Origin of the sequence: Marinobacterium ramblicola (assembly GCF_019084545.1) — a bacterium.
GTDB classification, from domain to species: Bacteria; Pseudomonadota; Gammaproteobacteria; order Pseudomonadales; family Balneatricaceae; genus Marinobacterium_D; species Marinobacterium_D ramblicola.
The window spans coordinates 1-115343 of the sequence record NZ_JAHREP010000005.1 but is presented as its reverse complement, the minus strand read 5'-3'; the positions used below and the strand labels follow the sequence as shown (position 1 = coordinate 115343).

General features: G+C 61.0%; 89 protein-coding genes and 1 pseudogene (1 of these 90 running past the window's edge). 41 read left to right on the top strand and 49 right to left on the bottom strand.

Going from position 1 to position 115343, the window contains the following annotated elements; genetic code table 11:
* Together KQ940_RS05190 and pomA are read right to left on the bottom strand one after the other, a co-directional pair.
* Window positions 1-876 carry the 5' portion of a flagellar motor protein MotB gene (locus tag KQ940_RS05190; RefSeq protein WP_217412370.1) on the bottom strand. It extends 51 nt beyond the left edge of the window, so 876 of the gene's 927 nt are visible here — the first part of the coding sequence; it begins with the start codon at window positions 874-876; its stop codon lies off the left edge, out of view.
* Window positions 877-885: 9 nt separating this feature from the next.
* Window positions 886-1644: a flagellar motor protein PomA gene (gene pomA, locus KQ940_RS05185; protein ID WP_217412369.1), complete on the bottom strand. Its 759-nt coding sequence runs from the start codon at window positions 1642-1644 to the stop codon at window positions 886-888.
* Window positions 1645-1852: 208 nt separating this feature from the next.
* On the opposite strand from pomA, the gene KQ940_RS05180 reads away from it, so the two are divergent.
* From KQ940_RS05180 to dxs, 3 genes are read left to right on the top strand one after another with little or no spacing between them, the layout of a single operon-like run.
* The gene (locus KQ940_RS05180; protein ID WP_217412368.1) at window positions 1853-2095 is read left to right on the top strand and encodes an exodeoxyribonuclease VII small subunit; all 243 of its coding nucleotides are present in this window, start codon (window positions 1853-1855) and stop codon (window positions 2093-2095) included.
* Between the two features lie 2 nt (window positions 2096-2097).
* Window positions 2098-2982: a polyprenyl synthetase family protein gene (locus KQ940_RS05175; RefSeq protein WP_217412367.1), complete on the top strand. Its 885-nt coding sequence runs from the start codon at window positions 2098-2100 to the stop codon at window positions 2980-2982.
* A complete protein-coding gene (gene dxs / locus KQ940_RS05170) occupies window positions 2982-4799 on the top strand; it encodes a 1-deoxy-D-xylulose-5-phosphate synthase (protein WP_217412366.1) in 1818 nt (605 codons plus the stop codon). The genes KQ940_RS05175 and dxs overlap by 1 nt, the downstream gene beginning before the upstream one ends.
* A gap of 24 nt (window positions 4800-4823) precedes the next feature.
* On the opposite strand, the gene ribA is transcribed toward dxs, so the two are convergent.
* The 11 genes from ribA to KQ940_RS05115 all read right to left on the bottom strand — a co-directional run bounded on the left by ribA (window position 4824) and on the right by KQ940_RS05115 (window position 13775).
* Window positions 4824-5444, bottom strand: a complete 621-nt coding sequence (ribA, locus tag KQ940_RS05165) for a GTP cyclohydrolase II (RefSeq protein WP_217412365.1) — start codon at window positions 5442-5444, stop codon at window positions 4824-4826.
* Between the two features lie 115 nt (window positions 5445-5559).
* Window positions 5560-6033, bottom strand: coding sequence for a phosphatidylglycerophosphatase A family protein (locus tag KQ940_RS05160; protein ID WP_217412364.1), 474 nt, complete (start codon window positions 6031-6033; stop codon window positions 5560-5562).
* Window positions 6030-6998 (bottom strand): thiamine-phosphate kinase, encoded by a 969-nt coding sequence (thiL, locus tag KQ940_RS05155; protein WP_217412363.1) that lies wholly within the window; start codon window positions 6996-6998, stop codon window positions 6030-6032. The genes KQ940_RS05160 and thiL overlap by 4 nt, the downstream gene beginning before the upstream one ends.
* A gap of 23 nt (window positions 6999-7021) precedes the next feature.
* Window positions 7022-7507, bottom strand: coding sequence for a transcription antitermination factor NusB (gene nusB / locus KQ940_RS05150; protein ID WP_217412362.1), 486 nt, complete (start codon window positions 7505-7507; stop codon window positions 7022-7024).
* Between the two features lie 2 nt (window positions 7508-7509).
* Window positions 7510-7983: a 6,7-dimethyl-8-ribityllumazine synthase gene (gene ribH / locus KQ940_RS05145; protein ID WP_217412361.1), complete on the bottom strand. Its 474-nt coding sequence runs from the start codon at window positions 7981-7983 to the stop codon at window positions 7510-7512.
* 14 nt (window positions 7984-7997) lie between these two features.
* Entirely contained in the window at window positions 7998-9116 is a 1119-nt protein-coding gene (gene ribBA, locus KQ940_RS05140) for a bifunctional 3,4-dihydroxy-2-butanone-4-phosphate synthase/GTP cyclohydrolase II (protein WP_217412360.1), read from the bottom strand.
* Window positions 9117-9134: 18 nt separating this feature from the next.
* Window positions 9135-9806: a riboflavin synthase gene (locus KQ940_RS05135; RefSeq protein WP_217412359.1), complete on the bottom strand. Its 672-nt coding sequence runs from the start codon at window positions 9804-9806 to the stop codon at window positions 9135-9137.
* Entirely contained in the window at window positions 9806-10948 is a 1143-nt protein-coding gene (gene ribD / locus KQ940_RS05130; protein WP_217412358.1) for a bifunctional diaminohydroxyphosphoribosylaminopyrimidine deaminase/5-amino-6-(5-phosphoribosylamino)uracil reductase RibD, read from the bottom strand. The genes KQ940_RS05135 and ribD overlap by 1 nt, the downstream gene beginning before the upstream one ends.
* Before the next feature lie 3 nt (window positions 10949-10951).
* Window positions 10952-11434, bottom strand: a complete 483-nt coding sequence (gene nrdR / locus KQ940_RS05125) for a transcriptional regulator NrdR (protein WP_217412357.1) — start codon at window positions 11432-11434, stop codon at window positions 10952-10954.
* Window positions 11435-11907: 473 nt separating this feature from the next.
* Window positions 11908-13164: a serine hydroxymethyltransferase gene (glyA, locus tag KQ940_RS05120; RefSeq protein WP_217412356.1), complete on the bottom strand. Its 1257-nt coding sequence runs from the start codon at window positions 13162-13164 to the stop codon at window positions 11908-11910.
* Between the two features lie 188 nt (window positions 13165-13352).
* A complete protein-coding gene (locus KQ940_RS05115; protein WP_217412355.1) occupies window positions 13353-13775 on the bottom strand; it encodes an Hsp20/alpha crystallin family protein in 423 nt (140 codons plus the stop codon).
* A 207-nt stretch (window positions 13776-13982) separates the two neighbouring features.
* On the opposite strand from KQ940_RS05115, the gene ettA reads away from it, so the two are divergent.
* Window positions 13983-15641, top strand: coding sequence for an energy-dependent translational throttle protein EttA (ettA, locus tag KQ940_RS05110; RefSeq protein WP_217412354.1), 1659 nt, complete (start codon window positions 13983-13985; stop codon window positions 15639-15641).
* Between the two features lie 22 nt (window positions 15642-15663).
* Here the strand turns inward: ettA and KQ940_RS05105 are convergent, their stop codons facing one another.
* Window positions 15664-16815 (bottom strand): GGDEF domain-containing protein, encoded by a 1152-nt coding sequence (locus KQ940_RS05105; protein ID WP_246589742.1) that lies wholly within the window; start codon window positions 16813-16815, stop codon window positions 15664-15666.
* Window positions 16816-16988: 173 nt separating this feature from the next.
* Here KQ940_RS05105 and KQ940_RS05100 point away from each other — a divergent pair, with 173 nt between their 5' ends.
* Window positions 16989-17360 carry a PilZ domain-containing protein gene (locus KQ940_RS05100; protein WP_217412352.1) on the top strand — a complete coding sequence of 124 codons (372 nt, stop codon included), beginning with the start codon at window positions 16989-16991 and terminating at the stop codon, window positions 17358-17360.
* A 43-nt stretch (window positions 17361-17403) separates the two neighbouring features.
* Here the strand turns inward: KQ940_RS05100 and radA are convergent, their stop codons facing one another.
* Window positions 17404-18789, bottom strand: coding sequence for a DNA repair protein RadA (gene radA / locus KQ940_RS05095; protein ID WP_217412351.1), 1386 nt, complete (start codon window positions 18787-18789; stop codon window positions 17404-17406).
* A 236-nt stretch (window positions 18790-19025) separates the two neighbouring features.
* On the opposite strand from radA, the gene KQ940_RS05090 reads away from it, so the two are divergent.
* Both KQ940_RS05090 and KQ940_RS05085 read left to right on the top strand, forming a co-directional pair.
* Complete coding sequence (locus KQ940_RS05090) at window positions 19026-19238, top strand: DUF1059 domain-containing protein (protein WP_217412350.1); 213 nt, start codon at window positions 19026-19028, stop codon at window positions 19236-19238.
* 142 nt (window positions 19239-19380) lie between these two features.
* Complete coding sequence (locus KQ940_RS05085) at window positions 19381-20658, top strand: O-acetylhomoserine aminocarboxypropyltransferase/cysteine synthase family protein (protein ID WP_217412349.1); 1278 nt, start codon at window positions 19381-19383, stop codon at window positions 20656-20658.
* Here KQ940_RS05085 and KQ940_RS05080 read toward each other — a convergent pair.
* Window positions 20655-21530, bottom strand: coding sequence for a LysR family transcriptional regulator (locus tag KQ940_RS05080; RefSeq protein WP_217412348.1), 876 nt, complete (start codon window positions 21528-21530; stop codon window positions 20655-20657). The genes KQ940_RS05085 and KQ940_RS05080 overlap by 4 nt on opposite strands.
* A 115-nt stretch (window positions 21531-21645) precedes the next feature.
* Between KQ940_RS05080 and KQ940_RS05075 the strand changes: the two genes are divergently transcribed.
* On the top strand, window positions 21646-22728 hold the full coding sequence (locus KQ940_RS05075; protein ID WP_217412347.1) for a YeiH family protein: 1083 nt from the start codon (window positions 21646-21648) through the stop codon (window positions 22726-22728).
* Here KQ940_RS05075 and can read toward each other — a convergent pair.
* Together can and hemE are read right to left on the bottom strand one after the other, a co-directional pair.
* Window positions 22705-23379 carry a carbonate dehydratase gene (gene can, locus KQ940_RS05070; protein WP_217412346.1) on the bottom strand — a complete coding sequence of 225 codons (675 nt, stop codon included), beginning with the start codon at window positions 23377-23379 and terminating at the stop codon, window positions 22705-22707. The genes KQ940_RS05075 and can overlap by 24 nt on opposite strands.
* A gap of 90 nt (window positions 23380-23469) precedes the next feature.
* Window positions 23470-24534 carry a uroporphyrinogen decarboxylase gene (gene hemE, locus KQ940_RS05065; protein ID WP_217412345.1) on the bottom strand — a complete coding sequence of 355 codons (1065 nt, stop codon included), beginning with the start codon at window positions 24532-24534 and terminating at the stop codon, window positions 23470-23472.
* A 184-nt stretch (window positions 24535-24718) separates the two neighbouring features.
* Here hemE and KQ940_RS05060 point away from each other — a divergent pair, with 184 nt between their 5' ends.
* The 11 genes from KQ940_RS05060 (at window position 24719) to KQ940_RS05010 (ending at window position 36677) form a co-directional block, all read left to right on the top strand.
* Window positions 24719-25483, top strand: coding sequence for a helix-turn-helix domain-containing protein (locus KQ940_RS05060; protein WP_217412344.1), 765 nt, complete (start codon window positions 24719-24721; stop codon window positions 25481-25483).
* Between the two features lie 204 nt (window positions 25484-25687).
* Window positions 25688-28819 (top strand): bifunctional proline dehydrogenase/L-glutamate gamma-semialdehyde dehydrogenase PutA, encoded by a 3132-nt coding sequence (gene putA / locus KQ940_RS05055; RefSeq protein ID WP_217412343.1) that lies wholly within the window; start codon window positions 25688-25690, stop codon window positions 28817-28819.
* A 15-nt stretch (window positions 28820-28834) separates the two neighbouring features.
* Window positions 28835-29533 (top strand): hypothetical protein, encoded by a 699-nt coding sequence (locus KQ940_RS05050; RefSeq protein ID WP_217412342.1) that lies wholly within the window; start codon window positions 28835-28837, stop codon window positions 29531-29533.
* A gap of 121 nt (window positions 29534-29654) precedes the next feature.
* On the top strand, window positions 29655-31145 hold the full coding sequence (putP, locus tag KQ940_RS05045) for a sodium/proline symporter PutP (protein ID WP_217412341.1): 1491 nt from the start codon (window positions 29655-29657) through the stop codon (window positions 31143-31145).
* Window positions 31146-31598: 453 nt separating this feature from the next.
* Window positions 31599-31991 carry a DUF2170 family protein gene (locus KQ940_RS05040; protein WP_217412340.1) on the top strand — a complete coding sequence of 131 codons (393 nt, stop codon included), beginning with the start codon at window positions 31599-31601 and terminating at the stop codon, window positions 31989-31991.
* A 31-nt stretch (window positions 31992-32022) separates the two neighbouring features.
* The gene (locus KQ940_RS05035) at window positions 32023-32715 is read left to right on the top strand and encodes a PspA/IM30 family protein (RefSeq protein ID WP_217412339.1); all 693 of its coding nucleotides are present in this window, start codon (window positions 32023-32025) and stop codon (window positions 32713-32715) included.
* A gap of 12 nt (window positions 32716-32727) precedes the next feature.
* Window positions 32728-33786 (top strand): ion channel, encoded by a 1059-nt coding sequence (locus KQ940_RS05030; protein ID WP_217412338.1) that lies wholly within the window; start codon window positions 32728-32730, stop codon window positions 33784-33786.
* Window positions 33779-34429, top strand: coding sequence for a YjfK family protein (locus tag KQ940_RS05025; RefSeq protein ID WP_217412337.1), 651 nt, complete (start codon window positions 33779-33781; stop codon window positions 34427-34429). The genes KQ940_RS05030 and KQ940_RS05025 overlap by 8 nt, the downstream gene beginning before the upstream one ends.
* A 41-nt stretch (window positions 34430-34470) precedes the next feature.
* Window positions 34471-34887 carry a DUF350 domain-containing protein gene (locus tag KQ940_RS05020; RefSeq protein ID WP_217412336.1) on the top strand — a complete coding sequence of 139 codons (417 nt, stop codon included), beginning with the start codon at window positions 34471-34473 and terminating at the stop codon, window positions 34885-34887.
* Window positions 34888-34905: 18 nt separating this feature from the next.
* On the top strand, window positions 34906-35508 hold the full coding sequence (locus KQ940_RS05015; RefSeq protein ID WP_217412335.1) for a DUF1190 domain-containing protein: 603 nt from the start codon (window positions 34906-34908) through the stop codon (window positions 35506-35508).
* 2 nt (window positions 35509-35510) lie between these two features.
* Window positions 35511-36677, top strand: a complete 1167-nt coding sequence (locus tag KQ940_RS05010) for a glutathionylspermidine synthase family protein (protein WP_217412334.1) — start codon at window positions 35511-35513, stop codon at window positions 36675-36677.
* A 194-nt stretch (window positions 36678-36871) separates the two neighbouring features.
* On the opposite strand, the gene KQ940_RS05005 is transcribed toward KQ940_RS05010, so the two are convergent.
* The 7 genes from KQ940_RS05005 to KQ940_RS04975 form a co-directional block, all read right to left on the bottom strand.
* Window positions 36872-37981: an NAD(P)-dependent alcohol dehydrogenase gene (locus KQ940_RS05005; RefSeq protein ID WP_217412333.1), complete on the bottom strand. Its 1110-nt coding sequence runs from the start codon at window positions 37979-37981 to the stop codon at window positions 36872-36874.
* Between the two features lie 250 nt (window positions 37982-38231).
* Window positions 38232-39164 (bottom strand): alpha/beta hydrolase, encoded by a 933-nt coding sequence (locus tag KQ940_RS05000; protein ID WP_217412332.1) that lies wholly within the window; start codon window positions 39162-39164, stop codon window positions 38232-38234.
* Window positions 39165-39168: 4 nt separating this feature from the next.
* Window positions 39169-41655: an efflux RND transporter permease subunit gene (locus KQ940_RS04995; RefSeq protein ID WP_246589741.1), complete on the bottom strand. Its 2487-nt coding sequence runs from the start codon at window positions 41653-41655 to the stop codon at window positions 39169-39171.
* Between the two features lie 4 nt (window positions 41656-41659).
* Complete coding sequence (locus KQ940_RS04990; RefSeq protein ID WP_217412331.1) at window positions 41660-42724, bottom strand: WD40/YVTN/BNR-like repeat-containing protein; 1065 nt, start codon at window positions 42722-42724, stop codon at window positions 41660-41662.
* Window positions 42725-43026: 302 nt separating this feature from the next.
* The gene (locus KQ940_RS04985) at window positions 43027-44385 is read right to left on the bottom strand and encodes a DUF1329 domain-containing protein (protein WP_217412330.1); all 1359 of its coding nucleotides are present in this window, start codon (window positions 44383-44385) and stop codon (window positions 43027-43029) included.
* A 24-nt stretch (window positions 44386-44409) separates the two neighbouring features.
* Window positions 44410-46029 (bottom strand): DUF1302 domain-containing protein, encoded by a 1620-nt coding sequence (locus KQ940_RS04980; protein ID WP_217412329.1) that lies wholly within the window; start codon window positions 46027-46029, stop codon window positions 44410-44412.
* An 84-nt stretch (window positions 46030-46113) separates the two neighbouring features.
* Window positions 46114-47592 (bottom strand): benzaldehyde dehydrogenase, encoded by a 1479-nt coding sequence (locus KQ940_RS04975; protein ID WP_217412328.1) that lies wholly within the window; start codon window positions 47590-47592, stop codon window positions 46114-46116.
* 288 nt (window positions 47593-47880) lie between these two features.
* Between KQ940_RS04975 and KQ940_RS04970 the strand changes: the two genes are divergently transcribed.
* A complete protein-coding gene (locus KQ940_RS04970; protein ID WP_217412327.1) occupies window positions 47881-49653 on the top strand; it encodes a sigma-54-dependent Fis family transcriptional regulator in 1773 nt (590 codons plus the stop codon).
* Window positions 49654-49733: 80 nt separating this feature from the next.
* On the opposite strand, the gene KQ940_RS04965 is transcribed toward KQ940_RS04970, so the two are convergent.
* The 10 genes from KQ940_RS04965 to pilM all read right to left on the bottom strand — a co-directional run bounded on the left by KQ940_RS04965 (window position 49734) and on the right by pilM (window position 64046).
* Window positions 49734-51164, bottom strand: a complete 1431-nt coding sequence (locus KQ940_RS04965) for an FAD-dependent oxidoreductase (RefSeq protein ID WP_217412326.1) — start codon at window positions 51162-51164, stop codon at window positions 49734-49736.
* Window positions 51165-51246: 82 nt separating this feature from the next.
* Window positions 51247-55704, bottom strand: coding sequence for a glutamate synthase large subunit (gene gltB / locus KQ940_RS04960; RefSeq protein ID WP_217412325.1), 4458 nt, complete (start codon window positions 55702-55704; stop codon window positions 51247-51249).
* A 254-nt stretch (window positions 55705-55958) separates the two neighbouring features.
* A complete protein-coding gene (locus tag KQ940_RS04955) occupies window positions 55959-57431 on the bottom strand; it encodes an AAA family ATPase (RefSeq protein ID WP_217412324.1) in 1473 nt (490 codons plus the stop codon).
* Window positions 57432-57504: 73 nt separating this feature from the next.
* Window positions 57505-58593 carry a 3-dehydroquinate synthase gene (gene aroB / locus KQ940_RS04950; protein WP_217412323.1) on the bottom strand — a complete coding sequence of 363 codons (1089 nt, stop codon included), beginning with the start codon at window positions 58591-58593 and terminating at the stop codon, window positions 57505-57507.
* A 25-nt stretch (window positions 58594-58618) separates the two neighbouring features.
* Window positions 58619-59122, bottom strand: a complete 504-nt coding sequence (aroK, locus tag KQ940_RS04945) for a shikimate kinase AroK (RefSeq protein ID WP_217412467.1) — start codon at window positions 59120-59122, stop codon at window positions 58619-58621.
* Between the two features lie 44 nt (window positions 59123-59166).
* The gene (locus tag KQ940_RS04940) at window positions 59167-61254 is read right to left on the bottom strand and encodes a type IV pilus secretin PilQ (RefSeq protein WP_217412322.1); all 2088 of its coding nucleotides are present in this window, start codon (window positions 61252-61254) and stop codon (window positions 59167-59169) included.
* 6 nt (window positions 61255-61260) lie between these two features.
* The gene (locus KQ940_RS04935) at window positions 61261-61836 is read right to left on the bottom strand and encodes a pilus assembly protein PilP (RefSeq protein WP_246589739.1); all 576 of its coding nucleotides are present in this window, start codon (window positions 61834-61836) and stop codon (window positions 61261-61263) included.
* Window positions 61820-62431 carry a type IV pilus inner membrane component PilO gene (locus tag KQ940_RS04930; RefSeq protein WP_343222616.1) on the bottom strand — a complete coding sequence of 204 codons (612 nt, stop codon included), beginning with the start codon at window positions 62429-62431 and terminating at the stop codon, window positions 61820-61822. Before KQ940_RS04930 ends, KQ940_RS04935 begins: the two co-directional genes overlap by 17 nt.
* A complete protein-coding gene (locus KQ940_RS04925) occupies window positions 62428-62979 on the bottom strand; it encodes a PilN domain-containing protein (protein WP_217412321.1) in 552 nt (183 codons plus the stop codon). The genes KQ940_RS04930 and KQ940_RS04925 overlap by 4 nt, the downstream gene beginning before the upstream one ends.
* An 11-nt stretch (window positions 62980-62990) precedes the next feature.
* On the bottom strand, window positions 62991-64046 hold the full coding sequence (gene pilM, locus KQ940_RS04920) for a type IV pilus assembly protein PilM (RefSeq protein ID WP_217412320.1): 1056 nt from the start codon (window positions 64044-64046) through the stop codon (window positions 62991-62993).
* A gap of 147 nt (window positions 64047-64193) precedes the next feature.
* On the opposite strand from pilM, the gene KQ940_RS04915 reads away from it, so the two are divergent.
* The gene (locus tag KQ940_RS04915) at window positions 64194-66620 is read left to right on the top strand and encodes a penicillin-binding protein 1A (RefSeq protein ID WP_217412319.1); all 2427 of its coding nucleotides are present in this window, start codon (window positions 64194-64196) and stop codon (window positions 66618-66620) included.
* A 75-nt stretch (window positions 66621-66695) separates the two neighbouring features.
* Here KQ940_RS04915 and KQ940_RS04910 read toward each other — a convergent pair whose 3' ends face one another.
* From KQ940_RS04910 to rpmE, 3 genes are all read right to left on the bottom strand, one after another.
* The gene (locus tag KQ940_RS04910) at window positions 66696-67940 is read right to left on the bottom strand and encodes a malic enzyme-like NAD(P)-binding protein (protein WP_217412318.1); all 1245 of its coding nucleotides are present in this window, start codon (window positions 67938-67940) and stop codon (window positions 66696-66698) included.
* An 86-nt stretch (window positions 67941-68026) separates the two neighbouring features.
* Window positions 68027-68812, bottom strand: a complete 786-nt coding sequence (locus KQ940_RS04905; RefSeq protein ID WP_217412317.1) for a thermonuclease family protein — start codon at window positions 68810-68812, stop codon at window positions 68027-68029.
* An 11-nt stretch (window positions 68813-68823) separates the two neighbouring features.
* Window positions 68824-69042 (bottom strand): 50S ribosomal protein L31, encoded by a 219-nt coding sequence (gene rpmE / locus KQ940_RS04900; protein ID WP_217412316.1) that lies wholly within the window; start codon window positions 69040-69042, stop codon window positions 68824-68826.
* A 253-nt stretch (window positions 69043-69295) separates the two neighbouring features.
* Between rpmE and KQ940_RS04895 the strand changes: the two genes are divergently transcribed.
* From KQ940_RS04895 to KQ940_RS04860, 8 genes are all read left to right on the top strand, one after another.
* A complete protein-coding gene (locus KQ940_RS04895) occupies window positions 69296-71500 on the top strand; it encodes a primosomal protein N' (protein WP_217412315.1) in 2205 nt (734 codons plus the stop codon).
* 170 nt (window positions 71501-71670) lie between these two features.
* Window positions 71671-73428: an arginine--tRNA ligase gene (argS, locus tag KQ940_RS04890; RefSeq protein WP_217412314.1), complete on the top strand. Its 1758-nt coding sequence runs from the start codon at window positions 71671-71673 to the stop codon at window positions 73426-73428.
* Window positions 73429-73434: 6 nt separating this feature from the next.
* Window positions 73435-74070 carry an SPOR domain-containing protein gene (locus KQ940_RS04885; RefSeq protein ID WP_217412313.1) on the top strand — a complete coding sequence of 212 codons (636 nt, stop codon included), beginning with the start codon at window positions 73435-73437 and terminating at the stop codon, window positions 74068-74070.
* A 105-nt stretch (window positions 74071-74175) separates the two neighbouring features.
* On the top strand, window positions 74176-74706 hold the full coding sequence (gene hslV / locus KQ940_RS04880) for an ATP-dependent protease subunit HslV (RefSeq protein WP_217412312.1): 531 nt from the start codon (window positions 74176-74178) through the stop codon (window positions 74704-74706).
* A gap of 10 nt (window positions 74707-74716) precedes the next feature.
* Window positions 74717-76051 carry an ATP-dependent protease ATPase subunit HslU gene (hslU, locus tag KQ940_RS04875; protein ID WP_217412311.1) on the top strand — a complete coding sequence of 445 codons (1335 nt, stop codon included), beginning with the start codon at window positions 74717-74719 and terminating at the stop codon, window positions 76049-76051.
* A gap of 57 nt (window positions 76052-76108) precedes the next feature.
* Complete coding sequence (locus KQ940_RS04870) at window positions 76109-76486, top strand: gamma-butyrobetaine hydroxylase family protein (RefSeq protein ID WP_217412310.1); 378 nt, start codon at window positions 76109-76111, stop codon at window positions 76484-76486.
* 330 nt (window positions 76487-76816) lie between these two features.
* Window positions 76817-77572: a bifunctional demethylmenaquinone methyltransferase/2-methoxy-6-polyprenyl-1,4-benzoquinol methylase UbiE gene (gene ubiE, locus KQ940_RS04865; protein ID WP_217412308.1), complete on the top strand. Its 756-nt coding sequence runs from the start codon at window positions 76817-76819 to the stop codon at window positions 77570-77572.
* Window positions 77573-77601: 29 nt separating this feature from the next.
* On the top strand, window positions 77602-78201 hold the full coding sequence (locus KQ940_RS04860) for a ubiquinone biosynthesis accessory factor UbiJ (RefSeq protein WP_217412306.1): 600 nt from the start codon (window positions 77602-77604) through the stop codon (window positions 78199-78201).
* Between the two features lie 15 nt (window positions 78202-78216).
* Here KQ940_RS04860 and KQ940_RS04855 read toward each other — a convergent pair whose 3' ends face one another.
* Window positions 78217-78630 (bottom strand): CopD family protein, encoded by a 414-nt coding sequence (locus tag KQ940_RS04855; protein WP_217412304.1) that lies wholly within the window; start codon window positions 78628-78630, stop codon window positions 78217-78219.
* 166 nt (window positions 78631-78796) lie between these two features.
* Between KQ940_RS04855 and KQ940_RS04850 the strand changes: the two genes are divergently transcribed.
* Window positions 78797-80407, top strand: a complete 1611-nt coding sequence (locus tag KQ940_RS04850; protein WP_217412302.1) for a phosphoethanolamine transferase — start codon at window positions 78797-78799, stop codon at window positions 80405-80407.
* 4 nt (window positions 80408-80411) lie between these two features.
* Here KQ940_RS04850 and KQ940_RS04845 read toward each other — a convergent pair whose 3' ends face one another.
* The 3 genes from KQ940_RS04845 to KQ940_RS04835 form a co-directional block, all read right to left on the bottom strand.
* A complete protein-coding gene (locus KQ940_RS04845) occupies window positions 80412-81089 on the bottom strand; it encodes a DUF2927 domain-containing protein (protein ID WP_343222619.1) in 678 nt (225 codons plus the stop codon).
* A gap of 74 nt (window positions 81090-81163) precedes the next feature.
* Window positions 81164-81826, bottom strand: coding sequence for a fumarylacetoacetate hydrolase family protein (locus KQ940_RS04840; protein WP_217412300.1), 663 nt, complete (start codon window positions 81824-81826; stop codon window positions 81164-81166).
* A 52-nt stretch (window positions 81827-81878) separates the two neighbouring features.
* Complete coding sequence (locus tag KQ940_RS04835) at window positions 81879-83072, bottom strand: MFS transporter (RefSeq protein WP_217412298.1); 1194 nt, start codon at window positions 83070-83072, stop codon at window positions 81879-81881.
* Window positions 83073-83169: 97 nt separating this feature from the next.
* Between KQ940_RS04835 and KQ940_RS04830 the strand changes: the two genes are divergently transcribed.
* The 3 genes from KQ940_RS04830 to serA all read left to right on the top strand — a co-directional run bounded on the left by KQ940_RS04830 (window position 83170) and on the right by serA (window position 85844).
* Window positions 83170-84069, top strand: a complete 900-nt coding sequence (locus tag KQ940_RS04830; protein WP_217412296.1) for a LysR family transcriptional regulator — start codon at window positions 83170-83172, stop codon at window positions 84067-84069.
* A 52-nt stretch (window positions 84070-84121) separates the two neighbouring features.
* Window positions 84122-84403, top strand: coding sequence for a pyrimidine/purine nucleoside phosphorylase (gene ppnP, locus KQ940_RS04825; protein ID WP_217412294.1), 282 nt, complete (start codon window positions 84122-84124; stop codon window positions 84401-84403).
* 208 nt (window positions 84404-84611) lie between these two features.
* On the top strand, window positions 84612-85844 hold the full coding sequence (gene serA / locus KQ940_RS04820) for a phosphoglycerate dehydrogenase (RefSeq protein ID WP_217412292.1): 1233 nt from the start codon (window positions 84612-84614) through the stop codon (window positions 85842-85844).
* 188 nt (window positions 85845-86032) lie between these two features.
* Here the strand turns inward: serA and KQ940_RS04815 are convergent, their stop codons facing one another.
* A complete protein-coding gene (locus KQ940_RS04815) occupies window positions 86033-87043 on the bottom strand; it encodes an alpha/beta hydrolase (protein ID WP_217412290.1) in 1011 nt (336 codons plus the stop codon).
* A gap of 71 nt (window positions 87044-87114) precedes the next feature.
* Between KQ940_RS04815 and KQ940_RS04810 the strand changes: the two genes are divergently transcribed.
* Both KQ940_RS04810 and KQ940_RS04805 read left to right on the top strand, forming a co-directional pair.
* Window positions 87115-90375, top strand: coding sequence for a mechanosensitive ion channel domain-containing protein (locus tag KQ940_RS04810; RefSeq protein ID WP_217412288.1), 3261 nt, complete (start codon window positions 87115-87117; stop codon window positions 90373-90375).
* A gap of 403 nt (window positions 90376-90778) precedes the next feature.
* Window positions 90779-92953, top strand: coding sequence for a malate synthase G (locus tag KQ940_RS04805; protein WP_217412286.1), 2175 nt, complete (start codon window positions 90779-90781; stop codon window positions 92951-92953).
* 58 nt (window positions 92954-93011) lie between these two features.
* Here KQ940_RS04805 and KQ940_RS04800 read toward each other — a convergent pair whose 3' ends face one another.
* From KQ940_RS04800 to KQ940_RS04785, 4 genes are all read right to left on the bottom strand, one after another.
* Complete coding sequence (locus KQ940_RS04800) at window positions 93012-94928, bottom strand: PAS domain-containing sensor histidine kinase (RefSeq protein ID WP_217412284.1); 1917 nt, start codon at window positions 94926-94928, stop codon at window positions 93012-93014.
* A 99-nt stretch (window positions 94929-95027) separates the two neighbouring features.
* Entirely contained in the window at window positions 95028-97067 is a 2040-nt protein-coding gene (locus KQ940_RS04795; RefSeq protein WP_217412282.1) for a putative bifunctional diguanylate cyclase/phosphodiesterase, read from the bottom strand.
* A gap of 408 nt (window positions 97068-97475) precedes the next feature.
* The gene (locus tag KQ940_RS04790) at window positions 97476-98105 is read right to left on the bottom strand and encodes a response regulator (RefSeq protein WP_217412280.1); all 630 of its coding nucleotides are present in this window, start codon (window positions 98103-98105) and stop codon (window positions 97476-97478) included.
* Between the two features lie 326 nt (window positions 98106-98431).
* Complete coding sequence (locus KQ940_RS04785) at window positions 98432-100720, bottom strand: PAS domain S-box protein (RefSeq protein WP_425515622.1); 2289 nt, start codon at window positions 100718-100720, stop codon at window positions 98432-98434.
* A gap of 199 nt (window positions 100721-100919) precedes the next feature.
* Between KQ940_RS04785 and KQ940_RS04780 the strand changes: the two genes are divergently transcribed.
* From KQ940_RS04780 to KQ940_RS04755, 6 genes are all read left to right on the top strand, one after another.
* The gene (locus KQ940_RS04780) at window positions 100920-102722 is read left to right on the top strand and encodes an EAL domain-containing response regulator (RefSeq protein ID WP_217412276.1); all 1803 of its coding nucleotides are present in this window, start codon (window positions 100920-100922) and stop codon (window positions 102720-102722) included.
* 14 nt (window positions 102723-102736) lie between these two features.
* Window positions 102737-106732 (top strand): hybrid sensor histidine kinase/response regulator, encoded by a 3996-nt coding sequence (locus KQ940_RS04775; RefSeq protein WP_217412274.1) that lies wholly within the window; start codon window positions 102737-102739, stop codon window positions 106730-106732.
* A 149-nt stretch (window positions 106733-106881) separates the two neighbouring features.
* Window positions 106882-107847 carry an ABC transporter substrate-binding protein gene (locus tag KQ940_RS04770; protein WP_217412272.1) on the top strand — a complete coding sequence of 322 codons (966 nt, stop codon included), beginning with the start codon at window positions 106882-106884 and terminating at the stop codon, window positions 107845-107847.
* 3 nt (window positions 107848-107850) lie between these two features.
* Window positions 107851-108807, top strand: a complete 957-nt coding sequence (locus KQ940_RS04765; protein WP_217412270.1) for an ABC transporter substrate-binding protein — start codon at window positions 107851-107853, stop codon at window positions 108805-108807.
* A gap of 243 nt (window positions 108808-109050) precedes the next feature.
* On the top strand, window positions 109051-111711 hold the full coding sequence (locus tag KQ940_RS22670; RefSeq protein ID WP_217412268.1) for an ATP-binding protein: 2661 nt from the start codon (window positions 109051-109053) through the stop codon (window positions 111709-111711).
* A 401-nt stretch (window positions 111712-112112) separates the two neighbouring features.
* A complete protein-coding gene (locus KQ940_RS04755) occupies window positions 112113-113531 on the top strand; it encodes an Lcl C-terminal domain-containing protein (protein WP_217412267.1) in 1419 nt (472 codons plus the stop codon).
* A 15-nt stretch (window positions 113532-113546) separates the two neighbouring features.
* On the opposite strand, the gene KQ940_RS04750 is transcribed toward KQ940_RS04755, so the two are convergent.
* Window positions 113547-114875, bottom strand: coding sequence for a GGDEF domain-containing protein (locus KQ940_RS04750; protein ID WP_217412265.1), 1329 nt, complete (start codon window positions 114873-114875; stop codon window positions 113547-113549).
* Window positions 114876-115036: 161 nt separating this feature from the next.
* A pseudogene (locus tag KQ940_RS04745) lies at window positions 115037-115343 on the bottom strand (hypothetical protein); the annotation flags it as partial.

Here is a 115343-nt window from a genome sequence, read left to right as displayed (position 1 = left end):
CCGCGACTGCAGACGCTCCAGCACCTCCTTGTCACTGCCCTTCTGGATCACGATCTCGACGCGCCGGTTACGGGCGCGATTGTCCGCGGTGTTGTTCGGTACCAGCGGTTTGCTGTCGGCATAGCCACTAACCTGAAACCGGGACTGATCGATGCGCGAATCCGAGAACAGCTCCTCGGCCACTGCCAGTGCGCGGGCCGCCGACAGATCCCAGTTGGAGCTGAAGCGGGTGCCCGAGTAGGGGATGTTGTCGGTATGCCCCTCGATCGCCACCCGGCCGCTGACGTCGATCAGCACATCGCGAATCTTGGCGATCACCGGAATATAGGCAAATTTCAGTTCGGCGGAGCCGGAATCGAACGAGCCCTTCTCCTTGACCCGGATAATCAGCTTGGTGCCGTCGGTTTCTACTTCAACGGCACCGTCGCCGATCTCCTGTGCCAACACCTCGGCGAACTGCACCGCCTCCCGTTTGGCCTGCTCCTCCTGCATGCGGATCATCTGTTCGATCCCCTGCAGCTTATCCTGAACGCTGGCCTCACCCTCCTTGGAACGCACATCGAGGGTGTTCATATCGTTGTTGATCGTCATCTGCCGTATCTCGTTCAGCGGTGTCGGCTCGGGCCGACCGGGGCTGAACTCCTGGGCGATGATGGAGGTGCCCTTGGGGATATCCTCGACCTTGATCTGGTTCTGCACGCCAAAGGCTTCTCGCATCGAGCCGGCCAGCTGCTTGAACTTCAGTACGTCCATCTCGGAAAACGAGAGCAGCAGCACGAAGAAACACATCAGCAGCGACATCAGGTCGGAGAATGTGGCCATCCATGCCGGAGCACCCGGCGGCGGGCATTTACATTTCTGCTGCTCGTCGCTCATTCAACTCTCTCAGGCTTCAGCCTTCTGTCGCACTTTCTCAGGCAGGTAATTACGCAGCATCTGCTCGATCACGCGCGGGTTCTGGCCCGCCTGGATCGCCAGCAGGCCATCGATGATCAGCGCCTGGTTGAGCGCTTCCTCATCCTTGCGTACCTCGAGCTTGTCGGCGATCGGCAGCGAGACACAGGTCGCCAGCATCGCGCCGTAGAGGGTGGTCAGCAGTGCCACCGCCATCGCCGGCCCGATCGATTTGGGGTCGGACATGTTGGACAGCATCTGCACCAGACCAACCAGGGTACCGATCATCCCCATCGCCGGGCCCACATCACCGATCGCCTTGAAGATCTTGGCGCCAAACTCATGACGCTCGTTGGTCAGGTTCGCCTCCTTGTGCAGCAGCGCCTTGACCACTTCGGGGTCATGACCATCCACCAGCAGCTGGATCCCCCGCTGCATGAACGGTGTCGACACCTCCTTGTCCTCCAGTGACAGCAGGCCGCCCTTGCGCGCGGCATCGGCCAGTTCCACGGTCTCGGCAATGATCTCTTCCGGCGATACCGATTTGAACATGAACGCCTTGGCGGCCACCTTGCCTGCCGCGAGAAACTGCGGCAGCGTGAACTTGATCAACACCACCATCAAGCTGCCGCCGAACACGATCAACATGGAGGGGACGTTGACAAAGATCCCGAAATCGCCGCCCAGCACCATGGCGGCCACGATAATACCCAATGCACCGATCAAGCCTACGAGTGTCGCCAGATCCACTAAACTACTCCTTAATCCTTGACTGATGGACCAGGTTCAAACAGATGTAGGCGATGATACCAGATTTGTTGCACTGTACACGTACTGAACATCGGTGATCTTTGGTCTTATCGCCTTTTGTGCCGCTGTCCGTTTCAGCATATCGATTGACCCCCGGCGAGCAGTTGGTTAAGTTGACAGCCCAGTTAAACAAGCCCCCGATCCGACTATGGCCCGCACAGCTAAAACACCCGATTTTGAACAATCCCTGGCACAGCTCGAAGCCGTTGTCGAACGCATGGAGCAGGGCGACCTGCCGATCGAAGAGGCGCTGAAAGCCTTTGAGCAGGGGGTCAAGCTGACCCGTGAATGCCAGAGCATCCTCGACCAGACCGAGCAGAAGGTACAACTGCTGATCGAGCAGCAGGGCGAGTTCAAGGCACGTCCGTTCAATGACGAGCAGGATGGCTGATCGTGGAGCTGCAGCAGCAACTGGCGCAGTGGGCGACCCGCGTTGAGCGCAATCTCGATCTCTACCTGCTCCGCGAGACCTGTATCGACCCACGACTGACCGACGCCATGCGCTACGCCCTGCTCAGCGGCGGCAAACGTATACGTCCGGCACTAGTGTATATGAGCAGTTTTCTCTGCGGCGGCACGGCCGAGCAGGCCGACCGAGCGGCCGCTGCCATCGAAGCGATCCACTGCTATTCGCTGGTCCACGACGACCTGCCGGCGATGGATGACGACGAGCTGCGCCGCGGACGTCCGACCTGCCATATCGCCTTTGATGAGGCGACCGCGATCCTCGCCGGCGACGCACTGCAATGCTTTGCCTTCGAGCTGCTCAGTGAGCCCGGCGGCGTTGAACCTGAGCGTGCCCTGCAGCTGATCCGTATTCTGTCCCGTGCCAGCGGATCCCACGGCATGGTGATGGGCCAGTCGTTCGATCTCGCCCATGTCGGCGAGCGCCTGACTCTATCCCAGCTGCAGGCGATGCACGCGCACAAGACCGGCCGCCTGATCACCGCCTCGGTGATGCTCGGTGCCACCGCCGCCGGCTGCCAGGATAGAGAACTGCTCGACGCCCTGCAGCGCTATGGCGACGCCATCGGCCTGGCTTTCCAGGTGCAGGACGATCTGCTCGATATCGAGGGCAGTACGGCGACACTGGGCAAGCCCCAGGGCTCCGACCAGGCGCAGAACAAACCGACTTACCCGGCCCTGCTCGGGATCGACGGCGCACGTGCGAAACTAAATCAACTGCACGATGAAGCGCTGAACGCGCTAAAGCCATTCGGCATCGCCGCCGCCCCGCTTGCCGCCCTGGCCCACTTTATCGTTACCCGCGACCACTGATGCATAGCCAACTGCCCACTCAGCGTCCGCAGACTCCGCTGCTGGACCGGATCGATTCCCCGGCCGACCTGCGCCAACTAAGCGCGGAGCAGCTACCACAACTGGCGGAGGAGCTGCGCAGCTGGCTGCTCTACAGCATCGGTGTTACCGGCGGCCATTTCGGCGCCGGCCTTGGCGTGGTCGAGTTGACCATCGCCCTGCACTACCTGATGGAGACGCCGCAGGATCACCTGATCTGGGATGTGGGCCACCAGTGTTATCCACACAAGATCCTGACCGGCCGCCGGGAGCAGATGCTGAGCATGCGCCAGCGTGGAGGTCTGGCCCCCTTCCCGCGCCGTGCCGAAAACCCCTATGACTGTTTCGGCACCGGCCATTCCAGTACCTCGATCAGTGCAGCACTGGGTATGGCATTGGCCAGCCGACTGCGCGGCGACAAGCGCAAAGCCGTGGCGGTGATCGGCGATGGTGCGATGACCGCCGGTATGGCGTTCGAGGCGCTGAGCCATGCAGCCCACACCCGCGCCGATATGCTGGTGATCCTGAACGACAACGACATGTCGATCTCGCCCAATGAAGGCGGACTGGCCACCTATATCGCCGAACAGCTCAAACCAGGCCTCGCCAGGCCTACTCTCGACGGGCCAAGCTTCGACGGTGCCACCACCGGCGCCCTGTTCGGGGCCCTGACCTTCGACTACCACGGCCCTGTCGACGGCCACGATTTCGACCAGCTGCTGCCGGCACTGGAGCACGCGCTGAACAGCCCCGGTCCGCAGTTCCTGCATCTGATCACGCAGAAAGGCAAGGGCTTCGCACCGGCCGAGTCCGACCCGGTGGGTTACCACGCGATCACCAAGATCGAACCCATGGGTGCCCCACCGAAGCCCGCTCAGCAACAAAAGCAGGAGAAATTCTGCAATATCTTCGGCCGCTGGCTCTGCGATACCGCGGCCACGGACGATCGGCTGGTCGGCATCACCCCGGCGATGCGCGAGGGCTCGGACCTGATCGCCTTCTCCGAGCAGTACCCCGAGCGCTATTTCGACGTCGCCATCGCCGAGCAACATGCGGCGACACTGGCCGCCGGTTTTGCCTGCCAGGGGATCAAGCCGGTGCTGGCGATCTACTCCACATTCCTGCAGCGCGCCTACGACCAGCTGGTGCACGATATCGCGATCCAGGATCTCGACGTGCTGCTGGCGATCGATCGCGCCGGTCTGGTCGGCGAGGATGGTGCCACCCATGCGGGTCTCTACGATCTGGCTTATATGCGCTGCCTGCCCGGCATGCTGTTGATGACGCCGGCCGACGAGCAGGAGCTGTACCGGATGCTGAAAACCGGCTATGACCATCCAGGACCGGCCGCGGTGCGCTACCCGCGCGGATCCGGCACCGGTATTGCTGTCGATACCAGCCAGCCGGCACTGACACCGGGCAAGGCGCGGTTGCTGCGCGAAGGTAGCCGGGCGACAATCCTGAACTTCGGTCCGCTGCTGCCGCAGGCACAGAGGGTCGCCGACGCACTGGATCTGACCCTGGTCGATATGCGCTTCGTCAAACCTCTGGACGGCGAGCTGATCGAGCGCCTGGCCGCCGAGCATGAGCTGCTGGTGACGCTGGAGGATCACGCTGTAATGGGCGGCGCCGGATCGGCGGTGGCGGAATATCTGCAGCAGCGGTCGTCGCATACACCGCTACTGCTGCTGGGCGTCCCCGATCGCTGGATCGAGCACGCCTCGCGGGGGGAGCAGCTCAGAGAGTGCGGCCTGGATGCAGAGGGTATCCAGCGCGCGATAGAGCAGCGGCTAACCTAAACAGAAGCGCTTAACTAGAAGCGTTCAGCCTTCGTCGCCGTCGCCCTGAAAATGCACCTCGGTCATCATATGGCCGAGCTTGCCCATTTTGGTCTGCAGGTAGTGCTCGTTGTGACTGTTCTTGCCCACCTGCAGCGGCTCACGGCTGGCCACGCTGATACCGTACTGCTCCAGCGCTTTCACCTTACGCGGGTTGTTGGTCATCAGTCGCAGTGAGCGAATACCCAGATGGCGCAGCATCGGCAGACACATGCTGTAGTCGCGCATATCGGCAGCGAAGCCCAGGCGTTCGTTGGCTTCCACCGTGTCGGCGCCCTGATCCTGCAGATGGTAGGCGCGGATCTTGTTGAGCAGGCCGATGCCGCGACCCTCCTGACGCAGGTAGAGCAGTACCCCACGCCCCTCTTCGGCGATCCGTTTCAACGCCTCCTGCAACTGGAAGCCGCAGTCGCAGCGCAGGCTGAACAGCGCATCGCCGGTCAGACACTCGGAGTGGATACGGCCAAGCACCGGCTCCTCGGTATCGACATCGCCAAATACCAGAGCCACATGCTCCTTGCCGCTGGTTTTATCCTCAAACCCGACCATGGTGAACACACCCCAGGGGGTCGGCAGTTTGGAATCGGCAACATACTGAACGGTCACACTCTCTACCTCTCGTTGGCGGCCCTGTCGTTCGGCCCGCCCGCTCCGTGCCTAGTGACGGGGCGACATTATAATCCATACCCTAGTCGGGACTGTAAAAAGTTGCGCACTTGAACTAAATGACCAACCTCAATAACTGCAGGCAGATCGCAGCAAACACACCGGCAATCAGGTCGTCCAGCATGATCCCCAGTCCACCCTTTACGTACCGATCGGCCCAACGGATCGGCCAGGGCTTCAAAATATCGAAGACGCGGAACAGCACGAAGCCGGTCAGTGCCCAGAGCGGCGTAACCGGCGCGGCGATCATAGTCACCCAGTAGCCGACGAACTCATCCCAGACGATACCACCGTGGTCGTGCACACCGATGTCGTCGGAGGTTCGCTGACAGAGCCAGCATCCGAGAGCGAAGGCAGCCAACACCAGCGCCAGATAGGTCGCCAGCGGTAGCTGCGCCAGCAGATACCAGAGCGGTACCGCGGCCAGGGTGCCGAAGGTACCCGGCGCCCAAGGCGCGGCACCACTGCCGAGGCCGAAGGCCAGAAAGTGTACCGGATTGCGCCAGACCGACGACGGTACCCGATTCATTGCGTTTCTCCAAAATGATCGTAGCCGGCGGAATCGAAAGCGCGGGCCTGACCCTGTACGAGCAGCTGCACCTCTTTGCCAGGCTGCATGCGGCCGATGCAGGACAAGCGTACGCCCAGCTCCTCGGCACTGCGCAGACAGGACTCCAGCCTCTCCGGGGCAGCGGTCAGGCAAAGCTCGAAATCCTCGCCGCCATTGAGTGCCCAACGCTGCGCCTGTTCCAGGCCGGCATAGGCAAGCAGCTGATCCGACAGCGGCAACCGCTCCAGTTCGATACAGGCACCCAGCCCGCTGCTGCGCGCGATATGACCGAGATCGGCGAGTAGGCCGTCGGAGATATCGATACCACTGTGCAGCTGAGACGCCAGCGCACGGGCCAACGCGATGCGCGGCTCAGGACGGTAAAAACGTCGGCGCAACCAAGCGTTCGATGCCTGCTCAGGCTCCTCATCAAGCAGGGTCTGCAGCCCCGCGCGACTGTCCCCAAGGGTGCCGCTCACCAGGATCAGGTCGCCTTCCCGGGCGCCGGAACGTTTCAACGCCCGCTCCGGCTCGACCCAGCCATGCACCTGTACGCTCAGCGTCAATGGCCCGCGGGTGGTATCGCCCCCAATCAGGGCGATATCGAGTTCCAGCGCCCGTTCGGCCAGCGCTTTTGAGAACGGCTCCAGCCACTCAGGCGAAGCCTCCGGCAGGGTCAGCGCCAGGGTAAACCAGGCTGGCCGGGCCGCCATCGCCGCCAGATCGCTGACCGCGGCACCGAGCAGCCGCTGCGCCAGATAGTCGGGTCGCGTACCGGGCAGAAAGTGAGTGCCCTCGACCAGGGTATCGATCGACACCGCCAACTGCGCCCCGTCACAGGGCGGCACCAGCAGCGCACAGTCATCCCCGATACCCAGCGCCACATCGCCCCGCACCTCGGCATGGCTGGCAAAGTAACGCCGGATCAGCTCGAACTCACCCACAGGTTACGGTCCTCGGCGACGACTTAGCGTCGTGCCGACACCTCGGCCGCACGCACTTTCTGCGCGACCTTGTCCAGCACACCGTTGACATAGCGGTGGCTCTCGGTGGCACCGAACACCTTGGCCAGTTCAACGCTCTCGTTGATCGCCACCCGGTACGGCACCTCCATCCGGTGCATCAGTTCGAAGCTGCCGATGCGCAGCACGCTGACCTCGACCGGATCCAGCTCGTCGATGGTACGGTCCAGGAAGGGCGAGAAGCACAGATCCAGCTCGGAGCGCGCCTCGACCACGCCGCGCAGCAGCTGGCTGAACAGTTTCACATCGACACCGTTCATGTCGTTGTTGACGCGGAACTGGGCTTCGATCTCATTCACCGGCTGGCCGGCCACCTGCCACTGGTACAGCGCCTGCAGCGCCATCTGGCGCGCGCTACGACGCTGTTCGGTCAGCGAGGGTTTGCGGTTTTTCTTCGGCTCAGCTTGATTCTGACTGGGAGTGTCGCTCATGTTCAGACCTCGAGCTGACGCAGCAGGCTGACCATCTCGATCGCCGAGAGGGCGGCTTCAGCTCCTTTGTTGCCCGCCTTGGTACCGGAACGCTCGATCGCCTGTTCGATGCTGTTGACGGTGAGGATGCCGTTGGCGACCGGAATACCGTACTCCATGGAGACCTGGGCAACGCCCTTGGAACTCTCGGCGGAGACGTATTCGAAATGCGGCGTACCGCCGCGGATCACCGCACCGAGGGCGATGATCGCATCGTCCTGCTTCTGCGCCGCGACACGCTGGGCCACCAGCGGGATCTCGAATGCGCCCGGGCAGCGCACGACGCGGACGTTCTCGTCCTTCACGCCGTGACGCTTGAGCGCATCCAGCGCGCCTTCGAGCAGGCTTTCCACCACGAAGGCGTTGAAACGACCGACGATGATCGCATATTTGGCATCGGCGCTGACGAAGTCGCCTTCATACACTTTTACTGACATGAGTAAGTCCTGTTCTACTGTTCGCAGGCAATATATTCCTCGACCTCGAGATCAAAGCCCGAGATCGCGTTGAACTTCATCGGTGAGCTGAGCAGGCGCATCTTGCCGACCCCCAGCTCCCGCAGAATCTGAGACCCGGTACCCACCTGCAGGTAGGCGCCGGAGGCGCTGACCCGCACCTTGGAGCGGGTAGCGCTATTGCTGGAGAGGCTGCGTATTGCATCGCCCAGATCGATCCGCACGCCGGAGTCAATCAGCAGCACCACACCCTTGCCCTCCTCGGCCACGCGCTCCAGCGCGCGGCGCATGGTCCACTTCTTCTCTTCTCCGGGCAGCACGCCGACCACATCACGCAACACTTCGCTGCGGATATGCACGCGTACCAGGGTCGGCTCGTCGCGCTTGATATCGCCCTTGTACAGCGCCAGGTGGGTGCAGTTCTGGATATCGTCGCGGTAGACGGCGTAGTTGAAGTCGCCGTATTCGGTCTGCAGCACGCCCTCATCCTCGCGCTCTACGGTATGTTCGTTCATGGCGCGGTAGTGGATCAGGTCGGCGATGGTGCCGATCTTCAGGCCGTGCTTGGCGGCGAACTTCTCCAGGTCGGCGCGTCGCGCCATGGTGCCGTCTTCGTTCATCACCTCGACGATCACCGAGGCCGGGGTCAGACCGGCCAGACGCGCCAGATCGCAGCCCGCCTCGGTATGGCCGGCGCGGCTCAGCACGCCGCCGGGCTGCGCCATCAGCGGGAAGATATGCCCCGGCTGGACGATATCCTCTGGCTTGGCATCGGCATGCACCGCGGTACGTACGGTATGGGCGCGGTCCGCCGCCGAGATACCGGTGGTAACGCCGGTCGCCGCTTCGATCGACAGGGTGAAGTTGGTCGAGAAGGCAGCGCCGTTGCTCTGTACCATCAGCGGCAGCTTGAGCTGTTCACAGCGCTTGCGAGTCAGCGTCAGGCAGATCAGACCGCGGGCATGGGTGGCCATGAAGTTGATATCTTCGGGCCGCACCATCTCGGCAGCGATGATCAGATCGCCCTCGTTCTCGCGATCCTCGTCATCCATCAGGATCACCATCTTGCCCTGGCGGATATCCTCGATGATCTCTTCGGTTGTGTTCATCTGCATCTGTTCATCTCCCACGGCTCAGCGGCGCATGAAGCCGGCCGCCGCCAGTGTTTCCAGTGTCAGTCCGCTCCCGGCGCCGGTGGCGTTGTCGGCGGCAGGCGCCGGGGCCATCAGACGCTCCAGGTAACGGGCGATGATATCCACCTCCAGGTGGACCTCACGCCCGGCGCGGTAGCTATCGATAATGGTTTCCTGTGCCGTATGCGGCACGATATTGAGTCCGAAACGATCGCCCTCCAGGCTGTTCACGGTCAGGCTGACGCCGTCCACTGTGATCGAGCCCTTGGCCGCGATATAGCGCAGCAGCGACTTGGGTGCCTGGACCCACAGGCGGACCGAGCGGGCGTCATCGCGGCGGTCAATCACCTTGCCCAGGCCATCCACATGGCCGGTGACGATATGACCGCCGAACCGGCTGGTCGGCATCATCGCCTTCTCCAGGTTGACCCGCTCACCCACCTTCAACGACGGAAAGCGGGTATGGGTCAACGTCTCGCGGGAGACATCGGCCACGAAGCCGTCGCCCGGCAGCGCCACGGCGGTCAGGCAGACACCGTTGGTGGCGATACTGTCGCCCAGTTTCACGTCAGACAGGTCCAGTGTGCCGGTGCGCACCTGCAGCCGCATATCGCCATCCACCATCCGGATATCGGCGATCTCGCCTACGGCTTCGATTATGCCAGTAAACATCAGTGCTCCTGATTCCCGTCGGTTGCAAGCACACGCCAGTCCAGGCGCAGATCGGCGCCCAGGTGGCGGATATCGGCCAGCGCCAGCGGCACCTGCTGCGCCATGCGCTCCAGCGGCAGCTCCAGCAGCGGCCGTGCCTGGCTACCCAAAAGTTTAGGCGCCATATACTGGATCAGCTCGTCCACCAGACCGGCACCGACAAACGCCCCGGCCAGGGTGGCGCCGCATTCGACCAGAACCTCGTTGCACTGCTCGCGACTGGCCAGATGCTCGAGCAGGGCTTGAAGGTCGATCCGCCCCTCGCCCGGCAGACTGATCACCTCGGCCCCGGCGCTCCACAGCGCCTCTATCCTGTTCTCGTCCCGGCTCCGGGTAATCACCTGTGTGCGTCCCGGCTGCTGCAGTATCTTGGCATCAACCGGTAGGCGCAGATCGGTATCCAGCACGACACGCAACGGCTGCCGGGCGACGATCTCGTCCGCCTGCTCCAGCCCCAGCTCATCGACCCGCACCGTCAGCGACGAGTTGTCGATCAGCACCGAGTCGATACCGGTGACGATCGCCGAGCTGCGTGCCCGCAAACGCTGCACATCGCTGCGCGCCTGGGGACCGGTGATCCACTGGGACTCGCCGCTGGCCATTGCCGTGCGGCCATCGACACTGCTGGCCAGCTTGATCCGCACCAGCGGCAAGCCCCGCTCCATGCGTTTGATAAAGCCGGGATTCAGCGCCCGCGCCTCGCGCTCCATCAGCCCGCTGGCGACCTCGATACCGGCCGCGCGCAGTTTTTCCAGCCCCCGCCCGGCCACCGCCGGATTGGGATCGACCATGGCGCAGACCATCCGCCTGATACCGGCGTCGATCAGGGTATCGGCACAGGGGGGGGTGCGGCCGAAGTGGCTGCAGGGCTCCAGCGTGACATAAGCGGTGGCGCCGCAGGCATTGTCGCCGGCCATGCGCAGTGCGTTGACCTCGGCGTGCCCCTCTCCGGCCCGCACGTGGTAACCCTCACCGACGATCTCGCCGTCGCGTACCAGGACGCAACCGACACGGGGATTGGGATCGGTGGTATACAGCCCGCGCCGAGCCAGCACGATGGCTCGGCCCATGAACTGATGATCAAGACTGGAGAAAGCGGACATGACTCAGCTCTGCCCCTTGTCGACAGGCTGATCGGCGTTCGCGGAGAGGCGTTCGATCTCCTCCTTGAACTCGTTGATATCCTGGAAGCTGCGATAAACCGAGGCGAAGCGAACATAGGCGACCTGGTCAAGCTTGCGCAGCTCCGCCATCACCACCTCGCCCACTTCGCGGGAGGGTAGTTCGCGTTCGCCGGTGGCGCGCAGCTTCAGTTTGATCCGGGTCAGGCAGGCCTCTACCGCTTCGATACTGACCGGGCGCTTCTCCAGTGCCCGCTGTATACCGCCACGCAGCTTGGCTTCGTCGAACGGCTGCCGGGTGCCGTCGGTCTTGATCACCCGCGGCATCACCAGTTCGGCTTCTTCGAAGGTGGTAAAGCGTTCGTGGCATTTGACGCACTCACGCCGCCGGCGCACCTGCTGCCCTTCGGCAACCAGTCGCGAGTCGACAACCTTGGTATCACCTGCGCCACAGAAGGGACAATGCATCCTCAGCCTCGAATAAAGAGCGTCGGTCGCGCCGTGGCGCAAACCGAAAGAAAAGAGCGTTTAAAATACAGAAAGGCGGCCTTGTGAGCCGCCTCGCTATTCTAGGGATGCCGGATACAAGTTTCCAGCCTCCGCAATGTCGCTTATATCCGATATCCGTATGCCGACACGCCGTGAATCCATCCGTGGAGGCTCCACAGCGCCATCCATGGCGCTGAGGGTCGGCATACGGACACCGGATACGCTCCGGCATGTGCGGTGCCATGTTCCGTCGGCCGTATAGCACGTGCTATCGAGGGGTGATGCAGTCTCTTGTGGCTGACCCTCTGCGACATGGATGTCGCAGTGGAGCCCCCAGGGAGGGGTCCACGGCGTGTCAGACGCAAGAGACTGCATCGGCCCGTATTGCCAGACAACTATTCCTATCAGCACGTTAGCTCAAAACAATAGTGCGATTACCCTACCGCTCCCGCTTACTTATACACCGGGAAACGCGCGCAGATATCCAGCACCTTGGCCTTGACCGCGGCGATGGTCTCTTCGTTGTTGATATCGTCGAGAACGTCACAGATCCAGCCGGTCAGCTCGGTCACTTCCGCTTCCTTGAAGCCGCGACGGGTCACCGCCGGAGTACCGATACGCAGACCGGAGGTCACGAACGGTGAGCGCGGATCGTTCGGCACCGCGTTCTTGTTCACGGTGATGTAGGCGCGGCCCAGTGCGGCGTCCGCATCCTTACCGGTAACATCCTTGCTGACCAGGTCGACCAGGAACAGGTGATCGTCGGTGCCGCCGGAGACGATGTCGAAACCGCGATCCTGGAACACCTTGACCATCGCCTTGGCGTTTTTCACTACCTGAGCCTGATACTCCTTCCACTCCGGCTCCAGTGCCTCTTTGAAGCACACCGCCTTGGCGGCGATGATGTGCATCAGCGGGCCGCCCTGGGATTCAGGGAATACGGCGAAGTTCAGCTTCTTCTGCAGCTCTTCATCAGCGCGCGCGGACAGGATCAGGCCACCACGCGGGCCGCCCAGGGTCTTGTGGGTGGTGGTGGTAACGACGTCGGCGTACTGCATCGGCGACGGGTACTGGCCCGCAGCCACCAGACCGGCAACGTGCGCCATATCGACGAACAGGTAGGCACCCACCTTGTCGGCGATCTCGCGGAACCTGGCCCAGTCGATGATGCGCGAGTAGGCGGAGAAACCGGCCACGATCATCTTCGGCTTGTGCTCGAGCGCCAGGCGCTCAACCTCGGCGTAGTCGATCTCGCCGGTTTCCGGGTTCAGACCGTACTGAACCGCATTGTAGATACGGCCGGAGAAGGATACCGCAGCACCGTGGGTCAGGTGGCCACCGTGGGCCAGGCTCATGCCCAGAACGGTATCACCCGGCTTGCACAGCGCCATGTAGACGGCGGCGTTGGCCTGGGAACCGGAGTGCGGCTGAACGTTGGCATAGGTGGCGCCGAACAACTCCTTGGCACGGTCGATGGCCAGCTCTTCGACGATATCGACGTATTCGCAGCCGCCGTAGTAACGCTTGCCGGGATAGCCTTCCGCATACTTATTGGTCAGCGCGGAGCCCTGGGCTTCCATGACACGCGGGCTGGTGTAGTTTTCGGAAGCGATCAGCTCGATGTGCTCCTCCTGGCGGGTCACTTCGGACTGCATGGCAGACCAGAGATCCGAGTCGAAGCTGGCGATAGACATATCTTTGCTAAACATTACTGTCCCCTGATTGAGCAACGTCGTCGACAGCGGGCGCAGGTCAATAAAGGCCTGCAGATCCGATCTGCCGTGAAAAGGCGAGCATTATAGTCGAAAATCCAACCGCGTGGCACTTGAAAAGCGGTCAGTCGGACGGGAGGCAAATTCATGCGGCGAAGGCACTTCGCCGCATGAATCAGGCGGGGTTATTCGATTGCGATCTTGACCCCTTCGGGCTCTTTTTTCTCGCGCTTGGGCAGGGTCAGCGCCAGCACGCCGTCATTGAAGCTGGCCTTTACCGCGGCCGGGTCCACATCGGCACCGACACTGAGCTGACGCAGGAACTGGCCGACATGGCGCTCCTGACGGATCAGTTTGCCCTCTTTCTCCTCTTTCTCTTCGCGTCGGGTCTCCCCTCGCACGCTGAGTATGCCGTTCTCCAGGCTGACCTGGATATCCTCTTTCTTCACCCCCGGCAGATCGACAGACACCTTGTACTCGGTATCGCTTTCATGCACATCGATAGCCGGCACCTTCTCACCACTGCTGCGCACGGCCAGCGGCCGGAACAGATCGTCGAAGAAGGTATCGTCGAACAAACTGCCGAAACGGGTCAGGTTCTTGGCCATAAGATCACCCCCTTTTGCCTGTTGTTATCGAGTTCTGCAGCGAAGGGCTGGCGCCCCAACTGCGCTATCCAACCTGAATATAGAAAGCGGTTTTTACCTCCGCCAGTTCAAGGATTGACCGGGCTCAAATGGCTTTCACTTTTCCGTACGGGTAGAATCCGCCCATCCGTTTCATTCCACCGATTTCAAGACCAGAGGTTCTTCTGGATGGCTCAATACGTTTACACCATGAACCGCGTCGGCAAGGTCGTTCCGCCGAAGCGTGAAATTTTGAAAGATATCTCCCTGTCGTTCTTCCCCGGCGCCAAGATCGGCGTGCTCGGCCTGAACGGTGCCGGTAAATCGACCCTGCTGCGGATCATGGCCGGCGTCGACAAGGACTACATCGGCGAAGCGCGGCCGATGCCGAACATGAAGGTGGGCTACCTGCCGCAGGAGCCGGAACTGGACAACTCCAAGACCGTGCGCGAGATCATCGAAGAGGCGGTGGCCGACGTGAAGAACGCGCTGGCGGAGCTGGATCAGGTCTACGCTGCCTACGCCGACCCGGATGCCGATTTCGACGAACTGGCGAAGAAGCAGGCGGAGCTGGAGAACCTGATCACCGCGAAGGATGGCCACAACCTGGACCAGGCGCTGGAGCGTGCCGCCGACGCCATGCGCCTGCCCCCCTGGGATGCCAAGGTCGAGCACCTCTCCGGCGGTGAGCGCCGCCGCGTGGCGCTGTGCCGTCTGCTGCTCGATCACCCGGACATGCTGCTGCTGGACGAGCCCACCAACCATCTCGACGCCGAGTCGATCGCCTGGATCGAGCGCTTCCTGCAGGAGTACCCGGGCACCGTCGTCGCGATCACCCACGACCGCTACTTCCTCGACAACGCCGCCGGCTGGATCCTGGAGCTGGACCGCGGTCGCGGTATCCCCTGGGAGGGCAACTACTCCAGCTGGCTGGAGCAGAAGGAAGCACGCCTGGAGCAGGAGGCCAAGAGCGAAGCGGCTCACCTCAAGGCGATGAAATCGGAGCTGGAGTGGGTGCGCCAGGGCGCCAAGGGTCGTCAGACCAAGTCCAAGGCGCGTCTGAAGGCGTTCGAGGAGATGAACTCACGCGAGTTCCAGCAGCGCAACGAGACCCAGGAGATCTACATTCCGCCCGGTCCGCGCCTGGGCGACAAGGTGATCGAGCTAAAGGACGTGACCAAATCGTTCGGCGACAAGCTGCTGTTCGAGCACCTGAACATCTCCATTCCGCCGGGCGCCATCGTCGGTATCATCGGCCCCAACGGCGCCGGTAAGTCGACCCTGTTCAAGATGATCACCGGCGAAGAGAAACCGGACTCCGGCGAGGTCGAACTCGGCTCCACCGTGCAGCTGGCCTACGTCAACCAATCGCGCGAGCTGAACGGCAACAACACCGTGTTCCAGGAGATCTCCGACGGCCAGGACATCATCACCGTCGGCAGCTACCAGACCCCGGCACGCGCCTACTGCGGTCGTTTCAACTTCAAGGGTTCAGACCAGCAGAAGTTCGTCAAGGATCTGTCCGGCGGCGAGCGCAACCGCCTGCATATGGCCAAGCTGCTGAAAGAGGGCGGCAACGTGCTGCTGCTCGACGAGCCGACCAACGACCTGGATATCGAGACCCTGCGCGCGCTTGAGGAAGCACTGCTGGCCTTCCCCGGCTGCGCCGTGGTGATCTCGCACGACCGCTGGTTCCTCGACCGCATCTGCACCCATATGATCGCCTACGAGGGCGACTCCCACGTGGAGTTCTTCCAGGGCAACTACACCGAGTACGCCGAGGACTACAAGCGTCGCTACGGCAAGGACCACCAGCCCGAGCGCATCAAATACAAGCGCATGAGCTGATCATCCTTAACACCGGCGCTGTTCAACCAACGGACAGCGCCGGTTCCTGCTCAACCTCCGGGGTCGATTCGGTACCCAATCCTTCCCTATCTTGTGGCCCGGCCAGCACATAACCATCGCGCCCATCGGCCTTGGCCTGATACAGCGCCTCGTCCGCACGACGCAGCAGTTCCGAGGGAGACTCGCCCGGTTCCAGAGTTGCGATACCGATGCTGGTGGTGAAGCCAACCATCTCTCCGCTGGGGATCCTGACCTGGGTTTGACGGCAGCTGTTGCAGATCTCCTCGCCCGCCTTGCACGCGGTCCCGCTATCGGCACCGGGCAGAATGGTCAGAAACTCCTCGCCACCGAAGCGTCCGGCCAGATCACGCTTGCCCCGCGCCTGTTTGCGCAGGATTCTGGCGAACTGCTTGAGCACGATATCGCCGGCGGCATGACCGTAGTTGTCGTTAAAACCCTTGAACTTGTCCAGGTCGAACAGCAGGATCGAGATCGGCTCGCCGCGAGCCCGGGCATCCTCCACATCGCCCTCCAGTTGCTCCATCACCTGGCGCCGGTTGGCCAGCCCGGTCAGCGCATCGCGCGTGGCCTGGCGGTAAAGCCCCAGCAGCATCGACAGCTGGTTGACCGCGGCCCAGCCGGCGATGGTACCCAGTACCAGCAGCAGCCAGAGGTCGTTGATCTCCTCGATCATCCCCACCCTCTGGGTCGATATCTGGGTCAGCAGCTCAACCAGGATCACCACGCCGGTCACCGCGCTCACTTCAACGATGGTCAACGGAAAGATCGCCAACATGGTCACGATCATGAACGGGAAGAACTGATAGCCCGCCACCGCCGACATTTGCCCGGAATTGAGCAGCAACAGGTTGCTCCAGGTCTGAAACACCGACAGTATCGCCAGCAACAGGAACAGTCGGGCCAGCGCAAAGCGCAGGTCGTAGGGCCTCTGGTACCAGAACAGCAGCGCCAGCAAGGCGACCCCGGACACGAAGCGGCCGAGGGCGATCGGGGTTTGCATCTGGGCGGGCAGCAGCAGTTGGTCGACCAGTACCCAGCCGGTCTGCAGTACCGCCAGCAGCAGGGTCAACAGCCTGATCCGTTGAAAGATCAGGAAGCTGCGCGTTTGGTTGAAATAACGAGTGTGACGCGCAAGTGAAAGTACATCGAGCATTTTTTGCCACATCCTTTTCGCATCCCTACGCTGATTGACGAAAACGGATCACGATAGCCCTTTTTGATTTTAAAAGGCATGATCCAGGCCATGGATTTGCACGGAAGCCTTTTCCGGCCAAAGCCGGTTGTACTAACATGGCTGCACCCCTGACGGATTAGCAAGGAGAGAACGTGACCACAAGCCAAGATGAACGCCGCCGTTTCAGCCGTATCCGTTTTGACGCCGGATGCGAACTGCACACCGATGCAGGCCCGGTGGAGGTACAGCTGGTCGATATCTCTCTGCGCGGCGCACTGATCGAGTCAAACCGACCGCTAGCGCTGGACCTGAAGGGTAAAGCCGAACTGCACATCTACCTGGCCAGCGACATCCTGATCCGCATGCCCGGCGCGGTGACCCACCTGCGCGATAACCAGTACGGTTTCCGCGCCGGCGATATGGATCTCGAGAGCATCAGCCATCTTCGCCGCCTGGTCGAACTCAACCTGGGCGACGAGACCCTGCTCGAGCGTGAACTGGAAGCACTCTTCCCACAGCGCTGAGGCTCATATCGAACGCTGAAGGCTCAGATAGCACGATGAAGGCTCAGATCGCGTCCAGCGCATCGGACAACTTATCCACCGCCACCACCTCGATGCCATCGACAGCCTCCTTCGGCACGTTGGCACGCGGCACGATGGCGCGCCGGAAACCATGCTTGGCCGCCTCGCGTATCCGCTCCTGACCGTTGGGCACCGGACGGATCTCGCCGGACAACCCAACCTCGCCGAACACCACCAGATCCTGGCCCAGGGGACGATCGCGGAAGCTCGACACCACCGCCAGCAACAGCGCCAGGTCGGCACTGGTCTCCAGCACCTTGACCCCGCCGACCACGTTGACGAACACATCCTGATCGCCGGTCATCAATCCGCCATGACGGTTCAGCACCGCCAGCAGCATCGCCAGGCGGTTGGTATCCATGCCCACCGCCACCCGCCGCGGATTGGACAGGTGCGAGGTATCCACCAGCGCCTGCAGCTCCACCAGCAGCGGCCGGGTGCCCTCCCAGACCACGATGACCACGCTGCCGGGGCTGGCCTCGGCGCCGCGACTTAAAAAGATCGAGCTCGGGTTCTTCACCTCCTTCAGACCTGATTCCAGCATCGCGAACACGCCCAGTTCGTTGACCGCGCCGAAGCGGTTCTTGTGGCTGCGCAGGGTTCGGAAACGGCTGTCGGAGGAGCCCTCCAGCTGCAGCGAGCAGTCGATCATATGCTCCAGCACCTTGGGCCCGGCCAGGGTACCGTCCTTGGTCACATGGCCGACCAGGAACAGCACGGTGCCGGTCTGCTTGGCGTAGCGGGTCAGGAAGGCGGCGCTCTCGCGCACCTGGGACACCGAGCCCGGCGCCGACTGTACATCGGATACATGCATCACCTGGATCGAGTCGATCACCAGGATCTTCGGCTTCAGCTGGTCCGCAACATCGCAGATCGTCTCCACCGAGGTTTCCGACAGCATCTTCAGCTGATCCGCCTTCAACCCCAGGCGCGCGGCACGCATCGCCACCTGCTGCAACGACTCCTCGCCGGTGACGTAGAGCGCCGGCATCTCAGAGGCCAGATAGCAGGTGGTCTGCAGCAGCAGGGTACTCTTGCCCGCCCCCGGGTGACCGCCGATCAACACCGCCGAGCCCGGCACCAGGCCGCCACCGAGCACCCGGTCCAGCTCACCGACACTGGTGGGAATGCGCGGCATCTCCTCCAGGTTCACCTCGCTGAGGCTGACCACGCGATCCTTGCCGGCGCCTCCCGCGTAGCCGTCAAAACGGGCACTGCGCACCCCGGCCTGGGCGCCACCGGCCGGAGCCTGGGCGATCCGTATCTCGGTGATCGAATTCCACGCCCGACAGGCAGTGCACTGCCCCTGCCACTTGCTGTAATCGGCGCCGCAGTCGTTACAGACATAGGCGGTTTTTGCGCGTGCCATCACCTCTCTCCGCGGAAACATGTGGGGACAGACCCGGTCATGCCCGTCCCCAAGGAAAATTTGGGCCTAACTCTACTGTCACCCGTCGATTTACTCAAACGGCGACAGCCGACGGCAACTATACTGGAAGTGCGAGGCACGGAGGCCATTGCGATGCCGGCGCAGGCTCTGCGCCTGCTCGCCACCGACACCGCACACAGGTCAGGACCCTGCCAACCCGATAGAGGAGCAGCGTCATGAGCAGATACTATATTGACTGCCGCGAGTCTCCCAGTGAGTCAAACTGCACCGTCGCGATGAGTGCGGATACCAAGGAGGAGTTGATTGAGGCGGTCATCGAGCACGCCAGATCCGTTCACGGTCATGAGGACACTCCCGAATTCCGCGCAATGGTGATGCAGGGAATGAAAGAGGGCACGCCACCGGTCGAGGCGCCAAAGGTCGCCTGAGCGCCGCTACCCTCAACCCAACGCCGAGCTGAAAGCCCGGCGTTTTTCTGACCGCCTGATCCAGATCCGGTGCAACTGTCCGAGTTGGTGCTAGAATCCTGAGCTTTGCAGGATAAAAAACCACCATCAACAGGATGCCCCGATGAAACTCGAGACCCTCGCCGTTCACGCCGGCTACAGCCCCGACCCCACCACCAAGGCGGTTGCAGTACCGATCTATCAGACCACCTCCTACGCCTTCGACGACGCCCAGCACGGCGCCGACCTGTTCGACCTGAAGGTGGCCGGCAACATCTACACCCGCATCATGAACCCGACCAACGACGTACTCGAGCAGCGCGTCGCGGCGCTGGAGGGCGGTATTGCCGGTCTGGCGGTTGCTTCCGGTATGGCCGCGATCACCTACGCCATCCAGACCCTGTGCGAGGTGGGTGACAACATCATCGCCACCAGCGAGCTGTATGGCGGCACCTACAACCTGTTCGCCCATACCCTGCCGCGTCAGGGAATCGAGGTTCGTTTCGTCAACAAGGACGACTTCGCCAAGATGGAGTCGCTGATCGACGAGCGCACCAAGGCGGTGTTCTGCGAAACCATCGGCAACCCCTCCGGCGGTATCGCCGATATCGAGACGATCTCCGCACTGGCCCATCGTCAGGGTGTACCGGTGATTGTGGATAACACCGTACCCAGCCCGGCGCTCTGGCGCCCGATCGAGCAGGGTGCCGATATCGTGGTGATCTCCGCGACCAAGTATGTCGGTGGTCACGGTAACTCGATCGGCGGTGTCATCGTCGACTCCGGCAAATTCCCCTGGGCCGACCACAAGCAGCGCTTCGCCCTGCTCAACGAGCCGGACCCCTCCTATCATGGCGTGGTCTACACCGAGGCGTTTGGACCGGCGGCCTTTATCGGCCGCGCCCGCGTGGTACCGCTGCGTAACATGGGCGCGGCAATTTCGCCGATGAACGTGTTCCTGCTGCTGCAGGGGCTGGAAACCCTGCCATTGCGCATGGAACGTATCTGTGACAACGCGCAGAAGGTCGCCGAGTATCTGGAGAATCATCCGGCGGTCACCTGGGTCAAGTACGCCGGCCTTGAGAGCCACAAGGACCATGAGTTGGCACAGAAGTATATGAACGGCAAGGCATCCGGCATCCTCAGCTTCGGCCTGAAATCGGGACGTGAAGGTACCCGCCGCTTCTACGACGCGCTTGAGGTGTTCACCCGCCTGGTCAACATCGGCGACTGCAAGTCGTTGGCGGCGATTCCGGCGGAAACCACCCACCGCCAGCTCAATGATGCCGAGCTGGCCTCGGCCGGCGTGTCACCGGAGATGGTGCGGCTGTCGATCGGGATCGAGCATATCGACGATCTGACCGCCGATCTGGAGCAGGCGCTGGCCAAGTGCCAGCTCTAACCCGATAGGTTATCGGCCTGCGACAGGCAGCGCTCGATAAACTGCGCCAGTGCCGGTGTCTGCCGGCGCTGGCGATGCTGCACGATGTAGAACCAGCGGCTGATCCTGCGTGTTGGCGCCAACTCCACCAGCTCGCCGCTGTCCAGCTCCCGCGCCACCACCTGCCGCGACAGACAGCTGATGCCGAGCCCCGCCAGCAGCGCGCTGCGGATCGCTTCGGAACTGCCCAGTTCGTAGGCAATATTCACGCGGTCCAGCCCGGCCAGCAGCTGCTGCTCGACCACGCTGCGGGTACCTGAGCCGCGTTCGCGCATGATCCAGGGCGCGGCGGCCAGCTCATCATCCCTCATTTCGGTTTTCATCCAGCCTGATCCGGCCGCGGCAACGATCAGCATCTCGTCCCGACGCCACTGCTTCACACTGAGATCCGGGTGCTGCACGCTACCCTCGACCAGCCCCAGCTCCAGCTCACAGCGCGCCACCTGCTCGGCAATATCGCCGGTATTGGCGATACTGACCTGGGCGCCGGCGAGCCCCGTCGGCAGCTGCGTCAGCAGCTTCGGCAACAGGTAGTTGCCGATGGTGGTACTGGCACCGAGCTGCAACCGACTACCCCGGTCGGAGAACAGACCTGTCATCTGCTCCGCCTGCGTCAGCAGCTGGCGCGCCTCCGGATAGAACAGTCGACCATTACCGTTCAGCACCAGCTTGCGTCCGACCCGGTCGAACAGCTCGACTCCCAGGCGCTGCTCCAGCTCGGCCAGTGCGGCACTGGTTGCCGACTGCGACAGCGCGATCGCCTCACCCGCCGCCGTGGTCGAGCCCTGCTCGGCCACGGCCAGATATACCTGCACCTGGCGCAGAGAGATCATCTTTCGTATACCTGTTTTTTAGGTTTTCAGGACAAATATAATCTGTTTTTACGATTTAAAGCCACCCGCTACACTGCCCCCTAACCTCAACCCCTACCAGTGGAGAGCGCAGGAGATGGCAGTAGAACAGATCGCCCGGAATCCACCACCTGGACCGGCCCTGCCGAGAGCGCGCCTGGCCACCAGCGCACGCTTGCCCGGGCTGGCCCTGAGTGCCGGCGTAGCGCTACTCTCCCTGGCATTGGGCTCTCTGCCGTTATTGGCCACGCTCGGCCCGTTAACCCTGGCGATGATACTCGGGCTGATACTGGGCCAGCGTCTACCCCGTACACTCAGCGAACGGAGTGCTGCAGGCACTGAGATCGCGCGTACCGCTATGCTGCGTGTCGGGATTGTGCTCTACGGCTTGCGCATCAGCGTCGACGATCTGCTGCAGGTCGGCAGCGCGGCACTGTTGACCGATCTGATCGTGGTGTTGGGCATTTTTCTGCTCGCCGGCTGGGCCGGAACACGATTATTGAAACTGGAGCTGAAAACAGCCCTTCTGGTCGGTGCCGGCAGCGCCGTATGCGGAGCCGCCGCGATTCTGGCGATCGCGCCAGCCCTGCGCGCCAGAACTCAGGATATCCCGGTGGCGATCGCCACTGTGGTGCTGTTCGGCACCTGCGCCATGCTGCTCTACCCTTGGCTGTGGGCGCTGGAACCGGTACGCCAGCTGTTCGATGGGTCCGAGCTGGCATTCGGCCGTTATCTCGGATCGACGGTGCACGAAGTAGCGCAAGTCGCGGCCGCCGCCGGTGCCCTGAGCCCCGAAGCGGGTCAGGCTGCCGTGATCACCAAGCTGATCCGGGTGATGCTGCTGGTGCCACTGATTCTGGCGGTGACCGCCTATTTCGCGCGGCGAGAAGATCGGGACGAGGGCAGCGCCGTAACCGTCAAACTACCCTGGTTTGCCCTGCTGTTTCTGCTGATGCCGATGGTCAACGCCAGTGGCCTGCTCAGCACCACGCTGCTGGAGCTGGTGCGCCAGCTGGATACCCTGCTGCTGGCCATCGCGATGGCAGCACTGGGCCTGGAGACCCGTTTTGCCGCGCTGAAAAGCAGCGGCCTGAAACCGCTGCTGCTGGGTGCCCTGCTGTTCCTGGCACTGATGGTTGCCGGAGCCGGTGTGACCTTAGTCGTCGGCGTCCTGGTCTGATACCAGGCGCTGAACCCTGGCCACCGCGCTGTCCAGCTGAGGAGAAAGCCCCTCGCGGCCATCGACACAGAAGTCCAGATCGATCACCTGGCCGTTGGTCAGACTGTAGACCCAACCGTGCACGGTCAGCTCCTGACCACGATCCCAGGCGTCCTGCACGATGGTGGTGTTGCAGACGTTATGCGCCTGCTCGATGACATTTAGCTCGCACAAGCGCTCGTTCTGCTCCACCGTGTCCTGCCAGGGTCCGACCAGATCGCGGTACTGGATATAAACATCGCGGATATGGCTGAGCCAGTTGTCGATCAAGCCATGTCGGGTGCTGTCCATCGCTGCACGCACACCGCCGCAGCCGTAGTGACCGACCACCATAATGTGTTTGACCTTCAACACCTCCACCGCGAACTGCAGCACCGACAGGCAGTTCATGTCAGAGTGCACCACCAGATTGGACACGTTGCGGTGAACGAACAGCTCGCCCGGCAGCAGATCGACGATCTGATTCGCCGGCACGCGGCTGTCGGAGCAACCGATCCACAGGTAATCCGGTGCCTGCTGATTCGCCAGGGTGGAGAAGAATTCCGGATCCTGCTCAGTGATCCGCTCGGACCAGCTGCGGTTTTTCTCAAACAGATCGTTAAGCCTGTTCATAATGATTCCGTTGGGTCTTGAGATGGCTGATAGAGCCCGGCGCAAAGCCCCGGGCAGGCGTTAGCTATGACGGTAACAGGTCACTCAGGTTCAATCGTGGTAGGAGAGGCTCAGTTCATGTACCGCATCGACAAATACGCCGGCGCTTTCCGGATCGACGAACTGGTGGATACCGTGACCCAGGTTGAACACGTGACCGCTACCGGGACCATAGCTCTGCAGAATCGCGGCCACTTCACCGCGGATACGGTCGGCCGGGGCATAGAGTACGCTGGGGTCCATATTGCCCTGCAGCGCCACCCGGTCGCCGACCCGACGCCGGGCGTCACCGATGTCGGTGGTCCAGTCCAGGCCCAGCGCATCGGCTCCGGCATCAGCCATCGTCTCCAGCCACTGACCGCCGTTCTTGGTAAACAGGATAGAGGGTACTCGGCGCCCCTCATGCTCACGGATCAGGCCGTCGACGATACGCTTCATATAGGCCAGGGAGAATTCACGGTACATCGGCCCGCTCAGCGCACCGCCCCAGGTATCGAAGATCTGCACCGCCTGGGCGCCGGCCAGGATCTGCTCATTCAGGTAGAGGGTGACCGCATCGGCCAGTTTGGCCAGCAGCTCATGCATCACCTCCGGGCGGGCGTACATCATCTCCTTGATATGGCGGAAATCCTTGCTCGAGCCACCCTCGACCATATAGGTCGCCAGGGTCCAGGGGCTGCCGGAGAAGCCGATCAGCGGTACCCGACCGGCCAGAGCCGAGCGGATCTCGCGCACGGCGGCCACGACATAGTCCAGATCGCGCTTCACATCCGGCACCGGCAGTGCGGCCACGTCATCGGCGGTGCGCACGATCTTCTTGAACCGCGGCCCCTCGCCGGCTTCGAAGTAGAGCCCCAGCCCCATGGCATCGGGGATGGTCAGGATATCGGAGAACAGGATCGCGGCGTCCAGATCGTAACGCTCCAGCGGCTGCAGCGTCACTTCGCAGGCGAGCTGCGGGTTCTTGCACAGACTCATGAAGTCACCGGCACGCGCCCGCGTTTCGCGATACTCCGGCAGATAACGCCCAGCCTGACGCATCATCCAGACCGGGGTGCAATCTACCGGTTCGCGCAGCAGTGCACGCAGAAAACGGTCGTTCTTAAGCTCAGCCATGGTGTTGATCCTGTAATTGCTATAAATCGCTGTAAACCAGTTGGGCGCCATTGTACCGATTTAGCGCTCTGCGGCGTACCTCCTTTGTGCATTCGGCAAGCAGCGCCGGCCTGAACAGATGATCAACAACAGTCAACCCTCTGTGTTACACTGCGTGTCTGGCTTTCCAACAACGATCGGCTTCATGCGTAAAGAGACCAGCGTCATCTCCCTGCCGGACCGCGCCGACCAGCATGATCATGGCTATCATCAGCTGGTGTTCGGCCTCGAAGGCGATACCGAGTTCGATCTGGCCGGCTACTGCCGACCGGTCAACTTCGGCTGGGGCTGTCTGCTGCCCTCAGCCACCGGACACGCCTTCCACGGCCTGGGCGACAACCGCATCGTGGTGGTCAACCTGCCCACCGAGGGCGACGACCGCCAGCTGCAGCAGCGTATCGAACAGCTGTTCCGCCGCCCCGACTATTTCAACTGTGCACCGCAGATGCAGCTGCTGCTCAACGCGCTGAGCCGGGAGATGCAGCAGAACCCGTCCGATACCCTGTTGCAGGATGCCTGTGCCAGCACCCTGGTCTGCGCCCTGCAGCGCCAGCTGGAACATCAGCGCAGCACACCGCGTCGCCTGGGTCAGCTGAACATGGAGTTGATCGATACCTATATCGACCTGCATATCGATCGCCGCATCGGCGTTGCCGAGCTGGCCGGCAGTGCCTGCCTCAGTGAAAGCCAGTTCTTCGCCCTGTTCCGCGACCAAACCGGGCAGACCCCGCAACAGTACGTCATGGAGCGCCGCCTGCAGTCGGTCGCCGCCGCACTGGCCAATACCGACTGCGGCATTTCGGAGCTGGCGGCACGTTTCGGCTTTGCCAGCCAAAGCAATCTGACCCGCGCCTTCAGCCGTCGCTTCGACACCTCCCCGCTACGCTATCGTCGCGCACATCAGCGCTGATCCCTGCCCCCGTCGACCAACACCGTAGAACGGGACAAAAATCCCGGAGTCCGGGGAAAGACCCGCAGCAACACTCTTCCTTAACCTGCAGCTAGTGTGGGCAGGGTCTACAGTAATGAGTACTTTTCGAGCCAGCTGGAACAGACCCGAAAATCGCGACCTGCCGTTGTCTCGTCTCAGTAAGCCTCAGGTTAGGAGATCGCTATGTTCAAGGCTATCGACGTTCTCGACCCCGGTTTTATCCGCCAGCCGTTAACTCAGATCTGGCAGCTGATCTCGCCGCTCTACGCCGCCGATGAAGACCGGGTGCTGCGCGAGCTGATGGCCCTGGCCGAGCCGAGCAGCGATGAACTGGCGAGCGCCGAATCCCGCGCCACCGACCTGATCGAACAGGTACGCGCCGACGACGGCGCCATCCACATGATCGACGCCCTGCTGCTGGAGTACAGCCTGGACACCCGCGAGGGGATCCTGCTGATGTGCCTGGCCGAAGCGCTGATGCGCATACCCGATGCCGACACCGCCGACGCGCTGATTCGCGACAAACTGAGCATCGCCGACTGGAAACGCCACCTGAGCCAGTCCGAATCGCTGCTGGTCAACGCCTCCACCTGGGGCCTGCTGCTGACCGGCAAGGTGGTCAGTCTCGACGAGCGCGAGGACGGCACCCCATCGGGGGTCATCAATCGCCTGGTCAACCGCTTGTCCGAGCCGGTGATCCGCAAGGTGATGCAGCAGGCAATGAAGATCATGGGCCACCAGTTCGTGCTCGGCCGCGACATGCCGGAGGCCGCCAAGCGCAGCCGGGAGTACCGCGAGCAGGGTTACACCTACTCCTTCGACATGCTCGGCGAAGCAGCGTTGACCGAGGCCGATGCGCAGAAGTACTACGCCGACTACACCCGTGCCATCGACTATGTCGGCGCCATGCCCGATGTCGGCAGCGCACCCAAACCCAGCGTATCGATCAAGCTGTCGGCCCTGCATCCCCGCTATGAGGTGTTGCAGGAAGCGCGGGTGATGAGCGAGCTGGCCGAGCGCGTGCTGCTGCTGATCCGCCGTGCCCGCCCGCTGAACGTGGCGCTGACCATCGATGCCGAGGAGGCCGACCGCCTGGAGCTGTCGCTACGCCTGTTCGAAAAGCTCTACCGCAGCGAAGAGAGTCACGGCTGGAACGGCCTGGGCCTGGTGGTACAGGCGTACTCCAAACGCGCGCTGCCGGTACTGGCCTGGCTCGCGGCGCTGGCGCATGAGGTCGGCGACCGGATCCCGGTGCGCCTGGTCAAGGGCGCCTACTGGGACAGCGAGATCAAGCTCTGTCAGCAGCGCGGACTGTCCGGTTACCCGGTATTTACCCGCAAGGAGGCTACCGACGTCTCCTATCTGGCCTGTGCCCGCTTCCTGCTCAGTGAACAGCTGCGCGGCCTGATCTGGCCCCAGTTCGCCAGCCATAACGCCCATACCGTAGCGTCGATCATGACCCTGGCCGGGCATGCGGACTTCGAGTTCCAGCGCCTGCACGGCATGGGCGATGCACTCTACGATCAGGTGCTGAAGCAGGCCGGCGTGGCGGTGCGCATCTATGCGCCGGTGGGTAACCACAAGGACCTGCTGCCCTATCTGGTGCGTCGCCTGCTCGAGAACGGCGCCAACTCCTCCTTCGTCCACCGCCTGGTGGACCAGCGCTGCCCGGTTGCCGACCTGGTGCAACACCCCTGGCAGCTGCTGCACAGCCGCGACACCCTGCACAACCCGAACATCCCGCTACCCAACGCGATCTACGGTGCCGAGCGCAAGGCATCGTCCGGCCCCAATATCCTGATCGAGAGCGAGTGGGCGCCGTTTGCCGCCAAGGTCGACGCCTGCCTCAACCAGTGCTGGCAGGCCGACCCGATCATCGATGGCAGGGTCGTGCCTGGCAGCGCCCTGCACAGCGACGTACGCTCTCCGGCGGACCGCGACAACCTGGTCGGGCAGGTGACCTTTGCCGGCCCTGAGCAGGTGATCGCAGCGATCGACGCGGCGGCGCGCTTCCTGCCCAGCTGGCAGCAGACGCCGGTTAACGAGCGCGCCGGCGCCCTGCGCAAGTTGGCAGACCTGCTGGAACAACATCTGGAGGAGTTCGTCGCGCTGTGCCATCAGGAGGCGGGCAAAACTATCCAGGACAGCATCGACGAAGTGCGCGAGGCGGTTGACTTCTGTCGCTACTATCCGGCTCGTGCCGAGGAGCTGTTTTCCGAGCACCTGGATCTGCACCGACTCGATGGCGGTCTGACCAAATGGCAGCGCCAGGGCCGCGGTATCTTCGTCTGCATCAGCCCGTGGAACTTCCCGCTGGCGATCTTCCTCGGTCAGGTCGGTGCCGCGCTGGTGGCCGGCAACTGCGTTATCGCCAAACCGGCGGAGCAGACCAGCCTGATCGCGGCGCGTGCCATCGAGCTGCTGCTGGAAGCGGGCGTACCCGGCGGTGCGATTCAGTTCCTGCCCGGCGATGGCGCCACCGTGGGCGCCGCGCTGACCGCCGACCCGCGCATCGCCGGTGTCGCCTTTACCGGCTCCACCGAAACCGCGCAGCGCATCAACCGTGCGCTGAGCCTGCGCGACGGCGCCGATGCCGCGGAGCCGGCGACCCTGATCGCCGAAACCGGCGGCCAGAACGCGATGATTGTCGACTCCACCGCGCTGCCGGAGCAGGTGGTCAAAGACGCCCTGCTCTCCGGTTTCGCCTCCGCCGGGCAGCGCTGCTCGGCGTTGCGCGTACTCTGTCTGCAGCAGGATATTGCCGATCGCATCATCGAGCTGCTCGAGGGTGCCATGGCGGAACTGCGTATGGGCGACCCGGCGCTGCTGAGTACCGATATTGGACCGGTGATCGACGAAAGTGCGCAATCGGGCCTTCGCGCCCATATCGAGCGGATGAGGGAGTACGCCAGTCTGCTGGCACAGACACCCCTGCCCAACAATGCCAAACGTGGCACCTTCGTGCCGCCGACACTGATCGAGGTCGACCGCATCGACCAGATAGGTCGCGAGCAGTTCGGTCCGATTATCCATGTGCTGCGCTACGAGGCACGCCATCTCGACCGGTTGATCGATCAGATCAACGCCGCCGGCTACGGCCTGACCCTGGGTATCCACAGCCGCAACGAGCGCACCGCGGCCCATATCGAAGCCCGCGCCCGGGTCGGCAACACCTATATCAACCGCAACCAGATCGGCGCCGTGGTCGGTGTACAGCCCTTTGGCGGCCAGGGCCTGTCCGGCACCGGGCCAAAAGCGGGCGGTCCGCACTACCTGCCCCGCTTTACACGTCTGATTCCGGCCAACGAGCAGTAACTGGAGGAGCTACCGATGACCGAGCACAGCCTTTTCGGCGCCGACCATGCCGCCGTATCCGAGAACTGGAATCGCCGTGGTTTCGCCTATCGCTGCAAGCTGCTGCACGCGGCACTGGAGCAGCTGCCGCTGGCCGCCGACCATGAGGAGCAGCTGCGGCTGATCCCGCTGCTGCTGAGCCGCGCCCAGCACATGGGCAGGGTGCAGGAGCTGCCCGGCCCCACCGGGGAGAGCAATGAGCTGTACCTGAGCGGTCGCGGCGACGTGCTGGTATTCGGCACCCCCGGTGCCACTCCGGTCGCCCTGGCCGGCCAGGTGTTCAGCGCCCTGGCTTGCGGCAACCCGGTGATCCTCAGCGGCCTGGTGGAGACCGCCTGGTGTAACCGCCTGGTGATGCTGTTGCACCAGATCGGCGTGCCGCGCGGCGTGTTGACCTTTGTCGAAAACGAGCCGCTGGAAGCGTTGCTGGCACTGCCCAAACTGGCGCTGGTAGCGCCGGTCTGTGCGGCCAGGGAGCAGATCCTGTTCCAGCGCCAGTTGGCGGAACGCACAGGCTTACTGGTCCAGCTGGCCGCCGAGACCGACCCCGAGGGTTGTTCAACGCTGCTGCAGCCGGATCATACGCACCGCTTCGTCACGGAAAAGACGCGCACCATCAATACCACCGCTGTTGGCGGCAACGCCACCCTGCTGGAACTGGGCAGTACTGCCTGATCGAAACGCTTGCCTGTACCTGGCGCCTGTCGAGATCGCGGCCGAACCCCAACGGCACGGCGAGCCGGCAGTCGCTTGTTCAGGTTTCCGTGTAACTCAACGTGATAGAGACAATGAGCTTATGAATGATAATAATCTTGCCATTTACGGCACCTTTGCCGTTTACCTTATTGTAATGCTGGCAATCGGCTATTACGCCTATATCCGTACCGCCAGCTCCTCCGATTACTTCCTCGGCGGCCGCTCCCTGGGCCCCTGGCCGGCCGCCCTGTCCGCCGGCGCCTCCGATATGAGCGGCTGGCTGCTGCTCGGCCTGCCCGGCTACGCCTACGGCTCCGGACTGGAGTCGCTCTGGCTCGCCGGCGGCCTGCTGCTCGGCACCTGGACCAACTGGATGATCACCGCCAAGCGCCTGCGCACCTACAGTATCGTCGCCAACGACTCGCTGACTCTGCCTGAGTTCTTCGCCAACCGTTTCCGCGACAACTCCCGTGCGCTGCAGGTGATCTCGGCGTTCTTCATCCTGCTGTTCTTCCTGTTCTACACCAGCTCAGGCCTGGTCGCCGGCGGCAAGCTGTTCGAAACCGTGTTCGGCCTCGACTACAGCACCGCGGTGATCGTCGGCACCATCTGCGTGGTCTCCTACACCCTGTTCGGCGGCTTCCTGGCGGTATCCTGGACCGACCTGGTGCAGGGCCTGTTGATGGCCGCGGCACTGCTGATCGTGCCGGTAATGGTGATGCAGGTCGACGGCGGCTGGAGCGCCATGTTCGATTCCCTCGAGCAGATCAACCCGGAACTGCTGACCATCACCCGGGACAATGCCGGTGAATCGCTGAGCATGATCGCCATCGTCTCGCTGATGGCCTGGGGCCTGGGTTACTTCGGCCAGCCGCATATCCTGGCCCGCTTCAAGGCTACCCGCAGCAACGCGGACATCCCCACCGCACGCCGCATCGCGGTGATCTGGAGCGGTTTGGCCATGGCCGGCGCGATCTTCGTCGGCCTGGCCGGCCTGGTCTATGTCAACGGTCACATGGCCGGCGATATCGCCGATGGCGAGAAGATCTTCATGGTGCTGGTCAACGCCGTGTTCCATCCGGTGATCGCCGGTATCCTGCTGGCCGCTATCCTGGCCGCAATCATGAGCACCGCCGACTCCCAGCTGCTGGTCTCCTCCTCCGCCCTGGCCGAGGATTTCTACAAGCAGCTGTTCCGTCGTGACGCCAGCCAGAAGGAGATCGTCATGGTCGGCCGCATCGCGGTGCTGGCGCTGTCGTTCGTCGCCCTGCTGCTGGCGTTCAACCCGGACTCCACGGTACTAGGCCTGGTCTCCTATGCCTGGGCAGGCTTCGGCGCCGCCTTCGGCCCGGCCCTGCTGCTGAGCCTGTACTGGCCGCGCATGAACCGCAACGGCGCCCTGGCCGGTATCGTCGTCGGCGCGCTGACCGTGGTGGTCTGGAAACAGCTCTCCGGCGGTCTGTTCGAAGTGTACGAGATCGTACCGGGAATCATCTTCGCCACCGTGGCGATCATCCTGGTCAGCCTGGTCACCGACGAGCCGGAAGCGGCCGTGATCGAACAGCACAACGAGATGCTGCGCAAGCTGTAACCCTTGCTACACCCCACCAGTGCCGGGCAGCCTGGTGGGTCTCCATTCGACGCCCTCCGATTTGCGCCGTCCCCACGGCGCTTTTTTATGTACAGGATGTACGGTATGCCGCGGGGCACCCCTCTCCACACAGTTTTACCTCGGCACCGTCACGGCCCTATCAGGGACTACCCTTTCCCCCCTACCAAGCTAGAATCGAACGGCTTATCGATGAACCAATTCACGAAATAGGTGGCCGAACCAGTCGGTCGTTAATCCAGCTTTAAGCTGCATCGGACACTTTGGAAGTCCAAACCGAACATGATCAAGGACAGAGTCGGCGGCGTCTGCAATATCGTTAACCGCAACGCAACTTCACTTCATTTCAGTAGCCGAATACCGTCGTATCCGCACGGACGATACCCGGCGTACTCAGCCCAAAATCCAGACAATAACTGGCCTCAAGGAGTGACCATGGCACTTACTTTAGCTGAACTTCATTCACTGCTATCCGCCCAGGACGAGCTGACCGTCATGCAAGAGGGCGACGCCGTTCTCATCAGTCACGAAGATGGCGTAGATGCCTTTGTCACCGTGGAAGGCGACCAGATCCTGGTCGAGTCCCTGCTGTGCAAGGTGGATCAGGTTCGGGATCAGAACGCACTTAACGCACAGATCCTGCGAACCCATAAAACCGTGTTCCCGCTGACAACTCTGGGCATATCCACTATCGGCAACGATGAGTACTACGCCGCATTCGGTGCGCTCAGTGCTCACTCAAAACCGGAAAGCGTTCTGATCGAAGTCGAGACCCTGTTCCTGAATATCGAGGGCATGCTCGAGTTTTACGGAACCTATCTGGCTTAACCGAAGTATTTAATGGATATAGGAGTTCAGAATGTCTGTTTTCAAAAAACTACTGACTGCATTAAAAGGCCACGCAACCACAGCAGCTGAAGCCGTTGCCGACAACCAGGCACTGGTGATCCTCGATCAGGAGATTCGTGAAACCGAAGCGGAGATCCGTAAGTCAGAGCAGGCTCTGACCTCGATCGTCGCCAAGGAAAAACTCTCGCAACAAAAAGTCGCCGCACTCCAAGACGCCATTGCCGAGCATGAAGGCTACGCCGTCGCCGCCATGGATAAGGGCAACGAAAGCCTGGCACTGGAGGTTGCGGAAAAAATCGCCGAATTCGAGGAGCAACTGCAGACGGAGCAGGGATTTCTCGATCAGGTGACCGCATCTATCGTCCAGCTGCGTAAAGATCTCAAATCATCAAAGAACGCCCTGCGCTTGATGAAACAGCAGGTGGATACAGTCAAGGCCACGGCTTCGGTACAGAAAGCCCAGGAAAGTCTGTCATCCCGCCACCTTAATACCGATGCCAAGATGCGCACGGCCTATGAATCCCTCGAACGTATCCAGACGAAGCAGCAACATCGCGCGGCCGAGATCGACGCAGCCCGCGAGATGGCATCGGCGGAAAATGGCGATGATCTCAAGGCCAAGCTGTCTCAGGCCGGTATCGGTGGTAGCACAGGTTCGGCCAACGATATCCTCGCACGCCTGAAAAACAGGGACAACGGATAAAAGGAGAGATCCGTGCTGCTTGTCTTTCGACTCGCCCGTCGTCTGGCACACCACCTGGCGACATTGAGTTGGCAAACGGTCGTATTGGGTTTCGCCCTATACCTGCTGGTCGGTTGGAGTGGCATGTATCTCGCCGCCGAGCCGGTTGCCACGGGCTCCTTCACCCTTTTCTGGTACTGGCTGATCGTCTCGTCGTCCACCGTCGGCTACGGCGACTGGAGTGCCACTACGCCCGCCGGCATGTGGATAGTCAGCCTGTGGGTCATTCCGGTCGGACTGGCCATGTGGGGAGCCCTACTCGGCCGTATCGCCGGATCAGTCGTACTGTTTCTTCAACGAGGCATAAAGGGACTGCAAACCGTGAAACACGAAAACCATACATTGGTGATCGGGTACAATGGCAACCGTACCCTGCACCTGTTGAGACTCCTGATCCGTGAAGCCGGGGACAACGCTCAGGATGCCAATCTCGTATTGTGTGCCCAGACGGGCAAGATCGAGCAAAACCCCATGCCCGACGCGATCGGTTTTGTCCGTGTCGACAGTTTTAACAACAGCTTCGAGATGGCAAAAACCAATATCACCAAGGCCAGATCGATCCTGATCGATACTCCGCTGGACGATGTGACGCTGACGACTGCCCTGTTCGCCTATGAGCAGAATCCCGGCGCCCACATTATGGCCTACTTCGAGAACGAGAATAACGCCCGGTTGCTCAAGGCCCACTGCCCCACCGTCGAGTGTATTCCCTCAGTCTCTATCGAGATGCTCGCCAAGGCCGCCGCGGACCCGGGCTCCAGTGCACTCCACCATGAGTTGCTGAATGTCGACCAGGGACACACCCAGTACTCTGTCACCCTGCCCAGGCTGAACACCCCCATCACCATCCGCGACGTATTCATGCAACTCAAGGAACAGCACGATGCGACCCTACTAGCCGTCAAGTACGCCGATGGAGATCGAGTCACACCGAATCCGGCGCTCGCTTCAACCATCAATACCGGCGATCGTCTCTACTACATAGCCGACGAGAGAATAGAAACGTTCAACTGGGAGAAGGGTAATGTTTAGTTCCTGGTTCGGACGCAAGAAGGAAACACCCAAGCCCCCACCGGCGCCCCCCGAAATACTGGGTTTTCGCCTCGGTGGCGCCGTTGAACTGAACGCACTGAAACTAAGCCTGCTCGATGATCGACTGATCACCGACAATATTGCCAAAACCCAGCTAATTCAGGCGGTCGGCGTTGTCGAGCTGGATGAGTCCAGTACCATCCTGCGTTATTACACCGACGACGAGGCGTTCTTTCAGGTGATGCTGACCGGCGGCATGCGCGAAGAGCATATAACCGACGTCAAACTCTTCCACTTCCACTCCACTCTGAGTATCGCCGGTCAGCGGGATTGGGAAGGAACCCTCAACAAGAGGGTCAGCCTGCCCCGCTATGACCTGGAGGGCAAGACCTTCAACCGGGTGTGGGAGACGGTCGGTGACAACCCTCCCCTGGCCATTACCGAGCAGACAACCACCGAGGATAACGCCCAGAGCCGCACCGACCAGTTTATGATGCTGTATGAACTGGACCTCGACGGCGACCTTTACGAGTTCCTGCTGGTATCCGCCGAGGAGAAACTGATCGACAACCGGTTCGATCGCTGCCTCGTCATCAGTACCGGCATCAACCTTGGCATGACCGATTTCGAGGTCATCGGCTAAGACCACGCTTTAACCCAACCGAAAGAACAGGAGTTCACTTCATGGACACGATCCTCCATTCGCTGCAGGGACTGACCGGCTTCGGACTGTACTTCCTGATCAGCATCGTTGCGCTGATGTGCTTCAAGTTTCTCTATACACGAATTACACCGCACAACGAATGGAAACTGATCAAGGAGAAGCACAATACCGCGGCGGCCTGGGCCTTTGGCGGTGCGACCCTCGGATTTGCTATTGCACTCGGCGGTGCCGCAGCCAACTCCGTCAATCTGCAGGATTTCGTAGTCTGGGCCGTCGTCGCGCTTATCGCTCAGCTATTGGCATTCACGATCGTCCGCGTGATCTATATGCCCCGCATCGTAACGCGAATAGAGAACGACGAAGTGCCTGCTGGCTTGATGGTATGTTTTATCTCCATCTCCATAGGCATTCTCAACGCATCTTGCCTGACCTATTGATCGCCGGAGGAGGTTGCAATGAAACGCACCAAGTCGATCGATCTCACTCGGATGAGAAAACAACCCCGGTTCAGGGTTACCAAACTCGTCGCTGCCGTTGCCGGCGCCTCTCTGGTTACGGGATGCTCCAGCGACAGCCAGGACGCCATGATCTACAAGACTCTGCAGGACTGCACCAAGACAAACCCGGGCTTGGAGGCAGAGTGCAAAGCGGCGTATGAAGACGCCCTGGAGGAAGCAGCCAAGACCGCCCCGAAATACCGTACGCAAAATGACTGCGAAGCGGAATTCGGTCGTTGTGTCGTCTATCGGGATAGTAGCACCAACCTGTTCATGCCACTGATGGCCGGTTATATGATGGCTCGCGCTGTGGACCGACGGGAGTATGACAGTACCCCGGTCTTTTCCGGTTACGGTCACCTGTACGGCGGCTACTACGGTGCCGATGGAACCCGTTACGGAGGCCGATCCAGCGCCGGCAGCACCCGGGTATCCGTGCCCAGCGACGCTTTCAAACCCAAACCGACCGTAACCCGTACCATAAGCCGCGGCGGCTTCGGCTCAACAGCCGCCGCCAAATCCAGTTGGGGCAGTAGCAGCCGGAGCAGTTGGGGAGGCTAATCATGTTGCGGATTCCGGTGCAGGAGCGCTCCGACTGGCAGCAAACAGCGGTGGAGTACGGGTTCAAGTTCCACACGATGTACGGCGAAAAATACTGGGACGAGTCGGCTTATTACCAGTTCACGCTCAAGCAGATCGAAGATCACATTGAAGATCCGACGGCCGAGCTGCACCAGATGAGTCTGGAGGTGGTCGACAGAGTCGTGCGCAGTGAAGAGCTGATGCAGCGCTTCCGTATTCCGGAGCGGTATTGGGATCAGGTCGCCGGTTCCTGGCAAAAACGCGATCCCAGCCTCTACTCCCGGCTGGATCTGATCTACGACGGCGTTGGCCCCGCCAAGTGCCTCGAGTTCAACTCGGATACGCCTACCAGCCTATACGAGTCGGGATTCTGGTCCTGGCTCTGGCTGGAACAGATGGTCAAACGCGGCAGCCTGCCCCGCGCGGCCGATCAATTCACCTCTCTGCAGGAAAAGCTGATCTCACGTTTCGCCCAGCTTGAACAAGCACACCCTGGGGAACTGCTCCACTTGGCCTGCTGCAAGGATACCGAAGAGGATCTGGGCACGATCACCTATCTGAGCGACTGTGCGCAAGCCGCCGGCATAGCCACCAAACTGATCTTTGTTGAAGATATCGGCCATGGCGAGGGCGACTGGCTCACGGACCCGGATGACCAGGTAATTCGCTGGATGTTCAAACTCTATCCTTGGGAGTTCATGCTGCGCGAGGAGTTTGCTGACCTTATCGGCGCCAGCGACGTGAGTTGGCTGGAGCCGATCTGGAAAAGCATCACATCCAACAAGGCATTGCTGCCAATGCTCTGGAAGCTTTTCCCCGAACACCCGAACCTTTTACCGGCGTACTTCGAGGACGAGGTGGCCCGGGCCGAAGAATCCCGTCTGGTGAAAAAGCCGATCTTCTCGCGGGAAGGGGCCAACATATCGATTCTGGATAACGGCAAGGAGGTGCTGACCAGCGATGGTCCGTACGGTGAGGAGGGCTTTGTCTACCAGGCGTACCACCCTATGCCTCAGTTCGCCGACAACTACACGCTGGTGGGTTCCTGGCTGGTAGACGATCAACCGGCCGGTATCTCTGTTCGTGAAGACACTCAGGCAATCACCCAGGACCTGTCACGCTTTCTCCCTCATATCATACTGGGCTAGTGACGGTGGAGTCGCAGACTTCACCGGGCCGGTCTGCGGCACCTCCCGCACCTCTACAACCTTCAGAGGTGGAAAGCATATTCCCCGAAACACAAAAAAACGTCATCAACGCCGGGGGTAATAGCAAGGCGCTGATGACGCATAAACCTGCGCCGGAAATGGCGCAGACGAGGCCGGAAAACGACAGAGGTGCTTTAACTACCGTCTTCCATGCGAACGATCGGTTTGATGGTGATGCCCGACTCGGAATCGGCGATCGCCTGGTTGATCTGCTCCAGCGAATAGAACTTCACCATTTTGTCGAACGGGAAACGCCCCTGTTGATAGAGGCGGATCAGCATCGGGATGAAGGTATCCGGGTTGGCTTCTCCCTCGACGATGCCGATCAGGCGGCGGCCGCCGCTCATGAAGTGGACCTCATCGAGCAGGATCTCACTGCCCGGGGCTGAAGCGCCGAGGATACCGCAGGTGCCGCGCGGCGCCAGGCTCAGCACCGCGCCCTTGATTACCGGGCTCAGACCGGTGGTATCGAGCGCATAGTCGAGGCCATGACCGGTAATCGCCATGATCGCTTCGGTGACATCGCCGTTGTTCGGATTGAGCGTATGGGTGGCACCCACCTCCTGGGCAAATGCCAGCCGTTCGTTGTTCATGTCCACGGCGATGATCGTGGTAGCGCCTACCGCGGCAGCGGCCATGATCGCCGACAGACCGACCGAGCCGGTGCCGAATACGGCAAAGCTCTTGCCTGCCCCCACCTTGAGTGCGTTGATTACGGCACCGGCACCGGTCTGCACCCCACAGGCCAGCGGACCGAGCAGCTCCAGCGGTACATCCCGGGGTACCTTGACGATGTTACGCTGGTCGCAGATGGCGTGGGTAGCGAAGGAGGACTGGCCGAAGAAGTGGCTGTGGATAACTTCATCGCCACAGGACAGCGCCGTGGAACCGTCGCCGCGCACGGCAAAGAAGTTTTTCGGAAAGAATGCGTGGCAGTAGCTCGGCGCGTGATCCTGACAGCTGGGGCAGCCGCCGCAGGAGGCGAAGGTCATCACCACGTGATCGCCCGGTGCCACCTTGGTCACGGCGGAACCAACCCGCTCGACCACACCCGCTCCCTCATGACCAAGCACCACCGGCATGGGTGTCGGCAGCATGCCGTCACGTACCACGATATCGGTATGGCAGACACCGGTGGCGACGACCCGCACCAGGATCTCGTCGGCGCGCGGCTCGTCGATCTCCAGGGTTTCCAGGCTCAACGGTCCGTGGCTTTCACGGGCCACGGCAGCACGAATTTTCATGGTTACACTCCTTTTGATTGGAACCTGTTTGAAGCCCCCTGATTTCCGAACGCGGTGCCCGGCAGGAAGAGGTGTTGCTTTCCGAGACACGCTGTGAATACATCCCTGTACGCTCGACGCCGACATCCATGTCGGCGACGGCCTCGGAAAGCAACACCTCTCCCTGCCTTGTCTCGTTCGGTGCGAGATTCCGAACAGGCTCTTAATTATGGGGCAGCGATACTGCCGGTAAGACCGATTTCGCTCTCTCTCAATCAAGCGCCCGACGCAGTGCCGTCGCCACCTGTTCCAGCGCCAGCCGTGCCCCGTCGCTGATGCCGGCCATGCTGATATAGCCGTGCGCCAGACTGGCATACTCCACCAGCGTGACCGAGGTACCGGCCGCGGCCATGGCTTCGGCATAGGCGATCCCCTCGTCGCGCAGCGGGTCGTACCCCGCCACCTGCACCAGTGCCGGCGGCAGCCCGGACAGATCGGGGGCGTCCAAAGGCGCCAGCCGCATATCCACCGCTGCGTCGCTGCCGCTCAGGTAATGCCCCATGAAGTAGCTCATGGCGCGGCTGGTCAGGGTATAGCCGGTGCCGAAACGGCGGTAGGCGTCATACTGCACCTGGCCGTTGGCGGTCGCCGGGTAGATCAGGCACTGCAATGCCAATGCGGGGCCGCCGCGGTCACGCGCGAGCAAGGCGCACACCGAGGCCAGATTGGCGCCGGCGCTGTCGCCGGCGATGGCGATACGGGCCGGATCGATCCCCAGCTCCGCCGCCTGTTCGCGCAGCCAGACCAGAGCGGCGTAGCTGTCCTCCACCGCCGCCGGGAAGGGGTGCTCCGGTGCCAGGCGGTAGTCGACCTGCACCACCAGACAACCGGCTTGGGCCGCGATAGTGCCGGCAACGCCGTCATAATCGCTTGGCGTACCGACGACGAAACCGCCGCCATGCAGGTAGAGCACGACCCCCCGCACCTCGGCCTTCACAGGACGGTAGCAGCGCAATATCAGCTCGCCGCCAGGCCCTGCCATCGTGCGCTCGCTGATCGCCACCTCGGCAGGCACCGGCAGATCGGTAGCGGCCAGGATCTGGCTATACACCTCACGTGCCACCGCCGGCGGTAGATCGGCAAAGTCGGGCGCCCCGGCCTCTCGGGCCTGCTCAAGCAGGGCCCGGATCTGTGGATCTAACATGGCATCAATCTCCGGTCAGTGCGTAGGCGGAGGCGCCGGACTGCGCCTTGGCTACGCGGCTTTCATTTTGCTCGACACTCTGTTCTCGCTCTGCGCCCAAGCGTTCTACCTGCTCGGGCCGGAACAGCAGGTGCGCCAGCGCCGGCAGCAGAATCAACGCACCGAGCATATTGAACAGGAACATGAACGCCAGCAGGATCCCCATGTCGGCCTGGAAGCGGATCGGCGAGAACACCCAGGTGGCCACTGCCACCGCCAGGGTGGCCCCGGTCAGCATCACGATGCGGCCGGTCTGGCGCAGTGCAGCACGGTAAGCGTCGGCCAGCGACTGACCCTCACGCAGGCCGATCAGCAGTACCGACAGCACATAGAGGGCGTAGTCGACGCCGATACCGACCCCCAGCGCGATCACCGGCAGGATCGCCACCTTGATGCCGATCCCCAGTGCTACCATCAACGCCTGCCCGATCACCGAGGTCAGCATCAGCGGCAGCACCGCCGCTACCACGCCACGCCAGGTGCGGAAGGTGATCCAGCACAGAATGATCACGGCGCCATAGACCAGATACATCATCCGATCCATCGACTGCTCGACGACGATATTGGTCGCCGCTTCGATACCGGAGTTGCCGGCGGCGAGCATAAAGGTTGTTTCATCGTCGTTGTGCTCGGCGGCGAACGCCTCGACGGTGGCCACAACGCTCTCCAGCGTGGCCGCCTTGTGATCCTTCAGATAGGTGTACACCGAGAGCAGACTGCACTCCTGATTGAACAGTTCACGCGGTGCGCGGGTCTGTACCGCACCGAGGGCGGCATCGTTCGGGATCAGTTCCAGCCATTTGAAGTTGCCCTCGTTGTAGCCCACCATGGCAAAGCGCGACAGTCGCGCCATGGAGTTGGTCGACTCGACGCCGGGCAGCTGCTCCAGCTCGGAGGTCAGCGCACGCACCTTGGACAGCACGCTGTAGCGGGTACAGCCGTCTACCGGGGTTTTCACCATCACCACGAAGATATCGGCACTGGCGGCATAGTTCGCCACCATGAAGGCGTTGTCCCGGTTGTAGCGCGAGTCGGCACGCAGTTCCGGCGCCCCCGCATCGAGATCGCCGATCTGCAGGTCGCGACTGATCACGCCGGCGGACAGCGCCATCACCGCGGCCACCGCCAGGGCGCTCAGTGCCCAGCGCCGCTGCGTGAACTGGGCAAAGAAGTGCCAGATGCCGCCCACGGCCTTATGGTCGTCGCCATCCTCGTTTTCATCGCGCACGGCACGGGCCGCGGCGCGCGGCGTCACGCCGATGTAGGAGAGCAGTACCGGCAGCAGCACCAGGTTGGTCAGGATCAGTACCATGACACCGAGACTGGCGGCGATCGCCAGTTCGCGGATCACGCCGATATCGATCACCAGCAGCACGGCGAAGCCGACGGCATCGGTGATCAGTGCCGCCATGCCGGTGCGGAACAGGCGACGGAAGGTGTGGCGCGCGGCGACATAGCGGTGCAGTCCGCTGCCGATATCGCGCATGATGCCGTTCATCTTCTGCGCGCCGTGGCTGATGCCGATGGCGAACACCAGGAAGGGCACCAGAATCGAGTAGGGATCCAGCTCGAAGCCGAGCAGCGCCAGCAGCCCCAGCTGCCAGAGCACGCCGACCAGCGAACAGCCCATCACCAGCAGCGCGCTGCGCAGGCAGTGGGTGTAGCCGTAGAGCACGGCGGTCGCCACGGCGACGGCGATGGCGAAGAAGCCCAACACCTGCTGCAGACCCTCGATCAGATCGCCGACGATCTTGGCGAAGCCGGTGATATGGATCTCGATGTTGTCGCCCTGATACTTGCTGCGGATCTCCTCGATCTGCCGCGACAGCGCGCCGTAATCCAGCGGCTCGCCGGTCTGCGGGTTGGTATCCAGCAGCGGTACGTAGATTACGCTGGACTGGAAGTTGGGCGACACCAGCTGGCCGATCTCGCCGGAGCGCTGCACGTTCAGGCGTACCTGCTCCAGGCTCCGTTCGGAGCCGTCGTAGTCGCCGGGGATCACGGTGTCGCCCTCGAGCCCCTCTTCGGTCACCGCAATCCAGCGCGTGGCCGGAGTCCACAGCGATTTCATGTAGGGTCGGTCCACACCCGGCAGCAGGTAAACCTCGTCGTTGATCCTGGCCAGGGTACGCAGGTAGTCGTCGCTGAAGATCGTGCCCTGCTTTACCGCCACCGCAATCCGCATCGAGTTGCCCAGCCCCGACAGTTCGGCGCGGTTGTCGAGGAAGTTGGCGATATAGGGATGACCGGTCGGAATCATCTTCTCGAAGCTGGCATTCAACCTCAGGTAGGACGCCTGCCAGGCCAGCACCAGGCTGGCAATCAGACAGAGCATCAGCACCAATGCGCGGCGATTGAAGATGAGTCGCTCCAACGGCGACCCCGAATGCAGGTCGAAATCCTCCAGATGGCTTGCGCCGGATCCGGAGCGGTTTTTATTGTCGGTACTCAAGACATTACTCCTCTACCGCTTCGAAACGGTGAACCCCGGCCAGACTGCTGACCACCGGTGCACCATCGGCAGCCTGGACCACGCCGGACAGCGGCAGTGGCGGCAGATCGGGCAGGCGTTTGAACGGCTGTCCGTCACGGTCGACCAGCACGCCGCCGGCCTGACTGGTCAGCAGCAACCGGCCGTCGGAAAGGTTGGTCGCCGCGGTCAGCGTCTCGCCCTGCCCGGTGTCCAGCTCGCTCCAGCTGTCGCCGCCATCGACGCTGCGGAAGGCGTTGCCGCGCAGACCGTAGGCGACGAACGCGCCATCGGCTTCGGCAATGATGCCGAAGTAACTACCGTCGTAGGGGGATTCAATCTCTTCGAAATATTGGCCACCGTCGGTGGAGCGCATCAGAGCTCCCTGCTCGCCCGCGATCATCAATACACCTCGGGATTGCGCCATGCCGTACAGATGCATCCCCATCGGGTTTTCCACCCGTTCCAGCCAGGGGGTCCAGCTTTCACCGCCGTCGTCGGTACGGAAGATCAGGTTATAGGCACCGAACACGAAGCCGGTGCGATCGTTCAGGAAGTACAGGTTCAGGAACGGCTTGTCCGGGCCATCGTCGACCAGATACTGCGCCGACTTCAGCGCCGCTTCGTCACCCAAGGCCTTGGCCTGCTCCAGAGCGAGCTGTGCCGCCTGGATGCCGTCCAGCTGCTTGCGCCAGGTGTTGCCGCCGTCCTCCGTGGTCAGCACCACGCCCAGGTGGCCCACGGCCCAGCCCTTATCGGCAGCGACAAACTGCACCGCGGTCAGCGCGGACGAGGTCGGTACCTGCTCGGCCTGGTGCCAGGAGACGCCGTTGTCATCGGACAGCAGCACCGTGCCCTCTTCGCCGACCGCCACCAGACGCTCGCCGGCACGCGCGACCGCCAGCATCGACTTGTGCAGCGCCAGCGGCGAGATCTGTGCCGGCTTGTCCAACCCGGCAAAGCCGGTGTCGGCGACCGACCACGCGGGCGCTGCCAGCGACAACAGCACGCATAGCGGCAGCGCCCTGGATAAATTGCCAAATCTGGCCATAACTCACTCTCCACACCCTGCCGCGGAACCGGAACGATCCGTCACCACGACAAGGGACTTATCGGATTGACTCGCTTCTTGGAAATCACTCGCTTTCCGGGCACCGGGCCCGGCAGGAAGGGGTATTGCTTTCCGGGACACGCTGTACGTACTTCCCTGTAAGCTCGGCGTCGGCGCCGACCGCCATGGATGGCGGGAGTGCCGAAAATGCAGGAGCATTTTTCGGCCCTGCCGACGACGGTCCCGGAAATCAACACCCCTCCCTACCTTGGAACGTTCGGAGCGAGATCCCTAACAGGCCGTTAACGCGCACCGCGGTTGGCCAACTCGACCGGGCTCCAGTTGTTCTCGGAGATCGGCTCGCTGATCTCGTAGTGCGGGGTACCGCCGTTCATCGCCGCGTTGAAGTAGTAGGCGCCGGTCTGCAGGTCATAGCCGCCCCACATCACATTGGTGACCAGTGCCGGCAGGTCCGGTACCAGGTAGGTCAGCGAGTAGTTCATGCGCCACAGATCGCCCTTGGCGTCCCAGCCGTCGAACAGCACGATGTGCCAGCTGTCCTCGTCGATGTAGTAGCGGCGCTTGGGCACGGTATGACGCTGCCCGTCCTTCAGTTGGGCGTCGACCACCCAGACCCGGTGCAGCTCCCAGCGAACCTTGTCCGGATTGAGGTAGTGCTCACCCATCAGTTCGTCGATATCAGCCAGTGCGGCACCGTTGTTGTTGTAGGGGATAAACAGCTCCTGCTTGCCGACCAGCTTATAGTCATGACGGTCGATCGGGCCGAACATCATGAACGCCTCGTCGAACAGACCCACACCGGAGGTGACGAAGTCGGGCGTGTCGTAAGCGACGGAGGGCGCCTTGCGTACCCGTCGCTGGCCAACCAGGTATTGCCAGATGTTGCGTTTCTTGCCCGCAATGGAGGTGTCATGTACCAGGATCGCTTCGCCCGCCTTCGAGGCCGGGCCGGAGACGATAAAGCGGCCCAACTGGTAATTGCCATCATAGGACTCGGTGCTGCCGCCCTTGTAGTAGTAAGGCGACTGGATCAGCTCCTCGCCCTCGCTGGCCAGCGCCCGGTTGCCGTCGGCGGTGACGATAAAGGTGCGCAGGGCATAGCGTGTCGACTCGCCGAACCAGCTCAGGCGGTGGTTCCACATCGCCTCGGCGCCATCGGCCGGGATCGGGAAGGGGATACCGCCGTAGGCACCGCTGACCGAGTTCTTGTCCGCGCCCAGCTGCGCACTGGTCGCGTTGTTGAAGGTGTTGTCATAGACCCATTGCGGCGCCGCGGAGGTCCGGTGCGTCGGATAGATATCCATGCGGAAATCCGGATTTTTTGCGAATAGCGCCTTTACACCCTCATTCAGCTTGTCGCTGTATTGGGCCATATTGGCCGCGGTGATCGAGAACAGCGGCTTTTCGTCGGCAAAGGGATCGGGGCGCGGCGTTCCGTTCTCGTAGCCCGGTGCGACGGCGGTATAGCCGCCGTCCCAGGCGGGAATGGTACCCTCGGCGTTACCGGCCTTTTCGGCACCGAAGGGGGTCAGGTTGCTCTTCAGTTGGCCTGCGGTTTCGGCATCGACGGCCGCCAGCGCCATCGGGGCGGACAGACTGAGGGCTATACTGGCTACCACTGCTTTAGCTGTAAATCTCATTATTCTTATCTCCACCGGGTTCGATTAGAAGGTGCGCTGAACGTACAGCGAGATGAAGTCGCGATCGCCACGGGTCTGCTGGAAGGAGAGCGCCGGAGCCGGGTTGTTCTGCGGCGTGACGAAGCTGAACTCCTCGCCGAAGAAGTTCACGTAGCTGGCGCCGAACTTCCAGGTGTTCTGGTAGGTACCGTTGACGCCGATGCTGAAGTCACCGCCGTGGGTGGCGCCGCCATTCATGTTGGCCACTGCACCGGAACGGCCCTTGAAGTTGTAACCGAGGCCGACCGGCAGCTCGAGATCAAGCCCCGGCAGCACCTGGAAGTAGGCCGGATTGAAGATCATCCGCATCGCCCAGGCATCGCGCGTGGTGTTGGGATCCAATGCGCTCTCGTTCTTGGTTACCGACAGCACCCGGTTCCAGGCCAGCTCACCGATCAGCGCACCGCCATCCCAGAGGCTGTTCGGCTGCATCACGTAGATACCGGACAGGTTGGCGTGTGCCGTTCTACCCACGGCGTAGAGCGCGTTGTCGTCGTTATCGGCCGCCATGCCCGGCAGCACGATAACCGGATCGCTGTTCAGCGGCGCGTTGTCACGTATCGACACCTCGGCCGCCAGGTTCAACTGGCCGATAGAGGTGGTTGCGCTGGCGCCGTAGGTACGGATGCCTTCATGGTAAACAGTGCGGATGGTGCCGTTGACCGGATCGAAGTAGAAGCCGGACGGCGTCTTGGCATGGTAGCGCGCGAAGTACAGACCGTATTCGAAGCTGCTGTCTTCGGGCGCGTAACGCAGCTGGATACCGCCCTGACCTTCATCCTCCGGTTCGATGTCGGCGATATGGTTCCAAGCCATACCGGGACCGACAATCAGCGACTCGGTACCGGGGCCGGCCCAGTCGATATTGGACAGATAGCTGCCGACGCCGGGCAGACGGGTCTCCTCCCAGTCGAACTGGTAGTAGGCGCCGATCGAGGTCTCCCAGTTCAGCTGCAGTGTCGCGGAAAGCTGATCGACAGGTCGCAGTACCTCCTTGAACTGGGAACTGGGCACCGACAGCAGCTTAATCAGATCGACCGGCCCTTGGGCATCGGCGATACCGTTGGCGCCGAAGAACAGGGTTTCGCCGTATACCAGCGAATGACGCCCCAGACGCAGGTTGCTGCGCATCTCACCGAGATCGAAGTTGCCGTAGACGAATGCGTCCAGCAGTTCTGCCTTGCGTCCGTGGACATCGCGTGTTTCGTCGGTGAACTCGTCCGAGTCGACGCTGGTGGCGTTGTTGGTAAACGGGGAGTCGTTGTCATTGCTCCGGTTGTAGACGTCGTCGTACCAGGCCGCGCCGCTGAGGCGGAAGCCCAGATTCTTGTAGCGACCGTCGAACTCGCTGAGCCAGTCGACTCGGTTGGAGATCAACCCCTTGTCGAAGTTGCGGTCGCCGTCATCGTAGTTGACGTCGTTAACCAGCAGATCCGACCGGTCGTTCACGCGGAAGGCGGTGCTGTACTTGAAGGTGTTGTCCCAACGCAGACTGACATCCGTGTTGTCGGTGTCGAGTTTGAAAGCCTGTGCCTGAGGCAACCACAGGGCCGACCCTAGGGCTACGGCGACGGCAAGAGGCCTTAAGCGAGCATTGTTATTCATATTTTACTCCTTGGCTTGTTAATAACCCTGCGAGGGGGCGGGATGAAGGGGGAGGTCCGACCGGTCGCAGGAAATCGAAATCTGTCAGAACGGATAGGCCCTAGGCGCCTCCTTCACGGTGAACCACTGCCACTGAGTAAACTCGTCCCAGTCGGCCGGGCCGCCGATGCTGCCGCCGTTACCCGATGCTCCCCGTCCACCGAACGGGTTGGTGCATTCGTCATTTACGGTCTGGTCGTTGATGTGAACCATGCCGGCATTAAGCCGCTCACCGATCGCCATCGCCCGCCCGACGGAAGCCGAGATCACACCGGCCGAGAGGCCGAACTCGGTGTCGTTGGCAATGGCGATCGCTTCTTCATCGGTGGCGTAGCTGATGATGCTGGCGACGGGGCCAAAGAACTCTTCGCTGTATGCCCGCATGCCGGAGCGCACGCCGGTCAACACGGTCGGCGGATAGAAACGACCCTCGCGCTTGCCGCCCGCCTTGAGTACCGCGCCCGCGGCGACACTGTCCTGAACGATGCCGTCGACACGCAGCAGCTGGTTTTCATTGATGATCGGACCCAGTGCCACGTTTCCGTCGGCCGGGTTACCCACCGGCAGTTGAACCGCCTTGGCCGCCAGGCGTTCGGCGAGCTCTTCGGCGATCGATTCATGCGCGATGATCCGTCCCGAGGCCATGCAGATCTGGCCCTGATGGAACCAGGCCCCGAACGCGGCGGCACTGGTTGCCAGATCCAGATCGGCGTCCTCCGCGATGATCAACGGATTCTTGCCGCCCAGCTCCAGCATCACCTTCTTCAGGTGCCGACCGGCCAGTTCGCCCACGCGACGCCCCACGGCGGTGGAGCCGGTGAAGGCGATCATCCGCACATGCGGATCGGTACAGAGCGCTTCTCCGGCATCCCCCTGCCCCGGTATCACATGCAGAACGCCCTTGGGTAGCCCGGCCCTCTCCAGCAGCCGCGCAATCAGGAACCCGCCGCTGATCGGCGTACGCGGATCGGGCTTGAGGACGACGCTGTTGCCCGCCGCCAGCGCAGGTGCCACCGCACGGATAGACAGGATCAACGGGAAGTTGAACGGCGAGATGACGCCAACCACACCCAACGGAGTCCGTTTGGCGTATGACAGTGCGCCGGGTACCGAAGGCAGTACCAGGCCGTGATGCGGGTCGAGCAGCATGCCGGCGGCGCGGCGCAGGATCACCGCCGCTTCGCGGATCTCATGCTCGGCCTTGGCGAAGATGGCGCCGCTCTCGCGGGCTATCCATAACCGCGCTGCTTCCGTCTCCGCTTCGATCAGATTGGCAGCGCGCGTGAAGATGGCCGCCATCTCGCGGGGAGGCGTTGCCGCCCAGGCGGCCTGCACTTCGGATGCGGCGCGCGCGGCTATCGCGATATCGGCAGCATCACCCATGCCGACCCGAGTCAGCTCTTCGCCGGTCGCCGGCTCCACCACCGCAGCACTGCCGCCGCTGGCTGCTCGCCAGCTACCGTCGAAGATCCGCCCGTTCCAGGTGGCTGCATCCAGCAGACCGGCCTCTTCTGTGACTGACACGATAAATACCTCCACTGAGTTGTTAAGTGCCCGCTCGGAACCCAAAGCAAGCCTTTCTTTTTGTCTACTCAATAAGGCAATCGGTGTGCCAAACACAGATGCATGTAGTTTTGCTGCACAACAGCATGGGGCCGGTACGCATCAGACAGGCGTTTGTTCAAAAAACAGGCACGTCAAATACTGCGGTGCAAAATAACAGTTTTATAAATAAACTATTGTCAAAATTGTTAAATACCCCTTGCGGAGTTAATATTTTTATTAATACAAGCAAGAGCAATAGGCATGGCCATGCCCTCGAAAAGATCCGGCTATACCGCAGCGTCCCTGCTTCAACCCGGTGAAATGCCGGCCGGCGACAGCGATAACCTCGATTCCGCCCGCGGACCAAGGGTCAAGGACCTGGCCGAGTGCCTGTTCTTCTCCCCCGGCGATGGTCGGATATGGCTTGAAGGCCAGCGCATGGTGCTCATGCATAACACCAGCCTCGGCAGCCTGCGCCGCGAACTGATCGAACGGCTCGGCCTGGAACGTGCTCGCGGCCTGCTGACCCGTGCCGGTTACAGCTCGGGGGTGCGCGATGCGCAGCTGGTGCGCGAACGCTGGCCCGATGCCGACCCGGAAGCGATCTTCTACGCCGGTACCCAATTGCACTCGCTGGAGGGGGTGGTGCAGGTTGAGACGGTTCACTTCGAGTTCGATCCGCGCAAGGGCACCTACGACGGCGAGTTTCTCTGGCACCACTCCAGCGAGGACGACGAACATATCTCCGCCTACGGCATCGGCACCGAGCCCGCCTGCTGGATGCAGCTCGGTTATGCAATGGGCTATGTCACCACGCTACTGGGCCGGATGACGGTGTTTCGCGAGGTGGAGTGCCGCTCCATGGGCCATGCCACCTGTCGAGTGATCGGCAAGACGGTGGAGCTCTGGGGTGACGTGGAGGAGGATCTGCGCTATCTGAACGCGGAGGATTTCGTCTCGCACGGAGCCCTTACCCGCGCATCGGAATCCGCTCTTCCCGAAACCGCCGATAGCGACCTTCCCCCGCTCGGCGAGCGCCGGATGATCGGCGTCTCCTCCCCGTTCATCGCCGCCTGCCATATGCTGCGCCGGGTAGCGACCACCCGCGCAACAGTGCTGTTTACCGGCGAGTCCGGGGTCGGCAAGGAGCTGTTTGCGCGCATGCTGCACGAGATCGGCAGCCGCAGGGAGAAGCCCTTTGTCGCCATCAACTGCGCCGCCATCCCCGACACCCTGATCGAGTCCGAGCTGTTCGGTGTCGAGCGCGGCGCCTTCACCGGTGCTACCACCTCCCGTCCCGGCCGCTTCGAACGCGCCAATGGCGGCACACTGTTCCTGGATGAGATCGGCACCCTGAGCCCCAGCTCTCAGGGCAAGCTGCTGAGGGTGCTGCAGGAGGGCGTCGTCGAGCGCGTCGGCGGCACCCGGGAGATCAGGGTCGACGTCCGTGTCGTGGCGGCCACTAACGTGGAGCTGCGTGAAGCCGTGGCCAAGGGCGAGTTCCGCGAGGACCTGTTCTACCGCCTCAACGTGTTTCCAATCCCGTTGCCCCCGTTACGCGAACGGCGCGACGATATCCCGCTGCTGCTGTCGCACTTTCTACGACAGTACAACCAGCTGCACGGGCGTTCGATCAACGGCTTTACCGCGAAGGCGATGCGCGCCCTGCTCAACTACCACTTCCCAGGTAACGTGCGCGAACTGCAGAACCTGGTCGAGCGCGGCGTAATCGCCGCCGAAGACAACTCGCCGATCGACCTTGTGCATCTGTTCCGTGACGAGGAGACCACCCGCAACCTGCTGTTCACCATCGGTTCCGAAGGCGAGTTGGCGCAGGAGAACGAAGAGTCGGCGCTGGAACGGTTCCAGCGCTTCGCCCCGGCGGGCAAGGAGGGTCCGTCGTTGGACAGGCTGGAGGCACGACTGGTGCGCGAAGCGGTGAGCAAGGCAGACGGCAACCTGTCGGCAGCGGCCCGCTTGCTGGGACTGACCCGGTCGCGGCTGGCCTACCGGATGAAAAAACTAGATGAGGAGGGTTAAAACGCACCAAGAAAAAGGCCATCGGCGGATACCGATGGCCTTCTGCTGAACGCCAGGAGGAGGTTGGTTTAGACCTCGAGTTACACCTCGAGGAAATCCAGGATCCCCTCGGCCGCTTCACGCCCTTCGTAGATCGCGGTGACTACCAGGTCGGAACCACGCACCATATCGCCGCCGGCAAAGATCTTGGCGTTGCTGGTCTGGAACGGCAGGCGACCGGCGTCACCCTGCTTGGAGGCTTTAATGCGGCCATCCTCATGCAGCTCGATACCGAAATCGGCGAACCAGGGTGCAGGGCTGGGACGGAAGCCGAAGGCGACCAGCACCACGTCGGCGTCGATCACCTCTTCGGACCCTTCTACCACCTCGGCGCGACGGCGTCCGCGCTCATCCGGCGCACCCATGCGGGTGGTGACCAGTTTGACACCGACCACCTTGCCCTCTTCACCGACCACCTCGACCGGCTGGCGGTTGAACAGGAACTGCACGCCCTCTTCGCGGGCGTTCTCCACCTCGCGCTTGGAGCCCGGCATGTTCTCCTCGTCACGGCGGTAGGCACAGGTCACGCTGGTCGCACTCTGGCGGATGGAGGTACGGTTACAGTCCATCGCGGTATCGCCACCACCGAGCACTACGACCTTCTTGCCGGCCACGCTGATGTAGTCGGCCGGATCCTTCTCGTAACCATGGCAGTGGTTGACGTTGGAGATCAGGAACGGCAGCGCATCGAACACGCCGTCCAGATCTTCGCCCGGGAAACCGCCCTTCATGTAGGTGTAGGTGCCCATGCCGAGGAAGATCGCATCGAACTCCTGCTCCAGCTGCTGCATGCTGACATCCTTGCCTACCTCGGTGCTGAGGCGGAACTCGACGCCCATCTCCTCGAATACGGCGCGACGGTTGACCATCACCTCCTTCTCGAGCTTGAACTCGGGGATACCGAAGGTCAGCAGACCGCCGATCTCCGGGTTACGGTCGAACACCACCGGCTTGACGCCGTTACGCACCAGAATATCGGCACAGCCCAGGCCAGCAGGACCGGCACCGATCACCGCGACCCTCTTGTCGGTCCAGGTGACGCTGGACATATCCGGGCGCCAGCCCATGGCAAAGGCGGTATCGCTGATGTACTTCTCCACCGGACCGATGGTGACGGCACCGAAGCCGTCGTTCAGCGTACAGGCGCCCTCGCAGAGACGGTCCTGCGGGCAGACGCGACCGCACACCTCGGGCAGGCTGTTGGTTTGGTGGCTCAGTTCCGCCGCCTCGATGATGTTGCCCTCCGACACCAGCTTCAGCCAGTTCGGAATATGGTTGTGTACCGGACACTTCCAGGAGCAGTAGGGGTTACCGCACTCCAGGCAGCGATGTGCCTGCTCGGCGGCATCGTCGGCACGGAACGGCTCGTAAATCTCGGCGAATTCGCGCTTGCGCACCTCTGCCTGGATCTTGCTCGGCCCTTCACGGGACACATCGAGAAACTGAAAATCGTTACTCAGACGGTTAGGCATAGTCCCACCTCTTTCAGGTCGCCCGGACTCCCGCCCGGGCGATCAATATTACGGAAAACCAAAACGTATCGGCGTGCGCCGTTTATTCCGGACGCTTACGCATGTTGTCGAGCAGCTGGTTCAGGCTCGCGGCCTTGGGTTTGACCAGCCAGAACAGACCGATGTAATCGATGAAGTTCTCAACGATCTCCTGACCCCAGGCGCTGCCGGTTTCCCGGGTAAACTCGATGATCACCGAGCGCAGGTGGTTCTTGTACTGCTCCATCTGCTCGGTATGGATACGGTGGATCTCGACCAGTTCATGGTTGTACTTGTCGACGAAGCTGCGATCCTGATCGAGCACATAGGCAAAGCCCCCGGTCATACCGGCACCGAAGTTGTAGCCGGTGGAACCGAGTACGGTAACCAGGCCGCCGGTCATGTATTCACAGCAGTGATCGCCGGCGCCTTCGATAACCGCGTGCACACCGGAGTTACGCACCGCGAAGCGCTCGCCCGCGGTACCGGCTGCGAACAGCTTACCGCCGGTGCCACCGTACAGACAGGTGTTACCGATGATCGCCGTCTCGTTGGACTTGAAGCTGACCTCCTTGAACGGACGGATCACGATCTTGCCGCCGGCCATGCCCTTGCCGACATAGTCGTTGGCATCCCCTTCCAGGTACAGGTTCTGGCCACCGGCGTTCCAGACGCCGAACGACTGACCGGCATGGCCGCGGAAGTTGAACTCGATCGGCGTGTCGACCATGCCCAGATTGCCGTACAGCTTGGCGATGGCGCCGGAGGTACGGGCACCGACGGAGCGGTCGCAGTTGCAGATATCCAGTTCCCAGCTGCCACCGGACTTGTGCTCGATGGAGTCCTTGGCCAGCTCCAGCATCCGGGTGTTCAGCTCGCCGGTATCGTACGGCTCGTTGCGATGCTGCTGCACGGTCTGCGGATACTCAGCCGGGATGCCGGCATCGCTGATCAGGCCGGACAGGTCCAGTCCGCGCTGACGCTCGGTAACCCCTTCCAGTGCCTCGAGCAGATCGACGCGACCGACCAGCTCCTCCAGCGTGCGCACGCCGAGCTTGGCCATCCACTCGCGGGTCTCTTCGGCGACAAAGCGGAAGTAGTTCTTGACCATCTCCACGGTGCCGCGGAAGTGATCGCGACGCAGCTCGTCGTTCTGCGTGGCAACACCGGTGGCGCAGTTGTTCAGGTGACAGATACGCAGGTACTTACAGCCCAGCGCCACCATCGGCATGGTGCCGAAACCGAAACTCTCGGCACCGAGGATCGCGGCCTTGACCACGTCCAGACCGGACTTCAGACCGCCATCCGTCTGCAGGCGGATCTTGCCACGCAGGTGGTTGGCACGCAGCGACTGGTGCGCATCGACCAGGCCCAGCTCCCAGGGGGAGCCGGCGTAGTGGATCGAAGTCAGCGGCGATGCTGCGGTACCGCCGTCGTAACCGGAGATGGTGATCAGGTCGGCATAGGCCTTGGCCACGCCGCAGGCGATGGTGCCGACACCGGGGCGCGATACCAGCTTGACCGATACCTGCCCCTCCGGATTGACCTGCTTCAGGTCGAAGATCAGCTGCGCCAGATCCTCGATCGAGTAGATATCGTGGTGCGGCGGCGGCGAGATCAGTGTCACGCCGGGCACCGAGTAGCGCAGACGGGCGATCAGGTCGTTGACCTTGCCGCCCGGCAGCTGGCCGCCCTCACCGGGCTTGGCGCCCTGCGCCACCTTGATCTGCATGACGTCGGCGTTGACCAGATACTCCGGGGTTACCCCGAAGCGGCCGGAGGCGATCTGCTTGATCTTGGAGCGCTTGTTGGTGCCGTGGCGGGCCGGGTCTTCACCACCCTCGCCGGAGTTGGAGCGTCCGCCCAGCTCGTTCATCGCCATCGCCAGCGCCTCGTGCGCCTCCGGCGACAGCGCGCCGAGGGACATGGCCGCGGAGTCGAAGCGCGGGAACAGCGCTTCCACCGGCTCCACCTCGTCGAGGGAGATCGGCTTGATATCCTTGCGGAAGGTCAGCAGGTCGCGCAGGGTGGCAACACCGCGGTTGTTGATCAGATCGGCGTAGCGCTGATATGCCGCCTTGCTGCCGGTGCTGACCGCTTCGTGGATGGTCTTGACCACGTCCGGGTTGTAGGCGTGGTATTCGCCCTCGAACTTGTACTTCAGCAGGCCGCCGGGACGGATCGGCTTGCGCGTGGTCCAGGCCTCTTTGGCCAGTTCGGCCTGATCGGCCTGGAAGTGCTCGAAACGGGCACCCTCGATACGGCTGGTCACGCCCTTGAAGCAGAGATCGACGATCTCGGTGCTCAGGCCCACCGCTTCGAACAGCTGGGCGCCACGATAAGACGCGATGGCGGAGATACCCATCTTGGACAGGATCTTGAACAACCCCTTGTCGATACCCTTGCGATATTTCTCGTGGCTGTCCAGCGGCTGCATCAGCAGTTCACCGGTACGGCAGAGGTCGTTCAGTACCCGGTAGACCAGGTAGGGGTAAACCGCGGTCGCGCCGAAGCCGAAGAGTACGGCAAAGTGGTGCGGGTCGCGGGCGGTGCCGGTTTCGACCACGATGTTGGCATCGGTACGCAGGCCCTTGTCGACCAGGCGATGGTGCACCGCACCGGTGGCCATGGCCGCATGGATCGGCAGATAACCCTGGCGAATGTTGGCATCGGACAGGATCAGGATCACCTTGCCGTCGCGCACCGCCTGTTCAGACGCGTCGCAGAGGTTCTCGATCGCCTGCTTCAGGCTCAGCTGGCTCGGATCGTAGTTCAGATCCAGGATAGTCGGTTCGAAGCCTTCGATGTTGTTGTCGCGAATGCGGTTGAACTTGCTGGCGGAGAGCACAGGCATGGTCAGGATAACGCGACGGGCATGCTCCGGCGTCTCCTCGAACACGTTGCGTTCACGGCCCAGGCAGGTTTCCAGCGACATCACGATCGCTTCGCGCAGCGGGTCGATCGGCGGGTTGGTCACCTGCGCGAACTGCTGACGGAAGTAATCGTAGGGCGAGCGGATCTGCTGCGACAGCACCGCCATCGGCTTGTCATCGCCCATGGAGCCGACCGCTTCCATACCGGTCTCACCGAGCGGACGGATGATCTGGTCGCGCTCTTCGAAGGTCACGTTGAACATCTTCATGTGAGTGCGCACCTCTTCGGTGCTCATCTCGGGGAAGGAGCGCGACTCTTCGGTCAGGTTCATCGTGTTCTCAAGCCGCAGGGAGTTCTCCTTCAGCCACTGCTTGTAGGGCTTGGCGGTCTTGAGGCGGTTATCCACATCGGCGGTGTGCAGCACCTCACCGGTCTGGGTGTCGATCGCCAGGATCTGGCCCGGTCCGACACGGCCCTGAGCGACGATATCGGCGGGCTCGTAGTGGAACACACCGATCTCGGACGCGGTACAGATCATGCCGTCATTGGTCATTACCCAGCGTGACGGACGCAGACCGTTACGGTCGAGCATACAGACCGCATAACGGCCGTCGGTCATCACCATGCCGGCGGGGCCGTCCCAGGGCTCCATGTGCATCGAGTTGTACTCGTAGAACGCACGCAGCTCGGAGTCCATGGTATCCACGTTCTGCCAGGCCGGCGGTACGATCATGCGCACAGCGCGGTACAGGTCCATGCCGCCGACCAGCAGGAACTCGAGCATGTTATCCATGCTGGAGGAGTCGGAGCCGGTGGTGTTGACGATCGGCTGCAGCTCGTTCAGGTTCGGCAGTTCGGGAGTAACGAACTTGGGTGCACGTGCACGTGCCCAGTTGCGGTTACCCTCGACAGTGTTGATCTCACCGTTGTGAGCGAGGAAGCGAAACGGCTGCGCCAGCGGCCAGCGCGGGGCGGTATTGGTGGAGAAACGCTGATGATAGGTACAGACCGCCGTTTCCAGGCGCGGATCGGCCAGGTCCTTGTAGAATACCGGCAGGTCGACCGGCATCATCAGGCCCTTGTAACCGACCACCTTGTGAGACAGGGTACAGATGTAGAAGTCGGGATCCTCGGCCAGCGCGATTTCGGCCTTGCGACGGGCGGTGAACAGGCCGACGGTCAGCTCTCGCTCGCTCTTGTCGGCGGCATTGACGATCACCTGCTCGATCTGCGGCAGGGTGTCGCGGGCGATCGGCCCCAGACAGGCCTGATCGGTCGGCACCACTCGCCAGCCGGCAACGTCCAGCCCCTGCGCTTTCAATTCGCGATCCAGAGTGTCTCGTGCCACTTGCGCCTGGGCGGCCTCGCGCGACAGGAACACCATGCCCACCGCAAAGAGCTCTGCCAGCTCGACGCCTAACTCTTCGCGAACAACCGCACGCATGAAGCTCTGCGGCATCTGCATCAGCAGACCGCAGCCGTCACCGGTTTTGCCATCGGCAGCGATACCGCCGCGATGCGTCATGCAGGCAAGCGCTTCGATCGCTTTCTCAAGCACACCGTGACTCGCCTGGCCCTGCATATGTGCCATCAAGCCAAAGCCACAGTTATCCTTGAATTCACCGGGGCGAAACAGACCTTTGCTCATAAGCCAATCCCACTAAAAAACCAAAAAAATCAATATATTAACTTCTATCTCTTTTCCCGATGTCAGGTTGCACGGACGAAAAGGGAGAGCAATTCTACACGTGGAGAAGCGCCGGGACAAATTTTGACCAGGACAAGCAGAAGCGAAAGCCTTTGCCAACAAAGGCTCAAACGGGGATATTTTTTGAATTTAAATCAAGATTCGATATTTTATTATTATTTTATTGATCTCTACCGTGCTTTACCCTCGGCAAACTATTGTTTTCGTATATCGGACTTTACACCGGCGATCGATCTGGCCCAAGGTCTAAGCTTGCGCAGAGCCTCAGGCAGGGTTTGCACCGCCGCCATTGCCGATGCACGGTCAGAAAACTGCCCGTAGACCACCACATGCCAGGGCGCACCTTTGTAGATCGTTCTGAAATAGTAGAAACGCTCCGGGCTGGACTGCGCCTTGATGAACTGTTCGACACTGGCGGCCTCACGAGCACCCAGCAACTGCAGCGTATAGCCTTTGTCGGGCCACTGCAGCAACTCGTCGGACCGGAGCAGGACACTCGATCCAGGGTTCGCAGATTCTGCAGCTGGCTTCTCTTCAGCGACGCTCCTCGCTGTCTGATTGCTCGCCTTCGGCACATCTACTGCAGCCACCGACGTTCCAGCAGCCTCGACAGGCGCCGCCTTGACCGGCTCGACTGTCCGCTCCGACGCCGCCGGCTGCTCTGCAGCGGCTACTTGCCCGGTTGCAGGGTCTGCTCCATCAGCCGGACTATCCTGCCCCCCATCGTCAACCACCCGCCCCGCTTCAGCAGTCACCGGTGCAGGCACCACCGACACCGGGTCTTCCGCTTGCGACTCCAGTCGGCGTTCCTGCTCCGCCAACTTCTGTTGCAGTTCCGAACGCACATCGACAACCCTGACCTCATCCTCAACCGCGGCCGCCGGGATTTCGATCGGCATCACCACTCGCGCGGTTTGTTCCGTCTCAGGCTCAGGTTCCGGCAGATACAACCAGACCGATGCGGCGAGGATGACCAGCAGCACCCCACCAATTGCCGCCGCATGCAGACCCGGCAAAGGGAAAGATCGGGCACTACCCCGCGTTATACCGCCCTGCTGGATCTGGCGACGCACCCCGGCGGCGAGCCGTCCTGGAAGCCCCTGGGACTCATCGATCAGGCGGCGCATTTTGCGCGCGGAAAGCTCGGTACCGGGAGGCAGCAGGGACTCTATATACTCGCGGGACTCCTGCGGCTCGAAAGCACTCAGGAGCTGCACATGCAAGCGCCCATCGAGCTGCTGATCCAGACCATTACCGATGAAACGCTGTTCGAAATCCGGCGTGCCGGTCAACACGACTCTCGGCGCGGCCTCATCCAGCAAGGCAAAATTGGTCAGCAGTTCAAGCGCGTTATTGGTCAGATAATCGGCATCGTCGATTATCAGCAGCAGCGGGACACCCGCTTCATGAAGATCTCGACTGAGGCCGTGCAAGGCTCTCAGCCGAGTCCGATTATCGGCATCGGCCGGACAATCGATCTGCAGTGCCGAGACCAGCGACGACAGCAGACGCGTGACATCCACCGTATCATCGCAGGATATCGACGCACGGCGAACGTCGTCAGTGCGCTCATCGACCTCCAACTGCTGAAGCAGAGTGGATTTACCACTTCCATCCACACCGATGATAAGCAGCATAAGGTCGGAAAAACGCAGGAGATGACGCATCTTCGATGCCAACTGCACTCGAGATACAGGCTCAAAGTAACGCGCCAGCGGATCCATATACTGCTACCTTGGATTAAAACTGACCGAGCCGCGGGCCCGCGCTTAATGTTTCATTCAGGAGTACTGGATCGAACGCCTCCGTCACCACTGCATCGCCAATAGCGTGCATCAGCACGAGACGGATGCGGCCATCCAGCACCTTCTTGTCGACCGACATGAGTTGCCTGAACTGCTCGGGTGTCATCTCAGCCGGAGCTTCAACCGGAAGACCAGCCGCCATAATCAGGTTTCGCACCCGCTCCACGTCACCGGCGGTCAGCCAACCGCAACGTGCGGACAGATCGGCTGCCATCAACATCCCAGTACCCACCGCCTCGCCATGCAACCAGGTACCGTAACCCTGCGCGGTTTCGATGGCGTGGCCGAAGGTATGCCCCAGGTTCAACAGTGCACGCACGCCGGACTCACGCTCATCCTGAGCGACCACCTCGGCCTTGATCTGGCAAGCCCGGTAGATCGCATGGGTCAGCGCCTCGGCATCCTGCGCACGCAATCGTTCTATGTTCTGCTCAAGCCAGTCAAAGAACTCCGCGTCATAGATCAAGCCGTACTTGATCACTTCAGCCAAGCCGGCCGAAAGCTCCCGGTCGGGCAGACTCGTTAACACGCCAGTATCCGCCAGCACCGCTACTGGCTGGTGAAAGGCGCCGATCATGTTCTTGCCCTTGGCGTGATTGACGCCGGTCTTGCCGCCGACAGAGGAGTCCACCTGGGACAGAAGCGTGGTGGGAATCTGGATAAAGTTGACGCCACGCTGATAGCTGGCAGCCGCAAACCCGGTCATATCCCCAACCACGCCACCGCCGAGCGCTATCAGCGTGGTGGTTCGGTTATGTCGCTTGTCCAGCAAGGCATCGAAGATCAGATTCAGATGATCAAGATCCTTATACGCCTCACCATCTGGCAGGATGACGCTGTCGACACTGAGATCACCCAGTTGCGCGACCACCTGATCCAGATAGAGCGGCGCCACGGTTTCATTACTGACGATCATGACCTGGCGCCCGCGCACATGCCGGGCCAACAAAGCGTCATCCAGCAGGCCGTTTCCGATATAGATGGGGTAGCTGCGATCGCCGAGATCCACAGTCAAGGTCAGCATGGTCGGAACATCTCCGGGTAAAGGGTCATACGGGGTGGGACAAAGCGGCCTGTTTATTGAGATGACGCACAATCTCGGACACAACGCTTCGCGGATGTCGCCGGTCGGTCTTTACGATCAGGTCGCAACATTCACGATACAGAGGATCGCGCTCAACCATCAGCTTTTCCAGTACCCCACGGGGATCGTCATTCTGCAACAGCGGCCGGTTGCGGTCTCGCGCGGTCCTTTCCAACTGCTGATCTACAGACGTTTGCAGATAAACGACGAAGCCGCGCGACTGAAGGTTGTGCCGGTTCTCAGGCCGCAGTACCGCGCCCCCGCCTGTTGCCAGAACGATCTGGCTCGATTGAGTGAGCTGGTCGATAACCGCCTGTTCACGATTACGAAAGCCGGTCTCGCCCTCTACATCGAAGATCCAGGGGATATCGGCTCCAGCCCTCTCCTCAATCGCCTTGTCCGAGTCGATAAATTCCTGGCCAAGCTCATGTGAAAGCAAACGCCCTATGGTGCTCTTTCCAGAGCCCATAGGGCCAATAAGAAAAACGTTCAACTACAGCTTTACCTTTACTACTATCTGACCGTCAGTGACTCACGAACCAGTTTCGGCGTGATGAAGATCAGCAGCTCTTCTTTAGAGTCTGACTGCTGCCGGCTCTTGAACAGGTTGCCTACGACCGGAATATCGCCAAGCAGCGGAACCTTGTTTACCGAGTTACGAGTCTCCTTGCGGAACACGCCACCAAGCACAACCGTATCGCCATCATTGACCACAACCGATGTTTCGACCTGGTTTTTATTGATCGCGCGCTCACCGTTTTCAAGGATCTGGCCGAGGGAATCCTCGTTGATCACGAGATCCAGTGAAATGCGGTCTCCCGGGTTTACCTGCGGGGTAACCTTCAGGCTCAACAACGCATCCTTGAATTCGATGGTCGTTTTGTCCTCTTCAATAACCTGATAGGGCACCTCCTGACCGGATTCGATGGTCGCCTCAGTACCGTTGGTGGTAATCACCTTCGGCTGAGACACAATCTCAACCACCCCGTCACTCTGCAGAGCAGTCAGCTCCGCTGCGATCGCGAAGTTGCTGCTGATAAAGCCGACCTCAAAACCGGAGGTGGCCGACACGCCGAGATCAACCAGCATATCGTTATTGTTCAGGGCATTGGTGAAGTATGTTTCATTGCCATTGATACTACCGACCGCAGTACCGGCCCAGCGAATACCCAGGTTTTTCTCAAAACTGGACGATGCGGTAACAACACGGGCCTCGATCAGTATCTGCGCGACCTCAACATCGAACTTGCGCAGGGTGCGTCGAATCTCCTCGATCTGCGCCGCTGTCTCGCGGATCATCAGCACGTTGGTCTGATCATCGGCAAGGACGAAGCCGCGCTCGGAGATCAATTTTGCCGTCTCGATGTAGTTTTTCAGTTCGGAAGCCCGGCGGAAATCGACCTGTACATAGTCAGTCACCAGCGGCGCCAACTCCTGTACCTGCTGCTGGCTCTCCAGCTCCTCCTTCTCCCTCGCGGCGATCTCGCTGGAGGTTCCGATCATCAGCACGTTGCCCACTTCGCGCTTATCCAATCCCTTGGTCTTGAGGATGATATCCAACGCCTGGTCCCAGGGCACATTCTTCAGGCGCAGGGTGATATTGCCGGCACTGCTATCCACCGCATCGCTGATCACCAGGTTCATCTCGGCAACCTCAGCGATGATCTGCAGAATGGAGCGTACGGATACATCCTGGAAATTCAGATCGATCTTCTCGCCACTGTAGGGGAAGAGATCACGCGCATCCGCCTGCTCCTGAGTGGTCAACGGCTTGAAATCGACGAACAGCTGGTTACCGGTCTGGTACGCCATATAGTCATAGGGCTCGGCCGAAGGCTTGATCAGGATCGTGGTATTTTCGCCGCTGACCATGGAATCGATAAACATCACCGGGGTAGCGAAATCCTGCACATCCACGCGTTGTTCAAGGTTGTCGGACAACCCGGCACCGATCAGGTTGAGCACAACGTTGTTGCCCTCTTCGAAGATATCCAGGCCGGCCTCATCGTCACTCATGGTGATCACAACGCGACCCTGGTTACCTTCGATGCGCTCGAAATCTATCCCCTGCACGCGGGTGCGATCATCCGGCATCGCCGGCATACGGGGGCCTGCAACCGGCTTCGGAGCAGCAATGGGTGCTTCGGCAGCCACTGTGCTGCCGGTAGCAGAGAATTCGATAAACAGACTGTTGCCGTCGGTGAAGGTACGGTACTGAGCCGGCTCGTTAAGATTGGTCACGACGCGCAACCGCCCCTCGGCCTGTGCAAAGCTCAGAGAATCCACCTGACCGGACTGCACATCCATCTGACGCACGCCAAGCTCATTACTGACACCCCAGAAATCCATGACAAACCGGGGCGGGCTATCGATCATGTACGCTTTCGGCGCAGGTGGCGGCTGATCGAAATCGAATCGCACCTCCAGCTTATTACCCGGCAGGGCAACGAAGGATGAGTCCTTGAGTTGAGCATCCTGGGCCCATACCGGTGAGGTAAACGATACCGCCAGTGCAGCTAGAACCACCCCTGAAATCCAAGACGCGGCGCGGGACAGCAACCGACCTTTTTCACATTCGTTGAGTCTATTCACAGTCAGCATCCCTCGTTATTCCTGCTCCGGCATCGCCAGGTTACGTGGACGCGTCATCCAACCACCCCGGCCATTCGATATAATCTCGACCAACTTTATCGTCTGGTTGTTCACTTCAACCACTTCCCCGTAGTCCAACCCCATGTGATCGCCCACGGTCACGCGATGGATCTCACCCTTGTTATCCCGCACCAGCGCATAAAGTGCCTGGGAGCCCAACGGGGTAATGGTCCCCACCATACTGAGCTGATCGATGGCAAACTCTTCGAGGTAGTCCTTGGGCCGGTCCTGATCGGGCTTGATACCGGAATCTGGCCCGGCAAGCTTATCCGCCTCAGACTCCGGCACCAAGGGTTTGAACGGATCGCGCAGACTGGAGCCCTCGTAAACGAAACTCTCATAGGGCTTAAACTCCGGTAATGGCTCGATCTTGCCACCCGGTTTGGCCAGCGTAGCCGATACGAACTGACGCAGATCGGCCGTATCCTCCACCCAGAGGCAACCGGTAGTCAGCAGTGCCGAGAACGACAGTGCCAGCCAGGTACGATGCCGCACGCCATGTGCTTTCACGGGTTCACTTCGTATCATCATAACGATAGGTCTTTGCACTGATGTTCATTGACAACTGGCCATTACCGGACGGTTTGAGCGAGTAATCATGCAACGTCACGATTCGCTTGATCGCGGCAACGCCACTGACGAACTCCCCCATCTGGTGATAGGTGCCGCGCACCTGAATACTGATCGGCAGTTCGACATAAAACTGAGCCTTGCGCTCCGCCTGCAACGCGATAGTGTCGATATCGAGGCCGGCACTCTTGCCGATAGCGGTAATGTCCTCCAACAGCCCCGGCACCTCTTTATCGGTCGGCAGTTGTTTCAACAGCTCGGCGAAGCGCCCCTCCACATCGGCCATCTGCTTGCGTAGCGCCGCAAGGTTGGCTACCTGGAAGGCCTTGGATTCGAACTGCTGCTTGAGCTCCTGCTCCTTGACGATCTCGCGCTCAACCGATTGGTGCTTGTCCATGATCAGGAAGTAGATACCGGCACCGACAATCGCTGCGAACAGCAGTAGATAAACGACCGCTTTGACACCAACAGGCCAGCTTCCGGCTGAATTGATGTCCATATCATTGGGATCAAACCCCTTGAAGGCGTTTTTCAGACCATCCATCGATGCGCTCACTTATCGGTCTCCTCCGCCTTGGGTTTTGTCAGCGGTACCGCGAGATTGAAATCTCGCATACCCTTCGCAGCCCGAACTTGAGACAAACTGGGCTCACCGAACCAGATCGAGTCATTCAGATTGCGCATCAGGCTGGATACATCGTTGTTAAGCTCAGCCAGGCCATTAATGGCAATGCGATCGCCCGAGCGCGACAATGAACTGTAATACAACCCATCCGGCAGTACCCGCACCAGCTCATCGAAGTTACGCACGATCAGCGGACGATTGCCCTGCAACTCCTGAATCGCGTTGAGTCGCTCGAGCAGCCGCTCACGCTGACGCTTGAGCTCCTTGATCTCGGCTATTTTCTTGTCCAGCTTGGAGATTTCGGAGCGCACATAATTATTACGCGCCTGCTGCCGGTCCATCTGCATATCGTAGTAATAGCTGATGCCAAACACCGTCAGCGCCCCTAGCACCGCGGCGGCCGCCAGATTGCCGACAAACCGTTTCTGCAGTCTGGCGTCTCGTTCCTCTCGCCAGGGCCTGAGGTTAATACGCGCCATATATCCCTTCCCTACCTGTCAAAGCTTCTCAGCGCAAGGCCGCAAGCCTTGGCCAGCATCGGCGCATCATTGATCAGACGATCCTGATTCAGGCGAGGGCCAACGCGAATAGTTGAAAACGGATTGACAACTTTTGCAGGGACTCCGATCTCCTCCTGCATCAGTTCCGCCAAGCCACCTATGCCCGCGGTTCCCCCCGCGAGATAGAGTTCGGAAAGCTGATTCTGAGCCCCTGAAGAGTAGAAAAACTGCAGTGCACGGGACACTTGCTGGATAACCGACTGCCGAAACGGCATCACCAGCATCTCGACAATCTCTTCATCCAGGCTGCCGTTGCGCAGCTTCTGCTCAACCTCGCTGACCTCAAGACCGTATTGCTGATGTATCGCATTGGTCAGCTCGTTCCCGCCGAAGGCCTGTTCGCGGTTGTAGATAATTTTACCGCCGCGGAACACATTGAGCGTCAGTGTCGATGCACCGATATCGACCAGACCGATCAACGCCTCGGGCGTGTAACCCTCCAGCAGCGGCAGCAGCCGCTCCATGACGAAGGTATCGACATCGACGATTTCGCACTGCAGCTGAGCGCCGTTGACCGCTTCCTCACGACTGGACACATCGTCGCGTCGGCAAGCGACCAAGAGGATCTCGTTCAAGGTCGGATGATGTTCGACCGGCCCGACCACCTCGAAGTCGAGAGCGACCTCATCAAGCGCATAGGGGATGAACTGGTCAGCCTCGATCTTGACCTGCTCCTCAAGCTCCAGATCGGAAAATGCGTTACTGATCTCCAGGCGTTTGGTTATGACTGCCGACGAAGGCACCGCGACAACCGCGTGCTTGAGTTTGTTACCACAGATTTTAAGCCCGCGCTCAATGGCATCGGACACCTCGCCCTGATTCTCGACAGTACCGTCCACTACGGCACTGGGCGGCAGAGGCACTACGGCGTAAGCGTCGACCTGATAGTCGCGCCCATGCTGAGAAAGGGAGACCAGCTTGACGGATGAAGAGCCTATGTCAACGCCCACCCAGCCAGCATTTTTATTACCGAACAAGCTGACCACGACACTTTCCTTATATCTCTAAGCAACACTCCAAGCGTCACTTTAGTCTCAATGATGAAGAATTTAAACTGTTGTTCACTAGAGGCCAAGCTTTCAGTACCGATATAATGCTCAGGCTCAAGAATAATCCACCCCATCAGGGCTAGCATGCGAATTTTTCACAAAATATTCAAATGGCTGAGTGTACTGACCGCCGCCGGTCTGGTTGCACTCCTGATTGCCACCGCAGGTATCTACTACTATTTCGCGCCTCAACTGCCCGACGTTGAAACCCTTCGCGAGGTCCGCTTTCAGACGCCGCTTCGCGTTTACTCCGCGGATCATAAACTGATAGCCGAGTTCGGCGAAAAGCGGCGCACACCGATCGACTACGACGAAATACCCGAGGATTTCGTCCATGCGCTGCAGGCTGCCGAGGACTCCCGCTTCTTCGAGCACATAGGTATCGACATCATCGGCCTGTTCCGCGCGGCCTTTCAGCTCGCCAGCACCGGCCAGATCCAGAGCGGTGGATCCACTATCACCATGCAGGTCGCGAAAAACTTCTTCCTGACCCGTGAGCGCACGTTCAGCCGCAAGTTCATGGAGATTCTCCTGGCACTGCGCATCGAGCAGGAGCTCAGCAAGGAGGAGATTCTCGAGCTGTATATCAACAAGATCTACCTTGGCCACCGCGCTTACGGCATACAGGCCGCCTCTACGGTATATTACGGCCAGTCGATCAAAGACTTGAGCCTAGCACAGCTGGCCATGATCGCGGGCCTGCCGAAGGCACCCTCGGCTTACAACCCGCTGTCCAACCCCAAGCGCGCACTGGAACGTCGAGACTGGATCCTCGGACGCATGCTCAGCCTGGGCTACATCGACCAGACCCGCTACCAGGAGGCGGTCGCTCAACCCGTCACCGCCAGCTACCACGGCAGTGACATCGAACTCCAGGCGCCCTATATCGCCGAGATGGTACGCGCCGAGCTCTATGAGCAGTACGGCGAGGATCTCTACACCGAAGGCCTCAGCGTCATCACCACCATTGACAGCCAACTGCAGGAGAGCGCCGCATCCGCCCTGCGCAATGGGCTGATCGCCTACAGCGAACGGCACGGCTACCACGGCCCCGAACATCAATATGACACCAGCGCCCTACCCAAAGCGGAGCAGCTGAAACTGCTGGACAAGACGGCCGTTTTTGGCGGACTGATCCCCGCCCTGGTGACACAGGTTGGCAGCGACAGTGCCACCCTGCTAAGCAAGGAAGCGGGCGAAATTCAGCTCAGCTGGGACGGAATGCGCTGGGCCAGCCCCTACAAAAGCGTCAACTACGCAGGCCCCGAGCCGAAGAAACCGGCCGACATCCTGAGCGTCGGCGATCTGGTCAGAGTCATCAACACCAGCGATGGCTGGAAGCTGAGTCAAATCCCGAAAGTTCAGGGTGCCATCATTGCGCTCGACCCCAACAATGGCGGCATTAAAGCGCTCAGCGGCGGATTCAGCTTCGCGCTTAACAAATTCAACCGTGCGATCCAGGCCTATCGCCAGCCCGGCTCCAATATCAAGCCTTTCCTGTATACCGCGGCACTCGAATATGGCTTTACCCCCGCATCGATCATCAACGATGCGCCCGTGGTGTTCCACGACGTCAGTCTCGAGAGCAACTGGCGCCCCGAGAACGACAACGGCACCTTTGGCGGTCCAACCAGGCTCAGAGAAGCCCTGTATCGCTCCCGCAACCTGGTATCGATCCGCCTGATGCGCTCACTCGGCATCGACAAGGCACGCGACTTCATCCTGCGCTTCGGTTTCTCGCCCGAGCGACTGCCACAAAATCTGTCACTGGCTCTAGGCAGTGCCGACGCAACGCCGATGCAGGTGGTGACCGGCTACGCCAGTTTTGCCAACGGCGGTTTCAAGATCGCGCCCTACCTGATCGCACGCCTCGAGAGCGCCGAAGGCGACACGCTGTTTGAGGCATCACCCCTCAAAGCCTGCCCGCAGTGCCGCTATGCGGCCGCTGACAGCAACGACGACTCCAGCGAAGAGCGGCCAGGGCCGGTTGTGCAGTACAGCGACACGGAGGGCGCGGCTCCACGCATCATCACACCGGAATCAGCCTTCCTGATCTACAACGTGATGCAGGATGTCATCAATCGGGGTACCGGTCGGCGCGCACTGGTGCTGAACCGCAGCGATCTAGCCGGCAAGACCGGCACCACCAATGATCAGAAGGACGCCTGGTTCAGCGGTTTCAACCGGACGCTGGTGGCCACCGCTTGGGTCGGCTTCGATCAACCTGCTCCGCTTGGACGCCGGGAATACGGCAGCAGCGCTGCACTGCCGATCTGGATCGATTTTATGCGCGATGCACTCAAGGACACACCGGAGAGCGCCCCCTCAGCGCCAGAGGGCGTTATCAGCGCACTGATCGACCCCGCCACCGGCAAACTCGCCTACCCGGGCCAGACCGATGCAATCAGGGAGTATTTCCGCTCCGAACAGCTGCCGACCGATCACGCACAAAGCCCGGAGGAGAAGCTCGCACCGCCGACAACGGAGCAGATATTCGGTCTGGGCGGCTAATAAAAAGCGCTGTATAGCGGAATGCCGGACACAAAAAAACCAGCTCGAAAGCTGGTTTTTTTGTGTCGATCTCGCTTACTGAGTGTAGCTGGCCGGCAGCGGCAGGCGGGCAACACCGGTATCGATGGCAGCCTGAGCTACGGCATAGGAAACCGCCCCACGCAGACGCGAGTCAGTTGCCTTCGGCAGAATATACTCACGCCCGAACTCCAGAGAGTCCAGACCATAAGCTTTGAGCACCTCTTCGGTAACCGGCTGTTTGGCCAGATCTGCCAGCGCACGCACGGCAGCCGCCTTCATCTCTTCGTTAATTGCCGTCGCACGCACATCCAGCGCACCACGGAAGATGTAGGGGAAGCCCAGTACGTTGTTGACCTGGTTCGGGTAGTCGGAACGGCCGGTCGCCATGATCAGGTCGGAGCGGGTCGCCTTGGCCAGATCATAGGCGATCTCCGGATCCGGGTTGGAGCAAGCAAACACGATCGGATTTTCCGCCATCTTCAGCAGGTTTTCCGCCGACAGCAGGTTCGGACCGGACAGACCGACGAACACATCCGCGCCTTCGATCGCCTGATCCAGCGTACGCAGATCGGTTTCGGTGGCAAAGGCTGCCTTCTCCGGCGTCAGGTCATCGCGACCGGAGTGGATCACGCCCTTGCGGTCGATCATGTAGATATTTTCGACCTTGGCGCCCATATTGATCAGCAGCTTCATACAGGCACTGGCAGCGGCACCAGCGCCCAGACATACGATCCGCGCTTCTTCCAGCTTCTTACCGGCCAGTTCGAGAGCGTTGATCATACCGGCGGCGGTTACGATAGCTGTACCGTGCTGGTCGTCATGAAATACCGGAATCTTGCAGCGCTCGATCAGCGCGCGCTCGATCTCGAAACACTCCGGCGCCTTGATATCTTCGAGGTTGATACCACCAAAAGTATCGGCAATACGCGCCACGGTATCGATAAAGGCCTGCGGACTTTCGGCATCGACCTCGATATCGATCGAGTCGACACCGGCAAAGCGCTTGAACAGCAATGCCTTACCTTCCATAACCGGCTTGGACGCCAGCGGGCCAAGATCACCCAGACCCAGAATCGCACTTCCGTTGGAGATAACGGCAACCAGGTTACCTTTGGCAGTGTAGCGATAAGCCGCATCCGGATCCTTGGCGATTTCACGAACCGGTTCTGCGACGCCCGGAGAGTATGCCAGAGAGAGGTCACGGGCAGTCTCAGCAGGTGTCGTCAGCTCTACACTGATCTTACCGGGACGCGGAAACTCGTGGTAATCAAGAGCCGCTTGTTTGAATTCTTGAGACATGGTTGCTTTTTTCCACTAAGGTTGCATATGGAGAGCTTGCATCATATAGAAAGGCGATATAAGCGACAACCACGGACCCCAGTGCGTCATCCACCGATCAGTTTCATATGACGGAGATCGCTGACCCCGATCAACCAGCGCTTTCGACCGGGTTTGAGATTGCGCCCCCGGTCCACGATCCAGCCCCGCACCTCGATCCTTCTGTGCAACAGAGTCCGCAGCCAAGCCTCGGCATCCGGCTCGATCAGATCACGATCAATCCTGAGCACCAGATGGTCGTCAACCTCGAGATAGAGCGCGTTTCGGGTAAGATCCAGCTTGCTTACCCCGCCCGCAACCAGAGCGAAACCCGCGCTATTGACCGACGCAGCGGAACGCACCGGATCATCACGCCAAAGCCCCAACCGTTGCCGCCTCGCCTGCTGTTCCGCTTCGAACAGGCAATCGCTCAAGAGCAGGTTGGGCGGAATCGCGATCGCGTAGCCCAGCCCCTCGCGGACCAGACGCTCCGACAACGGCTCCCCGTCCAGCGACAGATACGCCAGCAGTCGACCATAGCGATCTCTGGGCTCTTCACCCTCGACCACCCCCAGCATCCGCCCCTGAACCCAGCGCTCAAGCATCCGGTACGCTTCGCGGGCACCGGGCTGATCCGAACGCCCCTTGCGTCCGATCTCCGGCGTATTGACGCCAATCAGACGCACCGAATCCCCGTCGACCATACGCAAGGTATCGCCATCGACCACGCTGGAAACCTTTGCCTGCCGTTCGACAGGCGGCAAAGCACACCCGGCAATAACCGGCTGCGACAACGGAACCAGGACAATAAAAAAGGCACTCCAATGGAGTGCCTTTTTCAGTATCAGCAGCATGGCCGATCGAATTACTTCTTCAGTGAACGAGCGCCAAAACGCTTGTTGAAGCGGTCTACGCGGCCACCGGAGGTCGCTTCTTTCTGCTTACCGGTGTAGAACGGGTGGCACTGGCTGCAAACGTCGACCAGCATCTCTGCTTCACCCAGGGTAGAGCGAGTGTTCATCACGTTACCGCAGGAACAGGTAACCTTGATTTCAGTGTATTCCGGATGGATACCAGCTTTCATGTCAAACCTCGAATCGTTGTTTAATGTGCCGCCACCCATCGCATCCTAATATTGCGCTGAGCACCGCACGATCGACAGAAACAGCGTCGTAGCGACATGGCTGCTCTGTAGCTTATTCTGCATCACAAAGGATAAGGCCGGGCATTATACGTACAGCCACCGGTCGTCGCAAGCTACCATGGGAGTTTAATCGGCCGGCAAACTTACTTAGACTAGGGCGCTGCGACCGACCCGCCAGCCTGGAACCCGCCACGTGATATTGCGCATCGCCCTGCCCACGCCGCTGCATCGGCTGTTCGACTACCAGCTGCCACTGAGCCGCCTGGACACGCCGCCGTGCAGAGGCTGCCGGGTTCGCGTGCCGTTCGGCCCTCGCGAGATGATCGGTCTGATCGTCGATACGCCGGAACAGAGCGACCTGCCGCTGGCCAAACTCAAACCCATACACGAGATACTCGATAGCGAGCCGGTACTGGATCCACCCCTGCTCGAACTGGGGCACTGGGCCGCCCGCTACTACCAACATCCGGTTGGAGACGCCCTGATCCAGCTGCTGCCGGTCATGCTGCGCCAGGGCAGGCCGGCCGAATTCGCCCACGCCACCCTCTGGCGCGCCACACCCGGCGCCGACACGGCCAGTCTCAGCACCACCGCCCACCGCCAACGGGAGCTACTGCAGATACTGCTCGAGCACCCTCATGGCATCAGCCCGGATGCGATTCGCGCCGAGGGCGGCCATACACCGCTGTTGAAAACGCTGGCCGAGAAGCAGCTGGCGGAGGCGTTCCAGAACCAGCCTGTCAACACTGCGCCGATTGCACCGGATCAGCTGCTGCGCGAACCGAAGCTGGTACTGCACGATGAGCAAGCGGATGCGATGGAGAAGATCGCCTGCGCCCAGGGGTTCACGCCCTTCCTTTTATACGGTGTCACCGGCTCGGGCAAAACAGAGATCTACCTGCAGGCGATCGAACAGACGCTCAAGGCCGGCAAGCAGGCACTGGTACTGGTGCCCGAAATCGGGTTGACACCCCAGACCCTGGCCCGCTTTCGCAGCCGTTTTCGCGTCCCCGTTCACGCGCTGCACTCCAATCTGACCGACCGCGAGCGCCTGGATACCTGGCTGCACGCGCGCCAGGGCAGCGCGCGCATCATCATCGGCACCCGCTCGGCGATCTTCACCCCGCTGCAGCATCCCGGCCTGATCATCGTCGACGAGGAGCACGACAGCTCGTTCAAACAGCAGGACGGTTTCCGTTACCACGCCCGCGACCTGGCCGTGGTCCGCGCCAGCCGCGAACAGATTCCGATTATCCTGGGCAGCGCCACCCCGGCACTGGAAACACTGCATAACGCCCAGAGCGGGCGCTACCAGCAGCTCAATCTGACCAAGCGAGCCGGTAACGCCATCGCGCCCCGGTTCGAACTGCTCGATATTCGCCAGCAGCCGCTCGATGCCGGACTCTCGCAGGAGCTGATCCGACGTATGCACCGGCATCTGGCAGCCGGCACCCAGGTGATGCTGTTTCTGAATCGGCGTGGTTTTTCCCCGTCGCTGATCTGTAACCAGTGCGGCACCGTCGTCGACTGCACACGCTGCGATGCGCATATGACCCTGCACCGCACACCGCCGCACCTGCACTGCCACCACTGCGACCGCCAGACCCCTATCCCTCGCGCCTGCGCCCACTGCGGCAGCAGCGAGCTACGCCCGCTCGGCATCGGCACCGAGCGCGCCGAGGATGCACTGAAACGCCACTTTCCCAATGTCCCGGTATTGCGCGTCGACCGCGACAGCACCACGCGCAAGGCGGCGCTGGAAAAGATTATGCACCAGGTACACAGCGGCGAACCCTGCATCCTGATCGGCACCCAGATGCTGGCCAAGGGCCACCACTTCCCGCTGGTCACCCTGGTTGCCATCCTCGATGCCGATGCCGGGCTGTTCAGTGCCGACTTCCGTGGCATGGAGCGCACCGCGCAGCTGATCCTGCAGGTGGCGGGCCGTGCCGGCCGCGCCGAGCACCCGGGTGAGGTGCTGCTGCAGACCCTGCATGCGGAACACCCGATGCTGCAGACACTGATCGGCAGCCACTACCTCAGTTTTGCTGCCCAGGAGATGCGGCTGCGCCACGCCGCGGCCCTGCCCCCGTTCACCTATCACGCGCTGCTGCGCGGCGAGGCGACGCGTCAGGGCTGGGCGGAGCAGTTCCTGCTCGAACTGGGCCGACAGGTCCGCGAGCAGCGCGACCTGCCCGCCGGGGTGCAGCTGATCGGCCCCTTCCCGTCACCGATGGAGAAGCGGGGCGGCCTGTTCCGCGCCCAGCTGCTGATCACCGCTGCCCAGCGCGGCGCCCTGCACACTTGGCTGGATGCACTGATCCTAACGGCTCAGCAGCATCCTCAGGGGCGCCGCGTACGCTGGGTACTGGATGTGGACCCGATCGACAACTATTGAGGATCGTCCTGACGCTCGATGGTCACAGAATCCGATTGGCATTCCCCCACATCCGGGCGATATAATGCCCGGTTTTCCGGGGTCGTCATCCTGGCTTGCAGGCTTCGGCATGGCTGCCAAGCTTCGCCGCTCGCCGGCCCGAAACCCTATTCACCCTTCAGGGTACGTTGATGAAAGAACTTATCGCACAGCTGATCGATACAGGACTCAAGACACTGATCGCCGACGGCACGCTGCCGGACGATATTCAGCCCAATATCATGGTCGAAAACACCCGTGACAAGGCACACGGCGACTTCGCCAGCAATATTGCCCTGACCCTGGCCAAGCCGGCGCGATGCAACCCGCGTGAGCTGGCGCAGAAGCTCTGCGCCGCCCTGCCTGCCTCCGACAGTGTCGAAAAGACCGAGATCGCCGGGCCCGGCTTCATCAACTTTTTCATCACCCAAGCCTCCGCCTATGCCGTGATCGGTCAGATCCTCGAGCAGGGTGAGCAGTTCGGCCGTGCCGCGCGGAACGCCGGCCCGCGGGTCCAGGTCGAGTTCGTCTCCGCCAACCCCACCGGCCCGCTGCACGTCGGTCACGGCCGCGGTGCCGCCTACGGCGCCACCGTATCCGACCTCCTCGAAGCTGCCGGTGTGCAGGTGGAGCGCGAGTATTACGTCAACGACGCCGGCCGGCAGATGAACATCCTTGCGGTCAGTGTCTGGCTGCGCTACCTGGAGCTGCTCGACGGCGAGCTGAGCTTCCCGGCCAACGGCTACCAGGGCCACTATATCCGCGATATCGCCCATGATCTGAACAAGAGCTACGGCGACCGTTTCGCGCGCCCGGTTGCCGAACTGTTCGCCGACATCACCCCGGATGAGCCCGCCGGCGGCGACAAGGAGCTGCATATAGATGCGCTGATCGAGCGTGCCCAGGCGATGCTCGGCGACGACTACACCCTGGTATTCGATGCCGGTCTCGACTCCATTCTCAGCGATATCCGCGAGGATCTGGGTGAGTTCGGCGCCGACTATCAGGTCTGGTTCTCCGAGCGCTCGCTGACCAGCAACGGCGACGTGGACAAGGCACTGCAGTCGCTGCAGGAGAAGGGCCACCTGTACGAAAAGGAGGGCAACCTCTGGTTCCGCTCCACCGATTTCGGCGATGACAAGGACCGCGTGGTCAAGCGCGCCAACGGCCAGACCACCTACTTCGCCTCCGATATCGCCTACCACATGAACAAGTTCGAGCGCGGTTTCGATCAGGTGGTGAATATCTGGGGTGCCGACCATCACGGCTATATCACCCGCGTCAAGGCGGCGATCCAGGCGCTGGGTTACGACCCGGAGCGTCTGGTGGTCAAGCTGGTACAGTTCGCCATCCTCTACCGCGGCGGTGAGCGGGTGCAGATGTCCACCCGCTCCGGCTCCTTTGTCACCCTGCGCGAGCTGCGCGAAGAGGTCGGAGCCGATGCCTGCCGCTTCTTCTACGTGACGCGCAAGGCGGACCAGCACATGGATTTCGACCTGGATCTGGCCAAGTCCGAGTCCAAGGACAACCCGGTGTACTACATCCAGTACGCCCACGCCCGCGTCTGCTCTGTCCTGCGCAAGCTGGAGCAGCAGGGCATGGCCTGGATACAGGACGCCGGGTTGAAGAACCTGACCCGCCTCGATACCGAAGCGGAGAAGGATCTGGTCACCACGCTGAGCAAGTATCCGGAACTGCTGCAGAACGCCGCGCTCAACTACGAGCCGCACCTACTGGCGAACTACCTGCGCGATCTGGCCGGTGACTTCCACACCTACTACAACGCGCACAAGATGCTGATCGACGATGCCGAACTGCGCAACGCCCGCCTGACCCTCAGCGTGGCCGTGCGCCAGGTGCTGGCCAACGGCCTGACCCTGCTCGGCGTCAGCGCACCGGAGCAGATGTAAACCACCATGGCTCGACAGGACTACGCACAGAAACGCCGCGCCAGCAGCTCGGCCAGTCGCAAGGCGCCACCGCGCAAGCAGCCGCCACCACCGCCACGTCGCCCCTGGGGGCTGGCGCTGCTCTCGCTGATCGCGCTCGGCGGCCTCGGCGTGCTGATCTACCTGCTGATCCAGACCCCGGGCGGCGCACCGGCGGCGAAAGCCCCGGTGGCCGCCCCGGTCGCCAAGGTGGAGAAACCCGCTCCGGCCAAACCGGCGGTCAAGGCGGAACCGACGCCCGACAGCGGCGAAAAGAGCAGCGAAAAGAGTGGCGAGCGCTTCGAGTTCTACAAGATGCTGCCGAAGAGCACGGTGGAGACACCCGAAATATCGGCGTACAAGTCGACGCCGAAAACCGCCAAATTGGAGACCAAGATCCTGCTGCAGGCCGGCTCGTTCCGCAACGCCGACGATGCCGAGCAGATGCGCGCACAGATGATCCTGGCCGGGCTGCCCAACGTCAGCACCAGCCGCACCGAAGGCAGCAACGGCATCTGGTACCGGGTCCGTACCGGCCCGTTCAACACCCGCGCCGAGGTCAACCAGGCGACCAACAAGTTGTATACCTTGAATATCCACCCGCTGGAGATACGCGCTGAATAAGCGCATCTCCGGCGGCGGCCGGGCGAATTCCGTCCCCCCCCCTTGAAATAGCCCGCCGCGCATCCATATCCCCTGTATTCAACGCAAAACAGGGAATCCTCTGTCATGACAACCATCGTATCCGTTCGCCGCGGCAATCAGGTCGTCGTTGGCGGCGACGGCCAAGTCTCGCTCGGCAACACCGTAATGAAAGGCAGCGCGCGCAAGGTGAATGTATTGGCCAAGCATCAGGTCATCACCGGTTTCGCGGGCAGCACTGCCGATGCCATCACCCTGCGCGATCTGTTCGAACAGCAACTGGACAAGCACCAGGGCAACATCATCACCGCCGTAATCCAGCTCGCCCGCGAGTGGCGTTCCGACCGGGTGCTGCGCCGCCTGGAGGCGCTGATGCTGGTCGCCAACAAGGACAAGACCTTCCTGATCTCCGGCAGCGGTGACATCATCGAGCCGGAGGATGGCGTCATCGCCATCGGCTCCGGCGGCAACTACGCCCTCGCCGCCGCCCGCGCGCTGGTCGACAACACCGATCTCAGCGCCCGTGATATCGTGGAGAAGAGCCTGCACATCGCCGCCGGCATCTGCGTCTTCACCAATGACAACCTGACCATCGAACAGCTCGAAACGGCCGGCTGAGGAGAACGCCATGTCCAACATGACCCCACGCGAAATCGTATCCGAGCTGAACCGCCATATCGTCGGTCAGGATGAGGCCAAGCGCTCCGTCGCCATCGCCCTGCGCAACCGCTGGCGCCGGATGCAGCTCGACGAGGAGCTGCGCCCGGAAGTGACGCCGAAAAACATTCTGATGATCGGCCCCACCGGGGTCGGCAAGACCGAGATCGCCCGCCGCCTGGCGAAACTGGCCAACGCGCCGTTCATCAAGGTGGAAGCGACCAAGTTTACCGAAGTGGGCTATGTCGGCCGCGATGTGGAGACCATCATCCGCGATCTGGTGGAGATGTCGCTGAAGATGGTGCGCGAACAGGCGATGGAGAAGCACCGCTTCCGCGCCGAGGAGCTGGCCGAGGAGCGCATTCTCGACGCCTTGCTGCCGCAGGCCCGCAGCACCGGCTTCGACAGCGAAGCGCCGAGCAAGAGCGACTCCGCCACCCGCCAGATCTTCCGCAAGAAGCTGCGCGAAGGGCAGCTAGACGACAAGGAGATCGAGATCGAGGTGGCCCAGCCCCAGGTCGGTGTCGAGATCATGTCGCCGCCGGGGATGGAGGAGATGACCAGCCAGCTGCAGAACCTGTTCTCCAACCTGGGTCAGGGGCGCAAGCAGAGCCGCCGGATCAAGGTTAAGGAGGCGTTCAAGCTGCTCACCGACGAGGAAGCCGCCGGCCTGGTCAAGGAGGAGGAGATCAAGCAGCAGGCGGTGGAACGGGTCGAGCAAAACGGCATCGTGTTCCTCGACGAGATCGACAAGGTGTGCAAGCGTGCCGAGAGCGGCGGTGCCGATGTCTCCCGCGAGGGGGTGCAGCGCGACCTGCTGCCGCTGATCGAGGGCTGCACCGTCAGCACCAAGTACGGCATGGTACGCACCGACCATATCCTGTTCATCGCCTCCGGCGCTTTCCACCTGGCACGGCCGTCCGACCTGATCCCGGAGCTGCAGGGCCGCCTGCCGATCCGGGTCGAGCTGCAGGCACTGACGCCGGAGGATTTCCGCCGCATCCTGACCGAACCCAAGGCGTCGCTGACCGAGCAGTACAAAGCGCTGCTGGCCACCGAAGGGGTGAATATCGAGTTCACCGAAGACGGCATCGCCCGCCTGGCGGAGCTGGCGTTCCAGGTCAACGAAACCACCGAGAATATTGGCGCCCGCCGCCTGCATACGATGATGGAGCGCCTGCTCGAAGAGCTCTCCTACTCGGCGGCCGATCGCAGCGGCGAGCGGATCAGCATCGACAAGGCCTACGTGGACTCCCAGCTCGGCGATGTCAGCCGTGACGAGGACCTGAGTCACTATATTCTCTAATATTGTCACCGGGCGCAGCGACGGTCGTCGCTGCGCCACCCTATCGAGGAGCTCAGCATGATTGAGGTTCCACTGCCGCGCGATATCCGTCTGCATCTCAAATCCCGCACCCTGGAGCTGGTCTACGACGACGGCGAGTTCGAACTCACCGCCGAGTTCCTGCGCGTGCTCTCCCCCTCGGCGGAGGTACGCGGACACGGTATCGGCCAGGGTGTGCTGCAGCACGGCAAGAAGCATGTCGGCATCAAGGGGGTCGAACCGGCCGGCAACTACGCGCTGAAGATCATCTTCGACGATGGCCACGACTCCGGGCTCTACACCTGGGAGTACCTGTACGACCTGGCGCATGACCGCGACGCCTACTGGCAGCGCTACCTGGCCGAGCTCGAAGCCGCCGGGAAAAGCCGCGACAACGGGCTGATTGCGCGGGGTTGATCGTTAAGGCGACCGGTGTGTCGCTTGTATCCGGTATCCGTATGGCGACACGCCGTGAGTCTCCATCCGGACACCGGATACGCTCGGAGACCTCGGAAAGCCGGCACCACTCTTTCGAGTGGTCGGTGTCACCACTACTGGCTGACCCTTCGCGCCAGGGATGGCGCGACGGAGCCCCCAGGGATGGGTTTACGGCGTGTCAGACAGTAGTGGTGACACCGGCCCGTACCTCTGCTGACAGTTAGATCGGAAGGTGGTGTACAAACAGGACAACACCCCCAATCCGGCGCTACAATGCCACCATCTTTCCACCTGGCAATTGAGCGGACGATGAGCGAGAAGAAGCAGGACACCACCCATTTCGGCTATCAGGAAGTACCCGTCGACGAGAAGGTCAAGCGGGTTGCCGACGTATTCCACTCCGTGGCGGGTAAATACGACCTGATGAACGACCTGATGTCCGGTGGCGTCCACCGCCTGTGGAAACGCCTGACCATCGAACAGAGCGGCGCCCGCGCCGGCATGCAGATCCTCGATATCGCCGGCGGTACCGGTGACCTGACACGCAAGTTCTCCCGCCTCGTCGGTCCGACCGGCAAGGTGGTGCTGGCCGATATCAACGATTCCATGCTCAAGGTCGGCCGTGACAAGCTGATCAACGCCGGCGCCGCCGGTAATATCGAGTATGTACAGGCCAACGCCGAATGCCTGCCCTTTGCCGACAACAGCTTCGACATCATTACCATCGCCTTCGGCCTGCGCAACGTCACCGACAAGGATACGGCGCTGCGCTCGATGAATCGGGTACTGAAACCCGGCGGCAAGCTGATGGTGCTGGAGTTCTCCAAGACCGACAACCCGCTGCTGACCAAGGCCTACGACTTCTACTCGTTCAACATCCTGCCGCAGATGGGCAAGCTGATCGCCAACGACGCCGACAGCTACCGCTACCTGGCCGAGTCGATCCGCATGCACCCGGACCAGGAAACACTGAAGCAGATGATGGCCGATGCCGGCTTCGTCAACTGCCGCTACCAGAACATGACCGGCGGGGTCGTCGCCCTGCATACCGGTATCAAACCCTGATACCAACGCCATAGCTCGGGAGGCCCGCCATGCCGCTGCAGATGTTCAGTGCCGGAGTGCTCGGATTTGCCGAGCAGAGTCTGAATCGGATACTGGCGCAGGATCCGGTGACGCTGGATCGCCTGGGCGAACTGGGCGGCAAGGTGGTCGCCATCGACGCCAGCCTACCGGCCTTTCAGCTGTTCCTGCTGCCACACTCGGAGGGGATCGATCTGCTCGGTCACTACGCTGGCGAGGCGGACGTAACCCTCAGCGGTGACGCTCTGTCGCTGGCGCGCCTGCCTATCGCCGGCAACGAGGTGCTGTTCGGCAAGGGGGTCGAACTGCGTGGCGATGCCGCCCTCGCCCACCGGTTACAGAAAATTCTCGCCGACACCCGGATCGACTGGGAAGCCTGGCTTGGCAATCTGCTTGGCGACGCCGCCGGACACGAGGCCGCTCGCTTGCTGCGCGCACTGGGCGGCTACGGCCGCGACAGCGCACGCTCGCTGCTGCTCAATACCCAGGAGTACCTGCAGGAGGAGGCACGCCTGCTGCCCACCCGCGTCGAGATCGATATCTTTCTCGACGAGGTGGACGAGCTGCGTGAAGCGGTCGATCGCCTGGAAGCGCGTATCAACCGGCTTTGAGGTAACCGATTCGGATCAGAAAGGTTTGACCACTACCAAGATCAGGATCGGCACAAAGATCAGCAACGGCAACTCATTGTAGAGCCGAAAATAGCGCCCGCTATGGCGCAGCTCACCCCGCTGCATCTGCTTCAGATAGGCCCGGCACCAGCCGTGGTAACCGATCAGGAAGAGTACGAACAGCAGTTTGGCGTGCAGCCAGCCGCCACTGAAACCGAACCCCAGCCAGAGCCAAAGACCGAAGCCCAGGGTGAACAGCGCCATGATGGTCATGAAGCCGTACAGCTTGCGCGCCATGATCTCCAGCCGGGTCACATCCTGCCCCGCCGCGCGCCCCTCCACGTAATGCACGAATATCCGCGGCAGGTAGAAGACCCCCGCCATCCAGCTGGTCATCGCCAAAATATGCAGCACCTTGACCCAAAGCATGCTCTCTCCTTACTCGCTTAACCGCGCCCTGGCCGAAAACGCCCAGTATGCCATTCAGATCGACACCATCCCACGATGGCGTGATAACAAGACAGTTAAGAAAGGTTTAAGTTTTATGACTTAGCCTTGGCGGCCTGGTAATAGCGTCCCGTCCGCGGAGTATCCGATGCCGTTCCGCCTGCCTGTCAAACCACTCAAGCTCGACACCTATCAATTCACCCTGGCACTGTCGCTGCTGCTGATCGGCGCCTACAACCTCCCGCTGTGGCGGATGGTACTGGACCAACCCCAGGCTGAGGGGCTGGCGGGCGCGGGTTTTCTGGTCGCGCTTTTCCTGTTCTTTGTCGCCGTACTCAACCTGCTGTTCACACTGCTTGTTCCGCGAGCATTGATGCGACCTCTTGCCATCGTCATTCTGCTCAGTGCCGCCGGTATCAGCTATTACATGAACGCCTACGGCGTGATGATCGACAAGAGCATGGTGCAAAACGCGCTGGAAACCGACCCGGCCGAGGTACGAGAGCTGTTGACACCGGGGCTGGTCGGCTGGATGCTGATCTTCGGCCTGTTGCCGGCACTGTTGGTCAGTCATATCTCGCTACCTCGTGACGGCTGGTGGAGAACATTGAAACTGCGCGGTTTGAGCAGCGTCCTGAGTCTGGCACTGATCGGTGTCCTGCTGGCGCTGCAGTATCCGAGCTTTGCCTCGCTGTTTCGCAACCATCGCGAGATACGCCACCTGATCGTACCGACCAACTACCTGTACTACGGCGTGCGCACCCTGAGCGGCGCTTATGCACAGAGCGACCGCCCCCTGCGCAGCATCGGCACCGATGCCCAGGTGAACCACACGGGCGAGCGCCCCCGGCTAACCCTGGTCGTCGTCGGCGAGACCGCCAGGGCCGAGAACTTTTCCCTGAATGGTTATGCCCGGAATACCAACCCGGAGCTGAGCCAACGCGATGTCATCTTCTTCGACAATGTCTGGTCCTGCGGCACCAGCACTGCCGAATCGGTACCCTGCATGTTCTCCGCACAGAGCCGGGACGAGTATGACGGCGATAGTGCGCGCTATACCGAGGGCCTGATGGACGTGCTCGCCCATGCCGGTATCGACGCCCTCTGGCGCGACAACAACTCGGGCTGCAAGGGTGCCTGCGACCGCATCGCCTACGAGTCGATCCAGGATGCAAGCTGCGATGGCGGCGAATGCTTCGATATGGAGATGTTGCGTGGCCTGGAGCTGACCTCGGACCGGCCGCATGACCGGGTGATCGTACTGCACCAGAAGGGCAGCCACGGTCCGGCCTACTACAAGCGCTACCCGGAAGCGTTCGCGCGCTTTGCACCGGTGTGCAGCAGTGCCGAACTGCAGAGCTGCAATACCGGCAGCATCGTCAACGCCTACGACAACACCATCCTGTATACCGATCATTTTCTTGCCCAGACCATCGATCGGCTGAAGCAGCTGCAGAACGAATACGATACCGCGCTGATCTATATGTCGGACCACGGCGAGTCCCTGGGCGAATCCGGCGTTTTCCTGCACGGCGTACCCTACCTGATTGCACCGGAGCAGCAGAAACATGTGCCGATGCTCGTCTGGCTATCCGACAGTATCAGTCAGGATCTGCATCTGGACCGGGAGTGTCTGGCCCGGCAGCGCCACCAGGCCTACAGCCACGACAACCTGTTCCACTCGGTACTGGGCCTGATGTCGGTGCAGACCTCGGTCTATAAACCGGAGCTGGACCTGTTTCGCGGCTGCATGGGCTGAACCGTCAGCGGTAGCCGAGCAGCCGGTAGAGTTCGCCCGTGCGGACCTGCCGCGCGGCGTTGGCGATCACCCCACTTCTCGCCAGCTCATCGACCACTCCCTTGCCGATCCCGCGCACCTGCTCAACCCCCATCCCCGGCTGTAGCCGGGGGTCGTAGAGCAGCTTCAACAAGATCAAGTCCAGGCCGCTGAGCAGCTGGTCGGTGGAGCGATCATTAAAGATCGACGGGAACACCCTCTCCGAATCGTTGGGTAAACCCAAAATCTGCGTCAGCTCTTCGACAATACAGCTGACCAGTTTGCCATGCAGGCTGGCCTGATCCACCGGAATCGCCACCAGTGCCCGCCGAATCTCGCCATCGCGGGTCCAGATCCGCGCCAGGCAGAGCGTGCCTTGGGGAATCCGCTCACCATCCGTCCGGCTCTGCCAGACCGGTACCAGATCCTGCTGCCGCAGCAGCAACAGCTCCACATTGGCATCAGCCTTGGCGCCGACCCGCTGTATGCGGTGACCGGTGATCTGCGCCAGCTGCTGCAGGTGGGCGTCGATCAACTGCTCGTGCAGCGCCCGGTCGCCCACCTGATGATCGACGTAGACCTGCAATGGCTGACGCCACTTGCGCAGGATCATCGGGTCGGGGCCATGCTCTGCGCGCAGGCCGACCTCGATCAGGCTATCGATAATATAGGCGGGCTGCTGCCAACGCTCGGTCGCCTTACCACCAAGAGGCAGGCAGAGCAGCAGGCAGCAGAGTATTACTCTGCGCAGGTGTCGACCCGCAGCAGATCGACGATCTCGACGCGCAGCTTATCCCCGGGCTCCAGCGCACCGACGCCTGCCGGCGTTCCGGTCAGCACCACATCGCCGGGCTCCAGGGTAAACCACTGGCTGATGTAGCTGATCAGTTTCAGGATCGGCGTCAGCATCTGCGCACTGTTGCCCTCCTGGCGCACCTCATCGTTGACGCTCAGACGCAGCTGCACATCGGTCAGATCGCCGACGCTGGCCGGCGTCAGAAAGGCGGACAGCGGACAGGCGCCGTCGAACGCCTTGGATCGCTCCCAGGGGTGACCCTTGGCCTTCAGCTTGTCCTGCACATCGCGCAGGGTCAGATCCAGCCCCAGACCGATACCGGCGATGGCGTGCTGGGCCGCCTGCTCATCCACATGACTCAGGCGCTCGCCGATCAACACCGCCAGCTCGGTCTCGAAATGGACGCTGCCCAGACCGCGGGGCACCCTGACCGGCTCCTCCATCGGGCTCAAGGCAGTGGCCGGTTTCATGAACAGCAGCGGTTCGCTCGGCACCTCGTTGTTCAGCTCACGCGCATGTTCCGCGTAGTTACGCCCAATGCACACCACCTTGCCCACCGGCAACGCAAGCGCCGAACCGTCTGCCATCTTATGCTGGTAACCCATAACCGCTCCCTTAGAAGTCTGTGTGTCAGTTGAACGCATCATAGCCCCGGCGTCAGGCCACAGCCAGTGCGGTGCTGGGCTTGCGTGCCAGCCAGAGTGCACAGCCGAGAGTTAGCCCTAGGACCAACAGCGAACCGGCCACGACCCCCGGCCAACCCGCCGCCTCCCAAAACGGGTGCAGATAGAAGCCGCCGCTGCTGGCGCCCAGGTAGTAGAACACCAGGTAGAGCGACGAGGCACTGGCCTTGGCCCGACCGGCATTGTGGCTGACCCAGCTACTGGCACTGGAGTGCGCAAAGAAAAAGCCGAAACTGTTGATAAACAGGCCCAGCACGATCGCGGGCAGGCCCGGCAGCAGCGTGACCAGCGAGCCGCACATCAGAATCAAAATCCCCAGCGCCATGCAGCGCGGCTGCCCCAGACGCAGCGCGATACGGCCCGCCAGGGTCGAACCGACGGTGCCGGTCAGATAGGTCAGAAACAGCAGACCCAGCAGCGCCGGAGACAGGTGATAGGGCGCATCCGACAGCACGAAGGTGATATAGCTGTACTGGTTGATGAAGATAAAGAAATTTAGCCCGCCGATGATGTAGACCAGCAGCAGCACCGGGTTGCGCAGATGGTGCAGCAGATCCGCCAGCATCTGCCGCGGCCGCAGCGGAGTGGCCTTGAAGTGCTGCGATGGCGGTAGCAACAGCGCGAACACCAGCAGACAGACCAGACTGACCCCGCTCATGACCAGGAAGGCGTTGCTCCAACCCAACCATTCACCGACAAAACCGCCGATCAACCGCCCACCGATGCCGCCCAGACTGTTACCGCTGATATAGAGCCCCACGGCCACCGCCACGGCACGCTTGCTAAACTCGTCCCCCATGTAGGCGATCGCCACGGCCGGCAGGCCGCCGAGAAAGATCCCCTGCAAGGCGCGCAACCCCAGCAGGGCCTGATAGTCCCGCACCAGAGCCAGGGTCAACGTAGTCAACGCCGCACCGCTCATCGTCACCAGCATGATCGAGCGCCGCCCCAGCGCATCGGACAACGGACCATAGAACAGCAGCGACAGCCCCAGCATCAGCGTGGTGACGGTGAAGCTCCAGCCCGCCAGCAGCGGCGAAATGCCGAAATCCTCGGCCAGCATCGGCAGCAGCGGCTGGGTCAGGTAGACGTTGGCAAAGATCATGAAGGAGCCCAGACACAGCGCCAGAGTTGCACGCCGGAACGCCGGATTACCCAGTTCGATCATTGTTGGCCCTCCTCGAGCAGTTTCACTGCGCAAAGAGTAGCGCTGCGCCTATAATCATAAAAATATATAATTCTTATCCAATTAATAAGGACTGCTTATGCTTGAGATCCGTGCCCTGCGCTACTTCCTCGCTGTCGTCGATGAGCGCGGATTTACCGCCGCGGCACGCCGTCTGCACGTGGCGCAACCCGCCGTCAGCATGGCGATCCGCAAGCTGGAGGAAAGCCTGGCATTGAACCTGTTCCACCGCCGCGAGCGGGGCATCGAGCTGACCGACGAGGGGCACATACTGCTGGAGCACGCCCGCCGGATCATCCGGGCCACCGAGGATGCGGAGCTGGAGATGCGCGAGCTGCAGGGGCTGGACAGCGGCGAGGTGCGCATCGGCATCCCCAGTATGCTCGGTTCCTATTACTTTCCGCCGATCCTGATGGCCTTCCGCCACCGCTACCCCAAGCTGCAGCTGACAGTGGTGGAATCCGGTGCCCGCAAGATCCAGCAGATGATCTCCGAGGGGGAGATCGACCTGGGAGTGATCGTCAGCAACACCCCACCGGAGGATCTGGAAACCCGCCCCTTCCTGCGCGATCAGATGACCGCGGTGATGCCAATGGACCATCCCCTGGCCGCTCGAGAAAGCGTCGCCTACGACGACTTCTTCAAGGAGGAGCTGGTGGTGTTCAAGCAGGGCTATTTTCACCGCGAGGTGCTGGATCGACTGGCGCAGGAATCCAACTACCCGCTGCAGATCGGTTTCGAAACCAACCTGCTGCCGCTTATCAAGCAGATCGTGCGTCAGGGTTTCGCCATCACCACGCTGCTGGCGATGGTGATCGCCGAGGACGCGGACCTGGTCGCCCGGCCGTTCTCGGAACCGGTCTGGCTCGATCTCTCCATCGCCTGGCGACGGGATGGTTACCTGTCGCGCGCCAACCGCGCCTTCGTCGACTTTCTGCTCGAGCACGCAGCGAGTGAGCAATCGCGACTGGGCACATGACAGCAACCCGAGATCTCACTATGATGCTCCTTTTTTTGCGGAGAGAGCGTATATGCTGAGCGTTAACGAGTATTTCGACGGCAAGGTAATGTCGATCGCATTCGAAGGCCCGGATGGCCCCGTCACCTCCGGCGTCATGGCGCCCGGCGAGTACACCTTCGGCACCAGCCAGAACGAGCTGATGAAGGTCACCTGCGGTGAGCTGGTGGTGCGTCTGCCCGGCAGCAACGACTGGGAGTCCTTCCCGGCCGGTACCGAGTTCAGCATCGCCGCCGAGCAGTCTTTCGACCTGAAGGTGGCCAAGCCCACCGCTTACCTCTGCTTCTACAGCTGATCCCGTCACCGCCGGTCGCTCAGACCGGCGGCTGCTCCGCTCCTGCTCCTGCTCCAGGTCCGCTCCAATCCCGCTCAACTTGAGCTGAGAATTTTTCCGCTACTCAGCCTTTTGGCCAACGCCCAAAGCCCGAGCGGTATGCTAGAATGCGTCACTTTCTTACCACCGGCCGACATGATCGGCGAAAGTTAGGAACCCGTTGCAGATGATGAGCAAACCCACATCCCTCGAAAAGAGCAAGATCAAGATCCTGCTGCTGGAGGGCGTGCACCAGTCAGCGGTCGATACGCTGAATGCCCAGGGCTACACCAACATCGAATTCCACACCGGTTCGCTGCCGGAAGAGGAGCTGATCGAGCGCATCCGCGATGTGCACTTCATCGGCATCCGCTCCCGCACCCAGTTGACCGAGAAGGTGTTCGAAGCCGCGGAAAAACTGGTCGCCGTCGGCTGCTTCTGCATCGGTACCAACCAGGTGGATCTGCAAGCGGCTACCCGTAACGGTATCGCGGTCTTCAACGCGCCCTACTCCAACACCCGTTCGGTCGCCGAACTGGTGCTGGCCGAAGCGATCATCCTGCTGCGCGGCGTGGCCGAGAAAAACGCCAAGGCTCACCGCGGCGAGTGGCAGAAGAGCGCCAAGAACGCCTACGAGATCCGCGGCAAGAAGCTCGGCATCGTCGGCTACGGCAGCATCGGCTCACAGCTCAGCGTACTGGCCGAAGGCCTGGGGATGAAGGTTTACTTCTACGATGTGGTGACCAAACTGCCGCTGGGCAACGCCACTCAGGTCGCGTCGATGGCCGAACTGCTCGGCATGTGCGACGTGATCTCCCTGCACGTGCCGGAAACCCCGGCGACCAAGAACATGATGGGCCAGGTCCAGTTCGAGCAGATGAAGAACGGCGCGATCTTCATCAACGCCGCCCGCGGCACCGTGGTCGAGATCGATGCCCTGTGCAGCGCACTGGCCAGCGGTAAGCTGCTCGGCGCCGCCGTGGATGTATTCCCGGTCGAACCGCGCACCAATGACGATGAGTTCATCAGTCCGCTGCGCGAGTTCGACAATGTGATCCTGACCCCGCACGTGGGCGGTTCCACCATGGAAGCACAGGAGAACATCGGTTACGAAGTGGCCGAGAAGCTGGTCAAGTACAGCGACAACGGCTCCTCCATCACCTCCGTCAACTTCCCGGAAGTGGCACTGCCGGAGCACCCCAACGCCCACCGTCTGCTGCACGTACACGAGAACATTCCCGGCGTGCTGTCGAAGATCAACAACGTGTTCTCCGAGAACAACATCAACATCTCCGGTCAGTACCTGCAGACCAACGACAAGGTCGGTTATGTGGTAATCGATGTGGATGCGGATTACTCGGAAGTCGCACTGGACAAGCTGAGTCAGATCGACGGCACCATCCGCTGCCGCCGCCTGTTCTAAGCGCCGCCTGCTTCAAACCGCAACGCTTTGCCTCTGAACGCCCGTCTCGCACTCGCGAGCGGGCGTTTTATGTACAGGATGTACGGTCCCTGTCTTTTGCTCCTGCAAGGACAGGATTCCCGTGGGGCGGCCCTCCGTCATCCATGACGGTCATGCCGCGGGCGCATGGATGCGCAGGAGCGGCAATCTCAGCGGCCCGAGCCGTTCTGCACGGCCCCACACTCCCGCTCCAGCAACTGCAATACCCGGCTGAACACCTGACTGCGCCAGCGCCGCGCCTCGTTGATCAGGTTGTGCCGCGCACTCTCCACCAGATACTGCTCACCCTCGGGAAACAGCCGCTGCAGCTCCTGCAGGTTGTGCCGCCACTCCACCGTGCCGTCCTCAGTGCCCTGGATGATCAGCGGCCGCAACCGGCTCGAGGGTTGCTGCTCTACCCAGTCGATCCAGCCTAGCATGGCGCCGATCCAGCGCACCGGGATCCAGGGGTGCTGCAGCGGATCACGACGACGGATGAAGGTCATAAAGTCACGGTCATGGGAGTTGTGCTGATAGACCCGGCGCACCCGCCGCAGCCAGGGTCTGAGCCAGCGATACTTGCGCCTGATACTGGCCAGATGGGTGGGTCTTAGCAGCGGCGCCAACAGTACGGGGCGGGTCAGAGGCCACCGCTGGCTGTCGGCCTCCCGCAGCAGCATCGTAGTGATGATCGCGCCGCCGGTACTGTGCCCGATCAGCGTCAGCGGTGTCTGCAGCTGAGGCAGCAGTTGGCGGATCAACTCCGCCAACTGCTCGGCATAGTGGAAGAAATCATCCACGACATGGGGCGCCCCGTTGGACAGGCCGTGTCCCGGCAGATCGTAGAGCAGCAGGTCCCAGCCCTGCTGAAACAGGCACTCCGCCAGCGGTCGCGTCAGCCCGGCGTGATCCATGTAACCGTGCACCAGCAACACCGTGCCGCGGCTGTTACTGCGCTGGCGGTAACGCTGTACCACCAGCTCGGCTGCGCAGACGGTCAGGCGTGCGATGCTGAACCGGCTTTCAGCCACCAGCGATTGCAGCCCGTAACAGCGCAGATAAGCCTCCAGGGCGGGCGGTCGCTGCCATTGATCACTGAACCGGGTCGTTAGAAGCACACGCACCTCGGCGGCGCTGAAATCTGGTTGCTCTGCAGATACCAACTGGCTGTATTGATTCAATCCCGCTTTCCTATCGGCGCTCTGTTAACGACAATAGAGTCAATGAACTGAATCGGGACCGGACTCCGGCCATGCATCGACCCTCACTCGCGTTTTCGACACGTCTCAGCCTGATCGGGCTGCTCCTGTGCACAGTATTACTGATTCAACCGCTGTTCGCTGCACTGCCCACCGCTGAGTCGCTGACCCAGCAGCTCGACAAGCTCAAACCAGAGGATACCAGCCCTGCGACTCAGGCGCTGCGCGAAGTGTATCAACAGACCCAGAGCGCACTGGACAACCTGGCCAAGCTGCGCGAGCGTACTCGGCAGTTGAACGCCCAGATCGCGCAGCAACCCGAGCAACTGGCCGCGCTGCGCCAGACGCTTGATTCCGCCATACCGAAACAGCCCGATCCGGTTGCGGCGACCGCCTCCATCGAGCAACTGGAACAGCGACTGACCCGGCACAGGAGCGAGCTGGTCGAGCTGGAGCAGCGACGCGATCAGTTGACCGAAGCGATAAGCCGCAACGATGCACTGGTGATCGATCTGCGCACCCAGCTCACGCGCCTCAGGCAGAATCCGGTTGCGCAGAGCTCTCTGCCCGAGTCCGAAGGCACTCAGGAGCTGTTGCAGGCACGCCAGGCACTGAATGAGGTGCTGGCCGAGGAGCAGGCGCTCAGAATCCAGTCCATCGAGCTTGAACTGCTGGCACTGCCGGGCGAGCTGGAGCTGAACCGGCTGGAGCTGAGTCAGGCCCGGCGCAAGATCGATCTGCTCTCCGCCAGCATCGATCTGGTCCAGAGCACACTGCTCGAGCGCCGCCGCCGTGAACTGGAGCAGTCGTTGGCGGAGCTTACCCCTCCCGAGCAACCGCTACCGGCCCCCTTGGCACAGCTGCGCCAGCTGAACCGCAACGGTAGCGAGCAGTTGAGCAGGTTGCTCCGGCGTATCGACGACAGCCATCTCCGGTTGAAAAACCTGAGTGGCCAGCTGGACAAGATCAACCAGCAGGCACAGCTGATACAGCAGCAGCTGGAGCTGGATATTCCCCAGCTCAGCGCCGAACTGCGCCACTTCTCCCGCCAATTGACCCGGCCACTGGACACCACGACCAGCCTGACCGAGATCAATCAGCTACGGCTGGCCAATTTGAGCGGCGATCGCGAACTCTTCGAACTGCAGGAGCGCCGAAACCGGTTGCCGGACGAGGTACAGGCACTGGATGCCGACTATCAACAGCAGTACCTCAGCCTCCTTGATAACCGGCAACGCCTGCTGGAGCAGCTGCGGCAGAGTCGCCAACAGTTGATCAATGTGCGTTCGCAGATTCTCAGTACCCAGCAACAGATCAACGATCAGACCCGGCAAGCGCGTACGCTGATCGAACAGCACCTGCTCTGGCTGCCCACGGTGGAGCCGCTTGGTAACGCCTGGCTCACCGACCTGAAAAGCGGCCTTGCCCATCTGCAACAGCGCTGGCAACAGTTGCGCGCGGCCCAACCGATTCTGGCCCCGAACCGCTCCCGCCTGGCGCTGTTCGGCATTCCACTGCTGCTTGTGGCCGTGGCCCTGACACTGTCAACTTACCTGCGCAAGCACTGCGAACGCTGGCACCAACAGATCGGCAAGGTCACTCAGGACCGTTTCTCCCGGACCTTCCGCCTGCTGCTGGCCACGCCACTGATCGCCACACCGCTGCCGGCATTCGCGCTGTTGCTGCAGTACTCGCTAAACACCGCTCATCCGCTGTATGACACCCTAACCCCGCTGCTGTACACACTGGCCGCGATCATCTTTGTCGATCTCTGTGCCCTGGGCTGGCTGCGCACACCTCACGGCCTGCTCTGCGCTCATCTCGAGATACCGGAGCGTCTGTGCCGTGTCCTGCGCCGCCAGATACGCTTGCTGGGCTGGGTAACGCTGCCGCTGTTGGCCGGCCTGTTCATCAGCGACGGGCTGGAGCAATCGGATCTGCTGGCATCGGGCGGGCGTCTGCTGTTCCTGCTGCTGACGCTGGTGTTGACGCGCTTCTGGTGGGTGATGTGGAGGATCAACAAGGAGTTCAACCGCCTGACCGAACACCCCAGCTGGTGGACCGATTCACGTATCTGGATCGGCGGCATGCTGGCTTTCAACCTGGTGATGTTCGGGATGGGTATCTACGGCTACCTGCTCGGCGCGCTGTTCATGATCCTGATCCTGACCCTGGTGGTGATCCAGGTAGCGCTGGTGTTCATGCTCTACCGGCTCGGCCGGCGCTGGCTGCTGATCGAAGAGCGCCGCATGGCGTTCAAGCAGGCTCAAGAGCGCCGCGCGGAACAGATCGCGGCCCGCAGCAACCACGAAGAGGAGGATCTGCCGCAACCCAAGGAGGATTATATCGACCTGCAGACCATATCGGATCAGGCCCGTACGCTGAACAAGTTGACTGCCGTAGCACTGCTGGCCCTGCTGATCTGGCTGACGCTGGGCGACTTCCTGCCTACGCTGCAGATCCTGGAGCGAATCCCGCTGTGGAGCACCTATCAAACCACAGCCGATGGCGAGGTACTGCGCGCCATTACCCTGAGCGACCTGATTACCGGACTGATCACCCTCGCCGTCAGTCTGCTCGCGGCCTACAACCTGCCGGGACTGCTCGAGCTGCTGGTACTGCGCCATCTGAAGCTGTCACCGGGTACCGGTTTCGCCATCACCACCCTGCTCAAATATATTCTGATCCTGGTCGGCGTCATGGCCGGCATCAGCCAGTTCGGCCTGGAGTGGAACAAGCTGCAGTGGCTGGTCGCGGCGCTGGGTGTGGGCCTGGGCTTCGGCCTGCAGGAGATCGTCGCCAACTTCGTCTCCGGCCTGATCCTGCTGTTCGAAAAGCCGATCCGGATCGGCGATACCGTCACCATCGGCGATGTCACCGGCCGCGTATCGCAGATCCAGATCCGCGCCACCACCCTGATCGACTGGGATCGCAAGGAGGTGGTCATTCCCAACAAGACCTTTATCACCGAGCGGCTGATCAACTGGTCGCTGACCGACGCCACCACCCGCATCGTGCTGCAAGTGGGGGTTGCCTATGGCAGCGATACCGAACGGGTCAAACAGCTGCTGGTCGATATCGCCAAAAAACACCCCCTGGTATTGAAAGACCCGGAACCCGACGCCTACTTCCGCACCTTCGGCGCCAGCACACTGGATTTCGACCTGCGCGTGTTCGTCGCCCACATGGAGGACCGCATCCCGGTCACCGATGCACTGAACCACAGTATCGACCGCCACTTCCGCGAAGCGGGTATCGAGATCGCGTTCCCGCAGCTCGACGTGCACCTGCACCGGTCACCGCCCAAGGCTTAGTGCCGATCTGGCCCGCTATCGGCAGCGGGCCAGATCATTATTACCACAATATGAAAACGTATTTTTTAATTTTCATTATCCGGAATAAGGCACCTCAGAATCCACCGAGGTATCATTGACCTCCCCGATTTGCGCCAGGAACAGACGCCAGGAGAGTCGCGTCCGTTTCTAGTAAAAAAACAACAAAAAAAGGCATAAAAAGACGCCAACAAACCGCGATCTTGTTGCCAAAATACACGATCTAACGATTTCCTCATACTTTAGGCGCAAACGGGTTACAGCGACGAAAAATTGCGTTATTTTCGCAATGCACAACGCTGTAAACGACCCAACTCCAGTTTCCGGATCAACACAGCCTCTGGGCGAGCCGGGAGACAACACGAAAGAATTTGAGGCATATCTCATGAGCCAACGAGTACAGGTTGGCGGCCTGCAGGTCGCTGAGGATCTCTACAACTTCATCAACAATGAAGCCCTGCCGGGCACCGGCGTGGATGTGGAGGCCTACTGGTCCGCATTCGACGCCATCGTGCATGACCTGGCGCCTCGCAACCGTGATCTGCTGGCCAAGCGCGATGAACTGCAGGAGAAGATCGACGCATGGCACCGCCAGAATCGCGGCCAGTTCGATTTCAACGCCTACATGAACTTCCTGCTCGAGATCGGCTACCTGTTGCCGGAAGGTCCTGACTTCACCGCCAGCACCAGCAATGTGGATCCGGAGATGGCCACCCTGGCCGGTCCACAGCTGGTGGTACCGGTGATGAACGCCCGCTACGCGCTGAACGCCGCCAACGCACGCTGGGGCAGCCTGTACAACGCGTTGTACGGTACCGATGTCATCTCCAACGACGGTGGCGCGGAAGCGGGCAGCAGCTACAACCCGGCCCGCGGCGCCAAAGTGATCGCCTTCGCCCGCAAGTTCCTCGACGATTACGCGCCGCTGGCCCAGGGCTCGCACAAGGACTCCGCCGGCTACAGCATCCAGAACGGCGCGCTGTGCGTGGCGATGCGCGACGGCAGCGAAGGGGTGCTGGCCGATCCGTCACAGCTGGTCGGCTACACCGGCACCGCCGCCAGCCCCACCGGTATCGCGCTGGTACACAACGGCCTGCACTTCGAGATCCAGATCGACCGCAACGACCAGATCGGCAAAAGCGATGCCGCCGGGGTCAAGGACATCCTGATGGAGTCGGCGCTGACCACCATCATGGACTGCGAAGACTCCGTTGCCGCCGTCGATGCCGAGGACAAGGTGCTGGTCTACCGCAACTGGCTCGGCCTGATGAAGGGCGATCTGACCGAAGAGGTCAGCAAGGGCGGTACCACTTTCGTCCGCCGGATGAACCCGGATCGCGTCTACGCCGCGCCCAACGGCGGCGAAGTGACGCTGAAGGGGCGCAGCCTGATGTTCGTACGCAACGTCGGCCACCTGATGACCAACCCGGCGATCCTCGACCGCGACGGCAACGAGATTCCCGAGGGGATCATGGACGGCCTGGTCACCACGCTGATCTCGGTGCACGACGTCAAGGGTAACGGCCAGTTCAACAACACCGTCACCGGCTCGATCTACATCGTCAAACCGAAGATGCACGGCCCGGAAGAGGTCGCCTTCACCAACGAGCTGTTCGGCCGCATCGAAGATGCGCTGGGGCTGCCGCGCTACACCATGAAGGTGGGTATCATGGACGAGGAGCGCCGTACCACGGTCAATTTGAAGGAGTGCATCCGTGCCGCCAAGGAGCGCGTGGTGTTCATCAACACCGGCTTCCTCGACCGCACCGGCGACGAGATCCACACCTCGATGGAGGCGGGCCCGATGATCCGCAAGGGCGACATGAAGAACGCCGCCTGGATCAAGGCCTACGAGGACTGGAACGTGGACACCGGCCTGGCCTGCGGCCTCAGCGGCCGCGCCCAGATCGGCAAGGGGATGTGGGCGATGCCGGACCTGATGGCGGGCATGCTGGAAGCCAAGATCGGCCACCCGCTGGCCGGCGCCAACACCGCCTGGGTGCCCTCGCCGACCGCCGCCACCCTGCACGCGCTGCACTACCACAAGGTGGACGTGTTCGCCCGCCAGCAGGAACTGAAGTCCCGCCCGCGCTCTGCGCTGCAGGATATCCTGACCATCCCGGTGGCCGAGCACGCGGACTGGAGCGCCGAGCAGATCCAGCAGGAGCTGGACAACAACGCCCAGGGTATCCTCGGTTACGTGGTTCGCTGGATCGACCAGGGCGTCGGCTGCTCCAAGGTGCCGGACATCAACGATATCGGCCTGATGGAGGACCGCGCCACCCTGCGCATCTCCAGCCAGCATATCGCCAACTGGCTGTACCACGGCGTCTGCTCCGAAGCTCAGGTGATGGAGACGATGCAGCGCATGGCCGCGGTGGTCGACCGCCAGAACGAGGGCGATCCGGCCTACCGGCCGATGGCCGCCGACTTCGACGGTTCCGTTGCCTTCCAGGCCGCCTGCGAACTGGTACTCAAGGGCCGCGAACAGCCCAACGGCTACACCGAGCCGGTGCTGCACCGTCGTCGTCGTGAGGCCAAGGCGAAGTACGGCGCCTGATACGAGTTCGGCACCCGAGCCCAGCCCCACAACAAAGCCCTGCCATGCAGGGCTTTCGTCACTCGAGCATCAGCGGAAGCATCAACTCCAGCTCCGTGCCATTACCGGATTGTCCGGCAATCGACAACCGCCCGCCGAGGGATAGCGCCCGTTCCTGCATGCCGACCAGGCCGATCGAGTTGCCGGTAACCGAACCGGGATCAAACCCCTCGCCGTCATCCCTCACCACCAATCGACAGCCACCGCCGTCGGCATAGAGGCCGATCTCGACCCGCTGCGCACCCGCATGGCGGGCCACATTGGTCAGCGACTCCTGCACGATGCGGAACACACCGATAGCCCGCGCCTCATCCAGATCGAAGGGTTCCGGGATATCCAGCTCGCAGCGGATACCGCTGTGCTGGCTGAACTCCTCCGCCATCCACTCCAGCGCCGAGACGATCCCCATCTCCAGTACCGCAGGCCGCAATGCCGTGGCGATATCGCGTACGGCCGCGATGGTGCGGTCAACCAGTTGCACCAGTTCACCAGTATCCTCCTGAATGCGCGGATCAACCTCGCCGTAACGGCGGCGAATCAGGTTCAGCCTCAACCGCAGTGTGGTCAGCAGTTGCCCCAGTTCGTCGTGCACTTCGCGGGCGATACGCTTGCGTTCGCGCTCCAGCTCGGTTTCTCGGTGGACGCCTAACTCCCGCAGCAGGGTGCGGGACTCCAGCAGTTCTTGCTCAACCTCCTTCAGCCGGGTGATCTCCCGCGCGATCGTCAGCACCGAGACGAAGTTGCCCTCGCGGTCGAACTCAGGCACGAAGCGGGTATCGAAATACTGCACCTTGCCGTCGGTGGTTTCCTTGCCGAATACCGTGCGCGTCTCGATACCGGTATCGATCGTCTGCCAGACATGGCGAACGTAGGTATCATCCAGGTGACCCGGGATGCGCGCATCTCTATGCATATACCATGCTAAAAAATCGGCTTCGGACATATCCAGCCTGCGTAACAGCGCGGGGTTCACATAGAGCTTGCGACCTTCACGGTCATAGCGCGTTACATAGTCCGGCGAATGCTCGACCAGTGCACGGAACTCCTGCTCCCGCTTGTGCGCCAGTTGTTCCGCCTGCTTGCGCTCACTGATATCCCGCACCAGCGACAGACCGAAGTATTCTCCACCATACTCCAGCAGCACCGAACTGATCTCTACCGGTACCAATTGCCCTTCTCTGGTCCGGTGTCGCGTTTCCAGAGCATCGACCGAATGCCCCAGTCTCTGCAAACCTTCCCAACGCTGCAGGATCCACTGCAGGGATACGCCGGGGTCGATATCGGGTATCGTCATCGTCAGCAGTTTGTCGCGGCTGTACCCCAGCATGCGGCAGGCAGCATCGTTGACATCCCGAATCCGGCCCTGGTCATCGCACAGATAGATCGCCTCCCGGATATGATCCAGCACGATATCGGTCAGGCTCGGCCCCTGCTCGCCCCATTGTACATTGGGCATATACACCGGATTGGCCTTGATCTGGATCTGGCAAAAAATACCGAGCGGCCGGCACTGGTCGTCGCTCAGCAGACTAAAGATCCCATCCAGCGGCAATACCAGCCCGAGATGGTGCAAAAAACGTAGCTGCCGACGCACGAGTTCACCGCCGTTGTTCAGCCGGTTGCATGTATCGCGAAACAGCTGTCGATCCTCCGGATAGATCAGACCGGAGCCCCTGCTGTCGAGCAACGTATCAACCGACTTGCCCAGCAGGTCGGCCAATGCAGCGTTGCAGCGGCGGATCCTGCCGTCCTCGTGGAACAGGATCTGTCCGATCGGTGACTGCTCGAACATCACCTTGAACAGCGCAATCTCTTCTATCGGAGGCTTGCGCTTGCCGACCGGACTTACGGCAGCAATATCGCGCCTGACTCGTGTATTGACTCTATCTCTACACAGGTGAGACACGCGCCTACGCTTACGCTTAACGGTCGCCACGACCGACCCACCCGACTTGTAAGACCGATATCATCGCCTGTCGGTAAAACCTGCCCCTGAAATGCACGCTCCCCTGCTCGCTGCTACGTATCAACGCCATCAGATAGCTCCAGGCTCCTGATCAGGCCAGTTTCGGTATCGAGCCAACCAGGTAAGCAGATCGGCCTCGGGCATGGGCCGGGCAAAAAGGTACCCCTGCCCAGTGGGGCAGCCGAGCTCAATCAAGTAGTCCGCCTGACGACTGTTTTCCACGCCTTCGGCCACCAGTTCGATCTCCAGACTGCACGCCAGACCGACGATGCCACGCAGCAGCTTCTCCTGTTTGCTGTCCTGTTCCACACCCTGAACGAAGGCGCGGTCGATCTTCAACACATCGATGGGAAAACGAGCCAGATAGCTCAGCGCCGAATATCCGGTGCCGAAGTCGTCGATCGCGATCTTCAGCCCGAGCGCATGCAGGTCGTCGAGAGTTTGCCGTGTCTCCGTGCGATCATCCAGCAACAGGCTTTCAGTAATCTCCAGTTCGATCCACTGTGGTCGACACCCTGTCTCAAGCAGAATCTTTTGCACTGTTCCAACCAGATCCTGACCGACAAACTGTCGCGCCGACAAATTTACCGCCACCGTAAACCGCTGCGCGCCACCCTGATTCCAGCGTACGGCTGCTGCGCAAGCAGTACGCAACACCCAATCGCCCATTTCGACGATTGTTCCGGTTTCTTCGGCAATTGAGATAAAACTGTCCGGTGCCAGCAAGCCACGGCGGGGATTGTTCCAGCGTACCAGCGCTTCACAACCCAGTACCCGACCGTAGCGGAGATCGATCTTGGGCTGGTAATACACCTCCAGCTCCGTACGCTGAGTCGCCGTACGCAGCTCCGTTTCCAGCAACATGCGTTCGGTCAGGCCAACGGTTAACCATTGATCATAGAACCTGAAGCCGTCACGACCATTCTCCTTGACATGGTGCAGCGCCGAGTCGGCAAACTTGAGCAGATCGTCGACTGCCCGGCCATCATCCGGGTAAACGGCGATACCGATACTGGCTGAAAGCACCAACTCGTGCTCCTCGACCCGGCAGGGTCGGGCAACCAATGACTGCAGCGCCTTTGCCCTGTCGCTCATCTCTTGGCGGCCGTCGATATCCGCTATCAACAGGGCAAATTCATCTCCACCCAGCCGGGCGACGAAGCCGCTCTCCTCCGTATGCTGCAGCAAGCGAATGGCCATCTCATACAACAGTGCATCGCCGATACTATGGCCCAGGCTATCGTTGATGATGCGGAAACGATCCAGATCCAGCAGCATCATGCCGACCCGGCCTTGATGCGCATCGGCGTCGGCCATCATCTGCTGTAGCCGACGGTAGAACTGATCCCGGTTCGGCAGGCCGCTGAGCGTATCGAAATTGGAAAGATGGTGTAGCTGGCGACGGTAGCTCTCGATGTCGGTGATATCCCTTCCCACAGCCAGCACGCTGACGACCGTGCCCTGGCCATCGCGTTCCGGCGTCAGACTGATCAGCGTACAAAGCTCATCCCCCTCGCCATCGCGCCATTTGAGCTCGAAATCTGTCGGCTCTCCGCTGTACAGAACCGTTTTAATTGCGCGCTGGTAGGCATCTGCCGTCGGACCGCCCGGAACCTCCAGCGGCGTTTTGCCCAACAGGTCCGACATTGACCTGCCGGATACACGAACAAATGCGCCGTTGGCGTAGATTCGACGACACTGTTGATCATAACGGGCGATGGTATCGGGGGAGTTCTCCACCGCCGTGCGGTAGACCCGCTCCAGGGTGTTTAACTGCCGGCTCTGGTGGCGCTGTTCAGTTAGATCCAGGGCATGCACCAGTATCCGGCGAAGATCTTCGCCTGAACGCTCCAGCGGTATCAGATGGATATCCAGCTCTCGACGGCCATCTGGCAGACCGATACGAGCCTGGTAGCGGATAACCTCGCCACTCTCCAGACAGCGCGACAGATTATGTGCCAGCATGGTACTGCGCTCCCGCGGCCAGAGTTCGAATACTCCGCGACCGATCGCCTCCTCCCGGGTGGCCCCCACCAAGCGTGCGGCAGCATGATTCAGGTCGGCCAGGTACAACTGACCCGGCGCACGCTCCTCCAGCATGCTGAACATCTCCGATGTTCGCGCATAAATCTCGTCCCGCAACCAATCGCCCTGAACAAGAGTTCCATTAGGTGGTCGGTTCGGCGGCCTATCATTCTTACCCCTATCCATACATCAGCCTTTACACCTAACCATTGGAGCCCGTGCTCTATGGCCCCATCGCAACCGAGCTTCACTGCGACGTGAAAAGCAGTACCTCTTGGCCGGGGCGATTACGAGGCCAGCAGCCAGCATGACCGGGGCGACACATTCTCTCAAACAGCCAGCAAGTGTTTCCATTCGGACACACCTTATTTTGATGAGGAATACCCTTCACCCAGACAGGAAAGTCCTACAAACAGGTCGACATACGGATTTGGAGTCGGAGCTCCTGTGTGCAACAACAGTGTTCTACAACCCGGAGTCAGCAGGGGAATCTTATTCGCCAAGCCCGTTGGCAACTGCAAAGCGGATCAGTTCGGCATTGCTGGTGATGCCCAGCTTGCGCATCAGGCGGGTCTTGTGAGTACTGACGGTCTTGTTGCTGATGGCCAGACGGCTGGCAATATCGTTTTGGTTCGCACCCTGCACCAGCAGACGCAGTATCTGCAGTTCACGGCGGGTTATGTTGGTCGGCAAATCTTCCGCTGCCGAATCGAGTTCAAAAGCGATCCGCTCAGCCATCTCCGGGCTCAGGTACCGGCCTCCAGCGGCCACTCTGCTGATCGCTTCCAGCAATCGTTCGGGCTCGCAATCCTTGGTCAGATACCCTGAGGCACCCGCCTTCAACTGACGCCGGGCAATCTGTGGCTCGTTATGCATGCTCAGCATCAGCACCGGCAACGTCGGCTGCTGACGTTGCAAACGTTCCAACAGATCCTCCGCGCTCATGCCCGGCATGGTCACATCGAGCAGCAGCAGGTCGCAACTCTTATAGCGAAGCTGCTCAAGCACCTGATTAGCATCGGCGGCCTCACCCACCACTTCGATATCGGGACTGTCGGCAAACAGCTGCTTGAGCCCCTCCCGCACCAAAGTGTGGTCATCCGCCAGAAACAGTCGAATCATGGTGTAGTCTTATCCGATGCCTTTGATTACTTCAAACTGTACTGCATCACCGAACACATGCACACCAAGGCATTTAGCCTGGATGCGCAAAACCTCTAACTACCTGCCCACACGCTCGCCTGAAAAAAATGACGATATGATCGAGGCCGGGTAAATCAACCCTGTACCACCAACCATATCGCCCTTAGTGGGGGTACACTGCCGAACTGATGCCGACAGTGCAGTCCCAATGTGTCAAAAAACAAGCAAGTTATCTATTGGGTGAATTCGGATTCTCCCGTAGGAAAATCCCTACCCATCTGCGCCAGCACCCATTCTCCGGCCGACTACATCTCGCGGCACGCGGTCATACCAGGCGCCATGGGAATGACCAGTTCCACCCGTGTCCCCCTGCGCGGTTCACTGTTCAACTGAAGGGTGCCGCCCAGCGTCAACGCGCGCTCTTGCATGCCCAGCAGACCGAATGAGTGGGACGGGCACGCCTCGCCAGTATCGAAGCCTACACCGTCGTCTTCTATACTAAGCCGGTAGTCACATCCGCATTGATGGAGCGACACCTTCACCCGCTCAGCTTGGGCATGACGAACGACATTGGTCAGCGACTCCTGCGCCACACGGAACACAACCACGGCACGCGCGTCATCAAGCTTGATCTCATCATCCATGTCGAGAGTGGCGACGATACCGCTATGGCTTGAGAACTGCTGAACCAACCAGTCCAGCGCGGACGTGATGCCCATATCGAGCACGGCCGGACGCAGCTCCGTGGCGATACCCCGCACCGACTGGATCGTACTGTCGACGATGTCGCGCATCATCTTCGTGCGCTCGCCAAGAGCCGGAAGTTGCGGGCCAAACTCACGCGCAAGCAGGTTCAGATTCAGTCTTAGCGAGGTCAGCAGCTGGCCAAGCTCGTCATGCACCTCGCGCGCAATACGCTTGCGCTCCTCCTCCAACTCAGCTTCGCGCCGCGCCGCCAGTTCGCGCAGCAGCGTTTTCGACTCCTGCAGTGCCGTGGCACGCGCCTTCTGCTCGGTGATGTCGCGAGTGATGCCGACAATGCGGTAGATGGCACCGAAACGGTCGCGCACCGGCACCAGGGTCGAATGGAGGATCCGCCGCCCCGCCGGCAGATCGAGTTCAACCTCCTCCTCGGTGACCTTGCCCGCCGCAATGCAGCGCCGGTACTTGGCGTTGGCTACCTCCGCGACGGCCTGCGGTACCGTTTCGTCGATCGTCTTGCCGATCAGTTCGGCGCGCGACATGCCGATCATCCGCTCGAACGCCGGATTGACCTCGATGTTGCGAAAGCCGCCATCCTCGGTCACCTCAAGCAGAAACAGGGCATCGTGGGAGTTGTTGAAAATGTCGCGATGGCGCTGCTCGCTTTCACGCAGGGTGCGCTCCGCCTGCGAGCGTCGAATGGCGATAGTGCAGAAGTTACTGGCCTGACGCACCACTGCCAGATGCTCGGCAGCAGGCAAGGCTGGACGATCCAGATAGACCGCCAATACGCCGAGCACCCGCCCATCCAGATCGAGAATCGGTTCCGACCAGCAGGCGCGCAGTCCGGCACGTTCTGTCAAATCACGGAACGACTCGAAGTAGGGATGCGTAGCTGTGTTTTCCACTGCAACCATCTCACGCCGCCAAGCAGCCGTCCCGCAGCTCCCTACCCCTTCCGCAATAGGTATACCATCGACCGCTTGAAGGTAGGCAGCCGGTAGACTCGGCGCCGGACCGGTGCGTAGACATCGCGCCCGCTCGTCGACCAGCATTACGCTCGAACGCAGCTCGGGACAGAGCTGCTCGATGAAGCATACGATCCGTTCCAGACAGAGCATCAGAGGTGCGCCGTGTGCCAGCGACTGAAAGATCTCAAGCTGCAGCCGCTCTTTCCGCTCATGGCGCCGCTGCTCCGTTACGTCACGGGATAAACCGACGATGCGGTAGGGCCTCCCGTTGTCATCGATCACCGGCACCAGGGTCCAGCGGTAGATTCGTACACCCGCCGGCAGTCTCAGCTCGGCCTCCCCCTCTATCATCACGCTTTCGTTCAGGCACTGCCGTAAATGCTGCCGCAGTACATGCGATTCCAGATCGGATACCTGATCACCCACATAAGTACCGATCAGCCGCTCCCGTGGAAGGCCTGTCGATTGTTCAAAAGCACGGTTCACTTCGAGGTAGCGGAAGCGATCGTCTTCGGTTACTTCCAGCAGATACAAAAGCTCTGTGGCATATTCGAATACTTCACGGAAGTGTTGCCCAGCCATTACGAGCGGCATTTCAACCTGCAGCAGGAGGGACTCAACCTGCCCCTGCTCATTCGTCATGCTGCCGATCAACAGATGGCACTCTATTCGGGAGTTGTTAACACAGAGCAGAGAGGCCTTGATACGTTGGGGAGTGGAGATCTCAAGCAGGCTGCGCAGACAGGCGCTCAGAACGGTATCATCATCGGTCAGGAGGAGCATGCCGATATCCCGGCCGACAAGCGCTGACTCTTGATAGCCGGTTTGACGAGTGAACACATCATTACAGGCTATGCACCTCCTTTCGAGGTCGCAAATCAGAGCACCGGTAGGCAGTTGCTGAAAGAAGCGTCGGTACATCTTCACATACATGGACCTATTCGTAATATCGACAAGATCAGCCATACTACCGGCATACCTATCATGACCGGTATTTACACACCTGGCCACCACCAAAAGCGGATCCTTTGGTTGGCTATCGATCTTTTCCCTGGGGCGCTAATATACACCCACAACTGATAAGTATAACTGGGCGATCTGGAAGTGGGATGTGCATCATATGGAACGCAAAACCGTTCTGCTTGTCGACGACAACCCCAGCAACCTTAAGTTGCTGGTCGACTGTCTCGAGAGTCATGACTTCAGGGTGGCGGTCGCCACAAACGGAGATGAGGCGCTGAAGCGACTTCAACGCGCCCATCTGGCAAAACCCGATCTTATATTGCTCGATATCATGATGCCCGGCATCGATGGTTACGAAACCTGTCGTCAAATCAAGCTCATCCCCGAAATCAGCGATATCCCCATCATTTTTCTTAGCGCGCTGTCGGAAACACCGGATAAGGTTTACGGCTTCTCCCTAGGGGCTGTCGACTACATCACCAAACCGATAAACCTCGCCGAGATGATTGCCAGGGTCAACACCCATCTTGATCTCTCGGAGCTGCGTAGAAAGCTTGACCGACTTGTACAAAAACGCACCCAGGAACTGCTCGACGTCAACGCTTCCTTGCGTCATCAGATAGAGGAGCGCGAACGCGCAGAGGCACAGATCAGGTATATCGCCACTCACGATTCACTCACCGACCTGCCCAACCGTTTTTTAATGGCTGAACGTCTCGATCAGTTGATCAAACGGGCTCATCGATACAATGAGAGGATCGCGTTGATGTTTCTCGACCTCGACCAGTTCAAGATCGTGAACGAATCCTTGGGTCACCGTTTCGGCGACATGCTGCTCAGCGATGTGGCCTACCGATTAAAGGATGCGGCGCTGACCGCCGACGCCGTGGCCAGGCTGGGTGGAGATGATTTTGTTATCTGTCTTCCCCTGCACGATGAAAATGAGGATGTAATCGCTACCGCTAAAACCATGCTTGAGGCTCTACGCGAGCCGTTTTATATCAACGACATCAATATTCATGTGAGCGCCAGCATCGGTGTCGCCGTCTACCCGGATGACGGCAAGGATGCGGACAGGCTAATGCGCAACGCCGATGCTGCCCTGTATTGCGCCAAGCAGGCGGGGCGGGCGGAGATCAAACGTTACACCACTGAGTTGGATACGGCCGCGCACGAACATCTCAACCTGTCCAGCCTGCTGACTGATGCGATCAGGGAGGGCGAACTGTGCATGGAGTACCAACCGCAGATCGAACTTAACACCGGAAAAATAATCGGTGCAGAAGCACTCATGCGATGGCGAAGGGCTGATGGCACCTATATATCCCCGGCGGAATTTATCCCGGTGGCGGAATCAAGCGGCCAGATCAAAGTGCTTGGCGAGTGGGGAATCCGGCAGAGTTGTGCAGAACTCAAACGCTGGCATGATGCGGGCTATACCGACCTGAGCATGTCGGTCAACGTCTCGGTGCCACAACTGCATTCGGCCGGCTTCGTCGATACGGTGCAGAGCATCATCGAGGAGTACCAACTGCCGCCCGCCAAGCTCGAGCTGGAGATCACCGAAAGCCTGCTGATGCAGCACAGCAAGACCAACCTGAACATCCTCCATACCCTCAGCGATTTCGGCGTACTGCTCTCGGTGGACGATTTCGGCACCGGCTACTCCAGCCTGGCCTATCTGCAGGACTTCCCGGTCAACACACTCAAGATTGACATCTCGTTCGTACGCAACATAGGCACCGATAGCGGCGATGCGATTCCGTCGGCCATCGTCGCCATGGCGCACAGTCTTGGCTTGAACGTAGTGGCCGAGGGGGTCGAAACCGGCGCTCAGGAGGCGTTTTTGCGCTCGCAGGGCTGCGAGTACGCACAGGGGTTTCATTACAGCCGCTCCGTGCCCGGCGATCGATTCCTGGAGCTCTGCAAGGCGGGCATATCAACAGCCGATAACAGATAGAAGCAGAGGACAGCATGCAAGCCAAACCGATAACAAGGAAAAATCCTGGGCCGGCACTCCTATCTCTTATCCTTCTTTTCACTCCAGGCACGCATCTGCAAGCGGAAACACCCGACACCCGGCAACCCCCGGTCTTTCACCACCTGACCATCGACGACGGCCTGTCGCACAACTCGGTGTTCGATGTGGTGCAGGATCGTCAGGGCTTTATCTGGGCCACCACGGTTCAAGGCATCAACAAGTACGACGGCATGAGCATACGCACCCTCACCCCGCAGGCGCCGGGGAGCGAGGGCAGTACTCCCCAGTTCTACCAGACCCTGCTCGAGGACCGTGACGGCATCCTGTGGTTCTGCAACTACGGCGCCGGGCTGGTCCGCCACGATCCGGTGCTCGATACCTGGCGCTACTATCGGCACGACCCGAACAACCCCAACAGCCTGGCCAACGACACCACCTGGTACGCGTTTCAGGACCGGGACGGTATCTTCTGGGTCTCGACCTTCGGCGGCCTGAGCCGTTTCGACCCAGTCACCGAAACCTTTACCAACTATCGTCACGACCCCAAGGATCCGGACAGTCTGGCGTTCGACACCCTGTCGCAGATCACCCAGGATGCCGACGGCATGCTCTGGATCGGCACCTATGGCGGCGGCCTGGACCGGCTGGATCCTGACACCGGCGTGTTCACCCACTTTCGCCATGACCCGAACGCCCCCGGCAGTATCAGCGACAACAATGTCGAGACGGTCTGGATAGACCCAGACGGCAGCCTGTGGGTCGGCACCGACAACGGCCTCAACCACCTCGATCCGACCACCGGCCGCTTTGTTCGTTATTTCCACGACGAGAACGACGACACCAGCCTGAGCCACAACCTGGTGATTCGGATCATGCGCGACAGCCGCGGTGAGCTGTGGATCTCCACCTGGGGCGGCGGCCTCAACCGCTTCGACGAAGAGAAACAGCGGTTTATCCGTTACCAAAGCGGCCCGAGCAATCCCGACAGCCTGAGCGCCGACATCGCCCCCTACTTCTCGGAAGATCGCACCGGCGCGCTCTGGTTCGGCACCTTCGGCGGCATTGACCGATACGATCCCGCCGGCCAGCGTTTCACACGCTTCCAGCACCTGCCCGACAACCCCAACTCACTGCCGGCAGGCCGGGTGCGCGCCATCACCCAGGACAGCGAGGGGATCTTCTGGATCGGCATGTGGGATCAGGGATTGGTGCGTTTCGACCGGAAGACGAACCGCTACACCCGCTACCGGGCCGACGCCGGCAACCCCGACAGCCTGAGCAACAACAATATCTTCGATATTCGCTACGACCCCCGCGGTTGGCTCTGGGTCGCTACTACCGCAGGACTGAACAGGTTCGACCTGAGCAGCGAAACCTGGACCCAGTATCATGTGGAGGAGGGCAACCCCAACGCCCTGGCCGCCGACTGGGTCTCCGGCGTGGCCGTAGACGCACAGGGCGTGCTCTGGCTCGCGGTATATGGCGCGGGCCTGCAGCGTTTCGACCCGACCACCGGCACCTTCACGCTCTACTCGCATGACCCGGACAACCCCGACAGCATCGCCAACGATAACCTCAACTACGTCTTCGTCGCCGCCGACGGCAGGCTCTGGGTCGGCGGCGACGCGTCGATCAGCCGCTTCGACCCCGCCACCGGCAAGGCGGAGAACTTTACCCCGGAACGGCACGGCCTCAGCGGCCTCACCAGCGACCAGACCTATCAGGACCGCCAAGGCAGGATCTGGGTCGCTACCTATAGCGGCGTGAACCTGTACGACCCGGACAGCAACCGCTTTACCCCCTACCCCGATATCCGCGCGGTGCTGGCGGACGACGCCCAGGGCAAGCTGTGGGTGATCGCCGGCAAGAGCCTGGCGCGCTTCGACCCGGCCGACGGCAGCCTGCGCCGCTATGACGAGCATGACGGCCTGCTGAGCAACGCGCTGGAGCCGACCGCCGGATACCGCACGTCCGACGGCGAGATCTTCGTCGGCGGCGCCAAGGGCTTCAACAGCTTCTTTCCCGACCGCCTGCCCGACAACCCCAATCCGCCGCCGGTGGTGCTGACCGCGTTCGAACTGCGCAACAAGCCGGTTCCCGTCGGCGGCGACTCGCCGCTACAGCAGCATATCAACGTCACCAAGGCGATCACCCTGCCCCACGACTACACAGCACTCAGCCTTGAGTTCGCCGCACTCGACTACCGGGCGCCGCAGAAAAACCGCTACGCCTACAAACTGGAAGGCTTCGACCCGGACTGGGTGTACACCGACAGCCGCAACCGGCTCGCCACCTATACCAACCTGGACCCGGGTAACTACACCTTCCACGTCAAGGCCTCCAACAACGACGGCGTGTGGAACGAGGAGGGGGCTCGCCTCGACATCCGCATCACGCCGCCCTGGTGGGCCACCTGGTGGTTCAGGGGTACCTCTGCCGCCTCCCTTCTGGCCCTCCTCTTCGCCGCCTACCGCTCACGGGTCAGGAGCATCCAGCAACGCAGCCTGATGCTGGAGCGGCAGGTGGCCGAGCGCACCCACGAACTGGCCGAGTCGAACCGGCAACTGCAGCTTGCCAAGGAGGGCGCCGAAAAGTCACAGCGCGCCGCGGAGATCGCCAACCAGGCGAAGAGCATCTTCCTGGCCAACATGAGCCACGAACTGCGCACCCCGCTCAACGCCATACTCGGCTTCTCCAACCTGATGCAGCAGGACCCGCTAATGCCGGCGACACAGCAGCAGAACCTCGGCATCATCAACAACAGCGGCGAACACCTGCTGACCCTGATCAACGACATCCTGGACATGGCCAAGATCGAGGCCGGTCAGATCAAGCTGGAACACACCCCCTTCGACCTCGGCGCCATGGTGCGGGACGTCACCGACATGATGCAGTTGCGCGCCGAGGAGAAGAACCTGATCCTCAACATCGACCAGACCTCCCTGTTCCCGCGCTACATCGTCGGCGACGAGGCGCGCCTGCGCCAGATCCTGGTCAACCTGGTCGGCAATGCGCTGAAGTTCACCGACCAGGGCGGCGTCACCATCCGCCTCGGTACCAAGGAGAACTCGAGGACCCACCTGCTGATCGAGGTCGAGGACAGCGGCTGCGGCATCACGCCACAAGAGCAGCAGCATATCTTCGACCCCTTCGTGCAGGTGGGCGAACAGACCGGCAGCAAGGGCACCGGCCTGGGTCTGACCATCACCCGCCAGTTCGTGCAGATGATGGGCGGCCATATCGACCTGCAGAGCGAGCCGGGCAAGGGCTCGCTGTTCCGAATCGACCTGCCGCTGAGCAAAGCGAAAGCCGAGGATATCGTCAAATCGCAGCAGACCGACGCGGGCCGAGTGATCGGCCTGGCGCCGGGCCAGCCGGAATACCGCGTGCTGATCGTCGAAGACCAGCGCGACAACCAACTGCTGCTGTCCCAACTGCTGGAGTCGGTCGGCTTCCAGGTCAGGATCGCCGAAAACGGCCGGCAGGGGGTGGAGCTGTTCCAGGCGTGGCAGCCGCACTTTATCTGGATGGACCGGAGGATGCCGGTGATGGACGGCATGGAAGCGACGCGTCACATCCGCGAACTCCCCGGCGGCCGGGAGGTGAAGATCGTCGCGCTCACCGCGTCCGCCTTCCGCGAGCAGCGCGACGAGATGCTCGCGGGCGGCATGGACGACTACCTGCGCAAGCCGTTCCGAGCCTCGGAGATCTACGACTGCCTGGAAAAGCTTTTGGGTGTCGAATATATCCGCGAAACCTCGTCGGAAACCGAGGAGGAGAACGAAGCGCTGACGCCGGAGATGCTGGACAGCCTACCGCAAGCGTTGCGCGACAACCTGATCGAGGCATTGGAAAGCCTGGAGATCGAACGCATCGAGACCGCTATCCAGTGCGTTTCAGCGCATGATCCCGCTTTGCAGAAGAAACTGGGTCGAATCGCCAGAAACTTCGACTACCAGGCAATACTGCATGCGTTTAGCAAGAGGTGAGTATCCTGATCGAACCCTGCATGGACACCGAGCCGTCCCGCCGGAAAAGTTGTTTATATGGCTATACTTAGTGCGCCAGAGCCGAAAGAGTAGTCGATACAGTTCACACCCGATTATTCAAGGCCGGATCAGGGACAGGACAGGTAGCCATGACTAAGCGAATATTCGGTATAGCCTCTGCTCTTTTCATCACACACGTTTCCATGCTGGCAAATGCGGATGGCCAGTATGCAGGCAAAAAGGTTATTTATGTAGACTCCTACCACGCCGGTTACACCTGGAGCGACGGTGTCGCACGGGGGATCGAGGAGGTGTTCCAGGATACCGGTATCGAACTGAAACGAATCGAGATGGACACCAAGCGACATACATCGGAATCATTCAAGAACACCGCGGCCCTGAGCGCCAAGGCGGAGATCGAGCGTTTCAAACCGGATGTGGTGATCGCCTGCGACGACAATGCCTCCAAGTATCTGGTCATGCCCTACTACAAGAATGCCGATCTGCCCTTCGTCTTCTGTGGCCTCAATTGGGATACCTCGGAGTATGGTTTTCCCTATGACAATACAACCGGTATGGTCGAGATCTCGATGATGCCCCAGGTCATAAAACAGCTGGGCAGATACGCAAAAGGCAACAGGATCGGATATCTTGGAGACAACACGCTGACCAGCCAAAAGAATCTTCAGAATCATACCGACAGACTGAATATCAAGTACGACCAGATATACCTGGTAGACAGTTTTGAACAATGGAAAAGGATGTACCTGGAGCTTCAAGACAATGTGGATATGGCCATAATATTAAATAATGCCGGAATACCCGACTGGGATAATCAAAAAGCACTCGAGTTCGTGGAGAACAATTCAAGGATACCGACAGGCACCAATAACGAGTGGATGATGCAGTTCTCGCTACTGGGTATCATAAAAATACCGGAGGAGCAGGGAAGGTGGTCTGCTCAGGCCGCGCTCAAGATTATGGATGGAACGCCACCCACCAAGATACCCATTACACACAATAAGCAGGGAAAACTGTATTTCAACCTTAAACTCGGCAAAAAATTCGGCATCGATACAGCTCCTGCCGGCTCCATTGTTATCGAACAGGAATAGAGCATGATCAGCCCCCTGCGCCTCATAACCGTTACCCTTCTATGGGTGTTCTCGATAGCGACAATGGCCCAAGGGGATCACGCCGGCAAAAAGATACTGTTCATCGACTCCTATCATCAGGGTTTCGAGTGGAGCGATGGCATTATACAGGGTGCCAGAGATGTACTGAATAACACCGCGGTAGAACTGAAGATTGTCCATATGGACACCAAACGCAACACATCCGAAGCATTCATTAAATCGGCGGCCTTGGGGGTAAAAGCGGCCATCGATGAGTTCGAGCCCGATGTGGTGATCGCCAGTGACGATAATGCATCGAAGTACGTCGTCGTTCCCTATTTGAAAGACTCGAATACCCCCGTTATCTTCTGCGCCGTAAACTGGGATGCGTCCGTCTATGGTTTTCCGACCATGAATATCACCGGGATGGTCGAGGTGACGCTGGTTCCGGAGATCATAAAGGACCTGAAATACTATGCAAAAGGCGACAGTATCGGGTTCATTTCGGCCAACACCCTAACGGCAAGAAAGGAGTTTCAAAATCACCGAGATCGCCTGGGTATATCGTATAAAAAGGCTTACTTCGCACGGAACTACCAGGAGTGGAAGGATATGTTTATCGAACTTCAGAACGAAGTCGATATGGCGATCATGCTTAACCACGTCGGTATCAGCGGCTGGAACGACGCGGAAGCCATAAGGTTTGTCGAGGAGAACACCAGAATACCCGTCGGCACCTGGAACAGCTGGGTCATGCCCTATGCGCTGTTGGGCGTGGCCAATATTCCAAGCGAACAGGGAACCTGGGCGGCCCAGGCTGCCCTCAAGGTGCTTGAAGGTGTTTCACCCGGCAAGATACCGCTGACACGCAACAAGAAAGGCAAGCTGTTCTTCAATCCCAGAATAGGCAAGCGCCTGGGAATCAAGACACCTCCGCCCTTGTCGACCCTGCTGGACTAAGTGGGATGAACGCGTGGATCCGGCATGGATGAGACGGGCATGACAAAAAGCTCAAACTATAAGCGATCCCTGACCAAAGGGAGTCTCATAAAGATAAGCATCGGAATATCCGTCGCAGTTTTCAGTATCACGGTCATCACGTATATCTATGTATTCTCCAGCCTGAAAACCAGGGCGCTTGAAGATCTGGGAGAGTATATACACCAGCGCGGCATACGGGAAAGCTTCCCCTTTACGCTAGCCGTGGACAATCAAAAAGCCTTCTCCGCTGATTTAATCAGACGCCTTGAACAGCAGACAATAGATAATCCCGGTGAAAAGCTGGATAGCCTTTTCTACCGGCATTTCGATGGCACCTTGCGCATAGCCGATCGTTTCTTTCAACGCGACGCCATCACCGGCGTCATCAGCACCCTGGGCAGCGGCAACGATGCCAGCTCGGCTTTTCCTCAAACCTTTCAGCGCACGCTTGCCATCGCCTATGACATGCTGGCCCAGTATGGCCCGGCATGGCATAACCGCTTTGTAAACCTGTATGTCAGCTTCCCCGAAAACGGCATATTCATGTACTGGCCAGACACCCCTTGGGGATTAAAAGCGGGTTTTTGGGAGATCAACGCAAAACTGACGCTGAACACCAAGAATGGTGACGATATTGTCGTCATTGACGATGCCGCTCAAACAGACGCGACACCCAGCTGGAGCAACCTGTATTACGACTATGCCGCGGACAACTGGATGGTATCATCCACCACGCCGGTTATATCCAACGATAAACATATACTCTCCGTCAGCACCGATATTCTGCTGCATGAACTTTTCGAGCGCACCATCACTCAACGTCTGGAGGGCACCTACAATCTTATATTCGATGCCGGCGGAAAACTCATCGCGCATCCTAAGTTCATGGATGCCATCCAAGCTCAGGGTGGAAACTTTCCGATCCTCGAAGCCAATAATCCGAATCTGAAACGCATATACGAACTCAGTATCCAGAACGGGGCAGGTGTCGTTGATAACACGCTGGATGATGAATATCTGGGCATTACGCGGCTGGATGGTCCCGACTGGTACCTGGTTGCCGTGTTTCCAAAATCCATTATTTCGAGCGGAGCGTTCAAGACCGCCAGTTTTATTCTGATCATTGGCCTTTTCGCCCTGCTGCTGGAGATATCGATCCTCTACTTCTTCCTCAAGAGGCAGGTCGCCCAGCCTCTGACCCGGTTGATGGACGCTACCAATCGCATTGCATCCGGTGATTTTTCCATCGCGCTTGATGAAGCACGACAGGATGAGATCGGCCTCCTGGCTCACCAGTTCAACACTATGTCCAAAGAGATCAACGCGCGAGAGGCGGCGTTGGAGAGGGCGCATCTGGAACTCAAGGAGATGAACGACAACCTCGAGATCAGCGTCAAGCTGCGCACCCAAGAGCTGGAGGGCGCACTGAAAGAGGTGGAGAAGACCAAGGAGAAACTGCAGCAATACACCGATAGCCTGAAGACAGCCATTGCCGATGCCGAAAGCGCCAACAAGGCCAAGAGCGAATTTCTGGCCAATATGAGTCACGAGCTGCGCACGCCATTGAACGCCATTCTCGGTTTTTCCAGCCTGATGTCACGCGATCCCTCGTTGTCGGAAAGCCTGCGCAAGAACAACGACATCATCTGCCGGAGCGGTCAGCACCTGCTGAGTCTGATCAACGATGTGCTGGATATGTCCAAGATCGAGGCCGGTCAGGTAGAGCTGGAAAACGCCCCGTTCGACCTCGGCGCCCTGGTACGCGACGTCACCGACATGATGCAGCTGCGTGCCGAGGAGAAGAACCTGATCCTGAACATCGACCAGACCTCCCTGTTCCCGCACTACATCGTCGGCGACGAGGCGCGCCTGCGCCAGATCCTGGTCAACCTGGTCGGCAACGCGCTGAAGTTCACCGACCAGGGCGGCGTCACCATCCGCCTGGGCACCAAGGAGAACTCGAGGACCCACCTGCTGATCGATGTCAAGGACAGCGGCTGCGGCATCACGCCACAAGAGCAGCGGCATATCTTCGACCCCTTCGTGCAGGTGGGCGAACGAGCCGGCAGCAAGGGCACCGGCCTGGGTCTGACCATCACCCGCCAGTTCGTGCAGATGATGGGCGGCCATATCGACCTGCAGAGCGAGCAGGGCAAGGGCTCGCTGTTCCGAATCGACCTGCCGCTGAGCAAGGCGAAGGCCGAAGATATCGTCAAGCCACAGCAGACCGACGCGGGCCGAGTGGTCGGTCTGGCTCCCGGACAACCACCCTACCGCGTGCTGATCGTCGAAGACCAGCGCGACAACCAACTGCTGCTGTCCCAACTGCTGGAGTCGGTCGGCTTCCAGGTCAGGATCGCCGAAAACGGCCGGCAGGGGGTGGAGCTGTTCCAGGAGTGGCAGCCGCACTTTATCTGGATGGACCGGAGGATGCCGGTGATGGACGGCATGGAAGCGACGCGTCACATCCGCGAACTCCCCGGCGGCCGGGAGGTGAAGATCGTCGCGCTCACCGCGTCCGCCTTCCGCGAGCAGCGCGACGAGATGCTCGCAGGCGGCATGGACGACTACCTGCGCAAACCGTTCCGTGCAGGCGAGATCTACGACTGCTTATCCAGTCACCTGGGTGTCGAATTTATCCGAGAAACAGCGCCAGCAGATCAGCAAGATGACGACCGTTTAACCCCGGATATGCTGGAATCTCTGCCACTTGATCTGCGCAGAAATCTTACCGACGCACTCGAAAGCCTGGAAATCGACCGCATAAAAGCCGCCATCCAACGGTGCACCACGCATGATAAACAGCTGCAAAAGAGGCTTAGTCATCTCGCCGAGAATTTCGATTATGCTGCCATCCTGAAAGCACTCGACCAGATTGAATAATCGCTCCTGGGTTGACGATACTTCAGCCTTCATACGGCACCCTAATGGAAAACGGTAGCGACGCTAACGCTTGAACTCGGTCATCTTCTCCAGCTCGAAGATCGCCTCGGTGATGCCATCCATGCGCTGGTTGAGCACCGCCTGCGCCTCATATCCGGCCACATCCCTAAGGCTCAAGCCTTGAACTCCGGCCGCCCAAGCCCGCCTTCAACGCCATGAAATGCAAAACTTTTGTAAAGTTGCCTCCACTGGCTTCTCCCTATTCGCTCATACCTCCTATGATAGCGGCAACCATTAACGACGCTGTTTTTATAGACTGGGCGATACACACGCAAACCCAGACCGACAGTAACCAATAGGTCATCCGCCCATACCGTCGCTGCACGAACCAAGGATCACAGATGAAAAAAGGACTGTTCGCCCTGCTACTGGCCACCGCTTTTGCCAACGCCCAGCCGCCGGCAGGCGGTCCACCTCCCCAGGCGATTGAGGCTTGCCGCGGGCAGAGCCGGGGAGACCAGTGCAGCTTCCGGGCACCGCACGGCCAGATCAGCGGTAGCTGTCACCAGGTACCCGAAGGCCTAATCTGCGTACCCGATTTCGCCGGCCACGCTCCTGCAGGCGACAATCAAGCCGGCAGGATGAGCCCCAACTTCGGACCCGCCCAAGCCAAGCAGCCCTCCGCCCGGTTCGGTAACGACCGCGCTGGCGCATCGGGCCACCAGGGCGCACCGATGGGCGCCGATATCGCCAGCACCGACGACAAGGCCCGGCAGGTGACCAGCCGTATTCCCGACACGCAGCAGGGCAGCTGTTTCGACACCCGCGGCATGATCGACTGCCCACAACCGGGCCAGGCGTTTTTCGGCCAGGATGCGCAGTATGCCGGTGCCGGACCGAGCTACGCAGTGCAGGATGGCATCGTCAGCGACCGGATCACCGGCCTGATCTGGCAGCAGGCGCATAACGCCGATCGCCTGAGCTGGCCAGCGGCACAGCAAGCCTGCGCACAGCTGGCGCTGGGTGGGTTTACCGACTGGCGCCTGCCGTCGATCAAGGAGCTGTTCTCCATCGCCGATTTCCGTGGTTCGGTGGGCCGTCGCCCCTATCTGGACGAGGTGTTCGAGATCCGCGAGCCCGACGCCTCGATCCTGCAAGACGATCCCTTCGCCAGCACCCACACCACCGACATGATGGGTCAGACCTGGTCCGCGACGCTGTACAGCGGCGACCACTGGGATCGCAAAGGTGTGGAAGCGGCGTTCTTCATGAACTTTCTCGATGGCCATATCAAGCAGGCACCGACCGATGGGGGCCGGTCGGAGCTGTTCTACCGCTGCGTGCGCGGGGAGAGCTGGGGCGCGAATGACTTCGTCGACAACGGCAACGGCACGGTGACCGACCGCGCCAGTGCATTGACCTGGCAGCAGAGCGACGACGGCCGCGCCCGCAACTGGCAGCAAGCACTCACTTACTGCGAAGAGCTTGATCTGGCGGGGCATAGCGACTGGCGTCTGCCCAATATCAAGGAGCTGCAGAGTATCGTCGACTACACTCACCACGACCCGGCGCTCGATCTCAGTGTCTTTCGCCAGCAGGATCACCGCGGCTGGTTCTGGTCCTCGACCACCCACGGCGACAATATCCAGCAGGCGGACTACATCTGCTTCGGCAAGTGCACCTCAACGGAGGGGATAGACGTACATGGCGCCGGCGCCCAGCGCAGCGACCCCAAGGACAGCAGCGTACAGAGACGCAGCTCCCAGGGCGGCCAGCGCGACGAGATCAGGGTCGACAACTACGTGCGTTGCGTGCGCTGAGGTCCGGGGGCGATATCAGGCGGCCGCCGGTTCGATGCGATTGCGTCCGGCCCGCTTGGCCGCATATAGCGCCTCGTCCGCCGCGCTGAGCATCTTTTCGATGCTGCCCAGCGCCAGCGTATCGTTGAGGCCGATACTCAGGGTTACCCGCAAGTTTGGGTGCACCTGCTGCCAGTCGCTGGCCTCGATCTGCTGACGCAGCTGTTCGCAACGCTCATAAGCTTGCTGCAGCGAGGTCTGCGGGAACAGGATCACGAACTCCTCACCACCGTGACGGGCGAGGATATCGCTTTTGCGGATACTCTGCTGCAGCAGCTGCGCCACCCGCTTCAGCACCTCGTCGCCCACACCGTGGGAGAAAGTGTCATTGATCTGCTTGAAGTGATCGAGGTCGGCGATCATCACGCATAACGGCTGGTCGTAGCGCACCGCCTGTTCGAACGCGAGCGCCGCCTGCTCGTTGAAGTAACGCCGGTTGTGCAGCTGGGTCAGCGGATCGCGCACCGCCGCCTCGCGCATCTCCGCGTGCGCGCCGGCCAGCTCCCGGCTCATGCGGTTGAAGGCCTCGGCCAACTCGCCGATCTCATCCTTGCTGCGTACCGGCACCTCCTGCTCCAGCTCACCGTCGGCACGCATGGCATGCACAGCCGAGATCAGCTCATACACCCGCCCACAGACGCGACGGCTGAACAGTACACCGAGCAGCAGTGCCAGGAGCGAGGCGCCAACCAGGCCGTAGCCAAGGGCGTTGCGCATGGCCGCCAGGTAGCTCAGATCCTGTATGGTCAGATTCGGGTCGCCAAGCGGAACCGCCAACAGCACAACCCGCCCATCCATCTCAATGGGTCGTGCACTGTCCCGCAGGGCGTCATCGATCTGTTCCCCCGACCGAAAGTCGCCACCGGGTTTCACCACCCGCCCAGACGGGTCGGTGAGCATAAACAGAAACGGCGCCACGCCACCGCGTGCAAGACCGGCGCCATCCTCCGGCCCGACACCACCCATCATCGCCCGTGGATCCGGCCTGGTATCACCCGGCAATGGGCCGGGGTGCGCGCCCCTTGCGTCAAAGGGCCGCGGCATCCCTGGATTCAGCAACGGCGGCAGCTGCATCCGCGTGCGCCGCACGAACAGGGGAAAGGGTTCCCGCGTTACCCCGTTTTCCCAGGAGCCATACTGGCTCAGGTAGGCTCTGACATCGGCCTGGAAGTGATCGAACGCCTGATCCTGCACCGATTGCTGGAAGTCACGCATCAGCAACCAGTAGGCGATGCCGCCGACCAGCATCGCCGCAATTACGCCCACCAGCAACATCAACAGCGTCAACTTGGTACGCAGTTTCATTCATCCGCCTCCCGGGACAGGTCCAGTGGCTGTTTATAACACACCGAACCGGCCTCGGCCCGTTCAGACCGTCTCGGGCAGTCGGGTAGACCGAGGAACTTACGTTCCCCTGCCCCCCATAGATCCGGACGTGCGCGATTGACGCATCCGGCTCCTCGAAACTACGGTTTCACTACCGAACGGTGGATCCGACGAATCATGCGCGGCGGGGGCAGCGGGTAGCGCTTCAGCAACCGCGGGAAAGTGGACCAGTCGAGCCAGGCCTTCTGGGAGCGACGACTGAGCCACTTGTGCCACAGCCGCACCACCTCGGTACGAAAACGTCCAAGACTCGCCGCATTCCCGGCTATCCCGTAGTATCCGTAGTGTCCTTCCAGTTTCTGCCTCAGCATTTTCCACTGCTCGCGTACCGCCTGATGTCGATTCTTTCGGCACCACTCCTTGATCCGTCCCAGCGCTTTGGTAAAA

What these genes read in the sequence shown, in the direction of transcription:
- KQ940_RS04805 (WP_217412286.1), top strand. Translation starts at nt 90,779, where the DNA reads ATGAGCCAACGAGTACAGGTTGGCGGCCTGCAGGTCGCTGAGGATCTC.
- KQ940_RS04970 (WP_217412327.1), top strand. Translation starts at nt 47,881, where the DNA reads ATGCCCTCGAAAAGATCCGGCTATACCGCAGCGTCCCTGCTTCAACCC.
- KQ940_RS04780 (WP_217412276.1), top strand. Translation starts at nt 100,920, where the DNA reads ATGGAACGCAAAACCGTTCTGCTTGTCGACGACAACCCCAGCAACCTT.
- KQ940_RS04980 (WP_217412329.1), bottom strand. Translation starts at nt 46,029, where the DNA reads ATGAATAACAATGCTCGCTTAAGGCCTCTTGCCGTCGCCGTAGCCCTA.
- KQ940_RS04870 (WP_217412310.1), top strand. Translation starts at nt 76,109, where the DNA reads ATGATTGAGGTTCCACTGCCGCGCGATATCCGTCTGCATCTCAAATCC.
- KQ940_RS05020 (WP_217412336.1), top strand. Translation starts at nt 34,471, where the DNA reads ATGGACACGATCCTCCATTCGCTGCAGGGACTGACCGGCTTCGGACTG.
- aroK (WP_217412467.1), bottom strand. Translation starts at nt 59,122, where the DNA reads ATGGGCTCTGGAAAGAGCACCATAGGGCGTTTGCTTTCACATGAGCTT.
- argS (WP_217412314.1), top strand. Translation starts at nt 71,671, where the DNA reads ATGAAAGAACTTATCGCACAGCTGATCGATACAGGACTCAAGACACTG.
- aroB (WP_217412323.1), bottom strand. Translation starts at nt 58,593, where the DNA reads ATGCTGACCTTGACTGTGGATCTCGGCGATCGCAGCTACCCCATCTAT.
- KQ940_RS04905 (WP_217412317.1), bottom strand. Translation starts at nt 68,812, where the DNA reads ATGCTGCTGATACTGAAAAAGGCACTCCATTGGAGTGCCTTTTTTATT.
- nrdR (WP_217412357.1), bottom strand. Translation starts at nt 11,434, where the DNA reads ATGCATTGTCCCTTCTGTGGCGCAGGTGATACCAAGGTTGTCGACTCG.
- KQ940_RS05080 (WP_217412348.1), bottom strand. Translation starts at nt 21,530, where the DNA reads ATGATCTCTCTGCGCCAGGTGCAGGTATATCTGGCCGTGGCCGAGCAG.
- ribH (WP_217412361.1), bottom strand. Translation starts at nt 7,983, where the DNA reads ATGTCAGTAAAAGTGTATGAAGGCGACTTCGTCAGCGCCGATGCCAAA.
- KQ940_RS05115 (WP_217412355.1), bottom strand. Translation starts at nt 13,775, where the DNA reads ATGGCCAAGAACCTGACCCGTTTCGGCAGTTTGTTCGACGATACCTTC.
- KQ940_RS05135 (WP_217412359.1), bottom strand. Translation starts at nt 9,806, where the DNA reads ATGTTTACTGGCATAATCGAAGCCGTAGGCGAGATCGCCGATATCCGG.
- gltB (WP_217412325.1), bottom strand. Translation starts at nt 55,704, where the DNA reads ATGAGCAAAGGTCTGTTTCGCCCCGGTGAATTCAAGGATAACTGTGGC.
- KQ940_RS05050 (WP_217412342.1), top strand. Translation starts at nt 28,835, where the DNA reads ATGACCGAGCACAGCCTTTTCGGCGCCGACCATGCCGCCGTATCCGAG.
- KQ940_RS04750 (WP_217412265.1), bottom strand. Translation starts at nt 114,875, where the DNA reads ATGAAACTGCGTACCAAGTTGACGCTGTTGATGTTGCTGGTGGGCGTA.
- radA (WP_217412351.1), bottom strand. Translation starts at nt 18,789, where the DNA reads ATGGCACGCGCAAAAACCGCCTATGTCTGTAACGACTGCGGCGCCGAT.
- KQ940_RS04935 (WP_246589739.1), bottom strand. Translation starts at nt 61,836, where the DNA reads ATGATGATACGAAGTGAACCCGTGAAAGCACATGGCGTGCGGCATCGT.
- KQ940_RS05010 (WP_217412334.1), top strand. Translation starts at nt 35,511, where the DNA reads ATGTTGCGGATTCCGGTGCAGGAGCGCTCCGACTGGCAGCAAACAGCG.
- KQ940_RS04785 (WP_425515622.1), bottom strand. Translation starts at nt 100,720, where the DNA reads ATGTACCGACGCTTCTTTCAGCAACTGCCTACCGGTGCTCTGATTTGC.
- KQ940_RS05075 (WP_217412347.1), top strand. Translation starts at nt 21,646, where the DNA reads ATGGCAGTAGAACAGATCGCCCGGAATCCACCACCTGGACCGGCCCTG.
- KQ940_RS04850 (WP_217412302.1), top strand. Translation starts at nt 78,797, where the DNA reads ATGCCGTTCCGCCTGCCTGTCAAACCACTCAAGCTCGACACCTATCAA.
- KQ940_RS05090 (WP_217412350.1), top strand. Translation starts at nt 19,026, where the DNA reads ATGAGCAGATACTATATTGACTGCCGCGAGTCTCCCAGTGAGTCAAAC.
- can (WP_217412346.1), bottom strand. Translation starts at nt 23,379, where the DNA reads ATGAACAGGCTTAACGATCTGTTTGAGAAAAACCGCAGCTGGTCCGAG.
- rpmE (WP_217412316.1), bottom strand. Translation starts at nt 69,042, where the DNA reads ATGAAAGCTGGTATCCATCCGGAATACACTGAAATCAAGGTTACCTGT.
- putP (WP_217412341.1), top strand. Translation starts at nt 29,655, where the DNA reads ATGAATGATAATAATCTTGCCATTTACGGCACCTTTGCCGTTTACCTT.
- KQ940_RS04860 (WP_217412306.1), top strand. Translation starts at nt 77,602, where the DNA reads ATGCCGCTGCAGATGTTCAGTGCCGGAGTGCTCGGATTTGCCGAGCAG.
- ppnP (WP_217412294.1), top strand. Translation starts at nt 84,122, where the DNA reads ATGCTGAGCGTTAACGAGTATTTCGACGGCAAGGTAATGTCGATCGCA.
- KQ940_RS05005 (WP_217412333.1), bottom strand. Translation starts at nt 37,981, where the DNA reads ATGAAAATTCGTGCTGCCGTGGCCCGTGAAAGCCACGGACCGTTGAGC.
- glyA (WP_217412356.1), bottom strand. Translation starts at nt 13,164, where the DNA reads ATGTTTAGCAAAGATATGTCTATCGCCAGCTTCGACTCGGATCTCTGG.
- KQ940_RS05085 (WP_217412349.1), top strand. Translation starts at nt 19,381, where the DNA reads ATGAAACTCGAGACCCTCGCCGTTCACGCCGGCTACAGCCCCGACCCC.
- KQ940_RS05035 (WP_217412339.1), top strand. Translation starts at nt 32,023, where the DNA reads ATGTCTGTTTTCAAAAAACTACTGACTGCATTAAAAGGCCACGCAACC.
- putA (WP_217412343.1), top strand. Translation starts at nt 25,688, where the DNA reads ATGTTCAAGGCTATCGACGTTCTCGACCCCGGTTTTATCCGCCAGCCG.
- KQ940_RS05060 (WP_217412344.1), top strand. Translation starts at nt 24,719, where the DNA reads ATGCGTAAAGAGACCAGCGTCATCTCCCTGCCGGACCGCGCCGACCAG.
- KQ940_RS05015 (WP_217412335.1), top strand. Translation starts at nt 34,906, where the DNA reads ATGAAACGCACCAAGTCGATCGATCTCACTCGGATGAGAAAACAACCC.
- KQ940_RS04835 (WP_217412298.1), bottom strand. Translation starts at nt 83,072, where the DNA reads ATGATCGAACTGGGTAATCCGGCGTTCCGGCGTGCAACTCTGGCGCTG.
- dxs (WP_217412366.1), top strand. Translation starts at nt 2,982, where the DNA reads ATGCATAGCCAACTGCCCACTCAGCGTCCGCAGACTCCGCTGCTGGAC.
- hslU (WP_217412311.1), top strand. Translation starts at nt 74,717, where the DNA reads ATGTCCAACATGACCCCACGCGAAATCGTATCCGAGCTGAACCGCCAT.
- KQ940_RS05000 (WP_217412332.1), bottom strand. Translation starts at nt 39,164, where the DNA reads ATGTTAGATCCACAGATCCGGGCCCTGCTTGAGCAGGCCCGAGAGGCC.
- KQ940_RS04910 (WP_217412318.1), bottom strand. Translation starts at nt 67,940, where the DNA reads ATGTCTCAAGAATTCAAACAAGCGGCTCTTGATTACCACGAGTTTCCG.
- KQ940_RS04985 (WP_217412330.1), bottom strand. Translation starts at nt 44,385, where the DNA reads ATGAGATTTACAGCTAAAGCAGTGGTAGCCAGTATAGCCCTCAGTCTG.
- ettA (WP_217412354.1), top strand. Translation starts at nt 13,983, where the DNA reads ATGGCTCAATACGTTTACACCATGAACCGCGTCGGCAAGGTCGTTCCG.
- ribD (WP_217412358.1), bottom strand. Translation starts at nt 10,948, where the DNA reads ATGTCCGCTTTCTCCAGTCTTGATCATCAGTTCATGGGCCGAGCCATC.
- KQ940_RS04775 (WP_217412274.1), top strand. Translation starts at nt 102,737, where the DNA reads ATGCAAGCCAAACCGATAACAAGGAAAAATCCTGGGCCGGCACTCCTA.
- KQ940_RS04810 (WP_217412288.1), top strand. Translation starts at nt 87,115, where the DNA reads ATGCATCGACCCTCACTCGCGTTTTCGACACGTCTCAGCCTGATCGGG.
- KQ940_RS04795 (WP_217412282.1), bottom strand. Translation starts at nt 97,067, where the DNA reads ATGTTCAGCATGCTGGAGGAGCGTGCGCCGGGTCAGTTGTACCTGGCC.
- KQ940_RS05105 (WP_246589742.1), bottom strand. Translation starts at nt 16,815, where the DNA reads ATGCTCGATGTACTTTCACTTGCGCGTCACACTCGTTATTTCAACCAA.
- nusB (WP_217412362.1), bottom strand. Translation starts at nt 7,507, where the DNA reads ATGAGCGACACTCCCAGTCAGAATCAAGCTGAGCCGAAGAAAAACCGC.
- KQ940_RS04955 (WP_217412324.1), bottom strand. Translation starts at nt 57,431, where the DNA reads ATGCGTCATCTCCTGCGTTTTTCCGACCTTATGCTGCTTATCATCGGT.
- hslV (WP_217412312.1), top strand. Translation starts at nt 74,176, where the DNA reads ATGACAACCATCGTATCCGTTCGCCGCGGCAATCAGGTCGTCGTTGGC.
- ubiE (WP_217412308.1), top strand. Translation starts at nt 76,817, where the DNA reads ATGAGCGAGAAGAAGCAGGACACCACCCATTTCGGCTATCAGGAAGTA.
- KQ940_RS04755 (WP_217412267.1), top strand. Translation starts at nt 112,113, where the DNA reads ATGAAAAAAGGACTGTTCGCCCTGCTACTGGCCACCGCTTTTGCCAAC.
- KQ940_RS04990 (WP_217412331.1), bottom strand. Translation starts at nt 42,724, where the DNA reads ATGGCCAGATTTGGCAATTTATCCAGGGCGCTGCCGCTATGCGTGCTG.
- KQ940_RS04830 (WP_217412296.1), top strand. Translation starts at nt 83,170, where the DNA reads ATGCTTGAGATCCGTGCCCTGCGCTACTTCCTCGCTGTCGTCGATGAG.
- hemE (WP_217412345.1), bottom strand. Translation starts at nt 24,534, where the DNA reads ATGGCTGAGCTTAAGAACGACCGTTTTCTGCGTGCACTGCTGCGCGAA.
- KQ940_RS04965 (WP_217412326.1), bottom strand. Translation starts at nt 51,164, where the DNA reads ATGCCTAACCGTCTGAGTAACGATTTTCAGTTTCTCGATGTGTCCCGT.
- serA (WP_217412292.1), top strand. Translation starts at nt 84,612, where the DNA reads ATGAGCAAACCCACATCCCTCGAAAAGAGCAAGATCAAGATCCTGCTG.
- KQ940_RS05040 (WP_217412340.1), top strand. Translation starts at nt 31,599, where the DNA reads ATGGCACTTACTTTAGCTGAACTTCATTCACTGCTATCCGCCCAGGAC.
- KQ940_RS04855 (WP_217412304.1), bottom strand. Translation starts at nt 78,630, where the DNA reads ATGCTTTGGGTCAAGGTGCTGCATATTTTGGCGATGACCAGCTGGATG.
- KQ940_RS05025 (WP_217412337.1), top strand. Translation starts at nt 33,779, where the DNA reads ATGTTTAGTTCCTGGTTCGGACGCAAGAAGGAAACACCCAAGCCCCCA.
- KQ940_RS04765 (WP_217412270.1), top strand. Translation starts at nt 107,851, where the DNA reads ATGATCAGCCCCCTGCGCCTCATAACCGTTACCCTTCTATGGGTGTTC.
- KQ940_RS05160 (WP_217412364.1), bottom strand. Translation starts at nt 6,033, where the DNA reads ATGAATCGGGTACCGTCGTCGGTCTGGCGCAATCCGGTACACTTTCTG.
- KQ940_RS04925 (WP_217412321.1), bottom strand. Translation starts at nt 62,979, where the DNA reads ATGGCGCGTATTAACCTCAGGCCCTGGCGAGAGGAACGAGACGCCAGA.
- KQ940_RS05180 (WP_217412368.1), top strand. Translation starts at nt 1,853, where the DNA reads ATGGCCCGCACAGCTAAAACACCCGATTTTGAACAATCCCTGGCACAG.
- KQ940_RS04790 (WP_217412280.1), bottom strand. Translation starts at nt 98,105, where the DNA reads ATGATTCGACTGTTTCTGGCGGATGACCACACTTTGGTGCGGGAGGGG.
- KQ940_RS04840 (WP_217412300.1), bottom strand. Translation starts at nt 81,826, where the DNA reads ATGGGTTACCAGCATAAGATGGCAGACGGTTCGGCGCTTGCGTTGCCG.
- KQ940_RS04915 (WP_217412319.1), top strand. Translation starts at nt 64,194, where the DNA reads ATGCGAATTTTTCACAAAATATTCAAATGGCTGAGTGTACTGACCGCC.
- KQ940_RS04885 (WP_217412313.1), top strand. Translation starts at nt 73,435, where the DNA reads ATGGCTCGACAGGACTACGCACAGAAACGCCGCGCCAGCAGCTCGGCC.
- KQ940_RS04770 (WP_217412272.1), top strand. Translation starts at nt 106,882, where the DNA reads ATGACTAAGCGAATATTCGGTATAGCCTCTGCTCTTTTCATCACACAC.
- ribBA (WP_217412360.1), bottom strand. Translation starts at nt 9,116, where the DNA reads ATGCAGATGAACACAACCGAAGAGATCATCGAGGATATCCGCCAGGGC.
- KQ940_RS04940 (WP_217412322.1), bottom strand. Translation starts at nt 61,254, where the DNA reads ATGCTGACTGTGAATAGACTCAACGAATGTGAAAAAGGTCGGTTGCTG.